The sequence below is a fragment of the Campylobacter ureolyticus ACS-301-V-Sch3b genome, from assembly GCF_000413435.1.
GTDB classification, from domain to species: domain Bacteria; phylum Campylobacterota; class Campylobacteria; order Campylobacterales; family Campylobacteraceae; genus Campylobacter_B; species Campylobacter_B ureolyticus_A.
In genome coordinates this window covers 306,704-422,046 of sequence record NZ_KE340326.1, presented here as the reverse complement: position 1 = coordinate 422,046, position 115,343 = coordinate 306,704, and the positions used below count along the sequence as shown (strand labels likewise).

General features: G+C 31.0%; 117 protein-coding genes, 1 tRNA gene and 2 pseudogenes (1 of these 120 cut by a window edge). 81 read left to right on the top strand and 39 right to left on the bottom strand.

The window, feature by feature from the left end; translation table 11 throughout:
- The 3 genes in view from HMPREF9309_RS02110 to HMPREF9309_RS02100 are tightly spaced (at most 1 nt apart) and all read right to left on the bottom strand, a layout consistent with a single transcriptional unit that may run on beyond the window.
- Positions 1–947 carry the 5' portion of a cytochrome d ubiquinol oxidase subunit II gene (locus HMPREF9309_RS02110; protein WP_016646277.1) on the bottom strand. 148 nt of this gene lie to the left of the window's left edge, so the window shows 947 of its 1,095 coding nt (coding positions 1–947); the start codon lies at positions 945–947; its stop codon lies off the left edge, out of view.
- A 1-nt stretch (position 948) separates the two neighbouring features.
- Complete coding sequence (locus tag HMPREF9309_RS02105; protein WP_016646276.1) at positions 949–2,469, bottom strand: cytochrome ubiquinol oxidase subunit I; 1,521 nt, start codon at positions 2,467–2,469, stop codon at positions 949–951.
- 1 nt (position 2,470) lies between these two features.
- On the bottom strand, positions 2,471–2,680 hold the full coding sequence (locus HMPREF9309_RS02100; protein WP_016646275.1) for a DUF4492 domain-containing protein: 210 nt from the start codon (positions 2,678–2,680) through the stop codon (positions 2,471–2,473).
- A gap of 188 nt (positions 2,681–2,868) precedes the next feature.
- Between HMPREF9309_RS02100 and HMPREF9309_RS02095 the strand changes: the two genes are divergently transcribed.
- Both HMPREF9309_RS02095 and recJ read left to right on the top strand, forming a co-directional pair.
- Positions 2,869–4,506 carry a CTP synthase gene (locus HMPREF9309_RS02095; protein ID WP_016646274.1) on the top strand — a complete coding sequence of 546 codons (1,638 nt, stop codon included), beginning with the start codon at positions 2,869–2,871 and terminating at the stop codon, positions 4,504–4,506.
- 15 nt (positions 4,507–4,521) lie between these two features.
- Positions 4,522–6,105 (top strand): single-stranded-DNA-specific exonuclease RecJ, encoded by a 1,584-nt coding sequence (recJ, locus tag HMPREF9309_RS02090; protein WP_016646273.1) that lies wholly within the window; start codon positions 4,522–4,524, stop codon positions 6,103–6,105.
- A gap of 17 nt (positions 6,106–6,122) precedes the next feature.
- On the opposite strand, the gene HMPREF9309_RS02085 is transcribed toward recJ, so the two are convergent.
- The 5 genes and pseudogenes from HMPREF9309_RS02085 to HMPREF9309_RS02060 form a co-directional block, all read right to left on the bottom strand.
- Positions 6,123–7,907, bottom strand: a complete 1,785-nt coding sequence (locus HMPREF9309_RS02085) for a 5-methylcytosine-specific restriction endonuclease subunit McrB (protein WP_016646272.1) — start codon at positions 7,905–7,907, stop codon at positions 6,123–6,125.
- A complete protein-coding gene (locus HMPREF9309_RS02080) occupies positions 7,898–8,539 on the bottom strand; it encodes a protein-L-isoaspartate(D-aspartate) O-methyltransferase (protein WP_016646271.1) in 642 nt (213 codons plus the stop codon). The genes HMPREF9309_RS02085 and HMPREF9309_RS02080 overlap by 10 nt, the downstream gene beginning before the upstream one ends.
- A gap of 9 nt (positions 8,540–8,548) precedes the next feature.
- A complete protein-coding gene (locus tag HMPREF9309_RS02075; protein WP_034907750.1) occupies positions 8,549–9,571 on the bottom strand; it encodes a ribonucleotide-diphosphate reductase subunit beta in 1,023 nt (340 codons plus the stop codon).
- A gap of 87 nt (positions 9,572–9,658) precedes the next feature.
- Entirely contained in the window at positions 9,659–10,333 is a 675-nt protein-coding gene (locus HMPREF9309_RS02070) for an anaerobic ribonucleoside-triphosphate reductase activating protein (RefSeq protein WP_016646269.1), read from the bottom strand.
- A 2-nt stretch (positions 10,334–10,335) separates the two neighbouring features.
- Positions 10,336–12,618, bottom strand: a pseudogene (locus HMPREF9309_RS02060) (ribonucleoside triphosphate reductase).
- Between the two features lie 205 nt (positions 12,619–12,823).
- Here HMPREF9309_RS02060 and HMPREF9309_RS02055 point away from each other — a divergent pair.
- Positions 12,824–13,336, top strand: coding sequence for a pyridoxamine 5'-phosphate oxidase family protein (locus tag HMPREF9309_RS02055; protein ID WP_016646266.1), 513 nt, complete (start codon positions 12,824–12,826; stop codon positions 13,334–13,336).
- Between the two features lie 114 nt (positions 13,337–13,450).
- Here the strand turns inward: HMPREF9309_RS02055 and HMPREF9309_RS02050 are convergent, their stop codons facing one another.
- Together HMPREF9309_RS02050 and purB are read right to left on the bottom strand one after the other, a co-directional pair.
- A complete protein-coding gene (locus HMPREF9309_RS02050; protein ID WP_016646265.1) occupies positions 13,451–15,826 on the bottom strand; it encodes a ribonucleoside-diphosphate reductase subunit alpha in 2,376 nt (791 codons plus the stop codon).
- Positions 15,827–15,890: 64 nt separating this feature from the next.
- Positions 15,891–17,219 carry an adenylosuccinate lyase gene (gene purB, locus HMPREF9309_RS02045; RefSeq protein ID WP_016646264.1) on the bottom strand — a complete coding sequence of 443 codons (1,329 nt, stop codon included), beginning with the start codon at positions 17,217–17,219 and terminating at the stop codon, positions 15,891–15,893.
- A gap of 70 nt (positions 17,220–17,289) precedes the next feature.
- On the opposite strand from purB, the gene HMPREF9309_RS02040 reads away from it, so the two are divergent.
- The gene (locus HMPREF9309_RS02040) at positions 17,290–18,198 is read left to right on the top strand and encodes an RluA family pseudouridine synthase (protein ID WP_016646263.1); all 909 of its coding nucleotides are present in this window, start codon (positions 17,290–17,292) and stop codon (positions 18,196–18,198) included.
- Between the two features lie 238 nt (positions 18,199–18,436).
- Here HMPREF9309_RS02040 and rlmN read toward each other — a convergent pair whose 3' ends face one another.
- Genes rlmN through hisF form a run of 3 tightly spaced genes read right to left on the bottom strand, consistent with a single transcriptional unit; the run spans position 18,437 to position 20,810 of the window.
- Positions 18,437–19,501, bottom strand: coding sequence for a dual-specificity RNA methyltransferase RlmN (gene rlmN, locus HMPREF9309_RS02035; protein ID WP_016646262.1), 1,065 nt, complete (start codon positions 19,499–19,501; stop codon positions 18,437–18,439).
- On the bottom strand, positions 19,498–20,061 hold the full coding sequence (locus HMPREF9309_RS02030) for a phosphorylase family protein (protein ID WP_231370843.1): 564 nt from the start codon (positions 20,059–20,061) through the stop codon (positions 19,498–19,500). The genes rlmN and HMPREF9309_RS02030 overlap by 4 nt, the downstream gene beginning before the upstream one ends.
- Positions 20,062–20,069: 8 nt before the next feature.
- Complete coding sequence (gene hisF, locus HMPREF9309_RS02025) at positions 20,070–20,810, bottom strand: imidazole glycerol phosphate synthase subunit HisF (RefSeq protein ID WP_016646260.1); 741 nt, start codon at positions 20,808–20,810, stop codon at positions 20,070–20,072.
- Between the two features lie 89 nt (positions 20,811–20,899).
- On the opposite strand from hisF, the gene rsmA reads away from it, so the two are divergent.
- The 10 genes from rsmA to HMPREF9309_RS01975 all read left to right on the top strand — a co-directional run bounded on the left by rsmA (position 20,900) and on the right by HMPREF9309_RS01975 (position 29,499).
- Positions 20,900–21,709: a 16S rRNA (adenine(1518)-N(6)/adenine(1519)-N(6))-dimethyltransferase RsmA gene (gene rsmA / locus HMPREF9309_RS02020; protein ID WP_016646259.1), complete on the top strand. Its 810-nt coding sequence runs from the start codon at positions 20,900–20,902 to the stop codon at positions 21,707–21,709.
- Complete coding sequence (locus HMPREF9309_RS02015) at positions 21,690–23,705, top strand: ribonuclease J (RefSeq protein WP_016646258.1); 2,016 nt, start codon at positions 21,690–21,692, stop codon at positions 23,703–23,705. Before rsmA ends, HMPREF9309_RS02015 begins: the two co-directional genes overlap by 20 nt.
- A gap of 11 nt (positions 23,706–23,716) precedes the next feature.
- Positions 23,717–24,682 carry an HTH domain-containing protein gene (locus tag HMPREF9309_RS02010; RefSeq protein WP_016646257.1) on the top strand — a complete coding sequence of 322 codons (966 nt, stop codon included), beginning with the start codon at positions 23,717–23,719 and terminating at the stop codon, positions 24,680–24,682.
- Entirely contained in the window at positions 24,679–25,641 is a 963-nt protein-coding gene (locus HMPREF9309_RS02005) for a KpsF/GutQ family sugar-phosphate isomerase (RefSeq protein ID WP_016646256.1), read from the top strand. The genes HMPREF9309_RS02010 and HMPREF9309_RS02005 overlap by 4 nt, the downstream gene beginning before the upstream one ends.
- 9 nt (positions 25,642–25,650) lie before the next feature.
- Positions 25,651–26,412: a pseudouridine synthase gene (locus tag HMPREF9309_RS02000; RefSeq protein WP_196799672.1), complete on the top strand. Its 762-nt coding sequence runs from the start codon at positions 25,651–25,653 to the stop codon at positions 26,410–26,412.
- Between the two features lie 80 nt (positions 26,413–26,492).
- Positions 26,493–26,795 (top strand): ElaB/YgaM/YqjD family protein, encoded by a 303-nt coding sequence (locus HMPREF9309_RS01995; protein ID WP_016646254.1) that lies wholly within the window; start codon positions 26,493–26,495, stop codon positions 26,793–26,795.
- Positions 26,795–27,079: a hypothetical protein gene (locus tag HMPREF9309_RS01990; RefSeq protein ID WP_016646253.1), complete on the top strand. Its 285-nt coding sequence runs from the start codon at positions 26,795–26,797 to the stop codon at positions 27,077–27,079. The genes HMPREF9309_RS01995 and HMPREF9309_RS01990 overlap by 1 nt, the downstream gene beginning before the upstream one ends.
- On the top strand, positions 27,061–27,324 hold the full coding sequence (locus HMPREF9309_RS01985) for a hypothetical protein (RefSeq protein WP_016646252.1): 264 nt from the start codon (positions 27,061–27,063) through the stop codon (positions 27,322–27,324). The genes HMPREF9309_RS01990 and HMPREF9309_RS01985 overlap by 19 nt, the downstream gene beginning before the upstream one ends.
- Before the next feature lie 274 nt (positions 27,325–27,598).
- A complete protein-coding gene (locus HMPREF9309_RS01980; protein ID WP_016646251.1) occupies positions 27,599–28,414 on the top strand; it encodes a transporter substrate-binding domain-containing protein in 816 nt (271 codons plus the stop codon).
- 38 nt (positions 28,415–28,452) lie between these two features.
- Positions 28,453–29,499 carry a type II asparaginase gene (locus HMPREF9309_RS01975; RefSeq protein WP_016646250.1) on the top strand — a complete coding sequence of 349 codons (1,047 nt, stop codon included), beginning with the start codon at positions 28,453–28,455 and terminating at the stop codon, positions 29,497–29,499.
- A 301-nt stretch (positions 29,500–29,800) separates the two neighbouring features.
- Here the strand turns inward: HMPREF9309_RS01975 and HMPREF9309_RS01970 are convergent, their stop codons facing one another.
- Genes HMPREF9309_RS01970 through HMPREF9309_RS01960 form a run of 3 tightly spaced genes read right to left on the bottom strand, consistent with a single transcriptional unit; the run spans position 29,801 to position 35,600 of the window.
- Positions 29,801–34,507 carry a RecQ family ATP-dependent DNA helicase gene (locus tag HMPREF9309_RS01970; RefSeq protein ID WP_016646249.1) on the bottom strand — a complete coding sequence of 1,569 codons (4,707 nt, stop codon included), beginning with the start codon at positions 34,505–34,507 and terminating at the stop codon, positions 29,801–29,803.
- Positions 34,508–35,263: a class I SAM-dependent methyltransferase gene (locus HMPREF9309_RS01965; RefSeq protein ID WP_016646248.1), complete on the bottom strand. Its 756-nt coding sequence runs from the start codon at positions 35,261–35,263 to the stop codon at positions 34,508–34,510.
- The gene (locus HMPREF9309_RS01960; protein WP_016646247.1) at positions 35,247–35,600 is read right to left on the bottom strand and encodes a Fur family transcriptional regulator; all 354 of its coding nucleotides are present in this window, start codon (positions 35,598–35,600) and stop codon (positions 35,247–35,249) included. The genes HMPREF9309_RS01965 and HMPREF9309_RS01960 overlap by 17 nt, the downstream gene beginning before the upstream one ends.
- Before the next feature lie 142 nt (positions 35,601–35,742).
- On the opposite strand from HMPREF9309_RS01960, the gene HMPREF9309_RS01955 reads away from it, so the two are divergent.
- The 4 genes from HMPREF9309_RS01955 to HMPREF9309_RS01940 are packed head-to-tail and all read left to right on the top strand — an operon-like array spanning position 35,743 to position 39,736.
- Positions 35,743–36,645, top strand: coding sequence for a metal ABC transporter solute-binding protein, Zn/Mn family (locus tag HMPREF9309_RS01955; RefSeq protein WP_016646246.1), 903 nt, complete (start codon positions 35,743–35,745; stop codon positions 36,643–36,645).
- Positions 36,646–36,690: 45 nt separating this feature from the next.
- The gene (locus HMPREF9309_RS01950) at positions 36,691–38,196 is read left to right on the top strand and encodes a HoxN/HupN/NixA family nickel/cobalt transporter (RefSeq protein WP_016646245.1); all 1,506 of its coding nucleotides are present in this window, start codon (positions 36,691–36,693) and stop codon (positions 38,194–38,196) included.
- A complete protein-coding gene (locus tag HMPREF9309_RS01945; RefSeq protein WP_016646244.1) occupies positions 38,193–38,942 on the top strand; it encodes a metal ABC transporter ATP-binding protein in 750 nt (249 codons plus the stop codon). The genes HMPREF9309_RS01950 and HMPREF9309_RS01945 overlap by 4 nt, the downstream gene beginning before the upstream one ends.
- Positions 38,927–39,736, top strand: coding sequence for a metal ABC transporter permease (locus HMPREF9309_RS01940; protein WP_016646243.1), 810 nt, complete (start codon positions 38,927–38,929; stop codon positions 39,734–39,736). The genes HMPREF9309_RS01945 and HMPREF9309_RS01940 overlap by 16 nt, the downstream gene beginning before the upstream one ends.
- Here HMPREF9309_RS01940 and HMPREF9309_RS01935 read toward each other — a convergent pair.
- On the bottom strand, positions 39,733–40,650 hold the full coding sequence (locus tag HMPREF9309_RS01935) for a DMT family transporter (protein WP_016646242.1): 918 nt from the start codon (positions 40,648–40,650) through the stop codon (positions 39,733–39,735). The two genes, HMPREF9309_RS01940 and HMPREF9309_RS01935, sit on opposite strands and share 4 nt — an antisense overlap.
- A gap of 69 nt (positions 40,651–40,719) precedes the next feature.
- Between HMPREF9309_RS01935 and HMPREF9309_RS01930 the strand changes: the two genes are divergently transcribed.
- Positions 40,720–41,259, top strand: coding sequence for a manganese efflux pump MntP (locus tag HMPREF9309_RS01930; RefSeq protein WP_016646241.1), 540 nt, complete (start codon positions 40,720–40,722; stop codon positions 41,257–41,259).
- Here the strand turns inward: HMPREF9309_RS01930 and HMPREF9309_RS01925 are convergent.
- From HMPREF9309_RS01925 to rpsT, 4 genes are all read right to left on the bottom strand, one after another.
- The gene (locus HMPREF9309_RS01925; protein WP_016646240.1) at positions 41,254–41,490 is read right to left on the bottom strand and encodes a replication/maintenance protein RepL; all 237 of its coding nucleotides are present in this window, start codon (positions 41,488–41,490) and stop codon (positions 41,254–41,256) included. The two genes, HMPREF9309_RS01930 and HMPREF9309_RS01925, sit on opposite strands and share 6 nt — an antisense overlap.
- Positions 41,487–42,314 (bottom strand): universal stress protein, encoded by an 828-nt coding sequence (locus tag HMPREF9309_RS01920; protein WP_016646239.1) that lies wholly within the window; start codon positions 42,312–42,314, stop codon positions 41,487–41,489. Before HMPREF9309_RS01920 ends, HMPREF9309_RS01925 begins: the two co-directional genes overlap by 4 nt.
- Before the next feature lie 88 nt (positions 42,315–42,402).
- Positions 42,403–43,470, bottom strand: coding sequence for a peptide chain release factor 1 (gene prfA / locus HMPREF9309_RS01915; protein WP_016646238.1), 1,068 nt, complete (start codon positions 43,468–43,470; stop codon positions 42,403–42,405).
- Positions 43,471–43,473: 3 nt separating this feature from the next.
- Positions 43,474–43,746: a 30S ribosomal protein S20 gene (gene rpsT / locus HMPREF9309_RS01910; RefSeq protein ID WP_016646237.1), complete on the bottom strand. Its 273-nt coding sequence runs from the start codon at positions 43,744–43,746 to the stop codon at positions 43,474–43,476.
- A 155-nt stretch (positions 43,747–43,901) separates the two neighbouring features.
- On the opposite strand from rpsT, the gene glmM reads away from it, so the two are divergent.
- Positions 43,902–45,242: a phosphoglucosamine mutase gene (gene glmM, locus HMPREF9309_RS01905; RefSeq protein ID WP_016646236.1), complete on the top strand. Its 1,341-nt coding sequence runs from the start codon at positions 43,902–43,904 to the stop codon at positions 45,240–45,242.
- Positions 45,235–45,675: a signal peptidase II gene (lspA, locus tag HMPREF9309_RS01900; RefSeq protein WP_016646235.1), complete on the top strand. Its 441-nt coding sequence runs from the start codon at positions 45,235–45,237 to the stop codon at positions 45,673–45,675. Before glmM ends, lspA begins: the two co-directional genes overlap by 8 nt.
- Here the strand turns inward: lspA and dapF are convergent.
- Together dapF and coaE are read right to left on the bottom strand one after the other, a co-directional pair.
- The gene (dapF, locus tag HMPREF9309_RS01895) at positions 45,659–46,417 is read right to left on the bottom strand and encodes a diaminopimelate epimerase (protein WP_016646234.1); all 759 of its coding nucleotides are present in this window, start codon (positions 46,415–46,417) and stop codon (positions 45,659–45,661) included. The genes lspA and dapF overlap by 17 nt on opposite strands.
- 1 nt (position 46,418) lies before the next feature.
- Positions 46,419–47,006 carry a dephospho-CoA kinase gene (gene coaE, locus HMPREF9309_RS01890; protein WP_016646233.1) on the bottom strand — a complete coding sequence of 196 codons (588 nt, stop codon included), beginning with the start codon at positions 47,004–47,006 and terminating at the stop codon, positions 46,419–46,421.
- Positions 47,007–47,084: 78 nt separating this feature from the next.
- Here coaE and purM point away from each other — a divergent pair, with 78 nt between their 5' ends.
- Positions 47,085–48,074, top strand: coding sequence for a phosphoribosylformylglycinamidine cyclo-ligase (gene purM / locus HMPREF9309_RS01885; RefSeq protein WP_016646232.1), 990 nt, complete (start codon positions 47,085–47,087; stop codon positions 48,072–48,074).
- 41 nt (positions 48,075–48,115) lie between these two features.
- Here the strand turns inward: purM and rplT are convergent, their stop codons facing one another.
- From rplT to HMPREF9309_RS01860, 5 genes are all read right to left on the bottom strand, one after another.
- Positions 48,116–48,469 (bottom strand): 50S ribosomal protein L20, encoded by a 354-nt coding sequence (rplT, locus tag HMPREF9309_RS01880; protein ID WP_016646231.1) that lies wholly within the window; start codon positions 48,467–48,469, stop codon positions 48,116–48,118.
- A 114-nt stretch (positions 48,470–48,583) separates the two neighbouring features.
- Positions 48,584–48,775 (bottom strand): 50S ribosomal protein L35, encoded by a 192-nt coding sequence (rpmI, locus tag HMPREF9309_RS01875; protein WP_016646230.1) that lies wholly within the window; start codon positions 48,773–48,775, stop codon positions 48,584–48,586.
- 66 nt (positions 48,776–48,841) lie between these two features.
- On the bottom strand, positions 48,842–49,597 hold the full coding sequence (hisIE, locus tag HMPREF9309_RS01870) for a bifunctional phosphoribosyl-AMP cyclohydrolase/phosphoribosyl-ATP diphosphatase HisIE (RefSeq protein ID WP_016646229.1): 756 nt from the start codon (positions 49,595–49,597) through the stop codon (positions 48,842–48,844).
- A gap of 3 nt (positions 49,598–49,600) precedes the next feature.
- On the bottom strand, positions 49,601–50,683 hold the full coding sequence (locus HMPREF9309_RS01865; RefSeq protein WP_016646228.1) for a prohibitin family protein: 1,083 nt from the start codon (positions 50,681–50,683) through the stop codon (positions 49,601–49,603).
- Between the two features lie 8 nt (positions 50,684–50,691).
- On the bottom strand, positions 50,692–51,618 hold the full coding sequence (locus HMPREF9309_RS01860; RefSeq protein WP_016646227.1) for a branched-chain amino acid transaminase: 927 nt from the start codon (positions 51,616–51,618) through the stop codon (positions 50,692–50,694).
- Between the two features lie 119 nt (positions 51,619–51,737).
- Between HMPREF9309_RS01860 and bcp the strand changes: the two genes are divergently transcribed.
- The 8 genes from bcp to carB are packed head-to-tail and all read left to right on the top strand — an operon-like array spanning position 51,738 to position 60,859.
- Positions 51,738–52,244 (top strand): thioredoxin-dependent thiol peroxidase, encoded by a 507-nt coding sequence (gene bcp / locus HMPREF9309_RS01855; RefSeq protein ID WP_016646226.1) that lies wholly within the window; start codon positions 51,738–51,740, stop codon positions 52,242–52,244.
- A 2-nt stretch (positions 52,245–52,246) separates the two neighbouring features.
- Positions 52,247–53,308, top strand: coding sequence for an epoxyqueuosine reductase QueH (locus tag HMPREF9309_RS01850; protein ID WP_016646225.1), 1,062 nt, complete (start codon positions 52,247–52,249; stop codon positions 53,306–53,308).
- 38 nt (positions 53,309–53,346) lie between these two features.
- Entirely contained in the window at positions 53,347–53,793 is a 447-nt protein-coding gene (gene fabZ / locus HMPREF9309_RS01845) for a 3-hydroxyacyl-ACP dehydratase FabZ (RefSeq protein WP_016646224.1), read from the top strand.
- A gap of 13 nt (positions 53,794–53,806) precedes the next feature.
- Positions 53,807–54,595 carry an acyl-ACP--UDP-N-acetylglucosamine O-acyltransferase gene (lpxA, locus tag HMPREF9309_RS01840; RefSeq protein WP_016646223.1) on the top strand — a complete coding sequence of 263 codons (789 nt, stop codon included), beginning with the start codon at positions 53,807–53,809 and terminating at the stop codon, positions 54,593–54,595.
- Positions 54,588–55,811: an ATP-dependent Clp protease ATP-binding subunit ClpX gene (gene clpX, locus HMPREF9309_RS01835; RefSeq protein WP_016646222.1), complete on the top strand. Its 1,224-nt coding sequence runs from the start codon at positions 54,588–54,590 to the stop codon at positions 55,809–55,811. The genes lpxA and clpX overlap by 8 nt, the downstream gene beginning before the upstream one ends.
- Before the next feature lie 28 nt (positions 55,812–55,839).
- Positions 55,840–56,874, top strand: a complete 1,035-nt coding sequence (locus tag HMPREF9309_RS01830; protein ID WP_016646221.1) for a rod shape-determining protein — start codon at positions 55,840–55,842, stop codon at positions 56,872–56,874.
- Between the two features lie 4 nt (positions 56,875–56,878).
- A complete protein-coding gene (gene mreC, locus HMPREF9309_RS01825; RefSeq protein ID WP_016646220.1) occupies positions 56,879–57,628 on the top strand; it encodes a rod shape-determining protein MreC in 750 nt (249 codons plus the stop codon).
- On the top strand, positions 57,629–60,859 hold the full coding sequence (gene carB / locus HMPREF9309_RS01820; RefSeq protein WP_016646219.1) for a carbamoyl-phosphate synthase large subunit: 3,231 nt from the start codon (positions 57,629–57,631) through the stop codon (positions 60,857–60,859).
- Positions 60,860–60,967: 108 nt separating this feature from the next.
- Here the strand turns inward: carB and HMPREF9309_RS01815 are convergent, their stop codons facing one another.
- Positions 60,968–67,978 carry an autotransporter domain-containing protein gene (locus tag HMPREF9309_RS01815; protein WP_016646218.1) on the bottom strand — a complete coding sequence of 2,337 codons (7,011 nt, stop codon included), beginning with the start codon at positions 67,976–67,978 and terminating at the stop codon, positions 60,968–60,970.
- 143 nt (positions 67,979–68,121) lie between these two features.
- Between HMPREF9309_RS01815 and HMPREF9309_RS01810 the strand changes: the two genes are divergently transcribed.
- On the top strand, positions 68,122–68,532 hold the full coding sequence (locus HMPREF9309_RS01810; protein WP_016646217.1) for a tetratricopeptide repeat protein: 411 nt from the start codon (positions 68,122–68,124) through the stop codon (positions 68,530–68,532).
- Between the two features lie 42 nt (positions 68,533–68,574).
- Here HMPREF9309_RS01810 and HMPREF9309_RS01805 read toward each other — a convergent pair whose 3' ends face one another.
- The 4 genes from HMPREF9309_RS01805 to HMPREF9309_RS01790 all read right to left on the bottom strand — a co-directional run bounded on the left by HMPREF9309_RS01805 (position 68,575) and on the right by HMPREF9309_RS01790 (position 76,324).
- Positions 68,575–70,422 (bottom strand): aryl-sulfate sulfotransferase, encoded by a 1,848-nt coding sequence (locus HMPREF9309_RS01805; RefSeq protein WP_016646216.1) that lies wholly within the window; start codon positions 70,420–70,422, stop codon positions 68,575–68,577.
- Between the two features lie 120 nt (positions 70,423–70,542).
- On the bottom strand, positions 70,543–72,402 hold the full coding sequence (locus tag HMPREF9309_RS01800; RefSeq protein WP_016646215.1) for an aryl-sulfate sulfotransferase: 1,860 nt from the start codon (positions 72,400–72,402) through the stop codon (positions 70,543–70,545).
- A 110-nt stretch (positions 72,403–72,512) separates the two neighbouring features.
- Positions 72,513–74,372 carry an aryl-sulfate sulfotransferase gene (locus HMPREF9309_RS01795; protein WP_016646214.1) on the bottom strand — a complete coding sequence of 620 codons (1,860 nt, stop codon included), beginning with the start codon at positions 74,370–74,372 and terminating at the stop codon, positions 72,513–72,515.
- 104 nt (positions 74,373–74,476) lie between these two features.
- Positions 74,477–76,324, bottom strand: coding sequence for an aryl-sulfate sulfotransferase (locus HMPREF9309_RS01790; RefSeq protein WP_016646213.1), 1,848 nt, complete (start codon positions 76,322–76,324; stop codon positions 74,477–74,479).
- Positions 76,325–76,609: 285 nt separating this feature from the next.
- On the opposite strand from HMPREF9309_RS01790, the gene HMPREF9309_RS01785 reads away from it, so the two are divergent.
- From HMPREF9309_RS01785 to HMPREF9309_RS01775, 3 genes are read left to right on the top strand one after another with little or no spacing between them, the layout of a single operon-like run.
- Positions 76,610–77,032: a FecR family protein gene (locus HMPREF9309_RS01785; RefSeq protein WP_155827302.1), complete on the top strand. Its 423-nt coding sequence runs from the start codon at positions 76,610–76,612 to the stop codon at positions 77,030–77,032.
- A 9-nt stretch (positions 77,033–77,041) separates the two neighbouring features.
- Positions 77,042–77,620: an OmpA family protein gene (locus HMPREF9309_RS01780; RefSeq protein WP_016646211.1), complete on the top strand. Its 579-nt coding sequence runs from the start codon at positions 77,042–77,044 to the stop codon at positions 77,618–77,620.
- Entirely contained in the window at positions 77,621–79,528 is a 1,908-nt protein-coding gene (locus HMPREF9309_RS01775; RefSeq protein ID WP_016646210.1) for a CHASE2 domain-containing protein, read from the top strand.
- Between the two features lie 62 nt (positions 79,529–79,590).
- Here the strand turns inward: HMPREF9309_RS01775 and HMPREF9309_RS01770 are convergent, their stop codons facing one another.
- Entirely contained in the window at positions 79,591–80,157 is a 567-nt protein-coding gene (locus HMPREF9309_RS01770; RefSeq protein ID WP_016646209.1) for a PAS domain-containing protein, read from the bottom strand.
- 206 nt (positions 80,158–80,363) lie between these two features.
- On the opposite strand from HMPREF9309_RS01770, the gene HMPREF9309_RS01765 reads away from it, so the two are divergent.
- Together HMPREF9309_RS01765 and HMPREF9309_RS01760 are read left to right on the top strand one after the other, a co-directional pair.
- The gene (locus HMPREF9309_RS01765; protein ID WP_016646208.1) at positions 80,364–81,806 is read left to right on the top strand and encodes a catalase; all 1,443 of its coding nucleotides are present in this window, start codon (positions 80,364–80,366) and stop codon (positions 81,804–81,806) included.
- A gap of 92 nt (positions 81,807–81,898) precedes the next feature.
- Positions 81,899–82,437 (top strand): annotated as a pseudogene (locus tag HMPREF9309_RS01760) (ankyrin repeat domain-containing protein).
- 138 nt (positions 82,438–82,575) lie between these two features.
- Here HMPREF9309_RS01760 and msrB read toward each other — a convergent pair.
- Entirely contained in the window at positions 82,576–83,571 is a 996-nt protein-coding gene (gene msrB / locus HMPREF9309_RS01755; protein ID WP_016646205.1) for a peptide-methionine (R)-S-oxide reductase MsrB, read from the bottom strand.
- 384 nt (positions 83,572–83,955) lie between these two features.
- Between msrB and HMPREF9309_RS01750 the strand changes: the two genes are divergently transcribed.
- Entirely contained in the window at positions 83,956–84,948 is a 993-nt protein-coding gene (locus tag HMPREF9309_RS01750) for a DUF475 domain-containing protein (protein WP_016646204.1), read from the top strand.
- Positions 84,949–84,952: 4 nt separating this feature from the next.
- Here HMPREF9309_RS01750 and HMPREF9309_RS01745 read toward each other — a convergent pair whose 3' ends face one another.
- From HMPREF9309_RS01745 to HMPREF9309_RS01735, 3 genes are read right to left on the bottom strand one after another with little or no spacing between them, the layout of a single operon-like run.
- A complete protein-coding gene (locus HMPREF9309_RS01745) occupies positions 84,953–85,492 on the bottom strand; it encodes a GNAT family N-acetyltransferase (protein WP_016646203.1) in 540 nt (179 codons plus the stop codon).
- A gap of 37 nt (positions 85,493–85,529) precedes the next feature.
- Positions 85,530–86,090, bottom strand: a complete 561-nt coding sequence (locus HMPREF9309_RS01740; RefSeq protein ID WP_016646202.1) for a ribonuclease HII — start codon at positions 86,088–86,090, stop codon at positions 85,530–85,532.
- Between the two features lie 8 nt (positions 86,091–86,098).
- Positions 86,099–87,187 (bottom strand): ATP-binding protein, encoded by a 1,089-nt coding sequence (locus tag HMPREF9309_RS01735; protein ID WP_016646201.1) that lies wholly within the window; start codon positions 87,185–87,187, stop codon positions 86,099–86,101.
- A gap of 215 nt (positions 87,188–87,402) precedes the next feature.
- Between HMPREF9309_RS01735 and rpsJ the strand changes: the two genes are divergently transcribed.
- From rpsJ to HMPREF9309_RS01525, 43 genes are all read left to right on the top strand, one after another.
- Complete coding sequence (gene rpsJ, locus HMPREF9309_RS01730; protein WP_016646200.1) at positions 87,403–87,720, top strand: 30S ribosomal protein S10; 318 nt, start codon at positions 87,403–87,405, stop codon at positions 87,718–87,720.
- A gap of 4 nt (positions 87,721–87,724) precedes the next feature.
- The gene (rplC, locus tag HMPREF9309_RS01725) at positions 87,725–88,303 is read left to right on the top strand and encodes a 50S ribosomal protein L3 (protein ID WP_016646199.1); all 579 of its coding nucleotides are present in this window, start codon (positions 87,725–87,727) and stop codon (positions 88,301–88,303) included.
- Complete coding sequence (gene rplD, locus HMPREF9309_RS01720) at positions 88,300–88,944, top strand: 50S ribosomal protein L4 (protein WP_016646198.1); 645 nt, start codon at positions 88,300–88,302, stop codon at positions 88,942–88,944. The genes rplC and rplD overlap by 4 nt, the downstream gene beginning before the upstream one ends.
- 1 nt (position 88,945) lies before the next feature.
- Positions 88,946–89,227: a 50S ribosomal protein L23 gene (locus HMPREF9309_RS01715; RefSeq protein WP_016646197.1), complete on the top strand. Its 282-nt coding sequence runs from the start codon at positions 88,946–88,948 to the stop codon at positions 89,225–89,227.
- A 1-nt stretch (position 89,228) separates the two neighbouring features.
- Positions 89,229–90,059, top strand: a complete 831-nt coding sequence (rplB, locus tag HMPREF9309_RS01710; protein ID WP_016646196.1) for a 50S ribosomal protein L2 — start codon at positions 89,229–89,231, stop codon at positions 90,057–90,059.
- A gap of 2 nt (positions 90,060–90,061) precedes the next feature.
- Positions 90,062–90,343: a 30S ribosomal protein S19 gene (gene rpsS, locus HMPREF9309_RS01705; RefSeq protein ID WP_016646195.1), complete on the top strand. Its 282-nt coding sequence runs from the start codon at positions 90,062–90,064 to the stop codon at positions 90,341–90,343.
- A gap of 9 nt (positions 90,344–90,352) precedes the next feature.
- Positions 90,353–90,685: a 50S ribosomal protein L22 gene (gene rplV / locus HMPREF9309_RS01700; RefSeq protein ID WP_016646194.1), complete on the top strand. Its 333-nt coding sequence runs from the start codon at positions 90,353–90,355 to the stop codon at positions 90,683–90,685.
- A gap of 1 nt (position 90,686) precedes the next feature.
- Positions 90,687–91,385 (top strand): 30S ribosomal protein S3, encoded by a 699-nt coding sequence (gene rpsC / locus HMPREF9309_RS01695; protein ID WP_016646193.1) that lies wholly within the window; start codon positions 90,687–90,689, stop codon positions 91,383–91,385.
- Between the two features lie 2 nt (positions 91,386–91,387).
- Entirely contained in the window at positions 91,388–91,813 is a 426-nt protein-coding gene (gene rplP, locus HMPREF9309_RS01690; RefSeq protein ID WP_016646192.1) for a 50S ribosomal protein L16, read from the top strand.
- Positions 91,800–91,994, top strand: coding sequence for a 50S ribosomal protein L29 (gene rpmC, locus HMPREF9309_RS01685; protein WP_016646191.1), 195 nt, complete (start codon positions 91,800–91,802; stop codon positions 91,992–91,994). The genes rplP and rpmC overlap by 14 nt, the downstream gene beginning before the upstream one ends.
- Positions 91,995–91,997: 3 nt before the next feature.
- Positions 91,998–92,249, top strand: a complete 252-nt coding sequence (gene rpsQ / locus HMPREF9309_RS01680) for a 30S ribosomal protein S17 (RefSeq protein ID WP_155827336.1) — start codon at positions 91,998–92,000, stop codon at positions 92,247–92,249.
- The gene (rplN, locus tag HMPREF9309_RS01675) at positions 92,249–92,617 is read left to right on the top strand and encodes a 50S ribosomal protein L14 (RefSeq protein WP_016646189.1); all 369 of its coding nucleotides are present in this window, start codon (positions 92,249–92,251) and stop codon (positions 92,615–92,617) included. The genes rpsQ and rplN overlap by 1 nt, the downstream gene beginning before the upstream one ends.
- Complete coding sequence (gene rplX, locus HMPREF9309_RS01670; protein WP_016646188.1) at positions 92,617–92,850, top strand: 50S ribosomal protein L24; 234 nt, start codon at positions 92,617–92,619, stop codon at positions 92,848–92,850. Before rplN ends, rplX begins: the two co-directional genes overlap by 1 nt.
- Positions 92,851–92,853: 3 nt before the next feature.
- Positions 92,854–93,399, top strand: a complete 546-nt coding sequence (gene rplE, locus HMPREF9309_RS01665; RefSeq protein WP_016646187.1) for a 50S ribosomal protein L5 — start codon at positions 92,854–92,856, stop codon at positions 93,397–93,399.
- Between the two features lies 1 nt (position 93,400).
- On the top strand, positions 93,401–93,586 hold the full coding sequence (locus tag HMPREF9309_RS01660; protein WP_016646186.1) for a type Z 30S ribosomal protein S14: 186 nt from the start codon (positions 93,401–93,403) through the stop codon (positions 93,584–93,586).
- Between the two features lie 9 nt (positions 93,587–93,595).
- Positions 93,596–93,991, top strand: coding sequence for a 30S ribosomal protein S8 (gene rpsH, locus HMPREF9309_RS01655; RefSeq protein ID WP_016646185.1), 396 nt, complete (start codon positions 93,596–93,598; stop codon positions 93,989–93,991).
- 83 nt (positions 93,992–94,074) lie between these two features.
- Positions 94,075–94,611, top strand: a complete 537-nt coding sequence (gene rplF / locus HMPREF9309_RS01650) for a 50S ribosomal protein L6 (protein ID WP_016646184.1) — start codon at positions 94,075–94,077, stop codon at positions 94,609–94,611.
- Between the two features lie 9 nt (positions 94,612–94,620).
- Positions 94,621–94,977 carry a 50S ribosomal protein L18 gene (gene rplR, locus HMPREF9309_RS01645; RefSeq protein WP_016646183.1) on the top strand — a complete coding sequence of 119 codons (357 nt, stop codon included), beginning with the start codon at positions 94,621–94,623 and terminating at the stop codon, positions 94,975–94,977.
- Between the two features lie 15 nt (positions 94,978–94,992).
- Positions 94,993–95,436, top strand: a complete 444-nt coding sequence (rpsE, locus tag HMPREF9309_RS01640) for a 30S ribosomal protein S5 (RefSeq protein WP_016646182.1) — start codon at positions 94,993–94,995, stop codon at positions 95,434–95,436.
- Between the two features lie 3 nt (positions 95,437–95,439).
- A complete protein-coding gene (gene rplO / locus HMPREF9309_RS01635; RefSeq protein ID WP_016646181.1) occupies positions 95,440–95,841 on the top strand; it encodes a 50S ribosomal protein L15 in 402 nt (133 codons plus the stop codon).
- Positions 95,841–97,091 (top strand): preprotein translocase subunit SecY, encoded by a 1,251-nt coding sequence (gene secY, locus HMPREF9309_RS01630; RefSeq protein WP_016646180.1) that lies wholly within the window; start codon positions 95,841–95,843, stop codon positions 97,089–97,091. Before rplO ends, secY begins: the two co-directional genes overlap by 1 nt.
- A gap of 3 nt (positions 97,092–97,094) precedes the next feature.
- Entirely contained in the window at positions 97,095–97,853 is a 759-nt protein-coding gene (gene map / locus HMPREF9309_RS01625) for a type I methionyl aminopeptidase (RefSeq protein ID WP_016646179.1), read from the top strand.
- A gap of 185 nt (positions 97,854–98,038) precedes the next feature.
- Positions 98,039–98,257 (top strand): translation initiation factor IF-1, encoded by a 219-nt coding sequence (gene infA, locus HMPREF9309_RS01620; RefSeq protein ID WP_005869854.1) that lies wholly within the window; start codon positions 98,039–98,041, stop codon positions 98,255–98,257.
- A gap of 177 nt (positions 98,258–98,434) precedes the next feature.
- Complete coding sequence (gene rpmJ, locus HMPREF9309_RS08815; RefSeq protein ID WP_081617952.1) at positions 98,435–98,548, top strand: 50S ribosomal protein L36; 114 nt, start codon at positions 98,435–98,437, stop codon at positions 98,546–98,548.
- 3 nt (positions 98,549–98,551) lie between these two features.
- Positions 98,552–98,920 carry a 30S ribosomal protein S13 gene (gene rpsM / locus HMPREF9309_RS01615; protein WP_016646178.1) on the top strand — a complete coding sequence of 123 codons (369 nt, stop codon included), beginning with the start codon at positions 98,552–98,554 and terminating at the stop codon, positions 98,918–98,920.
- 13 nt (positions 98,921–98,933) lie between these two features.
- Positions 98,934–99,326, top strand: a complete 393-nt coding sequence (gene rpsK / locus HMPREF9309_RS01610) for a 30S ribosomal protein S11 (protein WP_016646177.1) — start codon at positions 98,934–98,936, stop codon at positions 99,324–99,326.
- 10 nt (positions 99,327–99,336) lie between these two features.
- Positions 99,337–99,963, top strand: a complete 627-nt coding sequence (gene rpsD, locus HMPREF9309_RS01605) for a 30S ribosomal protein S4 (RefSeq protein ID WP_016646176.1) — start codon at positions 99,337–99,339, stop codon at positions 99,961–99,963.
- A 14-nt stretch (positions 99,964–99,977) separates the two neighbouring features.
- Positions 99,978–100,991, top strand: a complete 1,014-nt coding sequence (locus tag HMPREF9309_RS01600) for a DNA-directed RNA polymerase subunit alpha (RefSeq protein ID WP_016646175.1) — start codon at positions 99,978–99,980, stop codon at positions 100,989–100,991.
- Between the two features lie 3 nt (positions 100,992–100,994).
- Positions 100,995–101,345 carry a 50S ribosomal protein L17 gene (gene rplQ, locus HMPREF9309_RS01595; protein WP_016646174.1) on the top strand — a complete coding sequence of 117 codons (351 nt, stop codon included), beginning with the start codon at positions 100,995–100,997 and terminating at the stop codon, positions 101,343–101,345.
- Between the two features lie 97 nt (positions 101,346–101,442).
- Complete coding sequence (locus HMPREF9309_RS01590; protein ID WP_016646173.1) at positions 101,443–101,718, top strand: NifU family protein; 276 nt, start codon at positions 101,443–101,445, stop codon at positions 101,716–101,718.
- Positions 101,705–102,259 carry a hypothetical protein gene (locus tag HMPREF9309_RS01585; protein ID WP_016646172.1) on the top strand — a complete coding sequence of 185 codons (555 nt, stop codon included), beginning with the start codon at positions 101,705–101,707 and terminating at the stop codon, positions 102,257–102,259. The genes HMPREF9309_RS01590 and HMPREF9309_RS01585 overlap by 14 nt, the downstream gene beginning before the upstream one ends.
- Positions 102,237–103,526 (top strand): UDP-N-acetylmuramoyl-L-alanyl-D-glutamate--2,6-diaminopimelate ligase, encoded by a 1,290-nt coding sequence (locus HMPREF9309_RS01580; RefSeq protein WP_016646171.1) that lies wholly within the window; start codon positions 102,237–102,239, stop codon positions 103,524–103,526. The genes HMPREF9309_RS01585 and HMPREF9309_RS01580 overlap by 23 nt, the downstream gene beginning before the upstream one ends.
- 14 nt (positions 103,527–103,540) lie before the next feature.
- Complete coding sequence (gene panD, locus HMPREF9309_RS01575; RefSeq protein ID WP_016646170.1) at positions 103,541–103,888, top strand: aspartate 1-decarboxylase; 348 nt, start codon at positions 103,541–103,543, stop codon at positions 103,886–103,888.
- A 9-nt stretch (positions 103,889–103,897) separates the two neighbouring features.
- On the top strand, positions 103,898–104,227 hold the full coding sequence (locus HMPREF9309_RS01570; RefSeq protein ID WP_016646169.1) for a YbaB/EbfC family nucleoid-associated protein: 330 nt from the start codon (positions 103,898–103,900) through the stop codon (positions 104,225–104,227).
- 11 nt (positions 104,228–104,238) lie between these two features.
- Complete coding sequence (locus HMPREF9309_RS01565; RefSeq protein ID WP_016646168.1) at positions 104,239–105,081, top strand: polyprenyl synthetase family protein; 843 nt, start codon at positions 104,239–104,241, stop codon at positions 105,079–105,081.
- Between the two features lie 2 nt (positions 105,082–105,083).
- Entirely contained in the window at positions 105,084–106,988 is a 1,905-nt protein-coding gene (tkt, locus tag HMPREF9309_RS01560) for a transketolase (protein ID WP_016646167.1), read from the top strand.
- Positions 106,989–107,003: 15 nt separating this feature from the next.
- A complete protein-coding gene (locus tag HMPREF9309_RS01555; protein WP_016646166.1) occupies positions 107,004–107,342 on the top strand; it encodes a hypothetical protein in 339 nt (112 codons plus the stop codon).
- Positions 107,343–107,418: 76 nt separating this feature from the next.
- Positions 107,419–107,506 (top strand) — tRNA-Ser (locus tag HMPREF9309_RS01550).
- A 261-nt stretch (positions 107,507–107,767) separates the two neighbouring features.
- Positions 107,768–108,232: a cyclic pyranopterin monophosphate synthase MoaC gene (gene moaC / locus HMPREF9309_RS01545; protein ID WP_016646165.1), complete on the top strand. Its 465-nt coding sequence runs from the start codon at positions 107,768–107,770 to the stop codon at positions 108,230–108,232.
- A complete protein-coding gene (locus tag HMPREF9309_RS01540; protein ID WP_051115716.1) occupies positions 108,219–108,458 on the top strand; it encodes an HP0495 family protein in 240 nt (79 codons plus the stop codon). The genes moaC and HMPREF9309_RS01540 overlap by 14 nt, the downstream gene beginning before the upstream one ends.
- 9 nt (positions 108,459–108,467) lie before the next feature.
- Positions 108,468–109,703, top strand: a complete 1,236-nt coding sequence (locus HMPREF9309_RS01535; protein WP_016646163.1) for a hypothetical protein — start codon at positions 108,468–108,470, stop codon at positions 109,701–109,703.
- A 2-nt stretch (positions 109,704–109,705) separates the two neighbouring features.
- The gene (locus HMPREF9309_RS01530) at positions 109,706–110,506 is read left to right on the top strand and encodes a M48 family metallopeptidase (protein WP_016646162.1); all 801 of its coding nucleotides are present in this window, start codon (positions 109,706–109,708) and stop codon (positions 110,504–110,506) included.
- A gap of 93 nt (positions 110,507–110,599) precedes the next feature.
- On the top strand, positions 110,600–111,889 hold the full coding sequence (locus HMPREF9309_RS01525; protein ID WP_034907636.1) for a hemolysin family protein: 1,290 nt from the start codon (positions 110,600–110,602) through the stop codon (positions 111,887–111,889).
- An 80-nt stretch (positions 111,890–111,969) separates the two neighbouring features.
- Here HMPREF9309_RS01525 and HMPREF9309_RS01520 read toward each other — a convergent pair whose 3' ends face one another.
- Positions 111,970–112,695 carry a tetratricopeptide repeat protein gene (locus tag HMPREF9309_RS01520; RefSeq protein WP_016646160.1) on the bottom strand — a complete coding sequence of 242 codons (726 nt, stop codon included), beginning with the start codon at positions 112,693–112,695 and terminating at the stop codon, positions 111,970–111,972.
- A 192-nt stretch (positions 112,696–112,887) separates the two neighbouring features.
- Between HMPREF9309_RS01520 and HMPREF9309_RS09015 the strand changes: the two genes are divergently transcribed.
- Positions 112,888–115,343: hypothetical protein (locus tag HMPREF9309_RS09015; protein WP_016646159.1), on the top strand; the 2,456-nt coding region annotated here is incomplete at its 3' end.

Sequence of the window (115,343 nt, the reverse complement as noted above, 5' to 3'; positions counted from 1 at the left end):
GAACTTTGTAAGTCAAAGTGTGATGGATAAAATGCTGTAGAGTTTAGTCCAGCTACCAAAAATACACTCATTACAACTAAAACAACACCAAGACCGTATGGGAAAATTCCTTTTATGCTAGATGTAAAGATAGCTTTATAAAGTCCAAAAAGAGCTAAAATTAGTCCAATTAAGAGCATAATCAAAACAATTGGCATCTCTAAATAGTTTAAACCATATTTAAATCTAACCATTTCTACAATACCGTTTTCATTAACATCATATCCGCTTTTCAAAACTAAAAATAGTAAAAATGCCACTAGAAAAGCAACAAATATTAAAGCATCAAATTTTAGATTTTTCTTTAAATTTTCTCTTATTTTATCATCGTTTATATTGTTTATAAGATACATTGCCCCACCAACTCTTGCTTGGAAAAAAAGAGCAATTCCAAGAATATAGTTAAATGGATTTTTTAAAGCCTCAAGTCCTCTAAATTTGCTTTGCCAATCAACAAAATTATTGCCATCTAAAACAAAACTACTTCCACTAAAAAAAGTTGATACTGCAATGCCTATTAAAATAACCCCTAAAGAGCCATTTATATAAAGGAAATTTTCATAAGTTTTTTGCCCTAAAAAGTTATTTGGTTTTTTTCTATACTCATATGCAACTGCTTGGATAATAAAACAAAAAAGTATTCCAAGCCAAACCCAGTAAGCTCCACCAAAGCTAGTTGCATAAAATAGTGGAAAAGCTGCAAAACAAGCTCCTCCAAACATAACTAAAGTTGTAAAAGTAAGTTCCCATTTTTTTCCAACTGAGTTTAAAAAAAGATCTTTTTGTGCTTCATCTTTGGCTATTTTTTTAACCAAAGTTTGTCCACCTTGAACAAACATCATAAAAACAAAAAGTCCGCCAATTAGCGAAACTACAATCCACCAATAAATTTGTAAATATTCATACATCTTAAAATCCTATCTTAATTTGCTTAAGCATGATTTTTATCTCAGCTATAAATAAAGCTGTAAATAAAACAACAAATAGTAAAAATGATAATTTAACATTTACACTTGCTAAATTTGTAGCAGCAATTCCAACAGGCATTAAATCTTGTATTGCCCAAGGTTGTCGCCCAACTTCTGCTACTATCCACCCAGCCTCACACGCTACATATCCAAGCGGTATGCTAAACACGCACGCCCAAAGAAGTTTTTTATATTTTTCAATTCTATTTGCCATGCTTAAATAAAGAGTTGTCAAAAATAGTACTATAAAATAACTTCCAAGTGCGACCATTACGTGAAAACTATAAAATGTAAGCCCAACAGGTGGAACAATATCTTCTGGCTTATCTAAATATCCATATCCAAAATTATGCATATTTTCATCTAAAATTTTTCTATTTTCTAAAATGCTTTTTTCATCATTTTTATCACTTGCTAATTTAATATTTTCCAGTGCATTTAAGGCAATTTTTCCACTATCGATTTTGCTTTGAGCAGATGGGATATTAAATTTTTCATTTCCATAAACTAAATCATCAATTCCAGGGGTAAAATTATTTATTCCTCTTGTTGCCATAAGTCCTAGCAAATAAGGTGCTTGAATTTCTACAATAAAAGGCTCTTTTTCATCGCCTGGTTTTTTATCTGGTGTTAAAATTCCCATTGCAACGATTCCAGCATTTACTTCACCTTTGTAAAGCCCTTCCATTGCAGCAAGTTTCATGGGTTGCTTTTGTGCTACTTGGTATGCACTTTCATCGCCGCTAAATAGAACAAAAATTGAACTTAAAAAGCCAAAACTTGCAGCAACTATAAAGCTTTTTTTAGCCATTTGAAAATGTTTGTTTTTAAGCATAAAATATGCTGAAATTCCTAAAACAAATAAGGCTGATGTTATATATCCGCCACCAACTGTGTGCAAGAATTTACTTATTCCAACTGGTGAGAGTGCAACTTCTGCGAAATTTATCATCTCATTTCTTAAGGTTTCGTGGTTAAAAACTGTGCCAACGGGATGCTGCATCCAGCCATTTGCAACTAAAATCCAAAAAGCGCTTAAATTTGAACCAAGTGCTACCATCCATGTTGAGAAAAGGTGAAATTTTTTACTAACTCTATCCCAGCCAAAAAACATAACAGCGAAAAATGTAGCTTCTAGGAAAAATGCAAAAAGCCCTTCAATTGCCAAAGGAGCTCCAAAAATATCTCCAACAAACCATGAGTAATTTGCCCAGTTTGTTCCAAATTCAAATTCCATTATTATGCCAGTTGCAACACCAATTGCAAAATTTACAGCAAAAAGTCTAAGCCAAAATTTAGTTATTCTTTTCCATTCTGGGTTGCCAGTTTTTACATATAAAGTCTCCATAAATGCAAGCATAAATGAAAGCCCTAAAGTTAGCGGAACAAATAAAAAATGGTAAAGCGCAGTTAAGGCAAATTGTGCTCTTGACCAATCTACCGTACTTATTAAATCCTCCATTTTAATCCTTTTTTAAATTTTGATATATAAAATTTATCTTTTCTTTATCGGTTTGAAACTCAGTATGAATATTTTTGTCAAAAATAAGCATTTTCAATATAAAAATAATTATAAAAAGTTTTACAAAAACTACAAGCCAAAGAGTTTTTCCAAGCTTCATATTTTTAAAACCATCTATATAAAAATTAAATATATTTTTTAAAGTTTTCATAAGTTTAATTTTAACACAAGAAAAGTTAAAACAACTTTATAATGACTTAAATTTATCAAGAGAATTTTATTATCAAATTTTAAAAAATATTTTCTAGTTTTATTAAAAAATATTTTAAATTTTATAAATTTTACCAAGTATAAAAGTTAAAAAGGTATAATTGTAAAATTATAAATTTAAGGAAAAATATGTCAGCAAAAAAAGATACTAAATATATCTTTGTTACAGGTGGAGTTTTAAGCTCACTTGGTAAGGGGATAGCTTCAGCAAGTATAGCCACACTTTTAAAAAAAGCAGGTCTTAAAGTAAGCATTTTAAAAGCAGATCCATATATAAATGTCGATCCTGGAACCATGAGTCCTTTGGAGCATGGAGAAGTTTTTGTAACTGATGATGGAGCTGAGACTGATCTTGATCTTGGTCATTATGAGCGTTTTTTAGATGAAAATTTAAGTCAAAATAACAACTTTACAACAGGTAGAGTTTATAGTTCTGTTATTGAAAAAGAAAGACGAGGGGATTATTTAGGAAAAACTATTCAAGTAATTCCTCATATTGTAAATGAGATAACAGATAGATTTAAAAAAGCAGGTGAGGGTAAAGATGTTTTAATAATTGAAATTGGCGGAACTGTTGGAGATATCGAAGGTCAGCCATTTTTAGAGGCAATTAGAGCGATGCGCATAGAGCTTGGCAAAAAAAGATCTATGAATGTACATCTAACTTTGGTGCCATTTATCAAAGCAGCAGGCGAGCTTAAAACCAAGCCAACCCAGCATAGCGTTGGTGAGCTTAGGAGAATAGGTATAACCCCTGATATGATAATTTGTAGAAGTGAAAGACCACTAAGCAAAGAGTTAAAAGATAAAATCGCAATAAGTTGTGGGGTTGAAAAAAACTGCGTTATTGAAAGCCCTGATTGTAAAAGCATATATCAAATTCCAATTGTTTTCTTACAACAAGATATTTTAACTCCAATTAGTGAGTGTTTGGATTTGGGTGAGTTAAAAGTAGATATGAACGAGTGGAATGAGTTAGTTAGAAGAGTAAATGAGCCTACAAATAAAGTAAGAATTGCTTTTGTTGGAAAATATTTAGAACTTAAAGAAAGTTATAAAAGCTTAACCGAAGCTTTGATTCATTCAGGTGCAAATTTAGACACAAAAGTTGATATAAAATGGTGCGATAGCGAAAGAATTGACTTTGAAAATGTAGATGAAATATTAAAAGATGTTGATGGTGTTTTAGTTGCTGGTGGTTTTGGAAAAAGAGGCATTGAAGGCAAAATGGAAGCTATAAAATACGCTAGAACTCATAAAATTCCTTATCTTGGAATTTGCCTTGGTATGCAGCTTGCCTTAATTGAGTTTGCAAGAGATGTTTTAGGTATAAAAGATGCAAATTCAGTTGAGTTTGATGAAAATACAAAAGAGCCAATTATTTTTCTAATTGATGAGTTTATCGATAGCCATGGTAAAAAGCAGCTTAGAACTCACAAAAGCCCACTTGGTGGTACTATGAGACTTGGTGGATATGAGTATAATATCAAACCAAATTCTCTTTTAAGTAAAATTTATAGTGGAGTAAAAACAGCTAAAGAAAGACATCGCCACCGCTTTGAGGCAAATCCAAAGTATAAAGAAAAATTTGAAAAGTCAGGACTTATAGTAAGTGGTGAAAGTGATGGATTAATCGAAGCAGTTGAGTTAAAAGATCATCCATTTTTCATAGGAGTTCAGTTTCATCCTGAATTTACCTCTCGCCTTACAAAGCCAAATCCCGTTATAACTGGGTTTTTAAGTGCCGCATTGAAAAATAGCAAATAAAATGTTAGGCAAAAAATGTTAGATAAAAAAAAGATAAAGGAAATTTTAGAAACTAGGTTTGAAAAAGATATCCATACTAAAGTTTCAGAAATTCCACTTCCATCAAGTCTAAAAGACAACTACAAAGCAGCAGGTCGCATAAGAACTGCAATTGAAAATAATGAAAAAATTGCAATTGTGGGGGATTATGATGTTGATGGCATTGTAAGTAGTGTGATTTTAGCTGATTTTTTCGATCTTTTAGGGGTTGATTTTTTTGTAAAAATTCCAAATAGATTTAGTGATGGATATGGACTAAATCCTAAAATTTTAGAAGAAATTAGTGGTGTGAAGCTAATAATCACAGTCGATAATGGAATTAGTGCAGTTGAAGCGGCTGAAATTTGCAAAAAAAAGGGAATTGATCTAATCATAACAGATCATCATATGCCACCACCAGTTTTACCAAAAGCTTACGCGATAATCAACCCAAAACAAAGTGATTGTCCGTTTCCAAATGTTGAAATTTGTGGAGCTGAGGTTGCGTGGTATTTAGTTGGGGCTTTAAAAGATGTTTGCGGTGTTGAGTACGATATGTCAAATGATCTTGACTTATTAGTAATTGCTATAATTGCTGATATGATGGAGCTAAGAGATATGAATAGAGTGCTTGTAAAGCTTGGTATAAAAAAGCTTAACTCATCAAAAAGACCAGCATTTTTTGCGATAAAAAATCTATATTCAAAAGATAAATTTGAATTTGACGATATTAGTTTTTTAATAGCTCCACTTATAAACTCAACTGGTAGAATGGATGATGCAAGTCTTTCATATAAGTTTTTAAGAGCAAAGAATTATAAAAGTGCAAAATATTTTTTAGATAAAATTGTTGATTTAAACGAATCACGAAAAGATGAAGAAAAAACGCTTTATGAAAGCTCTAAGGCTCTTGTCAGTAAAGATGATGAAATAATCGTAGCTTGGGGAAAAAATTGGCATGAAGGTGTCATTGGTATCGTTGCTTCAAGGCTTTGCAAACATTATAAAAAACCAGCAATTGTTTTTAGCGTAGATGAGCACCGTGCAAAAGGAAGTGCAAGAAGTGTTAATAAATTTGATATTTTAAAGCTAATTGCCTCTCAAAAAGAGCTTTTACTTAGCTTTGGTGGGCATAAAGGCGCAGCTGGAATTGTCATAGAAAGTAAAAATTTACCTAAATTTAAAGAGGCAATTAACTCAAGTTGTTTTTTACAGGATTTAGATGGAATTTCGCCTTATGCTGATGAAATTTTAGGTGAAATTGATATAAAAGAACTTGATTTAGAGCTTTTAGACATTTTGGAATTTTTCGAACCTTATGGGCAAAAAAACCCAAAACCAATTTTTAAAATAAAAAATGCGGTAGTAAGTAATATTAGAATGATTGGAAAAGAGAAAAATCATATAAAAATCACAATTGAAAAAAATAATGTCTACAAAGAAGCCCTTTATTTTAATTATGATTTTATGCCAAAAGAGGGTGATAGAGTGGACTTGATAGCCTCTGTTATAAAAAACTCTTTTAGAAATACCATAACACCTGAGTTTGTTATAAAAGAACTTTGTTTAGCCAAAAATTAAATTTTGGCTAAACTTAATTAATAACCTTGCCTTAAAGCATTTTTTATAGTACTTAGCGCATCATCTGCTTCTTTTTGAGAAAGTGTTTTTGCAAATATACTTTTTAGGATGGATTTTAACTCATTTTCATAAAAATCTTTTAATGATTTTTGAGAAATTTCACCATCTTTTATGTAATTTTTTATGTCAATAAAGACAAAATGTCCGATTTCTATCTCATCATCAAGTGTTTTATCTGCTAAAATTTCATTTATTCTCTCGCAAGTTTTTATGTAGTTATTTACATTTTCTATGCCTTCAAGAGCCGAAACTATAGCTTGATAGTTGCATTTTATATAATTTTTCTTAAATCTTTTCAAAAAGCTTGGAGGAGTGTTTTTATAGCCTAAATTTGTATCAAGTGTAGCTATGATAAATAAATTTTCAGGTATTGCAAAATAGGATTTTCCTTCTTCTTCAACTACGCTAAAATCACTAATATTATCAAATTTATCAATTATTCTTGAGTTTTTAGTCCTTATAAATGCAGGATTTTTGTCTGAATATCTGTTTTCTAACAGCTCCGCACTTTCGCCAAATATAGAGGCTATATTACAACTATTTATATCATTTATAATCACATAGTAGTCGTTTTCTTTATCATTGATTGCTTTTTTACAAATTTCTTTAAACTCCCCGTTTATAAACTCACCATTTACAAAGCCATCCATAAAATCTTCGTATGTGTAACTTTCATGCATCGAGATAACACAATATCTATTTATAGGGATATTTTTTATATTTAAAATCTCTCTTGCAGTTTTATTTTTTTCAACACCAAAAGAGCCAATAAATAGTGTATTTTTCGATACTGAACTACTTCCATAGCTAAGAATAAATTTAAAAAATAGCTCATAATAAATACATTGTTCGCTAAACTCTACCTCATCAACAGGGTATGGTTTAAATTTAGAAGCAAATTCAGTGCAAAGTTTTGTAAAGTCATCTAAATTTTCAATTTTTTTAGCAAATGTGCTTGATAAAATTTTAAGATTGTTTTGATTATAGATAAAAGAGTGTAAATTGTTATTTTCTATAAAAACAATAGATATAAACTCAGTTAAACTATTTTGATCAAGTATGTGAAACTCATTTTTATCTTTAAAACCAGCATTTATTTTATTTTCTTCGCTAAAAGTAGTTACAACACTTTGAATAGAGTTTGATGAAAGAGAGTTTTTAATAAGTTCTATTAACATCATTGGATGGTTGTGAAAAACTATATCAAAATACTTTTGGGCTAAATTTGGACTTAAAATTTCAAAAATTTTATAGAGTTGATCATAAAAATTTATAATTTTTTTCTTAAATCCTATTTTAAGTTCTCTATCTTCAGTATATTTTTCATATTTTCTAGCGATATTTTCCATAAAAATATATAAAGAAACGCAATTTGCACTTTCACCCTTGATAACATCTTCAACTGCCGAGTTTTGATTATTTTCAAAAACCTCTTTGCAAGATGAAATTTTATCTTTTAGTGCAAAATTTCTATAAAAATTTTCCATATTGTTTTCAAAAAATCTATTTATGAAAAAATATCCCGCTTTTGGGTACCTAGAACTTAAATTTAATATTCCAGTTTCATCACTACCGCAAAACTCAATGTATGAATTTTGCAAAAAGTCATTTTCGTTTTGACTAAAACTTAAAACATTTGCTTTAAGATTTTGAAGTAGGTCAACTACTTTTGTAACCTCTTTTTTTAAATTTATAGGACTACTTTTTTCTAAAAAAAGATCCATTGCAACTTCTATTTGCATTGCTCAACTCCTTTTAAAAGTGGGACAAACTCACACTCATCAATTATTTCTTGGTTAAAATCTAATTCACTAATTTTTCTTATTTTTACTATTTTTTGACAGCCGTCTTTATAAAGTGGTGCAACTAAAACTCCCCCAACTTCAAGCTGATCCAAAAGTCTTTTATCTATCTCTTTTGCTGCGGCTGAGAGTAAAATTCTCTCATAAGGAGCATACTTTTTCCAGCCAGCATTGCCATCATCATATCTTAAATGAATATTTGTAATATTTAGGCTTTCAAAGTTTTTTTTAGCCTCATTTACAAGTTTTTCAATTCTTTCGATTGTAAAAACTCGCCTTATGATTTTACTTAAAATAGCTGCTTGATACCCACTTCCACAGCCAATTTCTAAGACTTTATCAACCCCATCAAGTTCTAAGGCTAAACTCATCTTAGCAACTGTCAAAGGCGAGCTTATCCACTGACCACCTAAAATGGGCTGTGGGTTTAGCTCATAAGCGTAAGCACTTATTGGTACAAAAATACTTCTTGGCACCTTGCAAAACGCCTCATATAAAGCTGGTGTTAGATTTAATGAGTTTGCTATCTCATCAGCTAGTTTTTGGCATTTTAAAATTTCAAAATTTTCCATAATCCTACTTTAAAAATCATCAAAAGTTAAGCTACCTTTGCTGTAATTTGTAACTTTACTTTCAAAGAAATTTGATTTTTGATCATTAAATTTAGCAAAGTCATCAACCCATTTTATTGGATGTTTTACACCATATTTTTTCTTTAAGCCAATTGCAGTTAATCGCTGATCGACTAAATAATGAATATAATCAGTTATAATATCATCTGTAAAGCCCATAATTTGGTTTTGAGTGATGTATTTTCCCCATTCTATTTCAAGTTCTCCAGCTTTTTCAAACATTTCATAGATTTTATTTATAATTTTTTCACTAAATAGATCAGGTCTTTCTTTTTTTACTGTATTTATCATGTTTTGAAAGAGTAAAAGATGAGTTATTTCATCTCTTTGGATAAATCTTATCATTTGAGCTGATCCTAGCATCTTTCCAGCTCTTGCTAATGCATAAATCGCAGTAAATCCACTGTAAAAATAAATTCCTTCTAAAATTTGATTTGCAATCATTGCTAAAACCAACTTTTCTTCTGTTACATCGCCAGCAAGATCTTCATAAACGCTTGAAATATAATCATTCTTTTTTTTCAAAACTGCATCATGTTTTTCCATTTCGTATATTAAATCTGTATTTTCACATATTGCCTCAACCATTACAGCGTAACTTTTAGAGTGGTTTGCTTCTTCATAGGCTTGACGAACTAAAATGGCATTTATTTCAGGAGCGGTGATATAAGGATTAATATTATCAGCTAAGTTGTTTGTTTGAAAGCTATCCATTGAGATAAGTTGGCTCCAAACTAAATCATACATTCTTTTTTCAGCCTGTGTTAAGTTAAAGTTGTAGTCTCTTACATCATCGGTTGTATCGACTTCTTTAGGAAACCAAGTATTTGCTTCCATTAAATCCCAAAGCTTTAAAGCCCACTGATATTTAGCTTTTGTGAAATTTAAAATTCCGTGTGGATTTCCACCAAAAACTTTTCTATTGCCAAGTGTTTCATTGGACTCTGGATTATAAATTTTTTTCTTATCAATTGTCATTTTATTTTTATTCCTTAAATTTGTAATATTTAAATAATTTTATCCAAATAAGGCTTTAAAGAAAATGAAAATAGTAAGCAATTAAAAATTTCTTAACTCTATTTTTAAATTGGATTTAATTTTTTTTGGATCAAAACTATTTGTTGGGTTTTGTAAAACTCCGAAATTCTCACCAGTTTCTAGAAAATTTTGCAAATAATAAACTCCTTTATAGCCAAATTTTTCTAGCATTTCAGCCATTTTTGAAATATCATTTTCTGTAAAAATATCAGCGTGAATTGTAGTTCTAACTTCAAAAGGAAAGTTTAAACTTATTAGATATTTTAAAGTTTTTATAAATTTTTCATATAAATTAGAATTTGTTACTAAAAAATAATTTTCTTTTAATGCTTTAAAATCAAGTGCAATATAATCAATTAAATTTAGCTTTATAGCTTTTTTTAAAATTTCTAAATTTGAACCGTTTGTGTCTATTTTAAGGCTAAAATTTCTTTTTTTAACCTCTTTTGCTAGATATAAAAAATCTTTATTTAATGTGCATTCTCCGCCGCTAAAAACAACGGCTTCGAGTTTGTCTATGCGCTCATCTAAAAAGTGTAAAAACTCACTATTTTCTATAACGCCACTGCTTTTTACAATTTCAGTGTTATAGCAGTAAATACAACGCATATTACACCCTGAAAACCAAACGATGCACGCTAGTTTATCAGGATAATCAAGCATTGTAAATGGCGTTATAGAATAAATCAGTGCCATTTTTAGGCCGATTTTACTTTTTTGGGATTCTCACAAAATTTAACTCTTTCATTGTGTTCGCCAATTTTACCAATATTAAAACTCTCAACTGGTCTGTGATAACCCATAACCCTTGTATAAACAACGCATTTTGTTCTTTTGTCTTTGTTTGCATTTAAAATTTCATCTCTACTCATTTTATTCTCCTTTTAATTTGCTTGTTTTAAAATTTCTTCATCACAATATGGGCAAAACTCATGCTCGCCTGCTATATATCCGTGAATTTTACATACACTAAAAACAGGCGTGATTGTAATATATGGAAGTTTGTAATTTGTAACTATATTTTTTACTAGGTTTTTGCACGCCTCTTTTGAGCTAATTCGTTCTTTCATATACAGGTGAAACACTGTTCCGCCTGTATAGTTGCTTTGCAGTTCATCTTGTAAATCAAGTGCTTCAAATGGATCATCTCCAAAATTTGCAGGAAGTTGTGTTGAGTTTGTGTAGTAGTTATTTTCTTTAGTTCCTGCTTGGATTATATCCGGGTATCTTTTTATATCTTCTTTTGCGAAGCGGTATGTTGTGCCTTCTGCTGGCGTTGCTTCAAGATTATATAAATTTCCAGTAACTTGTTGAAAAGTTTTAATTTTTTCTCTTAAATGTTCTATTATTTCAAGTGAAAATTCCCTTCCAAATTTAGTTGTAATGTTTTCTTTATCGTTTGTGAAATTTCTTATCATCTCATTTGCGCCGTTTATACCGATAGTTGAGAAGTGATTTTTAAACCCAGGTAGATATCTTGCGGTGTATGGATAAAGCCCTCGATTATACATTTCTTGGATAAATTTTCTCTTTTTTTCAAGTGTGCTTTTGGCAAGCTCGCAAAGATAGTCAAGTCTTTGAAAAAGTGCTTTTTTGTCATTTTTATATAAATATCCAAGACGGGCCAAATTTATAGTCACAACACCGATGCTTCCAGTCATTTCAGCACTTCCAAAAAGTCCGCCACCTCTTTTTAAAAGTTCTCTTAAATCAAGTTGTAGCCTACAACACATGCTTCTTACATGACCTGGCTTGTAGGCTTTTGGATTTTCAACTAAATTTCCATTTTCATCTTTTATATATTGGCTTCCTATGAAATTTTGAAAATAGCTTGAGCCTATTTTTGCTGTATTTTCAAACAATGCATCAGCTACTTCGCTATCCCAGTTAAAATCTTCAGTTATATTTACAGTAGGAATTGGAAAAGTAAAAGGCTGTCCTAGGCGATCGCCTTTTGTCATTACCTCATAAAATGCTTTATTTATAGCATCCATTTCAGGCTGAAAATCGCCATAAGTCATGTCGATTAAATGCTTTTTACCTCGCTTGTTTGCCAGCTCTAAAAGCTCTTTATCATCTTCTAAGTCTCTAAAAAGATGCTTATCATCATGAGTTGGAATTTGGTCTTTTAAATCACTTGGCGGAGTTAAGTCAATAGTTATATTTGTAAAAGGACTTTGACCCCATCTTGCAGGCACATTTAGGTTGAATATAAAATTTGTAATGGCTTTTTTCATCTCAGAGTAGCTTAGTTTATCTCTAAAAACATAAGGTGCTAAATATGTATCAAAACTTGAAAAAGCCTGTGCTCCAGCCCATTCGCTTTGTAATATTCCTAAGAAATTTGCCATTTGATAAAGAGCTTCACGAAAGTGCTTTGGAGGACGGCTTTCAACTCTGCCTCTAACTCCGTTAAATCCTTCATTTAAAAGTGCTCTTAAGCTCCATCCAGCACAATATCCAGTTAAGCAATCTAAATCGTGAATGTGATAATCACCATTTCTATGTGCTAAACCCTCTTCTTTACTGTAAACAGCATCTAGCCAATAGTTTGCGATAACTTTTCCTGCTGTGTTGTTTATAAGACCAGCGTTTGAATAACTCGTATTTGAGTTTGCACTTATTCGCCAATCAGTTCCATTAATATACTCATTTATTGTTTGTGTTGAGTTAATGTATGTCGTATCGTCATTTAACCCTAGAATTTGTTCTCTTTGCATTTTGTGGGTGTGACGATAGAGCATAAAACTTTTTAGTTCATCAAAATAACCTGCCTTAAAAAGCGCTTTTTCAATAATATCTTGAATGTCTTCAACAGCAACTATTTTTTTAAAAGTTATTTCATCCATAACTGCATCAAAGATGCTTTTATCATAAGGCTTATTTTCGCTTTTAAATGCCTTTTTTATAGCATCTTCAATTTTGTATGGTAAAAACTCCTCTTTACTTCCATCTCTTTTTAAAATCTCTTTTTGTGTCAATTTTTATCCTGAAATATTTGAAATTTAATAAAATATTATAACTAAGCACTCTTAAAAATAGCATAAATTTTACTATTATTTATGATATTAAGTATCATAAATTAAATTTATAAATTTGTTTTTTAAAAATAACTCTAAGTTCCATTTAAAGGCTATTTTCAGCTAATATTTATATAATAAATAAAACAATTTTTTAGGAAAAAATATGCGTAGAATTGATAGAAAACTAAGCGATGAAAGCGCTTATAAAATAGTAGATAACTGTGAGTATGCGACATTTTCTACAATGGATGAAAATGAAGTTTTTAGTATCCCTTTATCTGTTGTTAGGAGTGGAAATTTTATCTATATTCACGGAGCACCTGCTGGAAGTAAAAAAAGGCTTTTCCAAAATGCAAAAGAGGTTACGATAGTTTGTGTAAGTTATGTAAAAGTACCAAATTTAGGCGATGATGAACTTAATAAATTCATGCAAAATCCAAAAAGCTTAGGAAGTAATGTTTTTACAACAGAGTATAAAAGTGCAGTTTTAAAAACATTAGCTTATGAGGTTTTAGACAGCGATGAAAAGGTTAGGGCGTTAAGGTTGTTGTGTGAAAAATACACTCCTAAATACATGAAAGCATTTGACTTGGCTATAAGTGCAAGCTTAGAAAGAACAAATATCTATAAATTTGAAATAATTTCTATGAGCGCAAAAGCAAAAATTATAAAATGATTTTAGGATAAGGCAGTAATTTATTTTTTATGTATTAGTTTATAAAATTTGATTTTTAATATTTTTATAGGAAGCTTTAATTTCATTAAAACTTCCTAATTTTTAAAGATATTTTTACTGACAACCTTCACACTCTATGCTTCTATCCATTGCGGCTTTTTCAGCAGCCACAGTATCAGGGCTTTGGCTTCTTAGATAATAAGTTGATTTTACTCCAAGTTTCCAAGCAAGTGTGTAAATGCTGTTTAGTAACCCACCCGAAGCCTTGTCAAGACTTATAAATATATTTAAACTTTGTCCTTGATCTATCCATTTTTGTCTAACGGCTGCTGCTTTTACAAGTAGAGTTTGTTCTAGATCATACGCTGAGGTATAAAAATTCCATGTATCAAGCGTTAGATTTGGAACAACAACTGGAATCATTCCACTAAGATTGTGTTCAAACCATTTTTTCTTATAAACTGGTTCAATTGTTTGCGTTGTTCCAACCAAAATACTTATGCTAGAAGTTGGTGCTATTGCCATTAAATATCCATTTCTCATACCATCTTGTTTAACTTTTTGTCTTAAACTTTCCCAATCGCAAGAATTCTCATCAAAAAGCCCACCTCTTTTTACAAGTTTTTTAGCTTCCTCATTTGCATTATCAATTGGCATTATGCCTTTGCTCCAGTTTGAGCCTTCAAAATCAGCATATTTGCCTTTTTCAACGGCTAAATTTGATGAGCTTAATATGGCATTGTAACTTATGTTTTCCATAATTTCATCTATTTTTTCAAAATGCTCGTAGCTTCCCCACGGTATTTTTTTGGTTGCAAGCATTTGTGCTTCACCCATAACACCGAGTCCAATTGCTCTTGAGTGAATATTTGTATGTTTTACTTTTTCGTGTGGATAGAAATTTAGATCAATCACATTATCAAGCATTCTAATGGCTATTGGAACAACTCTTTGGATATCTTCTTTGGTGTTTATTTTGCTTAAATTTATACTTGCAAGGTTGCAAACCGCGGTTTTTCCTTGAATATTTTCCTTTTCAACAATAAATATATTTTTATTATTCATAGAATCAAGCGAAGTTATTTTTTTTGCTCGTTTTGTTATACCACTATCAACTGTTACAATGTCATCTTCATCAAAAAACATAACACTTTCATCTTCAAAAATAACTTTTATTTTGTAATAATCAGGCTCTGTATTTTGAAAAATTTCAGTACATAAATTTGAGCTTCTTATTATGCCTGAGTGAGAATTTGGGTTTCTTTTATTTGCATTATCTTTAAAGGCTAAAAATGGCATTCCAGTCTCAAAATATGAAGTTAAAATCTTTTTCCAAAGCTCTTTTGCAAGTATAACTGTTTTTGGAATGTTTGGATTATTTTCATATTTTTCATACTCTTTTTCAAATTCTTCACCATATAAATTTGTTAAATTTTGCGTGTCAGCTGGATCAAAAAGTGTCCATTTTTCATTGTTTTGAACTCTTTTCATAAATAGATCATTTATCCACAGTGCTGGGAAAATTTCATGGGCTCTGCGTCTTTCTTCACCTGAGTTTTTTCTAAGATCTAAAAAATCACCCACATCCATATGCCAAGGCTCAATATAAACAGCAATTGCTCCTTTTCTAGTTCCTAGCTGATCAACCGCAACAGCAATATCATTTGTTATTTTTAAAAATGGTATTATTCCACCAGCTGCGTTTTTGTGCCCATCTATACTGCCACCCATAGCTCTTACTTTGCTCCAGTCCCAGCCGATCCCACCGCCAAATTTAGAAAGTAGCGCCATCTCTTTATAGCTATCAAAAATTCCTTCTATATTATCAGGTGTAGAGCCAATATAGCAAGATGAAAGTTGGTGGCGTGTTGTTCTTGCGTTAGATAGGGTAGGGGTTGCTGGCATAACCTCAAATTTAGATATTAAATCATAAAATTTCTTAGCCCAACTTTGGCAGTCAAATTCATTTTGCGCTAAAAACATAGCTATTGCCATAAACATATGTTGTGGAAGTTCGATTGGATTGGCGTTCTTATCTTTTAATAGATATCTATCATAAAGTGTTTTTATGCCAAGATAGGTAAATTGTAGGTCGCGTTTTGGGTCAATATAGCTATTTAGGTCATCCAAATCATATTTTTCTTTTAGTCCAAGTAAAATTCGCCCAACCTCTTCGCCTCTTTCAAAATACTCACGTAAATGTGGATATCCAGTATATCCTGTAACTTTGTGATAAAGATCATATAAAAACAGTCTCGCCGCTACAAAAGTCCAGTTTGGGCGATCAATATCTATCTTATCAACAGCTGTTTTTATAAGAGTTTGTTGAATTTCTTCTGTTGTTATCATATCTCTAAATTGAATTTTTGCATCAACTTCAAGCTCGCTTAAATTCACATTTTCAAGCCCCTCAACAGACTCTTTTGTATATTTTTTGATTTTGCTTATATCAAGTTCTTCAGTTCTGCCGTTTCTTTTTATTACTTTCATCTGCTCTCTTTTACCTTTCTTATTTCTACTGTAATCTAACAATTTAATTTAAATATATTATTTACTAGTCAAAGACTCTTTTAAAAATTTGATCTACATTTTTTGTGTAATATGAGTAGTCAAAACACTGCTTTATCTCTTCATCGCTTAAATTTGCTTTTAAGTCTTCATCTTTTAATAAGTTTTGTAAAAATAGGCTGTGATTGTTTTCATCGATTGCTTTTTTGCCATTTTGCAAATCAGCCCAAACTTTCATTGCATTTCTTTGAACTATTTTATAGGCATCTTCTCTTGAAATTCCTTTTTTTGGAAGTTCAAGTAAAATTCTTTGTGAAAAGACAAGCCCACCTGTTAAATTTAGGTTTTTCATCATATTTTCAGGATAAACAACTAAATTTTTAATCAAATTTGTAAGGCGGTTTAGCATAAAATCAGCTGTTATAAAGGCATCTGGAAGTATAAATCTCTCAACTGAACTATGGCTTATATCTCTTTCGTGCCATAAGGCGACATTTTCCATTGCAGGAATTGTATAGCTTCGCAAAACCCTGCAAAGTCCGGTTACATTTTCACTTAAAACTGGGTTTCTTTTATGAGGCATTGCAGAACTTCCTTTTTGTCCGGGACTAAAATACTCCTCGCACTCATAAACCTCTGTTCTTTGGTAGTGGCGAATGGCAACAGCTATTTTTTCGCAGCTTGATGCCAAAATTGCAATAGCTGAGATAACTTGTGCGTAGCGATCTCTTTGTATTACTTGGTTGCTAGCTGGTGCTGGACTTAAGCCTAGATGCTCGCAAACTAACTCTTCAAGTTCAAGCGGGGCGTGAGCAAAATTTCCCATAGCTCCACTTATTTTTCCAACACTAATTACTTTTTTAGCATGATTTAAAAGCTCCAAGCTTCTATTTATCTCATCATACCAAATCGCCAAAACAAGCCCAAAAGTTATCGGCTCGCCATGAATTCCATGACTTCTGCCAACCATTAGTGTATTTTTATGCTCAAATGCACGGATTTTTATCGCCTCTTTTAAGTTTTTAACATCTTCTATAATTAGTTCTAAGCTCTCTTTTATCTGAAGCCCAACAGCTGTATCTATGCAGTCACTTGAAGTCATGCCATAGTGTAAAAATCTACTCTCACTTCCTAAATTTTCGCTAACGCTTGTTAAAAACGCTATAACATCATGCTTTGTGACTTTTTCTATCTCATCTATTCTATCTATATCGAATTTTGCATTTTCACAAATTTTTTTGCATGACTCATCATCTATAAGCCCAAGTTTGTTCCAAGCCTTCACAGCTGCTAACTCAACTTTTAGCCAAGCATCATATTTTGCTTTTATTGTCCATTTGTCGCTCATCTGTTTTCTAGCATATCTTTCTACCATCTTTTACCTTCTTTTAAACAAAATTTTTATAAAGTTATAATTTATCATTTTAGCAAAAAGAGGGTAAAAATTGCCTTATATTATGAAAAAAATAGCTTTTGTCAATGGTGAAAAAGCTTATCAAATTTTACTAAATTTAGGTTATAAGATGAGTCAAGCTCAAAAACTTATAGATAAAAAGCGACTTTTTAACCTTGATGAAATTGTTATATCTAAAAATCAAATTTTAAATGGAGATGTTTTTTTAATCGATTATGAGTGTGAGCCAAAGGGTTTAGAGCCTATTTTTGAAGATGAAATTTTGGTGGCATTTGATAAGCCAAGTGGAGTTTTAACTCATCCAAATGGAAGAAACTCAAACTACTCTATGAATGATGAAATTTGGTCAAAATTTGGGCGAGATGCAAGTGTGGCACATAGACTAGATAAAGAAACAAGTGGAGTTTTACTCGTGGCTAAAAATAAAACCATTGAAAAAGAACTTAAACTTAAATTTCAAAATTTAGAAATAAAAAAAACATATTTTGCTATAGTTAAAGGCATTGTTGAAAAAAATTTTACAGTAGAAAATTTTTTAAATACCGATAAAACAGCCACGAGTTTAAAAAATAAAATGTATGTCCAAACTAGTGGAAAATTTGCAAAGACCGAGTTTGAAATAGTTCAAATTTATGAAAAAATAGGCTTTACGCTTTTAAAATGTATCCCAAAAACAGGGCGTCAGCACCAGATACGAGTGCAATTGTTTCACGTGAAACATCCAATAGTTGGAGATGCACTTTATGGAGTTAGTGATGAGTTCGCTAGTGATTTTTTAGATGAAAAAATAAGTGTTGAAAGTAGGGTAAAAATCACTGGAGCCAAAAGACTTTTACTTCACTCAGAAAGTTTAGAATTTGAGTTTAATGGAAAAACTTATAATATTAAAAGTAATTTCGATGCAAAAAATGAATTTGAAAAACTAATAGGATTTTATTAAATTTGGAAATGGTAAAGTAACAATAACTATTTATTTTGTTAGAATACTTTGAGCAATATCTATCAAAATAAGTTTGTATTTTATACAATTTTACTAACTTTTGTTAGTAAAATTTACTCATCTTTGTTTTCAGATAATATCACTTTAATCATAAGACCAAAGCCTAAAATCAAAACAATAGTTATAAAAATAATCTCTATTAAATCTAATTTTGTCAATTTTTTTCCCTTTTATTTTTTTATATTTTATTTTCACTTCGTTCTTTTAGTTGTCCACAAGCCGCACTTATGTCAATTCCTTTTGACTCTCTTATAGTGCAAGTTACACTTTTGCTTTGTAAAAAATCACGGAATTTTTCCATATTTTCTTTTAACGGACGTTTATAAATGCTGCCTTCGTGTGGGTTAAAATAGATTAAATTTACCTTTGCCTTTATACCATGAAGTAATTTTACTAAAGTTTTTGCATCTTTTAGACTATCATTTACGCTGTGCATCATTAGATATTCAAACATCACTCTTTTTCTCATATCACTAGGAAACTCTCTTATGGCATCCATTATGGAAGCTATATTATAAGCCTTATTTATTGGCATAAGCTCTTGTCTTAACTCATCATTTACTGCATGAAGTGATATTGCCAATAAAACTCCCAAATTCATCTCTCCAAGCTTTTTTATTTGTGAGCTAAGTCCACTTGTGCTTACTGTCTGTCTTCTTGGCGAGATTGCAAGTCCGTCATTGTCGGTAAAAATTTTAATAGCTTTTGCAACATTTTCAAGATTATTAAGAGGTTCGCCCATTCCCATATAAACAATATTTACACGTCTTTCATATGGAATTTTATTAATCTTTTTTATAAAATGAACTTGTTCTACAATTTCACCGGCAGTCAAGTTTCTGACAAACCCACCTTTGGCCGTTAGGCAAAAACTACAACCCATTTTGCATCCGACTTGCGAGCTAACACAGACAGTGTATCTGGCATGACTTACAATTTTGCCATCATCAGCTCTTTCCTCATCTTTCATTGGAAGCAAAACGCTTTCTATAGTTTTTCCATCTTTTAATGCAAAAAGATATTTAATACTTCCATCTTTACTTTTTTCAGATTTTACAACTTTTAGTGGATCAAAATAAAAATTTTGGCTTAAATCTTGCCTTAAATCTTTTGGTAAATTTAACATTTCATCAAAGCTATCAACATTTTTTTTGTAAATCCATTCATAAATTTGTTTAGCTCTAAAAGCTGGTTTTACAAATTCACCGAGTTCATCTTTTGTAAAATCAAGTAAATTTTTCAAATCAACCCTTTTTCTTTCATATATATTTTTAATTTTTCTTTTGCTGCATCATGGTTTTTTATAAACATTTCATGAGCATTTTCATCACAAAAATTTGTAGTACAAACTACTGCTTTGCACTTAATTTTAAAAAAATTTGCTACACTTAAAACAGAATAAAACTCCATATTTTCTAAATCAAAACCATTTTCATAAAATTTTGCCGCTAAATTTTTATCTTGTGTTATGAAATTTGATGAGTTTATAACAATATTTGAACTGTTTGTTAGTGATGTTTCACGTGAAACATTTAGTGGATTTTCTAAATTTAAAGGAGAATACGACAAATTTAAAAGCCTAGAAATTTCTAAATTTGAAGCTTTAGAACTTTCATAGATTTCTAAAATTTCACCTTTTTTATAAATTCCAGCAGTTCCAACGAAGACGATTTGTTTTGGTAAATCGTCTTCTATAGATTTTTTTGTTAGTATGTTAGTTAGTTTTATAGCGCTTTGTATTAGCCCAATTCCAATACTTTGAGCAAATTCGAAGCTCTCACTTTTTCCTGCACAAACTAACAAGTTAGTCATTAAATTCTAACCTTTATACCATTTTCTAAAAGATATTTTTTCAACTCATTTATGCGAATTGTTCCAAAGTGAAATACTGAAGCTGCCAAAGCCGAATCAACTCCAACCTTAAAAGCATCTAAAAAGTCACTCATTTTTCCAGCACCACCACTTGCAATAACTGGGATATTTAACTCTTTTGCTAACAAACCTGTTATTTCTAAATCATATCCGTTAGTTACTCCATCTCTATCCATAGATGTTGGAAGAATTTCTGCTGCACCTCTATCTTGAACTTCTAAAGCCCATTTTAAAGCCTCTTTGCCGCTATCAACTTCGCCACCATTTATAAAAACATTGTAATTATTATTTACTTTTTTTACATCTATTGCCACAATTAATGAGTTAAATTCCTTAGCTGCTTCATTGATTAAACTAGGTGTTTTTATGGCTGCTGAGTTTATGCTAACCTTGCTTACACCAGCATCTAAAAGTGCTTTTATATCATCAATTGTCTTTATTCCACCGCCAACAATTAGTGGAATTTTTATAGAATTTGCTACTTTTTTAGCAAGCTCGACTGTTGTTTTTCTATTTTCATTAGTTGCAGTTATATCTAAAAAGCAAAGCTCATCAGCGCCTTCTTTTTCATAAAACTGAGCTATTTCTACAGGATCTCCGACATCGACTAAATTTACAAAATTTACACCTTTTACAACTCTGCCTTTGTTTGTGTCAAGACAAGGAATTATCTTTTTCATCTTTTGCCTTTGTATTAAAATAGAGTGTTATTTTATCAAAATTTTTCTAATGTGTAGCTTTGTTAGTTTTTTTTAGTTATAATCTTTTGATGATAAAGGCAAAAAAGAAATTCGGACAAAATTTCCTAAAAGATAGCGTGGTTCTTGATAAGATCATCCAAGCGATTCCCAAAGATATTTTTAGTGCCAAAGATTGCGATTTGGTCGAAATTGGGGCTGGCTTAGGTGATTTAACTAAGAAATTGTTAGAAATTTCAAAAGTTAAAAGTTATGAAATTGATGAAGATCTTTTTAAAATTTTAAATCAAACTTTTAAAAAAGAAATCGATGAAGAAAAATTGATCTTAACGCTTGGCGATGCTTTGCATCATTGGAATTTAATAAGTTGTAAGAGCTATTTTTTAGTTGCAAATTTGCCATATTATGTGGCGACAAATATCATGCTAAAAGCAATAGATGATCCAAATTGCTTAGGATTTATAGTTATGATCCAGCGTGAAGTTGCCTTGAAATTTTGTGGCTTTGGTGGTTCAAATTCGCTTAGTTTAATAACTGGCTTAAACGGAGAGATAAAAACTTTGTTTGATGTGCCTCCAAGTAGCTTTGAACCAGAACCAAAGGTTATGTCAAGCGTTGTAAAATTTAATAAATTTGATAATTTTAATGAGCTTGATAAAATCAACTATGAATCTTATAAAGATTTTTTAAAAACCTGTTTTTTAAGTCCTAGAAAAACGCTTTTTAAAAATTTAAGCTCTGAGATTGATAAAGAGATTTTAGAAAAATGCTTTGAAGAGTTGAATTTAGATAGAAATTTAAGAGCTCATCAATTAAATAACACCTTAATAGTAAAAATTTTTAATTATTTAAAGGTGAAAAATGGAAAAAAATCAAAATAGTGCAGACAATAAAAGCACCCAAAACAGCTATCCAAATGATTCAAATAACAAAAACAATAACGGTGTAAAAAAAGAAAACAATCAAAATCAACAAACAAGTAGGCAAAACGGTTTTAAAAAGACAAATCGCTATGCAAACCGAAAGAAAAATCTTCAAAAAGAATCAGGCATAGGCGAAAAAGAAACTCCTAAAAAAACTCAGTCAAAAAGACGAAAAAAATCAAATATTTCTAGATGTTTAAACGGCAATGAAAATTGGCAAAAAGAGATGGAAAAAGCAATCATCGCAAACAAAAAAGTTCACGATGAAAGGCTAAATCCTTTAAGATTTTTTAAATCAAATTCTAAGATCCGCATAACTCCGCTTGGTGGTCTTGGTGAAATAGGTGGAAATATCACTATTTTTGAGACAAATACAAGTGCCATTATAGTTGATGTTGGTATGAGTTTTCCAAATGAAAGTATGCTTGGAGTTGATATTTTAATACCTGATTTTGACTATATAAGAAAGATAAAAGACAAAATTAAAGCTGTAATTATAACTCACGCGCATGAAGATCACATCGGCGCAATGCCATATTTTTATAAAGAGTTTGACTATCCAATTTATGCTACGCCACTTTGTCTTGGAATGATATCAAATAAATTTGAAGAGCATGGCTTAAAGGTAAAAAGAGCACTTTTCAGACCAGTAGAAAAAAGAAAAGTCTATAAAATAGGCGATTTTGATGTCGAATGGATACATATCACTCACTCCATAATTGATGCTTCAGCCCTTGCTATAAAAACAGAAGCTGGCACTATCATCCACACAGGGGATTTTAAGATAGATCACACACCAATCGATGGTTATCCGACTGATTTAGGGCGCTTAGCAGAATATGGAGAAAAAGGGGTGCTTCTTTTGATGAGTGATAGCACAAATTCTCATAGAGATGGCATTACAAAGAGTGAAAAAACAGTTGGAAAGACCTTTGATGAGATATTTTCCAAGTCAAAAGGAAGAGTTATAATGAGCACATTTAGCTCAAATGTCCATAGAATTTATCAAGCTATTGAACATGGGCTAAAACACAATAGAAAAATTTGTGTTATTGGAAGATCAATGGAGAGAAATTTATTTACTGCTATGGAGCTTGGATATATTGATCTTTCAAAGGAAATTTTTATAGATGCAAACGAAGTTGGAAAATACCCTGATAACGAGGTTTTAATAGTAACAACAGGAAGTCAGGGCGAGACTATGAGTGCACTATATAGAATGGCAACGGATGAGCATAAATATATCAAGATAAAGCCAAGCGATCAAATTATTATCTCAGCTAAAGCAATCCCTGGAAATGAGGCGAGTGTTTCAAATATCTTAAACTATCTTTTAAAAAGTGGTGCAAAAGTTGCGTATCAAGATTTTAGTGAGATTCATGTCTCAGGTCACGCTGCACAAGAAGAACAAAAGCTCATGCTTCGTCTTACAAAGCCTAAGTTTTTCTTGCCTGTTCATGGGGAGTATAATCATATAGAAAAGCACTCTAAAACAGCCATTGAGTGCGGTGTTGATGAGAGAAATATCTATTTGATGAGTGATGGTGATCAAGTTGAGGTTACAAGTGGATATATAAAAAGAGTAAAAACTGTAAAAACTGGCAAAATTTTTGTCGACAATCAGATAAACAAAGAAATCTCAGATGATATGGTAAAACATCGTCAAAATTTAGCGGATGCTGGTGTTGTAATGGTTATCGCTCAAGTTGATCAAGCAAATAAAAAGCTTGTAAAAACAAGAGTTATAACTTATGGAGTTGTTAATGCAAAAGAACAAAGAGCCTTTGCAAAAGATATGGAACTTGTTTTAATACAGTTTCTAAGTAATTTAAAAAATGAGCTTTTAGGAGATCAAAGGGCTTTAGAAAATCAAATAAGACAAGCCATAAGAAAGCATATCTTTAGACGTCTTAAAAAGTATCCTACAATTGTTCCTGTAATTTATCTAGTTTAAAAGGAGTTAATATGAATAAAGTTATAAAGATTGCAAAGGAAATTTTAGAAAAAGAGCAAAGGCCATTAAATCCAAGTCAAATGTATAAAATAGCCGAAAATTTAGGGCTTACAGAAGAGCTAAATTTCAAAGGTAAAACACCATGGGCTACTTTTGGTGCATATATTTATATGGATTTAAAAAATAATTCAGATACTATTTTTAAAAAAGTGCAGGAAAGACCAATTTTGATAATGTTAAAAGATCAGCATTTTAATATTAAAGCAAAAATACAGGCTTCGAAAAATAGTAAAACTTCAAATAATGATTCACAAACCACTAAATTTAATGAGGGAGATTTACATTGTATTCTTGCATATTTTATAAACTCAAATCCAAATTTTAACGCTTTACCAAAAACAATCAATCATAGAAAAGGCCCAAAAAACGATAAAGGTTTTAATAAATGGCTATATCCTGATATGGTTGCTGTTAGTTTTGAGGAATTTAACAGCGACACTACATATAAATTTCTAGAAAAATTTAAAAATTTCCCTATAAAAATTTATTCATTTGAATTAAAAATAAAACTTACTGTTTCAGATTTTAGAAAGTGTTATTTTCAGGCTGTTAGTAACTCAAGTTGGGCAAATGAGGGATATTTGGTTGCTTTGGATATTGACGAAAGCGATGAAGAGTTAATAGAGCTGATAACAAAAACAGCACTTAGTTTTGGTATTGGAGTTTTAAGTCTTGATAGTGAAAATATAGAGCAAAGCAAAATCATAGCCCCTGCAAAATTTAAGGAAATTTTAGATTTTAATCTAGTTGATGAGCTTTCATACAAAAATGAAGATTTCAAAAATTTTATAAAAACAATAAACGACTATGATGTTAAAAATGAAACAAGATATAAAAATGAATTTGATGAAATTTGCGATGGCGAAGAAATCAACAGACATATGTTAGAAAAAAAGATAAAAAAAGATCTAAAATGAGTGAAATTTTAGAAATTGGAAAAAGAGTTTTGGAGCTTGAGGGAAATGAGCTTTTAAGGCACTCAAACTTGCTTGATGATAAATTTGAAAATGCTTTAAAATTGCTTTATTCTTGCAAAGGAAAAGTTATCGTAACGGGCGTTGGAAAAAGTGGTCATATAGGTGCAAAAATAGCAGCTACAATGGCTAGTACTGGCACTCCTAGTTTTTTTTTACATCCAACTGAAGCTTTGCATGGAGATCTTGGAATGGTGCAAAAAAGCGATGTGATACTAGCGATAAGTTTTAGTGGTGAAAGTGATGAACTTATAAAAATAATGCCTCACCTAAAAAGATTTGGCGTTCAAATTATATCAATGACTGCTAAGCTTGGTAGCTCTTTGGCTAAATTTAGCGATGAAATAATAAGCCTTGATATCATAAAAGAGGCTTGTCCATTAGGTGCTGCGCCAACAGTTTCTACTACGCTAACTTTGGCTTTGGGTGATGCCTTGGCAATCTGTCTTATGAAGATGAGAAACTTTAAAGTTGAGGATTTTGCAAATTTTCATCCAGGTGGAAGCCTTGGAAAAAGACTCTTTTTAAAGGTAAAAGATGTTATGAAAACTAACGAGTTACCAGTTGTTAGTTGTGATGTTAGTCTTAAAGTTGCCATAGATACGATGACTCATGGAAAACTTGGAGCTGTTTTACTAACAGATAAAAGCGGTAAGTTAGTGGCGATTTTAAGTGATGGGGATTTAAGAAGAGCACTACAAAGAGACGATTTTGATATAAATGATAAAGCCTTAAACTACGCAACAAAAGAGCCAAAAATCATAGATGATGATGAAATGTTAGCATCAACTGCCCTTAAAATAATAGAAAAATATAAAATTCAACTACTTGTAATTGTCAATGACAAAAAAGTTCCAATCGGGGCTTTACACATTCATGATTTGACAAATTTAGGATTGTAAATGGAAAAAATGAGAATTAATAAGTTCATTTCGCACAACACAAGCTACTCACGCCGTGAAGCAGACGAGTTTATAAAAAGTGGAAAAGTTAGTGTGAATGGAAGAGTTGTTAGTGATTTTGTAGAAGTTAGCTATGAAGATAAAATCAAGATAAATGGACGTTTGGTTAAGAAAAAAACTGAGTTTTCAGTTATTGTTTATAACAAACAAAAAGGTGAGTTAGTTACAAAACGTGATGATAGGGGTAGAAAAACAATATTCGATACCTTGCCGAAAGGTTTTAGTAAGTTTATAAGTGTTGGAAGACTTGACTTTGCTAGCGAAGGACTTTTACTGCTTACTGATGCACCTGCTATAGCTGAGGCTTTAATGAGAAGCGATATTGAAAGAATGTATTATCTAAAGGTAAAGGGCGAAGTAACTGATGATGTTATAACAGCGATGAGAGAGGGCTTTTTTGCCAAAGATGCTACAAAAGGAGCACATGAAAAAACGCAGATCAAATCAATGGAATTTAAGCCTTTTTTGGCCTACTCGGTGCTTGGATCAAGTGGTGGTTATACAAAACTAAAAGTCATTATAAATGAGGGTCAAAATAGAGAGCTAAGACGCTTTTTTGGATGCTTTGATCTAGAAGTTATGGAACTAAAAAGAGTTAGTTTTGGAAGGGTTGATTTGGGGATGTTAAAGCCTGGAAAATGGAGATATTTAACAAGTTCAGAATATGATGATTTAAGAGATTTTCTAAAACAAAATGGTGTTAGATACTAATATTTTTGTTTTATAACAATTTACTATTAAGTCCTATAATGTCAAGTAATTCAATAGATATATTTTATAAGGAGTAAAAAATGGCAGCACAAGAAACAGTAGATGTTAATGCTATGAAAAAAGAAATTGATAGCTTAAAACAAGAGTTAAAAGATATGGCAAAATCAATCAAAGATTCTGGCAAGGAAGCTCTTAAAGATGCAAAAAATAAAATAGACAGCAGTATGTCAATCGAAGATATTGAAAAAGCAATTGATGAGCTAAAGAGTAAGGGAAAAGATGGGGTTGATTATGTTAGCAAAAACATTAAAGACGAACCTTTAAAGAGCGTTGGCATTACCCTTGCTGTTGGTTTTGTACTTGGTTGGTTGTTTAGGAAATAATGGCTGGTTTTAGCATTTCTGAGTTTTTAATCTCAGTTGTCGAACTAGTAGAGGCACAAGCCGATGATATAAGAGCTTCTTTTGTAAAAAGTGCTGGAAATATCATAGCCTTGTGCGTCGTTGCAATCATTGCAGTTGTGGGTTTTATTTTCTTACTTCTTGGTTTAAATTTAGCTTTTCAAATGTGGGTTGGCAAACTTGGAGCTTATTTTCTAACCTCTGGTGTGGCTTTTTTATTGTCATTTATTATTTATATGGTGTATTTATGGAAAACAAAAAAGTAAGAAAAAAACTAAATGAAGTAGTTGCTATGCTTGATGGAAAAAGCTATGTAGTAGATAAAAAAGACACTAAGCTAAGAGTAGAGATGGCAAAATTAAAACTTTTAAAATCTGATCCGGGCTTGGAAATTTCCGAAGAACTACAGCTCATAAACAGAGGTAGAATTACACTGGCGCTAGTAAATTTGATTGACAAAAAATTTATTATGCCTAAACTTTTAAGTATATTTTCAAAAAAAATCAAATAGTAAATCTTATCAAAATATTCAATATTTTAATCTAGCAAATTTCGTATATTTTTAATAGCTTAAAAATTTTAAGTATAGCTAAATCTCTAATATTTTAATAATTATTTTTATTAGTCGAAACAAATATAAAATTATTTTTCTAATTAGTCACTTATAATCTTGCTAAATTCTTAAAAAATTAGTATAATTCGGTTTGAATAGTTTATTAGTCTTAGTGTGTTAAATATATATGCTTTTATAAATATCTATTTGAAAAAAATAAAGAAAGAGAAATATGAAAAAGATAACATTTTTATTTTTACTTGCAGCAACGTTTACTTTTGGCAGTAGTCTAGATGAGATTCGCAAAAATGGCGAAATAAAAATTGGTGTTTGGACAAATCAACCTCCTTATTCAAGTCTAGATCAAGGAGAGTTTGAGGGTTTCGAAGTTAATATGGCAAAGGCTATTGGCTCAAACATTGTTGGAAATGGTGGAAAAGTAACCTTAGTTGGTATTGAGAGTGGAAACGAAAGAATTAAATTCTTGCAAAATAACCAAGTTGATATCGTAATAGCAAGTTTTACTGAAACCGATGAAAGAAAGAAAAAGGTTGATTTTTCATTGCCATATTTTGCCGTGGCAATGGGTGCTATAAGTAGTAAAGATAAGCCTTTAAATTTGGAAAAAGACTTAAATTACAAAACCATTGTTATTCAAGAAGGAACCACAATGGAAGATTATGTTAAAAAAATTCCTGGAGCAAAAGTTATAAAAACAAAAGGATCTATTGAGGCATATAGAACATTAAAGGATAATAAAGCCGATGCTTATATAGATGATAATTTAGTTGTTATGGCGTATGGTATAGTTGATAGAAGCTATATTGTCCCAAAAGGAATGCGAAATTTGGGTTTTAATAGTTTTTTAGGTATTGGTGTTAAAAAAGGAAATAGTGAGCTTTTAGACGCTGTAAATAATGAAATGGTAAAACTTAGCAAACAAGGATTTTTTAGAAAGGTATTTAATGAAACCTTTGTTCCATTTTATAAAAATGAAGTTGAGGCAAAATATTTCTTATTAGAAGACATTTATAAAATTTTTGGATAAAATACATAAAATAAAAAATCTTTACAAGGAGGTAATACATGAAGATTTTAAAAAAATTAGCATTTTTTATGCTGTTAGGAACAACTATGCTTTTTGCAAAGCCAACTATTTACATTTTAGCAACAGGCGGAACTATTGCTGGTGCTGGAGAAAGTGCGTTAAGTGGAAGTTATACTTCAGGAACAGTTACAGTTGATAAACTAATTGCTGCAGTTCCACAAATCAATGAAATTGCTACTATTAAAGGTGAGCAAATTTCAAATATTGGTTCACAAGAGATGAACAATGAAGTTTGGTTAAAGCTTGCTAATAGAGTAAATGAGCTTTTATCAGATAAGAGTGTTGATGGTATAGTTATAACTCACGGAACTGACACAATGGAAGAAAGTGCTTATTTCCTAAACCTAGTTACAAAAAGCAAAAAACCAGTTGTTTTTGTAGGTGCTATGAGAAGTGGAACTTCAATGAGTGCTGATGGTCCTTTAAACATCTATAATGCTGTAAATGTTGCTATGGATAAAAACAGTGTTGGAAAAGGTGTTTTAGTTGTAATGAACGATAAAATTCATGCTGCTAGAGAAGTTACTAAAACAAACACAACTGCAGTTGATACTTTCAAATCAGTAAATACAGGAAATATCGGAACTGTAAATTATGGCATAGTAAATTACTATCTTGCTCCAGTTAAAAAACACACTGTAAATTCAGAATTTAGTGTAAAAGGTCTTGAAAGTCTACCAAGAGTTGATATAGTATATGGACATACAGAGGATACTCCTGATTTTGTAGAAACTGCTGTTAAAAACGGTGCAAAAGGTATAGTTCTAGCTGGTATGGGAAATGGAAACCCTTATCCAAGTGTTGAAAAAGCTTTGGCTGAGGCTGTAAAACAAGGCGTTGTAGTTGTTAGAGGAAGTAGAGTAGGAAGTGGTTCAACTAGCGTTGGTGCTGAGGTTGATGATGCAAAATACGGCTTTTTAACAGCTGATAACTTAAATGTCCAAAAAGCTAGAGTTTTATTAATGGTTGCTTTAACAAAAACAAGCGATAAAGATAAAATTCAAAAATACTTCAAAGAGTATTAAGATAAAAAAGGCGGAATTTTCCGCCTTTAACTTCCAGCAATAACAGAGAAGAAAAACGCTATAAAGACTATAACAGCAATCGCACCTAAAAATCCTTCACCGCCTTCTTTGTAAATAATTTCATAATTTTATTTATTAAATGCTTTTGCATGGCCTTCTACACTATATATTAAAATTAAGAAAAATTACAAGTTTTTTCTAAGTTTAATTGGTTTAAAATATCACTTTAGAGTGCTAGTCTTTAAAATCCTTTCAATAAAATAATTTACTTTATTCCATCCTTGAAAATTCGTTTAAAATTTTATAAATTCATTTTTAGTTTACATAAAGCTATTCTAAATTCACTATTTTTTTCCTTGCTATACCAAACTACAATATATTGTATTTTAGATTTTTGATTTAATTTATAACCTTGAGTTTCATATTTTTCTATCTCTTTTTTAAATTTTTGTGAAAACTTTCCAATACAAAATTCTCCGCTAAAAATTCCTTGGGCATCTACTCTAACTTCTTGACCGGCTTGTAAATTTAACTTTTTGATTCTTAGAAATAAATCATATCCTGATAGATTGACATCACTTAACCCCATTGTTAAAGTTATATTTTTAGGAGTATAAAAGCTATTTTTAAAATCTAATATTTTAGTAAAATAACTTTTATATTTTAGAAAAATTTCATTTTTAGAATAGATAAAAAGTGATTTTTTTGCTCTTGTTACTGCAACATACAAAAGCCTTTTATCGTATTCATTGTCTATTTTATCTTTAAAGCAAAGATGAACACTGTCAAATTCTTTACCTTTGGCTTTATGCATAGTAGAAATTGTTACATTTGATTTTGTATTTTCAAACTCATCAAAATCGATATCTTCTATAAATTCTTTAAAGGCTTTTTTAAGATATTTTTCATTTTCATTCATATCATATTCGTTTTGAAACTTTTCTATTACTTCGAGCGCAAGTGCTAGATTTGAAGAGTTATTAAAATTTTTTATAAATTTATCAAGAGCGGTTTTAAAACTAAATTCATAAAAATATTCCAAAAAAGCTCTCAATTCTATCAAATTTCCAAGCCTAAAACCATTTTTATCTGTTAAAAGTTTTGCTTTTATATTTTTTTGGAGTAAAAAAGAGTAAATATCAAGCACTTCTTTATTTGTTTTTGCTATGATGGCACTTTGTTTGTCAGTATCTAAATTAGTTAGTAGGTTAGTTATATAATCATTTGTTTGTAGTAATACAATATCTCCCATATTCTTAGAGTTTGAGATTAAATTTTCATATTTTAATTTTTCTTTAAACTCATTTCTAAAAGCATTAGAAAAACTAACTAGGTTATAACAACTTCGATAATTTGTTAGTAGATTGTAAGCTTTATAATTTGTAGAAAAATCATTTTTAAACTCGTTAATAAATTTAATATCAGCTTTATTATCACCAAAATCCATAATGCATTGATCATCATCTCCAACTGCAATTATTTTTTTGTCATTTGGCATGTTTTTATAAATTTCTTTTATAAACTCATAGCTTTTAATTCCTATGTCTTGATACTCATCAAGAACCAACATTTGAATTAAAGGAAGCTCTACATCTTTATTTTGTAAGGCTTTTGTAGCATTTGCAATGGCATTATTTAACTCATCCTCACTGTATTTATAAGATAATAGATTTAAGGCAAACGCATGAAAAGTATAAATTTTAACCTTGTAAATTTGATTGCCAATTAGATTTTTAAGCCTAGTTTTAAATTCATCAACAGCAGTTCTTGAGTGTGCAAGCATTAAAAAATATTCTGCCTTAAAGCCTTCCTTCGTTATTAATGAAGCAATTTTATGGACTAATGTTTTAGTCTTTCCGCTTCCAGGACCTGCTAAAACCATAATAGAATTGCTTTTATCATCTTCAAATACTGCTTTTTGTTCAATGCTTAAAGATGATAAAATTTGATTTAACTTAGTTTTGGTAATTGGAAGTTTTATATTTTTATCAAAATTATATCTTTTCTTAAATTTTTCATACTCTAGACTAAAATAATCTTTTATAAACTCACTAACACTTTTATCTTTGTTAGTTAAGAGCTCTAAAAATTTAGCCTGTATGTGCACAGCTTCTATTTTTCTTTCATAGTATTTTGCTAAAGTTTGATTATAATCTCTTCTTTTTTGATACGGAGTATTTTCATTTATTTTATCTAAAAGCTCTATTTTATAAGCTTTATAATAAATTAATCTTCCTTTTCTAAGTTCAAAATTCTTTAAAATTTGATGTAAATAAACAAGGCAGTGATGGAAAAATTCAGTTTTTATGCCAAGTTTGCTTTGAAGCTTCATAGATGCAAACTCTATCTCTTTTTCATCTTCTTTTAAAAAATTTAAAATTTCAAAAAGTATAGTTTTGCAAATTTCTTGCCTTTGTATTAATAAAATTTTAAAAGATTTTTCATCTTCTAATTCTATATTGGCAAAAAAGTTATAAAAATAAACATTTAGAGTTTGGTTGTGAATTTTTGACAAATGTGAAAAACTTTGGATAATTTTTTTAATTTTTATAATTTTTTTGCTATTTTTATTTTCAATGTCTCGTATATCAAATTTTTTCTTTTCTAATATGTAGTCAAAAATTTGATTTTCAAGCCTTAAATGATTTAAAAATTCATTTTTTACTTTTTTGTTTATTAAAACTGAAATATCATTATCATAATTTATTAAATTCTCTTTTTGAAGTGCATAAATTGCCTCAAAAGTATCTTTATTGCTAATTCCAATATTGCTTGATAATGTGTCTATTTCGACTGGCTCGGTCTTGCTTTTTTGTATGATATTTTGCATTATCATAATCATATAATTAAAAATTGTTAAATATTTTTCTTTTTTGCTTTCTAGTAAATTTCTTATATAATTCATATTTCTTTTTTCTTTATCTACTAAAGATGAACCACAAATTGTATATTTATCCCTATCTCGTTTTAAAATTTCACATCTTTCAAGCTCTAAAAGTGCAGTTTTTACAATATTTTCATAATCAAGTTCTAAATTTATTCCTGAGTTCTTAGCAAGTGTTTTTGGCGATATGTAGACTGGATTTATTTTTTTATTTTTTAAAGTTTTGACTATTGATTGAATTTCTTCAGCATCAATTTTATTTGAATTTAGTTTTTGAAAAATTTTATCAAAATCATCTCTTTGATATAAGATTATGCATTTGGCTACAATATCACTACTTCTTGCACCACGACCTGATTCTTGCAAATATGCTTCAAGGCTATCTGATTGACTGTAATGAATTACAGCTTTTATATTCGGTTTATCAATTCCCATTCCAAAAGCTGTTGTTGCAACTACTATGTCTATTTTATCATCTATAAAATCCTTTAAAATTTCGCTTTTGTTTCTTCCCTTTCTAGTTTTTAGTTCTATTTCTTCATCAATTTTTGCATAAAATGGTTCAATGCTTAAATTTAAATACTCAAGTCTTGCATCTTCTATTAGCTTTTGACTTAACTCTTTGCAGCCTTTTGCATTTTGTGGAAGATAGATTATTGTTGGTATTTTTCCTAAATTTTGAATTGTTTTTATTAATTTTTCATATTTTTCATTCTCATCTTTTACTTCTATTGCCTCATATTCTAAATTCTCTCTTTTTGAAGAAGCTAAAAACTCATCAAATTCTATTTTCATATTTTTGAAAAAATACTCTTTTATATCATTTATAACCTCTGGTTTAGCGGTGGCTGTAAAACAAGAAACGGGTATATTTTCTTGCATATTTGAGCTTTGATTTAATTCATTTATGAAAGTTGCGATATAGTGATAATCGTGTCTAAAATCGTGCCCCCAAGATGAAAAGCAGTGTGCCTCATCAATAACAAATCTATCTATCATTCTACACTTTAATGCATTAAAAATAGAATTTGATCTTAATGCCTCTGGTGCTAGATACAAAATATCAACTGTGCCGTTTGAAATTTGAGTTATTATATCAGATCTTTCAACCGGGCTTAAATAGCCACTTATTGCTTTTACGCTAAAGTTTTGATTTTTTTCTTTAAAGCTATCAACATGATTTTTCATCAAAGCCTGAAGTGGTGAAATAACAACAGTCAAGGCATTGTAAGCTTGTGCTTTAATTAAAGCTGGAAGTTGAAAAGTAAAAGTTTTTCCACCACCCGTTGGAAGAATTGCAAGAATAGAATTGTCATTTAAAGTAGAATTTATAATATCTTTTTGTGAAATTTTAAATAACCCCTCATTAATATTTTCAAATTCTTTAAAAGTATTAAAACCAAACTCATTGAGTGCAAATTTAGAAATATCGGTGCTTTTTAAATCAAAACATATATTTTTTATGATCCAAGAAATGTTTGGAAATTTATTTATTATGATGTGTGAAATTGCAGCTTTTCTATCTGTGTGCAAAAATGAAATTATAAAAGCAAGCTCAATAGGCATTGTATCGGCAAGAAGTAAGATATCATCTTCTTTGCACTTTACATCGTTTTGTATAATTTCATAAATGTCAATTTCTTTAGGTTCTAAATTTTTATATACAAAATAGCCATTAAAATATTTATTTTCATAAAGCAAATTTATAAAAATTTGCTTTATTTTATCGTTTAGACTATTAAATTTAGCATCCAATAATTCAAAAAGAGCTTTTGTTTGGAAAGCATCTCCAAGTGGGTTATTTTGTATATTTAATGTGGTTTTATATGGCTTTAATAATTTATGAGTTTTTTTATTTGGAAAAAGAAGCATGGAAAGAAAAAGTGTATCAATGATAAATTTATCTTTTAAATTATCATTTAAAATAGTTGATGATAAATAAATTCCATCATGATCTATAAAATTATGCCCACAAACAAACTCAAAACTATGCTTTTTTAAGAAAAAATCAGCTTTTAAAATCTCATTTGTTTTTATAGAATCATCTTTAAAGACAGCACCAAATTCATACAGCTTCTTGTCATTTTTACCAATTTCTGTGTCTATAAAGATTATTTCGTTCATTTAAAACACTAAAACTCTCATTTTGCTTTTTATCACATCTTTTATAAAGCCATCTTTTTGCATTTTTAAAAGAGTGTTTTTGATTTCATTTTTATCAAATTTGACATCACTTATTTCTAAATGCCAGATTGTGTTTTCAAATGCTTCATCAAAAGTCCTATTTGAGATGCGAACTTCTTCTAAAATCTCAGTTTTGTAAGCAATTTTATTTTCATCAAGCCAGTTTTTTAAAATCACAGCTTTATTTTTATCTTTTGTTTTTCTATTGTAAAGCTTATAAAACGGCTCCAACATCGTAGAAATCTTAAATTCCTGCCAATTTAGATAAATTCTTAAATTTCCTAAATTCATAAATTTTTTAAAATCATCCTCGCTTTGTAAAGCTGGACTCATAGTTAAAAATGCGATATCAAATTTATCAGCGGTTTGGAAATTTTTAAAATCAGAGTTTATTGTTTTAAAGTTGTTTATTTTAAACTCAGTTTTTTTAAAATTTAACTCTTCGAGCATTTTTGTTGAGCTATCTACACCCAAAACCATTTTGCAAATTCCAGCTAAATAAAGTGAATAAATCCCAGTCCCACACCCTATATCAACTAAAGTTTTATTCTTAAAATTAACACCAAAATCTTTTAAAATTTTAAAAAACCTTATTTGAAACTCAGTCAAATTTCCATCAAATTTACTATAGCTTTTAGCTTTTTTATCCCAAATTTCACTATTTTTTATATTGCTATTTTTATTTTGAACATTCATCACAAGTTCCTTTTACAACAACACTTTTAACGTTTTTAAATTTTAAATTTGGCATTGATATTTCTTCCATTTTATGACATTTTTCACAAACAAAATAAGCTTTCGCATGATCTGCTAACTCATAAAAATTTTTGTTGTTAGCCATACTTGAGATTAAAATTCCTTTTTCTTCAAGTAGGTCTAAGTTCCTATAAACTGTGGTTTTATTAGCATTTGTAAGATTTACTATCTCATCATAACTAACAGGTTTGTTAGCGGTTTTTAAAATTTTTACAAGAGAATTTCTAAAAGCTGTTGGTTTTATATCGTGGTTTAATAAAAATTTTTTTACATCCATTTTAAAATCCTTAATTTGATAATAATATCATAAAATTGATAAAATAATAGTAAAAATGCAACCTAGTTGCGTAAATTTAAGTTGCAACTAAGTTGTGTTTGATATACTTTTTCAAAATTTTTTATTAAGGAGAGGATAAAGTATGAAAAAATTATTTTTTTTCACTTTAATCAGTTGTTTAGGAGCTTTTGCAAAGCCTTTAGTTACAACTACGATTTTGCCTACAAAATACTTTGTTGAGCGTATCGCAGGAGATAGTTTAGAAGTTGTAAGTTTAGTAGAAAAAGGAGCTGATCCGCATACTTACGAGCCAAAACCAAACCAAATGAAAAGTGTTGAAAAGAGCGAACTTCATTTTGCTGTAGGAATGGAATTTGATGAAATTTGGCTTCCAAGACTACAAAAACAATTTCCAAATTTGGTTGTTATAAATACAGATGAAAATATAAAAAAAATTCCTATGATGGCTCATCATCATCACGATCATGATTCACACGATCATGAAAGTCATGCTGATCATAATCACCATGATGATCAAGGTGTAATTCACGATCACGGTGGAGTTGATCCACACATTTGGCTAGATCCATCACTTGTAAAAAAACAAGCTGTAAATATTGCAAATGCATTAATTAAAAAATACCCTAAAAACAAAGAGCTTTTTGAATCAAATTTAAATAAATTTAACAAAGATTTAGATAGTTTTGATAAAAATACAGCCAAGAAATTAAAAAATTTAAAATCAAATAAGTTTATGGTTTATCACCCATCTTGGGGGTATTTTGCAGCTCGTTATAATCTTGTTCAAATTCCTATAGAAATAGAGGGAAAAGAGCCAAAGCCAGCTGATTTAAAAGAGCTTATAAATAAAGCAAAAGATGAGGAGATAAAAGTTATCTTTGTTGCTCCTCAGTTTTCTAAAAAAGCAGCAAATATGGTAGCAAAACAAACCGGAGCAAAAGTTGTTGAAATAGACCAATTGCCTGAAAATTGGCTTAGCGAAATGCAAAAAACAGTAGATATTTTTGCCAAATTTTTAAAATAAATTTAAAATAAAAACTTAAAATATGCGTAAAACAAAAGGTTTAAAATGAGGATATTTGTAACACTTTTAATTTTTGTTAAGACGCAAATTCTAGCTTGTGCGTTGTGTGCCTTGATGACACCAACTGCACATGTTTTTTTAAATTTTAATACAGAAAAAGACACTCTTAAAAATATCGAAATTTCATGGATATTTTCTCAAAATTTTACAGATCTTACACTTCAGGGATATGACTTTAACGAAAATTCAAAACTTGAAAAAAATGAACTCGATGAAGTAAATTTTGCAATGCTTAACTATGTAGGTGATAAAAACTTTTTGATGAATTTTCAGTGGTATGATATGCCAAATGGTGAGTCAAATTTAATAGAAGGTAATTTTAGTGATGCAAAAACTGTAATGGAGGATGGAAGAATTGTTTTTAAATTTAAGCAAAATATAGGTGTTAAAATTCAAAAAAATAGAGTTTTTAAAACAACAGCTTATGATGAAAATGGTTATTTTAACTTTACTTTTTTAAATAGCGATGCAGTTAGAGTAAATGATGATTTGCATATTGAATTTAACTCAAATTTAGGAGCAAATTTTGCTCTTTTTGAAAGTGGAAAAGTCCCTGTAAAAATTCAAAAAAATTTAAAAGATCTTGTTGATAACAGTGGGATAGACAACAATACAAAAAAACTAAATTTTATAGATAAAACTGCTATAAATTCACTTGAAAAATTAAAGGCTATTTTTACAAAAAGCACAAATGAGTTAAGTTTAAAGCTTATAATTAGTGTTATTTTTATATCGTTTTTGTATGGTTTTTTTCACGCAGCAGGTCCAGGACATGCAAAGGTTTTAACAACTAGCTATTTTTTAGCAAATGGAGGAAATTATTTAAAAAGTTTTAAATTTGCTCTAAAAATAGGTTTTTTTCATGTAATTGGAGCTTTTTTAATCGTTTTAATAACTGTGTTTGTAATAGACATAGTTGCAGGAAGCATATCGTCAAATACTATTAAGCTAACAACACAAATTTCATCTTTAATGATAATTTTAATTGCAATTTATATGTTTATACAAAAAATAAGATTTCTTGCAAACAATAATCACCCAAAAGAATGTGGATGTATAAGTTGTAAAAGCAAAAACCCAAAAAAAAGTGAAATTTTTAATTCTAATCTAAACACTTTAAATTTGAACAACTCAAATATATCAACTCTAAAATTTCACCCAATAGATTTTAAAAAAAATAAAAAATCAAAAAAAGAAGAGTGGTTAATCGCACTTAGTTCAGCTATAATTCCATGTCCTGGCACAATTTTAGTTTTTTTATTAGCCTTTAATGTTGGAAGCTATGCAGTAGCTTTTTTAAGTGCTTTTTTTATGGGATTTGGTATGAGTTTTATTATTTTTTTAGCAGCTATTTTTGGAGCTGGAATAAACAAATTTACAAGTTCAAAATTTGAAAATTTGAAAATTTATATCGAGTTTTTAGGTTTAGCTTTTATGTTAATTATTGGTGTTTTTATGTTTTTAATAGCTGGGAGTTTGGAGTCTTTATGATAAAAGTTAAAAATTTAAATTTTGGTTATGATGAAAATTTAGTTTTAGAAAATATTAATTTTACATACGATGAGAAAGATTTTTTATGTATAATTGGTCCAAATGGTGGTGGAAAAAGCACATTATTAAAGCTTCTTTTGGGGCTTTTAAAACCAAACTCTGGTGAGATAAAAATTTTTGATAAAAATCCAAATGAGGTTTCAAAACAAATTGGCTATGTTCCTCAACTAATCCCACTTAATAAATCTTTTCCAATAAGCGTTTTAGAAGTAGTTTTAATGGGAAGAATAGATAAGAAAAAATTTTTCTTCTATTCAAAAGATGATAAAGAAAAAGCATTAAAAGCACTTGAAATAGTTGGTATGCAAGATTTTTATAAAAAGAAAATTTTTGCACTAAGCGGTGGGCAAAGACAAAGAGTTTATATCGCAAGAGCTTTGGTAAGTGGTGCTAAAATGTTATTTTTAGATGAGCCAACTGCAAGTATTGATATAAGAGGGCAAATCGAAATTTATGAAATTCTAAAAAAAATACATGAAAATGGAGTTGGAATTTTGATGATAAGCCATGATTTAAATACTTCTATAAATTACGCAAACAAGGTAGCCTATGTAAATAAAAAACTCATAATGCATGATATAAGTACAGATAAACGAAATGACTTTTTAGAGCATTTAGAGCAAAATCATAGCCATTTTTGTGATGTTGAGCTGATTTTAAAGGAGTGTTCATGCAAGAAATGTTAAGTTTAACTTTTATGCAAAATGCATTTTTAGGAGGAATTTTAGTAAGTATAGCATGTGGAATAATTGGCTCACTGGTTGTTATAAATAAAATGACTTTTATAGCAGGTGGAATTTCTCATGGTGCATACGGTGGCATTGGACTAGCTTTTTTTCTAGGCTTTTCACCACTTCTTGGAGCAACATTATTTAGCATCGTTTTAGCTTTAATAGTTGCTTTTATGAGCTTAAAAGATAAAGAAAGATTTGATTCAATAATCGGTGCTATTTGGGCATTTGGAATGGCTGTAGGGATTATATTGATTGATTTAACTCCAGGATATAATGTTGATTTAATGGGTTATTTGTTTGGCTCTATTTTGGCAATTGATAAAAATACTTTAATTTTTATAGGATTTGTAAATTTAGCAATTCTATTTTTCATAGTGCTTTTTTACAGGCAATTTTGCGCGATAAGTTTTGATATGGAATTTGCAGGACTTAGAGGTGTAAAAACAAAATTAATTTATTATCTTTTAGTTGTTTTGATGGCACTTTGTGTTGTTTCTACTATTCAAGTCGTGGGACTTATCTTGGTTATTGCACTTCTTACAATTCCTCCATATATTGCTGAAAATTTTTCAAAAAGATTAGGTGAGATGATGTTATTTTCAAGTATTATTTCATCTTTACTATGCACAATAGGTCTAATAATTAGTTATAAATTTAATCTAACAAGTGGTGCAAGTATTATAATAATTGCATCTTTAGTGTTTTTTTGTGTAGCAATTTATAAAAAACTAGCTAAAGTATCTTAAAAAATTCGTCTAGTGAACTTTCTTATAAATTTGGTTAGATTAAGCTCATTTATTAAAATTGCAGTTATTATGAGAATTGCTCCAAAAATTTGAGCTTTGCTTAAAAGCTCATTTCCTATAAAGTATCCAATAAATCCAGCACTTACTGGCTCTAAAATTAAAATTAGCGAAGTTTGTGTTGGCGTTAGATAGATTTGAGCTTTTGTTTGCACAAAAAAGGCAATTACTGTAGCAAAAACAGCAGTAAATATTATCATGTATACAAAATTTACACTTAGCCAAATTTCAAATCCTCCAAATAAATTTAAAGAGTTTTTGCTAGGAGTTGCAAAAAATAGAGCATAAATAAGCGTTAAAAAACTCATTGTAAAAAATTGAGTTATTAGTAGTATATAAATGTTGCAAGCTTTAGCAAACCTGCCTGTGTAAACAACATGAAGCGCATAAGCAAAAGCTGAAATAAGGCTTAATACTTCGCCAAACCCAAGCCTTAAACCACTTGTTCCACTTAGTAAAAACAGTCCCAAAACTGCCATTACGGCTCCTAAAATTGCATTAAAGCTAAGATGTATTTTAAATATAAAATACATTAAAAATGGCACTATTACGACATTTAATCCTATTATAAATGCAACAGTTGAGCTAAAAGTATAGTTTAGACCATAAGTTTGAAACATAAAGTCTAAAAACATAAAAACACCTAAAATAATACCGAATTTAGTTGATGTTTTGTCAAATTTTATGCCTATTTTAAAAGATATTATCCAAAGTAAAATAGCAGAAATTAAAAATCTAAAAAATAAAAAGCTTGGGACATTTATATTTTTAAGCATATATTGTATCGGCAAAAATGTCGCTCCCCAAGCAATTGCTATGGTGATGAGTGAAATTTTTGCTATTTGAGTGTTTGTCATAATCTACCTTTAAATTCTAGTATTTTATCATAATTAGTTATAATTGCGCCTCAAAATAAAAGGATTTTAATGGAAGTTTTTTTAATAGCTTTTGGTCTTAGTATGGATAGTGTAGCTTTAAGTATAGCAAATGGTGCAAAATATCCAAATTTGAAGTTTTTAATAGCCTTAAAAATAGCTTTTGTTTATGCATTTTTTCAAGGATTAATGTGTGTTTTAGGTTATATTTTAGGTATTGGTTTTGCTAAATTTATAAGTGAAATTGATCATTTTATAGCGTTTTTCATACTTCTTTTTTTAGGAGTAAAAATGATAAAAGAGGCAAATGATGAAAAGGTTGTTAGTCTAACTAACAAAGAGTTAGTGTTTGGTGGAGTTGCTACGAGTATTGATGCTATGGCTATTGGTGTAACATTTGGCTTAAGTTATGTTAGTTTGAGTTATTCAACTTTTGTTATTTTCACGCTTTGTTTTATTCTTTGTTTGTTAGCCTGTTTTATCGGAAAAAAAGTAGGGGAGTATTTAGAAAGTAAAGCTATGATTTTAGGTGGAGTAATACTTATTTTTATAGGTACTAGAATTTTGCTTACTCATTTAGAGGTTTTATAAATTTAGTTTATAAACCCCATTTTTAATTTTTTTTAAAACAAATTTTTCATCAAGTAGTTTTAAGGTTTGGATAACCGTTGGCTTGCTTGTGTTTGTCAGAGTGCAAATTTCATTAACGCTTAGCGTTATAAAGCCATTTTTATCATGGTTTTTAGCCAAAAACTCTATAACGCTAACCTTTTTATCGCCTAAAATTTTTTTATAGATTTCAAGCGAGTTTATATTACTCACTGTGCAACAAAAACAGGAACTAATGCTTTTTCGACAACATTTTTAGATGTGCTTCCAAAAAATAGTGTAGCAAAAATACCTTTACTAAAGCTTCCCATTACAAAAAGATCTAAGTTATTTGCTCTTCTATATGATATTAGCTCATCTGCAACTTCGCCACTTAAGCTTACAAATTTTGCATTTTCATTTTTTAAAATATCTCTTGCTATATCTAAAATTTCTTTTGATTTTTTTTCATCTTTATTTATGTTTAGCACATGATATTCTAAGTCTTGACCAAAAATTTTACTATCTTTTATGCTATGTAGAGTTTTTATAGCCGCATCGCCACCATCAAATGCAACAAGGGCTGATTTAATCTCAGAAAACTCCTTATTTACAAATAAAATTGGTGTTTTTGACTCTCTTGTAAGTGCAATTATGTTGTTTTGGATATCTTCAGTTTCATCTTTTATTGATACAACTATTGCGGCAATATCACTGTAGTTTATTAAAATTTCTATTATATCGCCACATTGTAAATCGCTACTTGATTTAATGCCTGCCTCATCAGCCATTTTTTTAGCTTTTTTTAGCATATCCTCAGCTTCATCGATCTGCTCTTTTGTAGGTTTAAGCTCTTCAGGGTCATAAACCATATCACTTCCTTGAGTTACGACAAGCCCGCCAGCTGCTAAGCCTAAGAAATTTGGTGTAAAAAGTGGTGTTTTTATAACATGTAAAAAAATAACTTCTAAGTTTAGCTTTTTTGCCATTTCTAGACCATAGCTACATACAGCCCCATTTAAAGGATTATTATCAACACAAACTAATATTTTTTTCACAGCTTACTCCTTTTGCTATATTTTGCTAATTATAGCAAAAGTAAGTTTAATTTTTAATCTTAATGTAATTTTATTTTAGAAATTTAAGTTAATCTTCTTCACCTGAGACCGCTTTTGCTTGATAATAGGCAATTAGTGGATCTATTATCTCATCAAAAAGTCCAGCTGACATAATTGCTTCTAGTCTATAAAGAGTTAAATTTATACGATGATCAGAGATTCTGTTTTGTGGGTAGTTGTAGGTTCTTATCCTTCCGCTTCTATCGCCAGTTCCAACTTGTTCTTTTCGTTTTTCTCTCTCTTCTTCAAGACGTTTAGCCTCTTGCATCTCATAAAGCCTTGCTTTTAAAACTTTTAAAGCAGCATCTTTATTTTTATGTTGGCTTTTTCCATCTTGATTTACTACAACAAGTCCAGTTGGTATATGAGTAACTCTAACGGCACTATCAGTTGTATTTACGCTTTGTCCGCCATGTCCTGAGCTTCTCATAACATCTATTTTAAGATCGCTTGGATTGATGATTATATCATTATCATCAACTTCTGGCATGATAGCAACAGTTATTGCGCTAGTGTGAACTCTTCCTTGGCTTTCAGTTTCAGGAACTCTTTGAACTCTGTGGGTTCCACCTTCAAATTTAAGTCTTGAATAAGCTCCTTTTCCTTTTACAAGTAGGATAATTTCTTTAAAACCTCCGGCACTTCCTTCGCTTTGAGAAACGATTTCAGTTTTATAGCCTTTAATTTCAGCATATCTTATATATGCATTTACTAAATCTCCAACAAAAAGTGCAGCCTCATCTCCACCTGTTCCAGCACGAAGCTCTAAAAATATATTTCTATCATCGTTTGGATCTTTTGGGATGAGAAGTATTTTAATCTCATTTTCAAGAGATAATTTTTTGTCTTCTAAGAGTTTTAATTCCTCTTTTGCAAGTTCACCAAGTTCTGGATCTTCTAGTAAATTTTTGTTATCTTCGATGCCTTCGATTGTGCTAAAGTATTCTTTTGATGCTTTGTAAATTTCTTCAAGACTGCTTTGCTCTTTAGCAAGTTTAGTCATTTCATCTACATTGCTGATAATGTCTTGACTGACGAGCAAATTTGAGATCTCGTCATATCTTTTTATAAAATTTTCAAGCTTATCAGCAAGCATAAGTTATTCAGCTTTATCCATAGAATTTACAAGTTTTGCAAGGCGACTAACTCTTCTTGAAGCAGTTTGTTTTTTAAGAAAACCTCTACTTACAAAACTATGAATGTCTTGATTTGCAACTTTAAAAGCAGCACTTGCAGCTTCTTTGTCGTTTGCCTCAACAGCCTGTCTTACCGCTCTTGAAATGTTTTTAAGTCTTGTGCGGTAAAATCTATTTCTCTCTGTTTTTTTAACAGTTTGTCTTGCTCTTTTTTCAGCAGATTTGTGATTTGCCATTTTATATACCTTTTAAATTCAATATAATTAAGTGTTGCATTATACAAAAAAATCTTTAATTTAGACTTAATTTAAGCACTTTTTAATTCTAAGATAATTTATAACAAATATATGCTAAAATGAGCTTTTAAAATTTAAGAATTTAAGGCTAATTTATGAAATATTTTGGAACTGATGGAGTTAGGGGAAAGGCTGGAGAGGAATTAACAGCAGAGCTTGCTATGAAAATAGCAATGGCAGCAGGAATTTACTTTAGAAAAAACTCCCAAACAAATATGATACTTCTTGGAAAAGATACAAGAAGAAGTGGCTATATGATAGAAACAGCAATTGTAGCAGGACTTACATCTATTGGTTATAATGTTAGACAAGTTGGTCCTATGCCAACACCTGCAATTGCTTTTTTAACAGAAGATATGAGATGTGATGCCGGAATTATGATAAGTGCCTCACATAATCCTTATTATGATAATGGAATTAAATTTTTTGATGCACAAGGTTTTAAACTTGATGAGAGCGAAGAAAGAAAAATAGAAGAAATTTTAAACAGTGATGAGCTTATACATGCGGCTAGAAAACAGTGTATGGAAATAGGGGCTGCAAAAAGAGTAGATGATGTTATAGGAAGATATATCGTTCATATAAAAAACTCTTTTCCAAAAGGTTTAAATTTGCGCTCTTTAAGAATAGTAATAGACACTGCAAACGGTGCAAGCTATAAAGTTGCTCCTACAATTTTTTCAGAACTTGGAGCTGAAATTTTTGTGATAAATAACGAACCAAATGGTCAAAACATAAACGAAAATTGTGGTGCCTTGTATCCTGCAAAACTTGCAAGTGAAGTTGTAAGGCTTAGAGCAGATGTTGGATTTGCTTTTGATGGCGATGCTGATAGGGTTGTAGTTGTAGATAATGAGGGAAATGTAGTTCATGGCGATGCATTAATAGGAATTTTAGCAATTTTTCTAAAAAATCAAAAAAAACTTGCAAATAATAAAATAGTGGCAACTTCTATGAGTAATCAAGGTCTTGATGAGCTTTTAAAAGCTAATAATATTAAGCTGTTAAGAAGCAATGTTGGAGATAAATTTGTTCTAGAAATGATGAAAGAAAGTGGCTCTAATTTTGGTGGTGAGCAAAGTGGACATATAATTTTTAGTGATTATACAAAAACAGGTGATGGCATAACAAGTGCATTGCAGTTTAGTGCTTGCATGCTAAGTTTAAATAAAACTTCAAATGAGCTTAATAAAACTTTTATTCCATGTCCACAAATTTTAAAAAATTTAAAAATAAAAGAAAAAAAGCCTTTAAATGAAATTGCAGGATTAAATGAGCTTAAAAAAAGCCTTGAAGATAGTGGCATTAGAACACTTTTTAGATATTCAGGAACTGAAAAAGTCATAAGGCTTTTAATAGAGGGCAAAGATAAAAAGATATTAAAAGAAAAAATGGATGAGGTTGAAAATTTCTTTATAAAAGCTTTAAATGAGTAGGTTGTGGGTAAAATTTATAGCTATATTTTTAGCTATAGTTATTATAGATCAGGCTATCAAACAAGTTTTTTTGAGTGGTTTTAGGTGGGATGGAGAGTTTTTCTCGCTCATTTTAACCTTTAATAAGGGCGTTGCTTTTTCTATGTTTGCTTTTTTGGGCGAGCATTTAAAAGCGTTGCAAACTATTTTATTAGTCGCTTTGTTTGGATATTTGCTATACGAAAAAAAACTTTTGAAAGCCCACACTTTGCCTTTTGCTTTGCTTTTTGGCGGCGGGGTTTCAAATTTAATCGATAGATTTATTCGTGAGGGCGTAGTAGATTATGTATTTTGGCATAAATACTTTGAATTTGCTGTATTTAACTTTGCCGATGTTATGATAAATTTAGCTGTTTTTATAATGTTAATTCAAATTTTTATTCATAAAAAATAGCATCAAAACTATGTTTTACAATACCTTTAAAGTAAATTTCTTCATCTTTTAAACTAAGCTCTAATCTTTCACCACTTGTTGGATAAACGCTTATTTGTGGAGGAATTTTACCCTCTTTAAAAGCTGCGTAAAATGAAGCTGCCATGCCTGTTCCACAAGCTAAAGTTTCAGCTTCAACACCTCTTTCAAAGGTTCTTACTAAAATCTTATCATCTAAAATTTGTGCAAAATTTACATTTGCGTTGTATTTTTTTCGCATAACTCTACAAGTATCTAAATTAAATTTTGAAACATCACTAACAAAACTAACAAGATGTGGAACTCCTGTATCATAAAAGCACCATTCTAGGCCAAGTTCATTAAATTTTGGCAAACAAACTTTAGGTTTTGTTAGTTTGATTTTTACTTCCGCATTTTTGTTTTTAAAACTGCATATCTCACCATCTATGACTCCAGCACCACTTAAAAATTTAGCTTTTTTAGAAATTAGATTGTTTTCATAAGCATACATAAAAGCAGCTCTTGCACCATTTCCACACATTTTTGCAACACTTCCATCACTATTGTAAAATTCCCATTTAAAGTCATTATTAGCATCTGGTAAAATTACAATTAGCCCATCTGCTCCAACACCATTAAATCTATCGCAAAGTTTTTTAGCTAACAAGCTTCTATCTTTGTTAGAAAAAGCAGTTATTATCACAAAGTCATTTCCGCTTGCACAATATTTTGAAATTTTCATTTTATTCCTTTAAAGTTTTTAAAAATTCATCAATTTGGCTATTTAAATCATCTAAGCTTGAGCTATTGTCAATTATAAAATTTGCTAAATTTCGCTTTTTTTCAATTGGAATTTGAGAGTTTATTCTAACTAACGCTTCGTTTTTTGTTAGGTTATTTCTTTTCATAAGTCTTTTTAGTGCTATATTTTTTGGTGCATAAATTAGTAAAACTTTATCAAATTCAAAGTAATTTTTACTTTCAAAATAAAGCGGAATATCCACAAAATAAAGTTTTTGCTCTTTTTCTAAAATTTCAGCTTTTTCTAAAATTTTATTTTTAATTTTTGGATGAAGCAGACTTTCAAGAACTTTAAGTTTTGACTTGTCATTAAATACTAGATTTCCAAGTTTTTTTCTATCAACTTTGCCATCTTTTATAAATTCGTTTCCAAAAATTTTTGAAATTTCATCTGTTAAAGTATCTAAAATTTGATGACTTATCTCATCGGCATCAATTATTTTAAAATTTTTAGATTTTAAAATATCACAAACCAAACTTTTTCCAGTTGCAATGCCGCCAGTTATTACAATAGCATTTTTAAATTTCATTTTTTCCCCATATTGAGTGTTATTTTAGCTAAATTTGGTTAAAATAGTAACTTATTTCAATTGTTTAAAGGTATAAAAATGATAAGCTACAAAGACTCAGGCGTTGATATAGAAGCTGGAAATAAATTTGTTGATGATATAAAACCATTTGTAAAAAAAACTCACAATGAGTTTGTGCTTGGCGGGATAGGTTCGTTTTCAGGAGCTTTTAGACTTCCAACAGGATATAAAAAACCTGTACTTTTAGGTGCAACAGATGGTGTTGGCACAAAATTAAGGCTTGCAATCGATGCTAAAAAATATGACACTATTGGCATTGATTTAGTTGCAATGTGCGTAAATGATCTTATTTGTAATTTTGCAAAACCTCTATTTTTTCTTGATTATTACGCCTCATCAAAACTTAAAAGAGAAGTTGCTGTTAGAGTGGTTGAGGGAATTGCTAAGGGGTGTGAAATTTCACACTCAGCTTTAATTGGTGGTGAAACAGCTGAAATGCCTGGAATTTATCAAAAAAATGATTTCGATTTAGCTGGATTTGCCGTTGGTATGGCAGAAGAAGATGAAATAGATAGAACCAAGTTTGTAAAAGATGGCGATTTGGTTTTGGCACTTCCAAGTAGCGGAATTCACTCAAATGGATACTCTTTGGTTAGAAAACTATTTTTTGAAGAATTAAATATGAAATTTGATGATAAGATTGGTGATAAAAATTTAATAGATATTTTACTTGAGCCAACAAGAATTTATGTTAGCGAGTTTTTAAAATTTAAAAACGATATAAATGCCTTAGCGCATATAACAGGCGGAGGAATAGTTGAAAACTTACCAAGGGTATTGCCTGAAAACTTAAAAGCTTGTATAAATTTAGAAAAAATAAAAACACTTGAAATATTTAAATTTATTTCAAAATATGTAAGCAAAAAAGAGATGTTAAGGACATTTAATATCGGTGTTGGAATGATAGTAATAGCTAGCAAGGAAAATGCTAAAAATATAATTTCTAACAGTGATGCTTATGAGATTGGTGTTATAAAAAGCGGTGATAAAAAAGTTGAATTTATTTAAAAGATAAAAGATACTCCAAAAAGAGTATCTTTTTTATATAATTATAAAGCTTGTTTTGCTTTTGCTGCGATGTTTGCGAAAGCTTGTGCATCGTTCATCGCCATATCTGCTAATATTTTTCTATCAAGTTCAATGCCTGCATTTTTAAGACCGTGAATAAATTGTGAATAGCTTATGTCGTTTAGTCTGCAAGCAGCATTTATCCTAACTATCCAAAGACGTCTAAAATCTCTTTTTTTAGCTCTTCTATCTCTATATGCATAGCATAAACTTCTTTCAAGTTGCTCTTTTGCTTTTCTAAAGTGTTTTCTTCTTCCACTATAAAAACCACGAGCTTCTTTTAAAACTTTTTTATGGCGTCTTCTTCTAATTACGCCTGTTTTTACTCTTGCCATATTTATCCTTTCACAAATTGGCGTCCAAAATGGATCTTGCCCTTAAATCTCTATAAATTTAGGGGAGTTTATTTAAATGATTTAAAATCAAAAACAAAATGCTTTATACAAATTTTATTTGTAAAGCATACCTCTTACAGCTTTTTCATCAGCTTTATGAACAAAATGTTCTTGTCTTGCGCTTCTTTTGCGTTTTGGAGACTTTTTAGTCAAGATGTGGCTTCTAAAAGCAGAGCCTCTTTTTATCTTGTTTTTTCCAACTTTAAAACGCTTAGATGCACCTCTGACTGATTTCATTTTTGGCATACTAATCCTTTAAAATTTAAAGATAAGTGTTGATTTTATCATAAAAACTTTGAATTTAGCTTAATTTTATTGAAATTTATCTTTTCTTGATTTTTTTTCATCGATTCCACTTACTCCATTGCGTCTTGCAAGCTCATCTAAAATAGCTTGTGGATGGATATTGTGGGCATTTAAAGCAACGAGTAGGTGAAACACCAAATCACTCGCTTCATAAATTATGTCAAATTTAGGATCGCCGGGTTTATGTTCGCCAAATTCCTCTAAATTTAAATCTTTATATTTTTCAAATTTGCTCTGATCTTTACAGGCAAGCATAACTTCACCAGCTTCTTCACATATTTTTTTTAGTATGGCATTTTCGCCTTTTGCAAAAAGTCTTGCAACATGTGAATTTTCTGGGTTTGCATTTAGTTTTCTATCTTCAATTGTATGATAAAGATTATCTAAGATATCATATTTTGGTTTTTGAGTGTTATTAGAGATTTGTTTTACTAAATTTAATCCCTCAAATTTTGTAAAAAAACAGCTTTTCTCGCCTGTGTGACAAGTTACTCCGTTTTGTTTTACTTTTAATAAAATTGTATCCGCGTCACAATCAAGAAAAATTTCTTTAATTTCTTGCGTGTTTCCACTAGTTTCGCCTTTTTGCCAAATTCTATTTCTTGAGCGTGAAAAATAGTGTGCAAGACCTGTTTTAAGGCTTAAATTTAAAGATTCTTCATTCATATATCCAAGCATTAAAACCTCATTTGTCTCAAAGTCTTGTGTGATTGCGGGGACAAGTCCCCCGCATTTTTGCCAGTTTATATTTTTAATATTCATTTTTTACTCTGATATAGCACTTTGCTTTGCTTTGTCTTTTGTATCAACCCAAATATTTGGCACTGCTCCACCAGGAGTTAAGAAAATTTTAGCATCTTTATTTTCTTTAAGTGCTTCGTTAAATTTAGCTTGAGTTTGAATTTGCTTTAAGCTTAAAATATTTGAATCAAGACTTTTAGCAATCTCTTTATTTGCGTAAGCCTCTGCATCAGCTTCAACTTTTACGGCATCTGCTCTACCTTGTGCTTCAATAATAATAGCTTTTGCTGTTCCTTCTGCAAGAGCTGCTTTTTTAAGAGCTTCTTGATTTGCTCTTTCAACTTCATATTTTGTTCTTTCAGCCTCTTGCTTTGCAATTTGGACTCTTTCTATTTGATCTTTTATTTTATCAGGCAAGATTATTTCTCTAAGTTGCACGGCTAGCAAATCAACCGGGCGACCTTTGATTGATTCTATATCTTCTCTTATTTGATTTGCAATTGATGAAGCTATCTCATTTCTTTTTAAAGGCAATTCTTCTGCTGTATATTGACCTGTAACGCTTCTTACAACATCCCTAACAACAGGGTCAATTATTTTATTTTCCCATGCAAAACCATAAGTTGCGATAGTTGTTGGAGCTGTTGATTGGTTTAGTTTGTATTGAACTGTAATATCAATACTAACTGGTAAATTTCTAGCATCTAAAACTGAGATTGAGTTTTTTCTTATAATTCCCGAATTTGCAGCATTTGCAACTTCGCCTCTATCTTCTCCGCTTGTATAGTTTATAATCCTAACTCTTGTATCAACTACAAAAACCTTTTGAAGTCCTGGCATAAAAAAATGAAACCCTGGATCAAGTGGCTTTAAATCATATTTTCCAAGAGTTGAGCGAATTCCAACATGGCCTGAGCTTATAGCTACAAAAGGTCTTGCTAAAACTAAAATAAATATAATGGCTAAGCCTACATAAATAAATGGCGAAAACTTTCCAAACCCTTTAAAATCAGGCATTTTAAAGTCAAAATTTGGCTTATTTCCACCACCTTGGTTATTGTCATTTTTCTTTCTTTTGTTAAAATAATCGTTTAAATCTGCTGGCATATCTTTCCTTAATTAATATATGTTAGATATTTTTCATATTTCTCATTTTCACCTCTAACTGCGGCAAAATAAGTTTTTTGAAGTTTTTTTGTAATTGTTCCCATTTTACCATTTCCTATAATCCTGCCATCTACATTTGTAATTGGTGTAACTTCGGCTGCAGTTCCGGTAAAAAATGCTTCATCACTAATATAAACTTCATCTCTTGAAATTCTCTCTCTTTTTACCTCATATCCTAGATCTTTAGCTATTTCAATAACTGTATTTTGAGTAATACTTTCTAGGCTTGTGTCATTTGGTGGAGTTATAACAACACCATTTCTAACTATAAAAAAGCACTCTCCACTACCTTCGGCAATAAAACCTTGTTGATCTAAAAGTAAAGCCTCATCATATCCTGAAGTTACAGCATCATGGTTTGCCATTTGTGAGTTAAAGTAGTTTGCGCTTGCTTTTGCTTTACTCATCATTGAATTTGGTGAGTTTTTAGCCCAAGATGAAATTTTAACTTTTATGCCTTTTTCTATGGCATCTTCACCCATATAAGCACCCCATTCCCAAGCAGCAAGTGCAACTTGAACAGGTGAGCCAAGATGTGAAACACCCATAGAGCCATAGCCTAAAAATACAATCGGTCTTAAATAAACAGTGTCTTTAAAATCATTTGATTTTAAAAGTTCAACTTGAGCTTTAAAAAGCTCATCATAGCTATAAGGCACATTTATAAGGCAAGCTTTTGCTGAATCAAGTAGTCTTTTTGTATGTTCAGCTAGTCTAAAAACTGCCAAGCCTTTTTTTGTTTGATAGGCTCTAACTCCTTCAAATACGGCATTTCCGTAGTGAAGTGAGTGTGATAGGATATGAACATTTGCCTCATTCCAAGGGATTAATTTTCCATCTAGCCAGATATTTTTTGCTTCTTTTACTTTTGCCATGAATTTTACCTTTGATAAAAATATAAGTCTTAATTATAGCTAAATTTATTTAACTTTTTATTTAGTTAAACAAAATTGTGTATAATCGCCATATAAATTTCAATAAAAAGGGTAAAAAAATGAGTGATTTTTTAAAAGAAGATGTAGAGAGAAAAGTAACTTTACAAAAAGGAGACAGGGCTCCAAATTTTAGCCTTAAAAATCAAGATGGTGTTGAGATAAATTTAAATGATTTTGTAGGTAAAAATGTAATTTTATATTTTTATCCAAAAGACAATACTCCAGGTTGCACAACAGAAGCTTGTGAGTTTAGTCAAAATTATGATGAGTTTATAGCAAATGATAGTGTGATCATTGGCGTTAGCCCAGATTCTGTAAAAAGCCACGAAAATTTTATAAAAAAACATGACTTAAAACACATTTTACTAAGTGATGAAGATAAAAATGTAAGCAAGCTTTATGGCGTTTGGCAAGTTAAAAAAAATTATGGTAGAGAGTATTTAGGCATAGTTAGAACAACTTTTGTGATTGATAAAAAAGGCGATATTTTAAAGGTTTATAAAAGTGTAAAAGCAAAAGATCACGCAGCAAAAGTTTTAGCTGATTTAACTTCAAATTTAGGCTAAATTTGCTAGTTCAAATTTGCTGTAGTGTTGATAGTCACTATTTTTTAAGAAAGTTAAAGGAGATTTATCCGGGCGTTAGGATAATTGGCTATTTTTATGATCCAAATATCCATCCATATAGTGAGTTTTTGCTTCGTTATGACGATGTTAAAAGAAGTGCAAAAACTCTTGGAATTGAAGTTATTTTGGGCGATTATGAACTTGATGAGTGGTTTAGGTTTGTAAGAGGGCTTGAAAATGAGCCTGAAAAAGGTGAGCGTTGTCAAAAATGCTTTGATTTTAGGATGGAAAAAACAGCTATTTTAGCCAAAAAATTAGGCGAAAACTCAATAACCACAACGCTTTTAATGAGTCCTAAAAAATCCCACGCCCAATTACAAAAATCTCTATCTGAAATTTGTGCTAGATTTAATCTTGATTTTGTAGCACCTGATTTTAGGAAAAATGGCGGAAGCAAAGCTCAGTTTGATTTGGCAAAAAAAGATAACTTATATCATCAAAATTATTGTGGCTGTATCTATGCTATGAAAATGCAAAATAAAGCAAGTTTGGAATTTGAACTAATGAGTGCTATAAACCACCAAATTTGGCCAAATTCACCAGAAGATAGAGTTTTGTTTTATAGAAATTTAAGAACCTTGGAGGAGCAAAAGGTCAAATTTAGGCTTCAAAAAGATAGTTTTATAAATTATAGGCTTTTAAGAGGGTTAGTTAAATTTGATGAAAAGGCTATAAAAAGCTATTTTTTATTTAACTCTCATTTTGAGAGAAATTTAGTGAAATTTGGCATAAATTATGAGTGTGATGAGTTTGTAAAAAATGAGATAAGAGTTTTTAGTTTTGATAAATTCAAAGAGCTTTCAAAGCTTAATTTTAAGAGTTTTGATGAGCTTTTAAAAAAACCTCTAAGCGTTAATGAAGAGCTAAATTTAAGAGAAAAAATTTGTCAAAAAGGTAGCTTTTCGCCAATTATCATAGTTGAAAAAATAGTCCCAGCAAAGGTAAAGATCGAAGCTTTTTCAAAAATATATTTAGATGTTAGGGAAATTTTAGTAACTTTTTGATAAAATATGAGGTTAAATAAAATTTAAGGCTAGATAACATGTTAGATATAAACCAAATAATGCAAATTTTACCACATAGATATCCTTTTTTGTTGATTGATAAGGTTACAAATTTGGTACTTAATGAAAGTATTGAAGCGTATAAAAATGTAACCATAGGCGAACCTATTTTTGAGGGACATTTCCCTGGGCATCCTATTTATCCAGGAGTTATGATAATTGAAGGAATGGCACAAGCTGGTGGGGTTTTGGCTTTTAGAAGTATGGAAAAAGATAATCCAGATGATTTAAAAGATAAAGTTGTATATTTTATGAGTATTGATAAGGCAAAATTTAGAAAGCCAATTAGACCAGGAGATAGGATAACTTATAAAATTTCAACTCTAAAACATCGTGGCAAAATTTGGGTCTTAAAAGGCGAGGCTCATACTGATGATGGTTTAGCTGCTGAAGCTGAACTTCAAGCTATGATAATGGATAAATAGTAACGGATTTAATATGAATATTCATAAAACTGCCATCATAGAAGATGGTGCTATTTTAGGCAATGATGTAAAAATAGAAGCCTATGCCTTTGTTGGCAAAAATGCAAAAATTGGAAATGAAGTTATCATAAAGCAAGGTGCAAGGATAGTTGGAAATACAACAATTGGCGATAAAAGCAAAATTTTTAGCTATGCAGTAGTTGGTGATATCCCACAAGATATGAGTTTTGAAGTTGGTGAAAAAACAGGTCTTATAATTGGCAAAAATGCTACAATTCACGAGTTTTGCACGATAAACTCAGGCTCACATAAAGGTGATGGCTTTACAAGAATAGGAGATAATGCTTTTATAATGGCCTATTGTCATATTGCACATGATTGTATCATTGGAAATAATGTAATTTTAGCAAATAATGCAACTTTAGCAGGACATGTTGAAATGGGTGATTATGCTGTTATTGGTGGTCTTACTCCAGTTCATCAGTTTGTTAAAATTGGAGAAAGCTGTATGATAGCAGGAGCATCTGCATTAAGTCAAGATATTCCTAATTTTTGTTTAGCTGAGGGAAATAGGGCTTATGTAAGAGGGCTTAATTTAATAGGGCTTAGAAGAAGGTTCGAAAAAGATGAGGTAGAGGAGATAAATAAAGCTTATAAATTCATATTTAACCAAGGTGTTAGTATAAAAGATCAAGCTCTAAAATTACTAGATATTTCATCAAATTTGAATATAAAGAAAATGTGTGAATTTATCATAAATACAAAAAGAGGAATTCCTCTAAAAAAGGAAAAGAATGGCTAGAAAGTGTAGTTTTTGTGGTGGGCTAGAAGATAAAGATAGAAGAATTTTTCCAAATGAAAATAGCGATGCTTTTATATGTGAGTTTTGTATAGATGCAGCTTATGAGGTTATCCATGGTGGTGAAGTTGAAAAAAAAGAAGAAAATAAAACCATAAAAGATATTACACCAAAAAAACTAAAGGAAATTTTGGATAGTTATGTTATTGGGCAAGATATGGCAAAAAAGGCTTTTAGTGTTGGAGTTTATAATCACTATAAAAGGCTTTTTAAGCAAGATATGGTAGATGATGATACCGAAATTTCAAAGTCAAATATTTTACTTATTGGACCAACTGGAAGTGGAAAAACATTAATGGCTCAAACTTTAGCAAAGCATCTTGATGTGCCGATTGCAATTTGTGATGCTACAAGCTTAACAGAGGCTGGATATGTTGGAGAAGATGTTGAAAACATACTAACAAGGCTTTTACAAGCTGCAAATGGTGATATAAAAAAAGCAGAACAAGGAATCGTTTTTGTTGATGAAATGGATAAAATTGCTAGAATGAGCGAGAATAGATCCATAACAAGAGATGTAAGCGGTGAGGGCGTGCAGCAAGCACTTCTTAAAATTATTGAAGGAAGTGTTGTAAATATCCCACCAAAAGGTGGTAGAAAACATCCAAATCAAGACTTTATTCAAATAGATACAAAAAATATTTTATTTATTTGTGGTGGAGCTTTTGATGGATTAAATGACATTATAAGTAGAAGAATTGGCGAAAATATTTTAGGCTTTGGTCAAGAAAAAAGAACGAAAAAAGAAAATGAAAATTTGATACACTTAGTTGAATCCGACGATTTGGTTCATTATGGTATAATCCCCGAACTAATTGGAAGACTTCATATTGTAGCAACTTTAAATGAGCTTGATGAAAAAGATATGGTGAGAATTTTAACAGAACCTAAAAATGCGATTTTAAGTCAATATAAAAAAATATTTGCAATAGATGGAGCGAGTTTAAAATTTGATGATGAAGCGCTTTTGGAGGTTGCAAATTTAGCTATAAAAAGAAAAACGGGTGCAAGAGGTTTAAGAAGCATAATGGAGGGAGTTATGCTTGATATTATGTTTAATTTGCCAGAGTTAAAAGGATATGAAGTAGTAATTTCAAAAGATGTGGTTTTAGGCAAAGAAAAGCCAATTCTTGTAAAACAAGATATTTTAAGTGCCTAAAAACAACTAAGAAGCAAAAAGGATAAAAATGATAATTGATAAAATTTTAGGATTTTTTTCAAGCGATATGGGAATAGACCTAGGAACAGCAAATACCCTTGTTTTAGTAAAAGATAAAGGAATTGTTATAAATGAACCAAGTGTTGTTGCTGTTGAAAATACAAAATTTGGAAAACAAAAAATCTTAGCTGTAGGTCACCAAGCAAAAGATATGGTAGGAAAAACTCCAGGTGATATTCAAGCTATTAGACCAATGAAAGATGGTGTTATAGCCGATTTTGATATGACTGAAAGAATGATAAGATATTTCATAGAAAAAACCCACAAAAGACGAAATTTTATAAGCCCGAGAGTTATAATTTCAGTTCCTTATGGCTTAACTCAAGTTGAAAGAAAAGCAGTTAGAGATAGTGCTTTAATGGCAGGAGCAAGAGAAGTTTTTTTAATAGAAGAGCCTATGGCAGCAGCTATTGGAGCTGGACTTCCTATACAAGAACCAAAAGGAAGCTTAGTTGTTGATATTGGTGGAGGAACTACTGAGATAGGAGTCATTTCTCTTGGAGGACTTGTAATAAGCAAATCAATTAGAGCAGCTGGGGATAAATTTAACGAAGCAATAATTAGTTATGTCAAAGAAAAGTATAATCTTTTAATAGGTGAAAGAACCGGCGAAGAGATAAAAATAAAAGTAGGTACCGCAGTTCAGCTTCCAAAAGAACTTGTTGCTACTGTAAAAGGAAGAGATCAAATAAGTGGTCTTTTAAGCAGGATTGAACTAACCAGTGAAGATGCTAGAGAAGCTATGAGAGAGACATTAAAGCAAATTGCTGATAATCTAAAATCAGTTTTAGAGATGATGCCGCCTGATCTTGCTTCTGATATAGTTGAAAATGGTATTGTTTTATCAGGTGGTGGAGCATTGATTAGAGGAATTGATAAGTATTTAAGCGACATTGTAAAACTTCCTGTTTATGTTGCTGATGAGCCACTTTTAGCGGTTGCAAAAGGAACAGGCAAAGCATTAGAAGAAATAAGTATTTTAAGACAACTATCAAGCGAATAAATAAATGAGTAAAATCAAACAAATTTTTTTTGTACTTGTTTTTTTACTATTTTCTATATATTTTGGCTCTTATATAAAGGGTCAAAGTATAAGTTCAACTAATGATGTTATTAGTTTTTTTAAAAATATAAATACAAATTTAACTCAAAAAGTAAAAACTCATTTTAATAAGTCTTCGCAGATTAAAACCTTGCTTTTAGAAAATGAAGAACTTAAAAAAAAAGCCGTTTTATTAAATACTTATGCTTATGAGTTAAATCAAATTTTAAAAGATACAAATTCTACTAAATTTACTCCAAATATTAAACTTATAAGAACTTTATCTTATGCCAAAATTGGAGATTATAATAAATTTTGGGTTGATTTTAAAAACAACAATAAAAATAAAATTTATGGAGCTATTTTTAATGCCCACACAGCCGGAATTATAACTTCAAAAGATTCAAATTTTATGTTAATACTTCAAAATGATGAGCTTGCATCATTTTCAGCTTATATCGGTGATGAAAAAATCCCAGCTATCATAAATGGAGATGGAACTAGGGTTATAGCAAAATTTATTCCAAGATGGTTAAATCCAAAAATTGGTGATGAGGTTTATACAAGTGGGCTTGATGAGGTGTTTTTTGCAGGAGTTCCTGTTGGGGTTATAGATGAAATTATAGATGAAGATTTATATAAAAGTGCTGTTATAAAACCTTATTTTGATGAGGTTACACCAGCATTTCTATATGTCGTCACAAAGGAGAGATAAATGCCAAAAAGAGATGATTTCAAAACAGTTTTAGTTATCGGAAGTGGTCCGATTGTTATAGGTCAAGCATGTGAGTTTGACTATAGTGGCACACAAGCTATAAAAACATTAAAAAGTCTTGGTTATAGAGTAGTTTTGATTAACTCAAATCCAGCTACTATTATGACAGATCCAGACTTTGCTGATGCTTCATATTTAGAGCCAATTACAAAAGAAAGCATTTTAAGAATTATAAAAAAAGAAAACGTTGATGCGATACTTCCAACGCTTGGCGGGCAGGTTGCTTTAAATGCTGGAATGGAAGTTTATGAAAGTGATGAGTTTAAAAAATTAAAAAATGTTAAATTTATAGGTATAAACCCTGATGCGATAAAAAAAGGCGAAGATAGACTTTTGTTTAAAAAAACCATGCAAAGTATAAATATGGATCTTCCAAAGTCTTGCTATGCTTATACGCTTGATGATGCATTACAAGCAGCTAGCCAAATTGGTTTTCCTTTAATAATAAGAGCAAGTTACACTCTTGGTGGAGCAGGAAGTGGTGTAGCTTATAACATAGATGAGTTTAAAGAAATAGCTCAAAACGGAATCGAGGCAAGCCCGATAAATGAAATTTTAATAGAAGAAAGCTTGCTTGGTTGGAAAGAGATAGAATCTGAGGTTATAAGGGACAAAAAAGGACAATGCGTTTTAGTGTGTGGTATAGAAAATATAGATCCTATGGGAATTCACACAGGAGATAGTATAACAATAGCTCCAACTCTTACACTAAGTGATGATGAGATAGAAAAAATAAAAAAACTAAGTTTTGAAATAGTTAAGGCTATTGGGGTTGATGCAGGTGGTAGTAATATTCAATTTGCCATGAATCCAAAAGATGGAAGAACTGTAGTAATTGAAATGAATCCACGAGTTTCTAGAAGCTCAGCACTTGCAAGTAAGGCAACTGGATATCCTATAGCTAAAATTTCAACTCTTTTAGCAGTTGGTTATACGCTTGATGAGATAGAAGATGGTTTTTATGAACCAGAAATTGACTATATAGTTGTAAAAGTTCCTAAATTTGCTTTTGAAAAATTTAAAGGTGCAAATACTTTGCTTGGAACTGCGATGAAGAGCGTTGGAGAAGTTATGAGTCTTGGCAAAAGCTTAAAAGAAGCTTTGCAAAAAGCGCTTTGCTCTATGGAAAGCGGTCTATCAGGATTTGATGAAATTTCAAACAAAGATTTAGTTTATAAGCTAAGACATGCCGATGATAAGAGGATATTATATGTTGCACAAGCTTTTAGAGATGGCTATGATATAGAAAAAGTTTATGAACTAACTAAAATAGATAAGTATTTTTTAAATGAAATTTATGAAATAGTAGAGTTTGAAAAAAGTGTGGATATGGATATTTTAAACGATTCTAAAAAACTACAAGAAGCTAAAGCTATGGGATTTTCTGATAAAAAGTTAGCTTATCTTATAAATTTAAAAGACAACCTAGAGCTTAGTCAAAATGATATTTACTTTGCAAGAAATAAATTTAATATAGCTCAAATTTATCAAAAAGCTGGAACAAAAGGCAGAAATGATAACTTTACTTATCTTTACTCAACATTTAAAAAATGCGAAAATGTCTCATCCAGCAATAAAGGCAAAAAAGTTTTAATAATAGGTGGTGGACCAAATAGAATAGGACAAGGAATAGAGTTTGATTATTGTTGTGTTCATGCAAGTTATGCGCTAAAAGATCTTGGCATAAAAAGTATAATGTATAATTGCAATCCTGAAACTGTAAGCACGGATTATGACACAAGCGATACGCTATATTTTGAACCAATTGATTTTGAGCATTTAAGAAGTGTTATTGAAAGAGAAAATCCTGATGGCGTAATAATTCATTTTGGAGGTCAAACTCCACTTAAATTTGCAAAAAGACTAGCAATTATTGGGGCTAATGTAATAGGAACAAGCCCAAGAGTTATAGATATGGCAGAAGATAGGAAGAAATTCAGCGAGTTTATATCAAAATTAGGTATTAAACAGCCTAACAATGCAACTGCGACAAGCGTAGAAGAAGCAGTTTTAAAAGCAAAAGAAATTGGCTATCCAGTGCTTGTTAGACCAAGTTATGTTTTAGGCGGAAGAGCAATGAAAAAAGTCACTTGTGAAAGTGAGCTTTTAGAGTATATGGGCGAAGCAGTAAGCGTTAGCAACCACTCTCCGGTTTTAATAGATAAATTTTTGAAAAACGCTACCGAACTTGATGTTGATGCCATAAGTGATGGAAAAGATGTTTTTGTGGGAGCTATTTTAGAGCATATTGAAGAGGCTGGAATTCACTCAGGTGATAGTATAAGTGTAATGCCACCACAAAGCTTAAGCAAAGAAATAATTGAAAAAGTTTACAAAAACACAAAAGAAATCGCTATAAATTTAGGCGTTATAGGACTTTTAAACATACAATTTGCCATTTTTGAAGATGAAATTTATATGATAGAAGTAAATCCAAGAGCAAGTAGAACTGTGCCTTTTGTAAGTAAAGCAACAGGAATTCCTATGGCAAAAGTCGCAACTAGAGTTATGTGGCAAGGGGATTTAAAAGAGGCATTAAATTTCTATGATAGTTATAAAAACTTAATAAAAGTAGGAGATATCTATACAGCTACTCCAAAAAATCATGTTTGTGTTAAAGAAAGCGTATTTCCATTTAACAAACTAGTTGGGGCTGATTTTATCCTTGGGCCTGAGATGAAATCAACAGGCGAAGTTATGGGTATAAGCGATAGTTTTGCAAAAAGCTTTATAAAAAGTCAAATTTCAGCAAGTAATGTCTTTTCATCAAGTGGAACTTTGTTTTTAAGCTTGGCCGATGATGATAAAAAAAGTGGTATAGAACTAGCTAAAAAATTCATAAAAGAGGGCTTTAGGATAGTTGCAACAAGTGGAACTCATAATGCCTTAAAAGAGCATGGTATAGAAAGTGAGTTTGTTCACAAGATAAGCGAAGGCCGCCCAAACATCGCCGATAAGTTAAAAAATAATGAGATAAATTTGGTTGTAAATACAAGCGATAATAAAAGCTATGATGATGATGGTGTCAAAATCCGCCAACTTGTTTTGAGGTTTAAAGTACCATATTTCACAACTACAAAAGCGGCCCTAATGGCAGTAAATTCAATACCGTCAATGAAAGATGGCTCATATTTAGAAGTTAAAAGTATTCAAGATTATTTAAAAGAGTAGAGTTTATAACAAAATTAAAAGGGGATTTTTCCCCTTTTAAAAATCATCAAGTTTAAAACAAGATTGAAGTTTATAAACATCAAAAGTTTTATTTCAAGCCTTTAATTTTTAAAACTTAATTCTTAAATCAAGCCCTATAAATCTATCTTTAAATTGAGTTTGATATCCACCTTTTAAAGATGCACCGAAATTTCCATTTTCGTATTTACCTACAAGTGTAAATTCAGCACCTTTATCTTCCTTATCCTCTTTTGGAAGTGAAAAATAGCTATTTGCATCTTTAAATCTTGCTAAATTGTTGGCTCTGTTTATCTTGCCAAATTCTTTGTAAATTTTACTATCAAGAAGTATATTAAAGTATGAACTCTCATCAAGCAAATGTGTATATCCAAGCTCAACTCCAATATTTGGTCTGATACTATAATAATCTTTTGAATCAACATTTAAAAGAAGAGTATTGCCACTTTTTTCTTTTATATTGTCTATAATGCCATATCCTAAATCAACTCCTGCATATGGCGAAATTTTAAAACCTGAGTTGAATTTATACTCTTTATAAAAGCTATTTTTGACATCAAAGCCTAATGTATAATATTTAGATTTTGCCCAAAAGTCTTTATCTAAAGTATATCTTTTCATCTCTCTTGTGCTTCCTGTGGCAGATATTTTTAAAAGATGATTTACTTCTTCGTTTAAAACTTTTCTATCTATATAATATCCGATTTGTGCTGTTAAAGCATCTTCTTTTGATTTATAATCATTTTTAAACTCATATCTTTCTTTGGCAATTCCTCCAAAAACTCCATTTGACGTTCCATCCATTTTAAGATCGAAGTTATTTAGCACAAATAGACCGTAAGCATTCTTATCATATCCTAAAACTCCATCCACTCTTTGATCTCGTTTAGTGTTTGCACCAAAAATCTTAAATTTGGTTGTGTCTGTAGTGTTTGTATCCCAACGCATCAAATCATTAAATTCTCTATCATAAATATCAGCAGATGAGTAAGCCCTGGTTTGAGTTGATGCATATTCAAAACCACCTAAACTTTTTAAATTTTTATGAAGGTTAAATTCTTCATTTTTTCCAAGTAGGTTAAGTTTATTAAATATCTTTTTATCGTTGCTTCCAACTATGGCTTTTTCATATTTCTTATCAAGTGCAATATATAAATCTTTATATTTACTATCTTTTTTTATGAAATTTACATAAGGAATTTTTGACATCACAAAACTTTTTATTTTGTGATTATTTTTAGCATTTTTATCAAAAGTTACAAATGCCTGCCAAGTTAAAGAACCTGAATAAACAGCTTTTATAGCTGTTGATTTGTCAAGCTCATCTATGAAAGGCTTCATCAGACTTTGATCTAAATTTATAACTTTTTTGTTTGTATAGTTTGCCGCTTCAGCGCCTATATAAAGGATGATTTTATCATTTTTGCTTAGGTTATCAAGTCCTTTTATAGGTTTTGTCAAATTTACGCCTGAAGTATCCGCATACATTGCCACGATATTGTTTTTAACTCTTTTTTCTTTGCTTTTGTTATCTAAATTTGCAGGAATCTCAATATTTGTTGTTTTGTTTGACAAGCTTAGATCTAAATTATTGGCAATTTGTGAATTTGATAATTTTACAGAATTTTCAGTATTGTAAATTTTATTATCATATTTTACATTAAAATCTTCAAAATTTTGGGTGTTCTTATTTACCTCTATATCAACGCCTTTAAATTTATCTTTATGAACTTCATTTGGAAGGAAAGAAGGAGTGCTTGCGGGCATAATATCTATTTTTTTACCATCTTTTACCACGCTTTTTGAATTTCCAATTATTTTAATTTCGCCTCTATTTTTAAAATACGAACCATTTACCATATAAACACCAACTGAATTATCAGCGTTTAAAGTTATTTTGCCTGTATTGTCGATTATGGAATTATCGGCATAAACTCCAATTGAGTCTTGAGCGTTTACATTTATATCTCCGCTATTTTTAATATCGGCAAATTTAGCATACATTCCTATTTGGTTGTTTGCATTTAAATTTATTGCTCCATCGTTTGTTAAAACCGCTTTATTTGTAGATGTGCCTATGCCATACATTCCAACTTCATACTCTTTATTTAAATTTATAGTTCCTGTATTTTTTATGTTTTTCCCCATCAATGCAGCTGAAAATTTATCATTTTCTCCTTTTGAGCTTAGGTTTACAACACCTTCATTTAAGATATTTTTTGCAAAAATTCCAACTGAACGATCGCCAAGTAAAGAGATATTTCCTTTGTTTGTGGCTTCGTTTTTTGTATAAATTCCAATTGAGTTTTCCTTATTAAGTAAAATTTTGTTTAAATTTGAAATCTTTGCATCTTCATCACTAAACATTCCAGCACCCTGACTGTTTGCTAAAATTTCACCACTATTTATTAAAGAGCCTTTTTTGGCATACATTCCAACACCGTTTTCACCATTTACATTTATTTTTCCACTATTTGTGGCAGCTCCGTTTTTAATATACATGGCAACTGCATTTTTATTTATATTTATTTCACCTTCATTTTGCAAATTTACATTTTCATCATCTATGCCATACATTCCAACAGATTCATCATCTGTGTTTATAGTGCCATTATTAATTGCAATTCCTGGTGAAAAAAGCGCAATCGCAGCCGAATAAATTTTATTGTCTTTATCGCTTTTTGCTACGTTTATAGTGCCTTTGTTTGTTATGGTAAGTGTTTCATTGTCACTATCTTGAAGTGCTAGACCTATGCTTCCGTAAGCTAACTCATCCATATTTATTTTTGAATTTGCTCCTAGACTTACATTTGTGCTACCTTCTGCTAAAACAGCGACATTATTTTTTCCTTTTAGATTAAATGTTATATCATCAAAAGTATAACTTGAAGGATTTCCTATAGATTTTAAATGCAAGGCTTTAGAGTTTTCATCTTTTACATTAAATACCGAATTTGGCACTAAAGTTAGTTTATTTGCATTTTCTTTGCTATTTTCAAGATATATAGCAGTTTGATTTTTACCTAAAATTTCTGTATTTTTTATATTATACTTTATGTCTGTATTGTCACTACTTTTAGAGTATAAAACTATAGAATCATCACTTATATTTATTTTAGCATTTTCTTCTATATTTACAGCAGATGAGTTATTAGCATAAATTCCAACTGAATTTTTTCCTTTTAAGTCTATTGTTGAGCCGTTTTTTACATCTATATTTTTTCCACTTATTGCTGTAACTTTTGATGCATCTTTAGATGAGATTATTCTACCGCCATCTAAAAGCTGTGTAGAACTGTCATTATTAACCGATTTGTTAAGCATTCCGGCTGAGTGGTTTGAGTTTATATATATAAGTCCGCTATTTTTAAGAGTTGAGCTTGAGTTAATATTTTGTGTTTCATCTTGAAATTCTTTTCCATACATTGCAATGCTTGAGCTTGAGTTTTTATTTAAATTTATATTTCCTTTATTTATAAGTGTGGAATTTGAGCTTGCCATCGCCATAGAATTTGCAGCATTTACATTTATGTTTTTATTGTTTGTGCCTGTGTAAGAATTTTGGACTTTGTTGAAATTATTATCTACATAAATTCCAGCCGACCTCTCACCATTTACCACTATATCTCCATTATTTGTAATAAAGCCATTTAGTTTACTAGCTCCACCTATTTGATCTATAAAAGCCTTACTATAAGGCTTTGTATTTTGCGCATAAAGCATTGCTCCGATTGATAGAGAAGAGTCAGTTTGTATCGTGCCATCATTTGTTACATCAGAGCTTACTGCATAAATTCCAGTTGCATTTTTTGTATTACTGCTTCCAACTTTTATTAGTGCGCTTTTATCTGTATTTACTCTACCAAAGTCTATATATAGTCCAACTCCTGCATCTTCTTTTTGATCTTTGCTATTAACTATAACTTTGCTGTTGTCTTTTAGAGTTATTGAAGTTTTATCTTTGTTTGTTGCATTTGGTCCTGCAGATACTGCTATTGCAAATGGCTTACTCATTGAAAGATTTTTAAGCTCGTCTTCATTCATAATGGCTTTTACTGTTTTACCGCTACCAAGAGTTATATTTGCTCTTTGAATTTTTATATTTTTAGCAAAATTGAAAGCTATTTTTTCATCATCAGTTTGCATATCTGAAATTTTATCGCCTTTTTGTCCGGCTTTAGATTTATCAATATTGCTATCTATAAGAAAATTTTTAAGTCCGTCAATTAATGCAAGTGTGGCTTTCGCACCATTTGGATCACTTCTGTCTATTTTATAACTAAAAGTTCCTACGCCGATAGTACCTTCATCTTCGAGATTTAATGCACCGTCTTCATTATTAAAACGTGAGGAGCGTAAATCATTATAGTCTTTAATTGTAAAAAGATTCACCTTATCGCTTAAAGGTTTGATATTTACTTTTCCCATTAAGCCTTTGACATCATAAGTATTGTTTGCTTTGTCGTAGTCAAGCGCTACGCCGTATGAGTTTCCCATAAGATTTATAGTGGCATTATCCAAGTTTATTTTAGCGTCTTTTTGACTTGAATATGTTGCATAGCTGTCGCCATCATATGTTATAGTTGCATTTTTTGCGTTTATGTATGAAGTGTTTCCGTCACTTGCTATAGAAGCAAGAGCTGATTTTAAGCCTGTGGCTTTGATAGTCGCTCCGCTTAGGTCTATATGTCCGCCATTTCCAGCTGTTATACCGACCCCATCACCGTTTAAATTTATTTTTGCACCTTCTTCTATTTTTATTTGCGGTTTCGAGCTTTGAATATTCGGTTTTGAAAAATTTGAAGCGTAAAATCCATTTGAGCTATCGCTTAAATACATATTTATAGTGGAGCCATTTTTTATGGTAACTTCTGCATTATCGCTATAAACTACGGCATTGCTAGTAATTAAAGAGCCATCTTTACCGGCAGTTAAATTGCCTTCAAATTCTACATTTCCTTTATTTAAGGCCATAATAGCTTTATTATCAGTGCTATTTTTTCCTTCGAAGTCTTTTCCTGCGTTTATATTTATATCTCCATTATAGATTATTACGCTTGGGTGATTGTATTTATCTTGCTTTACATAAAGAGCGGTGTTATTTTTTCCACCATTTATATTGATGGTATGATTGGTGTCGTTTTTAAAATTTTCATTTATTTTATCAACTATTTTTTCATCAAAATTATCTTTTATTTCGGTATCCGTAATCTCATTTAAAAGTTTTATTGTTCCACTTTTAGCATAAATTCCTATACCGTTTGTAGAGTTTGCATTTATTTGTATATCTGTTCTTACGAAATTATCCATAACTGAATTTTTAGAGTTTGGATTATATATCATTGCTATAGCATTATCTACAGATCTTTTATCATTGTCTTCTATATTGCTTTGAGGATCAAATTTTTTACCCTCTTCACCATCTTCTTTGATATCTACTTTAGGTTCATCCTGACTATCTTTTACTATTTTTGATTCATAAATATCAGTTTCGTTTCCTTTATCCCCGATCACTATCTTCATTGTGCTAAAGCTTTTATTGCCTTCATTTAAAGCATCGTTTTCATTATAAAAGCCGATTGCTTTATCGCCTCTTAAAATAATTGGTTTAAAGGTATGAACGTTTGATCCGCTTTTTAAATCTCCCCTATCTCCTGAGATCGCCATTCCTATGGAGTTTGCTCCATTTAAAACAAAATTTCCATCATTTATAAAGCTTAATGTACTCTCATTTAAATATGTTTCAAGTGCTGAAGCTAAATAGCCTACAGTATGCATACCAAATAAATTTATATTTCCGGTGTTTGTATAAATGGCACTTGTATTTTTTCTTGGAACATCGGGTGAGTGAAAAAATACTGCTGCTTTTTTATCCTCATCATCATCCCTTGGAAGCAAAACTATATCACCGCTGTTATTATAAATATGCAGCTTATCTGATGGGTCATGGTTGACAACCATCATCAAAAATCCTTTAGCAGTTTCTCCTATTTCAGCTATTCCTTCATTTTCAAAATAAACTAAAGGAACTTTTGATTTATCCATTTCCCGGTTTATCTTTAAAGCTTTAGGCATAAAATATGGTAAAGTTGTATCTATAAGTTTACCTGTTGGTGGTATCTTCTGATTTATCTCGGAAATATTTTTTTTCTCAAAACTATTATTTCCGTTCGTTTCTCCGACCACTGCAAAACCGAATTCATAGCCGCAGCATCCTTCTATTGTGTTATAGCTTTTTGAATTCATATAAATTTTTACATCTTTTTTAAATGTGTTGTATGGAGCAGTTCTTAATGTGTATAAAAAATGCCTTGTGTCATTGTTTGCGTAGAAAGTATCTTCAAAATCGCCAATTGATTTTTTATAAAACATAGGCATTGTAGCTTTGTAATCTTTTATTTTTAAATAACCAGCATTTGGATTACTGCGATCTGGTGATACCTTTAAAAATGTGCCTTTTTCTAAAGTTACTTGAGAAAAATTTCCTTGACCACTTCCTTTATTTAAATAATAGGCATAACTGCTTAAAACGGCTCCTGAACCTTTGATATTTATATTTACTTCATCTATATCTTCCGGTTTAGCTATATCCGGCATAGAGATTAGACCTACTGTTGGGATATTAAAAAGTGGATTTGTACTTTTTGCTTGAGGCAACATATCTTTTAAATTCCAATCTTTATTTTCATAAGACGGTTTTTTTATACTTATATCTTTTTTTATATTTTCAGTATTAAAATTTGTAATTTCTAGCTCATTTTCGCCAGATTTATTTTTAGCTAAAAAATGTGGAACTTCATAACCGCTACCCAGTAAAAACTCTTCATTTTCAATTTCTGTAATATGTCTTTTTAAGAGATTTTTATCTATATAATCTCCATTTTTAGTCTTTGTTGTTAAACCATCATGATTTAAACCATCTATATTATTAGAAAAAGAATTTGGGCTTTTTTGTTTAAGCCATAGCCAGTTTACGCCTATTTGATAGCTGTGATTATCATCAAGGCTGGTTGTAAAGTGTGGTATTATGTTTTTTGCATTCAAACATATCTGAGTGCCTAAAACCAATACTAAAACTTTTAAAAAAATGTTTTTTTGCATAATTGCACCTTTGTTAAAATTAATCTCATATTATACACTATATCACATTAATTTAAAATTTTTTATTTTTTATTTTTAAATTGTTTATAATTTTATTTAATATAAAAAGCTAAAATCATATAATTTTTTTATTAGGAGAGTTTATGAGAAAAGTTATTTTATGTTTGATTTTGGTTTTTAGTGTTGGATTTGGTTTGGATTTTGACAAAGCGCTTGATGGCTGCATAGTAAAAAGTGATGAAAAAGCGTGTTTAAGCATATCATCTTATTTGGAAAAAGAGTGTGAGAGTGGAAGTGAAGCAAAGTGCTTTTTATTTGCTGATATGCTTCAAAGAGGGCTTGGCGTGGAAAAGGATGTTGTAAGAGCATTTGAGATTTTTAACAAAGGTTGTGAAAATAATGTAAGTGAGAGTTGTTATGAGGCTTCGGTTCATTATTTGGAGGGAAAAGGCACTTCACACAGCTTTGAGGGGTCAACCACAACGCTTTTAAAAGCTTGTGATCTGGGCAGTAAAAGAGCGTGCCAAATTTTAACTTATTTACCACAAGAGTAGTTTAAATTTGAGTGCAAATTTGCACTTGCACTCATTTAAATTTTAGTTTTCAAATGCTTTTTTAAGGCTAATTGGCATTGCTTGATAGCCAGAAATTCCTTTTAGCTGTATTTCAAATGATGGTTCTTTTGCACCCCATTTAAATTCCATCAAATAAGGATTTGGTAAGCTCTCAAAAGCACCTGTTTGTAGGTTAAAATTTGTTCCAGCAGTCGCACTATAGACAACAACGCTATCTTTATCGGCGTGATACTCTGTTAGGCTAGTAACTGGGCTATACCAAGAGTTACCACGGTTTTTGCCATATTCCCAAACTTGCTCAACAGTCATCTTCTTTTGATCTATTTTGTAGATTACTGCGCGGCTATATTTCATCGATGGAAGTGCAGGTTGCTCCATACCACGGCTATCTCCATTGTCAAAAGCTGTTACATATAAGATATCGCCTTTACTTTTTGCATCAATTTTAAATGCAGTGTGCTGTGTCCAAGTGTAGTCAAAGCCACCCTTTTCGTTTAGATATCCAGGGCATTTTGAGCCACTATCTCCACAACTTATCTTGTTGCCTTTACTATCGACTGGTTGGAGTAAGAATGGTTTAAATTTATCACTCCACCCCTCATGTGAGCCTAAAATCCACTTTACCTTTTTATCTCTTCCTATCTTAATAATAGCGCTTTGATGCCTTGATGAAAGTATGATACTATCATCTTCTGTGTCATGATCTACTGAGTTTATATGCGCCCAGTTTCTGCCAGGACCACTTCCTACGATATCGCCAAATTTATCACTTTCATCCATTTTTGCTAAATCTTCGCTGCTTAAAGTTTTTCCAGCCATACTTGCGTCGATATTTAGGCAAACTGCACCTTGATCAAGCACCTTCATATTTACATCTCTGTAAGGATCTAATATATTATATAGCTTCCACTCGTCCAAAACTACTCCATTTTCATCTACCTCTATGACAACATCTCGCACGGTGCGGACATTTTTGCCATCAAGTCGCTTTTGATTTGAGCTTGCAACTCTTAAAAAGTAGTTTCCATTTGGGCTATTGTCTAGTGAGTGTGAAAAGTCGTTATAGCCTATTGGTAGCTGCCTATTGAAAATCTTTCTACCCATTAGGTCATACTTAGCGTATCTTTGTCCATATCCCCAAGTTAGGGCTCCATCATCATTTTGCTTAAAGCCCATCATAACACCTGCGTTATAGATGGATTTAAGATCATAAATCGGCTCAGCAAACATATACCATCTAATCTCGCCCTTTGTATCTATAACGAAATTTTGAGGATAGAAATTCCACTCTAGTGCTCCACCAACTGGGTTATTCCAAACAACTTGTGTGCCTTTGCCAGATTTTTGGATGTTTCCTGTTAAAAAATAAAGTCTATCGCTAAATTCTTTATCTGCTGCTTTATGTACTACTGCTTCTGTAAAAAATGCACTATCTTGTATTTTGATTCCGGCAGGTTCTGCATAGATTGGTGCGGTATATATCTCATAAGTTTCTTTTAGTTTATCGGCCTTATCGCCCAAAATCCTTGTATATTCGACCTCGACTTTGTTTTTATAGTCAGGATAAAGACCAAATACAGGAATTCCACCGTGAGTTAAAATTTGCTTATTGCTAACGCTATATTTTATCTCTTGACCACCTTTTTTAGGAACTATCCTAACTTTTACATCTTTTAGATCATAACCACCATTTCTAATAATTGCAGTAAGAGGTGCAATATCATATGGATTTACAACGACTTCGCCGATTTGCCCTTGAATTAGATAATCAACTTTTGCCCCGCTTGGCCCGCCAATTGCAAATGAGGTCGTGGCTCCAACGCCTAAAAGCATACCAGCCACTAAGATTGAACTAAGAATTTTTTTCATATTTTCTCCTTTTAAAATTTAGATAAAAACTTCATTGTTTGAAACTTTTATATAAATTTCTAAGGAAAAACATAAAAATAAAAGCCCTAAAATTAGGGCTTTAAATTTTAATAAATCAATTTATTTTGTTTTACCAAACGCCTTTTCAAGACTAATTGGCATTGCTTGATAACCAGCATCTGTTCCAATAAACTGAATTTGAACAGAAGGCTCCTTTGCACCCCATTTAAACTCATCAATTTCAGGCTTTGGCTCTCCAACGCTAACTCCTGAATTTAGATCAAAACTCATTCCAGCAGTTGCACTATAAACAACAATACTATCTTTATCGGCGTGATATTCTGTTAAGCTAGTAACCGGACTAAACCATTCGTTGCCGCGATTTTTACCATATTCCCAAATTTGTTCGATTGTCATTTTTTCTTGGTCTATTTTATAAACTACCGCACGGCTATATTTCATAGTTGAAAGTGCTGGTTGCTCGATACCTCTTGCATCTCCGTTATCAAAAACGCTTATATAAATATATCTTTTATCTGACTTTTCATCTATTCTCCAAGCAGTGTGTTGTGTCCAAGTCCAGTCAAAACCGCCATTTTCATTTAGATACCCAGGACATTTTGAATACCCATCTTCACAAACGATTTTATTTCCTTTGCTATCAACTGGCTGTAAAAGTTTATCTTTAAATTTATCATTCCAGCCTTTATGTGCTCCAGCTATCCATTTAACTTTTTTATCACGACCAATCTTTATCATAGCGCTTTGGTGGCGACTTGAAAGTATAATGCTATCATCTGTTGGGTCATAATCAACTGAGTTTACATGCGCCCAGTTTCTACCAATCCCAGTTCCGGCGATATCTCCAAAATCATTACTTTCATCCATTTTTGCCAGATCTTCATCGCTTAGTGTTTTTCCAGCCATACTTGCATCGATATTTAGACAAACCGCACCTTGATCTAGAGCTTTTATAACATCGCTTCTATATGGATCTAAAATTTCAAATAATTTCCACTCATCAACCACATCACCATCTTGATTTACTTCAATTATAACGTCTCTTACAGTTCTGACATTTTTGCCATCAGGGCGAAGTGTGTTTGCTGAAGCTACTCTTAAGAGATAGTTTCCATTTTGCATATCGTCCATCGCGTGTGAAAAGTCAATGTAGCCAAGTGGTAGTTGGCGGTTAAAGCTCTCTTTACCCATAAGATCATATTTCACATACCTTTGTCCAAATCCCCAAGTAAGTGAGCCATCATTGTTTTGGTGAAAGCCCATCATAAGTCCACGATTGTAGATATTGTGCCAGTCCATTAGTTTGTCATTATCAAAAAACCATCTAATTTCACCTTTTGTATCAACGATAAATGCACTTGATTCTTCATCCCATTCCATAGCTCCACCCATAGGGTTGTTCCATACTGAATTTGAGCTTTTTCCAATGCTTTTTCCTGGAGCATTATTTACCAAATAAAGCCTATCTTTAAACTCATCTTCTACTTTTAAAACATTAACTTTTTCAAAAGGAACACCTCTTTGTGATGTATATCCAGTAGGTTGCAAGCTTATGCCGGAAGTTAAAATCTTGTACTCTTCATCTTTTACTGTTTCAGTTTTTCCAAAACTTTCTTTTGTGTAGCTTACTTTTACGGTATTTAAGTAGCTTGGGTAAAGACCAAAAATTGGAATTCCGCCGTATGTTTTAGCTCTATTTTCATCAACTTTATACTTTATTGTTTGTCCGTTTTCTTTTGGGACAATTGTAACTTCAATATTGCTTAAATTATACCCACCATTCATAATAACAGCAGTTAGTGGGGTTAGTTCATAAGGATTTAGTTTAACGCTTCCTATTTTTCCCTGTATTTGCCAATCGGTCTTTGGACCAGTTGGACCACCCATTGCTAAAGATGTTGTAACTCCTACTGATATAAGCATACCAGCAACTAAAACTGAACTAAGAATTTTTTTCATATTCTCTCCTTTTGTAAAATTTAGATAGAAATTTCAAGGTTGAGACTTTTATCTAAATTTAAAGAAAAAACATAAAAACAAAAGCCCTAAAATTAGGGCTTTAAATTAATTTATTTTGTTTTACCAAACGCCTTTTCAAGACTAATTGGCATTGCTTGATAGCCAATTCCTGTGCCTGTAAATTTGATTTGAACGCTAGGAGTTGTTTCACCCCATTTAAATTCCATTAATTCAGGTGCAGGATCGCCAACCGGAACACCTTTTGAAAGGTCAAATTGCATTCCAGCAGTTGCTGAATATACAACCAAAGAATCTTTATCATCGTGGTATTCTGTTAAGCTTGTAACTGCACTAAACCAATCAGCTCCTCTATCTTTGCCATATTCCCAAACTTGTTCAATAGTCATATTTTTTTGATCTATTTTATAAACAACTGCACGTGAGTATTTCATAGATGAAAGTGCAGGTTGTTCCAAGCCTCTGCCATCGCCATTATCAAATGCTGCTAGATATAGAATATCTTTATTTGTCTTGCTATCAATGATAAATGCGGTATGTTGTGTCCAAGTCCAGTCAAATCCGCCTTTTTCATTTTCATATCCAGGACATTTTGAATATTCATCTTCGCAAACGATTTTGTTACCTTTGTTATCAACTGGTTGTAATAATTTGTCTTTAAATTTTTCCCCCCAGCCTTTGTGAGCTCCAACTATCCATTTAACTTGCTTATCTCTGCCGATTTTTATCATCGCACTTTGATGACGACTTGAAATAACGATACTGTCATCGTTTGGATCATAATCAACTGAATTTACATGAGCCCAGTTTCTACCAATCCCAGTTCCTGCTATATCACCAAAGTTATTATCAGCATCCATTTTAGCTAAATCTTCATTGCTTAGAGTTTGACCTGCCATACTTGCGTCTATGTTTAGACAAACCGCACCTTGATCAAGCGATAAAATAACATCTTTTCTATATGGATCTAAAATTTCATAAAGTCTCCAATCATCCACAACATTTCCGTTTTTATCAACTTCTACAATCGTATCTCTAACAGTTCTAACATTTTTACCATCAGGGCGTTTTGTGTTTGATGAGCCAACACGAAGTAGGTAGTTACCATTTTGAGCATTGTTTAAAGAGTGTGAGAAGTCATTATATCCAAGCGGAAGTTGGCGGTTGAAAATTTCTCGTCCCATTAAATCATATTTAACATATCTTTGACCAAAGCCCCACGCCAAAGCTCCATCAATATCTTGTCTAAATCCCATTTGGATACCTGTGCGGTAGATATTGCCAGGATCTAGCATTTTATCTGAGTCAAAATACCATCTGACTTCGCCTTTTGTATCCACGATAAATACAGATGATGAGTCATTCCACTCTAATGCTCCACCCATTGGGTTATTCCAAACAGCTTGTGAGCTTCGTCCAGGCATTTTGCCAGGTGCGTTATTTATAAGATAAAGCCTATCTGAAAACTCTTTATCTGCTTTTTCAACCTTTACAGTTTCAAATGGCATTCCAGTTTGTGTCATAAGTCCTGATGGAGTTAGTCCAACTGGACCAGTTGTAATTTGATATGTTTCGGTTATTTTTTCATCTTGAAAACCAACGGCTGATTTTGTATAAGTTACCTCAACTTGATTTTTATACGCTGGATAAAGACCAAAGATAGGAATCCCGCCGTATGTTTTTAAAACTTGATTATCTACTTGATAGCTTATAGTTTGACCATTTTCTTTTGGTAAAACTTTAACCGATACATCACTTAAAACATAACCATTGTTCATAATAATCGCAGTTAATGGAGTAAGTCCGTAAGGATTTAGCTTTACAGCGCCAAGTTTTCCTTGTGTTTGCCAATCCGTTTTTGCTCCACTTGCACCACCAATTGCTGATGCTGTTGTAACTCCCACTGAAATAAGCATTCCAGCAACTAAGACTGAACTAAGAATTTTTTTCATATTCTCTCCTATTTTGAAATTTAGATAGAAATCTCACCATTTGAGACTTTTGTCTAGATTTAAAGAGAGATAAATTTAGGGAGAAAATTCCCCCTAAATTTGAATTATTTGCTTAATGCCTTTTCAATGCTAAATGGCCATGCTTGATAACCCATTGCATTTTTCATAACGATCTCGATACTAGGCTCTTTTGCACCCCATTCAAACTCGTTAATATGTGGGCTTGGAAGACCTGTTGGATTTCCTGTTGCTATGTCAAACTGCATTCCAGCAACTGCTGAATAAACCATAACTGAGTTTTTGTCAGCTTGATACTCTGTTAGGCTTGTAACTGAGCTATACCAGTCAAATCCTCTATCTTTTCCATATTCCCAAACTTGCTCAACTGTCATCTTCTTTTGATCTATTTTATAGATTACTGCACGTGAGTATTTCATAGTTGGAAGTGCAGGTTGCTCCATACCACGGCTATCGCCATTATCAAATGCACTTACATAGATGATATCGCCTTTGCTTTTCTCATCGATTTTAAATGCAGTATGTTGTGTCCAAGTGTAGTCAAAGCCACCTTTATCACTCTCATATCCTGGGCATTTTGCGCCATCATCACCGCAAGAAATTTTATTACCTTTGCTATCAACTGGAGTTAAAAGCTTATCTTTAAATTTATCACTCCAGCCAACTGGGTTTCCTAAAATCCATTTAACTTGTTTATCTCTACCTATCTTAATAATTGCATTTTGATGTCTTGATGAAAGTATAATGCTATCATCTTCAGCATCGTGATCAACTGAGTTTACGTGTGCCCAGTTTCTTCCTGGTCCGCTTCCTACGATATCGCCAAATTGATCATTGTCATCAAGCTTTGCTAGCTCTTCATCGCTTAATGTATGGCCACCAGCTTTTGCATCGATATTTAGACAAACTGCACCTTGATCAAGCACTTTTAGGACATTGTCTCTATAAGGATCAAGGATTTCATAAAGTCTCCAGTCATCAACAACTTGACCGTTTTGATCAACTTCAACTATAACATCTCTTACGGTTCGAACATTTTTGCCATCATTTCTTTTTAGGTTTGCATTAGCAACTCTTAAGAAGTAGTGGCCATTTGGGCTATCATCCATTGAGTGTGAAAAATCAACATATCCAGCAGGAAGCTCTCTGTTAAAGATCTCTCTTCCCATGATGTCATATTTTGCATATCTTTGACCATAACCCCAAGTTATATCGCCATCATCATTTTGCTTAAAGCCCATCATAACGCCAGCGTGGAATGCTGATTTGAGGTTGTAAATTTTGCTTGGCTCCATATACCATCTAATTTCGCCTTTTGTATCAAGGATAAAAATTTGAGGAGTATAGTTCCACTCTAGCGCTCCACCTGTTGGGTTATTCCATACAACTTTTGTGCCTTTTCCAGTCTTTGGTTGGAAGTTATTTACAAAATAAAGTCTATCTTTGAATTTCTCAGTTGCAGGTTTTGTAACTTTGATCTCATCAAAAAATACACCTTTTTGACCTCTCATACCGCTAACATCGCCAAAAACAGGAGCGGTATAAATTTTATAATCCTCTTTTATCTTCTCATCAGCACCTTTATATGTCCTTGTGTATTCAACTTCAACTGTATTTACATAATCAGGATAAAGCCCAAAAACAGGAATTCCACCATGAGTTTTAAGCTCGCCATCTGCTACTTTGTATTTGATCTCTTGACCATCTTTTTTTGGCACGATTCTAACGGTTACATCTTTTATTGTATATCCGCCATTTTTAATAACAGCTGTTAGTGGAGCTATATCGTAAGGATTTACAACTAACTCACCAATCTTTCCTTGAACTACATAATCAGTCGCAGCGCCACTTGCTCCGCCTATTGCAAATGAAGTTGTCACTCCAGCTGATACAAGCAACCCAGCAACTAAAACTGAACTAAGAATTTTTTTCATACTTTTAATCCTTTTTAAATAAAATATCACTGACAATTCTACTATAAAATTTTATAAAAGTCAAATTAAATTTACTTTTTATATTTACCTAGAATTTAAATTTATCATGATGTGCAATTTATAAACAAGCCTAAAACTAAGCATTTTAATAGCTTTTATTTTAATTTGATACTTTAAAATAAAATAAAATTTTAAAATAGTAAATTATTTTTATCAAATTTTAGTTTTAAAATTATTAATTTATATGTTATAATGATGTTTAACTTTTATGATAAAGGAGTTGTTTTGAAAAAAATATTTTTTACTTTCTTTATTTTTGCAAATTTTTTGTTTGCTCAAAGTATTGCAATAGTTAAAATGGCAAAAGGTAATCCAGTTGTTAAAAGAGATGATAAGACATTAAATTTAAAAGTTGGTGATGAATTGTTAAATAACGATATTTTAATAACAGATGCAAATTCAAAAGTAGGGGTTATTTTTGATGATGGAAGTAGCCTTACTTTAGGTGAATCTAGTTATTTAAATATTGAAGAGTTTAAATTTAAGCCAATCGAAGAAATTTATAAATTTTCTTTGAAGCTTGATAAGGGAAAAGCTATGTTTGAATCAGGTAAAGTAAGCGAAATTTCACCTGAGAGCTTTGAGTTTAAAATTCCTGATGGAATTATCGGTATAAGAGGAACTAAATTTATAATAGAACTTAAATAAGGAAACAAAATGGAAGTTTTCCTAGGAATGGTTGCAGTTATTTTTGGTCTTACCATAGGAGTTGAAAAAAGTGAGATTTTACTTTTAGATAGTGGTAAGCCATCAGCTATAATCATTCAAGCAAAAGATAAAAATACAACCTTAAATTCCGTAAATTCATATATGGAAATTTCAAACGTTAAAACTTTTGAAAGCAAGAAAAAAACTCTTAAAGAAGATGAGGTAAAAAAAAGATATTATACCTTGCTAAAAGATGGTGTTATACCACCAAAGTCATATCTTTTGTATTTTACAGATGGCTCAAATTTGACTGAAAACTCAGCTAAAAAAATAGATGAAATAAGACAAACTATTAAAGATAGAATGCCTTGCAATGTCTCTATTATAGGACACGCAGATACTTATGGAAGTGATAAAATCAATGAAAAAGTCTCACTTGATAGAGCGCAAAGCGTTTCTAAAAATTTTAAAGATTTAAATATCTCAAAGCTTGAGATAGTGTCTTTTGGGGAAAAAAATCTTTTAGTTAAGACAAAAGATGGCGTTATTGAACCAAAAAATAGAAGAGTTGAAATTCAGATAAGATAGATGAAAAAAATTTTTATAATATTTATATTTTTTTCCATAATTTGCGGATTTTTTATAAGAAGTAGTAGTTTTTTACCTTTGCTTGATTATCAAATTTATGACCTTATAAAGCCAGAGTTAAATTTAGACAAATCAAACTCAGTTGTTGTTGTTGAAATTGATGAAAAAAGCTTAGAAATATTTGGTCAGTGGCCTTGGAGTAGAATTTTAGTTGCAAAACTTGCACAAGAGATACTGCTTTCAAAACCTGCGGCTTTTGGAATGGATGTTATATTTGCAGAAAAAGATAGAACTTCTTTGGATGAAATTAAAAATTTTTATAAAGATTCACTAAATTTGGAGTTAAATACAAATAAAATTCCAACTCCACTACTAGATAATGATAAAATTTTAGCAAGTTCTTTGGAGGCTGGAAACAGCGTTTTAGCAGTTTTTGCCTCAAATATACCAAGAAATAAAACTTGCAGCAAACTAACTACGATAAAATCAGACCTTGTCTTTGAAAATATAGATAAAATAGATAATTTAGTTTGTAGCTATGAGCCTTTAAATGTTCTTGCTAAGGCAAATGGCTTTATAAATGCAAGGGCTTTTAGCGATGGAGTGTTGCGTTATACAAATCTATTTTTTTACTATAAAAATAGTCTTATTCCATCTTTTAGTGTTGCTATGCTTATGCAAGTTGATCCAAATTTAACTCTTTTAGAAGATGAAAAAAATAGGGGTTTAAAAGTTAAATTTTTAGGAAAAGAAGTTAAGCTAAATGATGAAGCAAAGGCCTTAAATGAAATTTATCCAAAAAGTAAATTTAAAACATTTTCGGCTTCTGATGTGCTTTTGGATAGAGTTGATAAGAGTGAATTTAGTGGAAAATTTGTTTTGTTTGGTGCAACTGCGCTTGGCTTAAATGATCATTTTGTAAGCTCTGGAGGAAAGATAAGATCTGGTATTTTTTACCATGCATCTTTAATAGAAAATTTTTTAACTAACTCACTTGTTAGTCAGCCAAATTTCTATAAAGATTTAAATTTTTATTTAAGCGTGTTAGTGTTAGTGTTACTTGCTTTTGTGATAGTTAGATATGGCTATTTGCCTTCTTTTTTAGTTTTTGTTTTACTAACTGTTATGGATTTTGTTAGTGCAGAAATTAAACTAAAAAGTGGAGTTTATATTTCGATTGGATATATTATAATTCCAGTTTCTATAATATTTTTGTTTTTTACTTTATCAATGGCTTTTTATAGTTTTTGGGAAAAAAGAAGCTTTTTAAAAGAGCTTGAAGAAGCACACAGTTCAGCAATAGATAGCATGATAACAGTTGTTGAGGGAAAAGATAGAGAAACTGGTGGGCATATCTTAAGAACTAGAGAGTATGTTAGAATTTTAGCGCAGTATTTAAGAAAAAAGGGAATTTATGATTTTAGTCCAACTTTTATAAAAATTTTATGTCAAGCTGTTCCACTCCATGATATTGGCAAGGTTGCAATTCCTGATAATATTTTAAATAAAAATGGAAGCTTTGATGAAAAAGAGTGGGAAATAATGAAAAAACATGTAATTTATGGAAAAGAGATAATTCAAAAAGCAGAAATGCGTTCAAGTGGAAAAAATCTTTTCTTAAATGCTGCTATAAACATAGCCTATACACACCATGAAAAATGGGATGGAAGCGGCTATCCACAAGGCTTAAAAGGAGATGAAATACCAATTGAAGGACGCTTGATGGCAATAGCAGATGTATATGACGCACTAACTTCAAAAAGAGCTTATAAGGAAAAATTTAGTTACGAAAAAGCTGAAAATATGATAATAAGCGAAAGTGGAACACATTTTGATCCAACTTTAATAAAAGCTTTTATAGATTTAAAATCCGAGTTTAGAAAAATTGCTCAAAAATATGAAGACTAGCGCTTATTAAGTCATTTTAATTTTCACAAATTTATATTTATAAAAATTAAATATACAAAATTTTAAAAACCAAATTTGTGCAACAATCCACTAAAAGCGCCTTTTAGACCACTTTTTTTAATTTCATTATTTATAAAATCATCATAACTCATATTTTTTTCTTTTAAAATTTTATTAAGCTCATCTTTGCTTGCTAAAATTCCACCTTCTTTTTCAGCTTCTAAAAGTCTATTATAAACTGGCTCAACCGTTTTTATAGTTTCATCTTTTGCTGCTCTTCTAAAAGCCCTATATCCAATTGGCTTTCCATCTTCGCCCTTTAAAATTTCAAAATCAGTTACAACCCAGTAGTATCTGCCATCTTTTGCTAGATTTTTTATTACAGCACACATATTTTTACCTGTTTGGATCTGATCCCACATAGTTTTAAAAATTATTCTTGGCATATCTGGATGTCTTACGATGTTATGTGGACTTCCTATAAGTTCTTTTTCGCTATAGCCTGAAATTTTTGAAAAATAAATATTTACTGACGTTATAATTCCTTTTAAATCAGTACTTGATATAAAATATCTTTCAGGGTCAAGTTCTATCTTCTCATCAATTGGAGTTGGTTTTTCTATTCGCATAGCTTTTTCCTTTTTAAGATAATGTAGATTATAATATAAATTTACTTAAATAAATTTTATATAATAAATATTATTAATAAGTTATATTTTTATAAAAATGATTTAAAATTTTTATTTTTTTGCTAAATTTCTAATTCATTTACTTATAATAACTATAATTTTCTAAACAATAAAATTTATTGTTTAGAACTAAAAAGGAGAAACTAATGAAAAGATTAACCACAACATTTGGAAACGTAGTCGCTGATAATCAAAACAGTTTAACAGCTGGTAAAAGAGGACCTGTTTTACTTCAAGATTATAAACTTATTGAAAAACTAGCACACCAAAATAGAGAAAGAATTCCTGAAAGAGCAGTACACGCAAAAGGCGGTGGCGCATATGGAAAATTAGTTATTACAGAAGATATTTCAAAATATACAAAAGCTAGTGTTTTGCAAAAAGGCGAAACTACAAGAATGTTAGCAAGGTTTTCAACCGTTGCAGGTGAAGCAGGTGCAGCGGATGCTGAAAGAGATGTTAGAGGTTTTGCGCTTAAATTTTACACAAAAGAGGGAAATTGGGATTTAGTGGGAAATAATACGCCTGTATTTTTCGTTCGTGATGCTTATAAATTCCCTGATTTTATCCACACTCAAAAAAGAGATCCTCACACTTATTTAAGATCAAATAACGCACAATGGGACTTTTGGACACTAGTTCCTGAAAGTCTTCATCAAGTTACGATTTTAATGAGCGATAGAGGAATTCCTGCAAGTTTTAGAAATATGCATGGATTTGGAAGCCATACTTATAGTCTGATTAATGCTAATAATGAGAGATTTTGGGTTAAATTTCATTTTAAAACTGCCCAAGGAATTAAAAATTTAACAAACGAAGAAGCAGCTAATGTTATCGCAAAAGATAGAGAAAGCAACCTTAGAGATCTTCATAATGCAATTGAAAAAGGCGATTTCCCAAGATGGAATTTTAAAATCCAAATTATGCCAGAAAGCGAAGCAAAAACCTGTGGATTTAACCCATTTGATTTAACAAAAGTTTGGTCACATAAAGACTATCCATTAATTGATGTGGGATATTTTGAACTAAATGAAAACCCTAAAAACTACTTTAATGAAATAGAACAAGCCGCATTTAGCCCATCAAATGTAGTTCCTGGAATTTCAATTAGCCCTGATAAAATGCTTCAAGCAAGAACTTTTAGTTATCCAGATGCTCAAAGATATAGAATCGGCACACACTACGCACAGCTTCCAGTAAATCGCCCGATAAATAAAGTAAATACTTACACAGTTGGCGGAAATATGAATAATGGCTCATACGAAGTTAAAACAAAAGCATATTATGAGCCAAATAGCTATAATGGACCAGTAGAAGATAATAGCTTTTTAGAACCAGATTTAGAGCTAGAAGGCGTTGCAGCAAGATTTGGTTATGATGATGAGGATTATTACTCACAACCAAGAGCTTTATTTAACTTAATGAGCGAATGCCAAAAAAATCAGCTATTTAACAATATCGCTGATAGCATGGAAGGCGTAAGCAAAGAAGTAATAAAAAGAGCTTTAGGACATTTTGAAAAAATTTCACCTGATTACGCAAAAGGTGTGGAGAGTGCTTTAAAATCAAAATGTAAAAGTTGTTGTTAAAAGTAGCTTCACAAATTTTAAGCGGGTTTGGATTTTAAACCCGCTAAATTTGTATTATAATGTAAATATGATAATTTAATAAAGATAAATTTATGAACGAAGAAGTAAAAACTCAAAATTTAGATGAAAGCCCTAAAGATGCAACACAAGAAATAAGCCAAGAGGAAAAAGCTAGATTTAACGAGCTTTGTCAAATGGCGTTTGACTTTGCTAGGAATAATGAATTTGAAACACTTTCAAAGATGATTGATGCTGGACTTAGTCCAAATTTAACCAACGAAAAAGGTGATAGTTTGCTGATGCTTGCAAGTTATAATGGAAGTTTTGAAACCACAAAAATGCTTTTAGAAAAAGGTGCAGAGGTTGATAAGAAAAATGACCGAGGTCAAACACCACTTGCAGGAGTTGCTTTTAAGGGAAATTTAGAAATTGTAAAGTTTTAGTTGAAAATGGTGCAAATATAGACGAAAATAACGGACTTGGGATGACGCCTTACTCATTTGCTGTTATGTTTGGAAGAGGTGAAGTTGCTTCATACCTTGCAAGTAAAAGCGAAAATAAAAGCCTATTTAAAAAGCTTAGCGTTAAAATTTCGTCGCCCTTGTCATTAAACCTTGCCACTATGCTTTAAATTATCGTTTTTGGCGTTTAAATCCCTAAATACTCGCTTATCTCTGAAAAGCTTAGCGTTAAAATTTTAAACTTATTTAGAAAAAATAAAATTTAAACTAGCTCTAAATTTTAATAAAAAACTCATTAAATTTAAAAGTCATTTCACAAATTTAATATAGTCTTTATACCCTTTCTCCTCCATCTCTTTAAGTGGGATAAACTCCAATGCAGCACCATTTATACAATATCTTAGCCCTCCCTTGCTTTTTGGTCCATCATTAAAAACATGTCCCAAGTGAGAGTTTGCAAATTTTGATCTTACTTCGGTTCTTATCATGCCATGTGAAAAGTCTTTATTTTCATTAATTTTACCAATTGGCTTTGAAAAGCTTGGCCACCCACATCCTGCATTAAATTTATCAGATGAGCTAAAAAGTGGCTCTTTGCTTACGATATCAACATAAATCCCTTTTTCATAAAAATCATCATATTTGCTTGAAAATGGCATTTCGGTGGCATTTTCTTGCGTTACTTGATATGAAATTTCACTTAAATTTTTTCTTATTTCGTCATCATTTGGTTTATTATAAACTTTTTCTAGTGGAGTTTTTGCTAAATTTAAATCAATATGACAATATCCGTTTGGGTTTTTCTCTAAATATTTTTGATGATAATTTTCAGCCAAAACATAGTTTCTAAGTGGCTCTACCTCTATGACAATCGGTTTTTCATAAAATTTAGAGATCTCTTTTATAAATGATATCGCTTCATTGCCACTTTCTACATCAACATAGTAAATTCCGCTTCTATACTGCGTGCCAACATCGTTTCCTTGTCTGTTTAGTGAAGTCGGGTCTATCACTCTTATAAAATGTCTTAAAATTTCATTTAAACTAATTTTATTTTTATCATAAATCAGGTGAAGTGTCTCAGCATGCATTGTTTTATGAAGTTCTTTATAACTTGTGCTCGCACTTTTTCCATTTGCATAACCAACATCGGTTTTTATGACTCCATTAATTTTGTCAAAATACCCTTGCATTCCCCAAAAGCACCCGCCGGCTAAATAAATTTCAGCATTGTTGGTATTATTACTCATATCCACGCTCCATAAAAAATTTATTAAAAAGATAAAGATTAAAATTTTTCTCATTTTTTTCCTTTTTATTTCTTGTGAAAATGGTATCAAATTTTTAATTAATATTTAATTAATATTTAAAAAATATAAAATTAAAATAATTTTAAAAATATAATATAAAAACAAAGTAATATAACTTGTTAGTACATGTTAGTTCGTGTTTAGTGTGGTTTAAAGAGAATTTATTTGGTTTTGTTTGTTAGTTGTGTTAGTTATAGTTGATATGGTAAGTATAAACTTTATTTATATTAATAAACTAAAAAACAAGTATATTTATGTTTGTTAGTGCGCTATTTTTAGCAATAAACATTTTGATATTTATTTATAAAAATAAATTAAATTAAGTTTTTGCCTAATAAATTTTTTAAAAAATAGTATAATTTTGGCTTAGGAGATAATATGAAAATATTTTATTCGTCATTTATAGTGATGATTTTTGGACTTTTAATAAGTTTTTTTATAGGAAATTTAAAGGCTGTTTATATCTGTTTCTTACTAGCCATTTTGGAAGTTAGCCTTAGTTTTGATAATGCGGTTGTAAATGCAAAAATCTTAAACCAAATGAATGAAGTATGGAGAAAAAGATTTATTATCTTTGGTATTCCAATTGCTGTTTTTGGAATGAGGTTTTTATTTCCACTTCTTATAGTTTCTATTTTTTCGGGGCACTCAATGCTTCAAACTCTAAATTTTGCTATTAATTCACCTGAATTATACCATGAGGCTTTAAGTCAAAATAAAGATGAAATTTATATTTTTGGTGGAGCATTTTTAATGATGGTGTTTTTTGATTTTTTCTTTGATAGCCAGAGAAAAACACATTGGTTAGAGTTGATAGAAAACAATAAAATTATTGAATTTTTTAAGAAATTTGCAAATATAAATTTGATTTTAGCGATTTTTTTAGGACTTATTTTTATGCAAAAAACTTCAAATTTAACTTATGGTCTCTGCTTTTTTTCTGCCATTTTTATACATTTGTTAATATCATCTTTAAATGAAACTTTTAGCTCAGGAAGTGTTAGAAATGGAATTATTGGGTTTTTATATTTGGAGGTTTTGGATGCAAGTTTTAGTTTTGATGGTGTAATTGGAGCATTTGCTTTAAGTGAAAATATCTTTATTATTATGATAGGACTTGGAATTGGCGCTATGTTTGTAAGAAGTATAACAATATACTTGGTTGAGAAAAAAACGCTTTTAAAATTTGCATATTTAGACCATGGAGCACATTATGCGATATTTGCACTTTCTATTATAATGTTTATACAAGTTTTTTACGAGGTTAGTGAAATTATAACCGGAACCATAGGATTTTTATTTATTTTTTTAGCTTTTTTAAGTTCGGTTTATAAAAACAGGCGTGATAATTTGCAAGCAAAAGCTGATTAAGGCTTTAAAGCACCTTAATCATTTTTTGATAAACTTCTCCATAGATATCTAAATTATCATGAAATTTAAAACCGAATTTTGTGTAAAGTTCAGGAGTGTGAGTAACTAAACTCATTTTTTTAAGATCAGAGTTTTTGGCTATTTGTATAGCTTCATTCATTAAGGCTTTAAAATATCCTTTGCCTCTAAATTTTGGATCAACTGCAACACTATCTATATAAAACTCATCATCTTCGCACTCTTTTTTTGTCAAATTTTTAGAGCCAAGTTGTTTTAATCTCTCATTAAAAACTGCATCTAAAAAGTCACTTTCATATCCTTTATAAAATATCATAGCCCCACAGATATTTTTGTTTTCATCTTCATACACTATTGTATTTTCGTATGACAGGCGATTGTTTTTAGCTCTAAAAAAAGTTTCAAATTTTTCCATTTTTTTATCATAGTCTGTTTCATTTAAAATCACTCCGCTAATGTCATCCATCGCCAAATCAAGTATTTTAACGCATTTTTTTGCATCGCTTGGCTTTGCTTTTCTTACCATTTGATCTCCTTAAAATTTGTGCGTGATTTTACCAAAATTAAAATTTATTTTTACTTATATTTTTTAATGCTTTTACATCATAAGTAAGCCTATGAAAATTTGTATATCCGTATTTTAAAATAGCTTCAATGTGTGCTTTTGTAGCGTATCCTTTATGCTTTAAAAAACAATATTCTGGGTATTTTTTATTAGCTGTTTTTAAATTTTCATCTCTTGTAACTTTAGCTAAAATACTTGCTGCACTTACCTCTTTTATTAGCGCATCAGCTTTTATCATAGTTTTTATTTTTTGGACTTTAAAATTTGTATTTCCATCATAAATATATTCAAACCCATCTCCAAAATAATTCAAAATTTCTAAAAGCCCATTTTTTAAACATTCTGAAAGACCCATTTTATCAACATCTTGGCTTGTAAAAGTAACAATTTTAAATTTTGCATTTTTACAAATTTCATTAAATAAAATTGCTCTTTTTTTCTCACTTATCTTTTTGCTATCTTTTAGACCATCTATCTCTTTATCTAGCACTACTCCAGCCATACATAAATCACCTGCCAAACATCCACGCCCAGCTTCATCAATGCCACAAATTTTCATAAATTTCCTTAAATACTTAAAGCATATTGCCAAAATGGTGTTATTTCACACTTTATGCCCTCTATTGTAAAACTTTCCTCATTTCCCATTGTTATTGCATAAAGTTTTGAAATTCTCATTTTTTTTAGTTGTTCAAAAAGCTTTTTAAATTTCAAATATATAAACTCGCTTGTTGTAAAAGGGATGATTAAAAAAGCTAAATTTTGATTTTGCAAATTTTTATTTGGCAAGTAAAAGTCAAAATCATCCGTAAAATAAATTTCTTTATCAAGCGTTAAAAGTTCACACAATAGGGCATTTTGAAGTTTTTTAATAAAATGTTTTTTATAGCTTAAATCATCCATAAAGGCAAAATCTCCAAAATAAACTCTTTTAGAGGTGGATTTAAATTTTGGTACAAATTTGATAATCCCCTCATCCTCGAACTTAAAAACAGCCTCATAAACTTTATCTTTTGAAATTTTATAAAATTCTTTTAGATTTGTATAAATTTTGTTTGTACTAAAATTTTGATTTACAAATTTAGCGCACTCTAAAAGTACTAAAAGTTCATTTTCACTATAATTTGCTTTGAGATTATTTTGAATTGAAATTTTATCATTTATGCTATTTCCTCTTGTTAAAAATTCGCTAAACATTGCTCCAAGATCATTAGTTTTTCCCTCAAATGCAATAAATTCTTCAAAATCAAGCATATTTAAGTTGTATTTTTTAAAACCATTTAAACTTAATGATTTTTGTCTTGTTGTAAGATAAATATTTTTTATGTTTGCATTGCTAGAGCTTAGGTTTTCAATTATTTTTAAGAGCTTTGAATCATTGGTTTTTAGATTGTCAATTCCAATAAATTTGATTTTTTTATTTAAATTTAAAAATTTTAAAAAATCAGCTTTATCAAAATTTAGACGCAAATCATCAAGGTCTATGTATAAAATTTCATCTTTTTGATTTTCAAAAAGCAGATTTAATAAAATTTGACTTTTACCTGAGTTTAGTTGACCGCAAATTAAAGCCTTGTCACTATCAATTTTAATTTTTCTAGCAATTTTATTTTGAAAAATTGGCGGGTTTTCATAAAGATAATTTAAAATTTCCATAGAAAAATTATAGCAAATTTAACTTAATTTTAAAATTTTAAGAATTTTCAATAAAATAAAAACTTTCCTTTTAATAAGGAAATAAAAAATATAAATTTCAGATAAAATGCCGTAAAATATTGACTTTGCAAAATAATTCTTATATAATCACAATCTTTTTAAATCAAAAAAGGTCGCATTTTTTTGCGACAAGTTCTTTATGAAGGAAAAAAACTATGGAAAGAATTAGGTTAAAGTTAAAAGCTTACGACCATAGAGTTTTAGATAGAACAGTTACAGCAATAGTAGAAGCTGTCAAAAGAACAGGTGCGGATGTCAGAGGTCCAGTGCCTATGCCTACAAAGATCAAACGCTATACAGTCTTAAAATCTCCACACGTAAATAAAGATTCAAGAGAGCAGTTTGAGATAAGAATTCACACCCGTATGCTTGATATCGTTGCAGCAACTCCTGAGACTGTAGATTCACTTACAAAATTGGATCTTGCACCAGAAGTTAATGTCGAAGTTCGTGCAATGGGTAATAAGGGGTAAATTTATGGAATATATAGTAGAAAAGATAGGTATGAGCAGAACCGTTGATAGAGTTAGCCTACCAGTTAGTCTGCTAAGAGTTATAAGCACCAAAGTTTGTGAAGTTGGTGAAAATAATAAAGCCATCGTTGCTTATGCAAGTGGTAAATCTAATAATAAAACTATAGCAGGACAACAAAAAAAATATAGTCTAAGTAAAGAGTTCAATAAATTTGCTAGCTTAGAAGTAGCAAATGGCGAAATAGGCGACCAAGATATGACTCCTTTAGATGAGGCAAAAGTTATAAAAGCAAGCTTTAATACTAAAGGTAAAGGTTATCAAGGCGTTATGAAAAGACATGGTTTTGCAGGTGGTCCGAAATCTCACGGAAGTAGATTTCACAGAAGATCAGGATCAATTGGTAACTGTGAGTGGCCAGGACGCGTTCAGCCTGGTAGAAAAATGCCTGGACAAACAGGAAATGTAAAAGTTACAGTTAAAAACGAAGTTGTTAGCTTTGATAAAGACAATGGTGTTTTAGTTGTAAAAGGTTCTGTTCCTGGATTTAATGGTGCAATGGGTAGAATAAGGATAGTAAAATGAGTAAAGTAGCAGTATTTAATGAAAAGCTTGAAAATGCAGGCGAGATAGAACTTCCTGTAAAATATAGCGAAGTAAATCCACACAACTTATATTTATATGTAAAATCATACCTTGCAGCTGTTAGATCAAATACAGCTCATACTAAAACAAGATCTGAAGTAAGTGGTGGTGGTAAAAAACCATGGCGTCAAAAAGGTCGTGGTGGAGCTAGAGCTGGTTCAACTAGAACAAACGTTTGGGTTGGTGGTGGAGTATCTTTTGGTCCAAGTAACGAAAGAAACTACATTCAAAAAATAAATAAAAAACAAAAAAGACTTGCACTTGAAAGAGCACTTTTTGAAAGAGCTGAGCAAGGTAAAATTTTTGCTGTTGAAAGCATTGATATAGAGTCAGGCAAAACAAAAGATGCTAATAGCTTCATAAATAACTTTAAAGTTAGAGATGCTTTAATTGTTGGAGACTTATCATCTGTTGATAGTTTAGAAAGTGCAAAAAGAATTCAAAACACATTCTTAGCATATAGAAATTTAACAAATTGCTACGCTATTGATGTAAGTGAAATAAATGCTTATTTAGTAAAAGTATATAGTGCGGTTATTATTGAAAAATCAGCACTTGATAAGATAATAAAAGAGGGTTAAAATGGCAGATATAACAGATATAAAAACGATTCTTTATACAGAAAAAACTTTAGACCTTCAAGAAAGCGGTGTGGTTGTTATTCAAACATCAACAGATGTAACTAAAAATAAACTAAAAGCTATATTAAAAGAGTATTTTGGAATCACACCTTTAAAGATAAATTCATTAAAAATGAATGGTAAAGTTAAAAGATTTAGAGGAAGAATTGGCGCAAGAAATAATTACAAAAAATTCTATGTTAAACTTCCTGAAGGTGCAAGCCTAGAAAGTATAGGAGCATAAGATGTCAGTAAAACATTATAAACCATATACTCCAAGTAGAAGATTTATGAGTGGTTTAAGCAGTGATGATATAACTGCAAAAGCAAGTGTAAGATCACTTCTTAAAAAAGTTCCTGCAACTGCTGGAAGAAACCACGATGGAAGAATAACTTCAAGACATAAACAAGCCGGAGCTAAAAAACTTTATAGAATTATTGATTTTAAAAGAAGAAAATTTGGCATTGAAGGCAAAGTTGAAGCTATTGAGTATGATCCAAACAGAAATTGTAGAATTGCATTAATTAGCTACAAAGATGGTGAAAAAAGATATATTATTCAACCAAATGGCTTAAAAGTTGGCGATGTTATCGCTTCTGCTGAGAGTGGTCTTGATATAAAACCAGGAAATGCTATGAAATTAAAAAGCATTCCTCTTGGAACAATCCTACATAATATTGAGCTAAAACCTGGAAAAGGTGCACAAATTGCAAGAAGTGCTGGTGGATATGCTCAACTTATGGGTAAAGAAGAAAAATATGTTGCATTAAGATTACCAAGTGGCGAAATGAGAAGAGTTTTGGCTGAGTGTATGGCAACTATTGGTGTAGTTGGTAATGAAGAGTGGGCAAATGTTGTTATCGGTAAAGCTGGTAGAAATAGACATTTAGGAATTCGCCCTCAAACAAGAGGTAGTGCGATGAACCCTGTTGATCACCCACACGGTGGTGGTGAAGGTAAGAAAAACTCAGGCCGTCATCCTGTTACTCCATGGGGACAACCAACTAAAGGTCTAAAAACTAGACGCAAAAAAGCTAGTGATAAACTTATAATTTCAAGAAGGAAAGGAAAATAGAGATGGCTAGATCACTCAAAAAAGGTCCTTTCGTTGATGATCATGTAATGAAAAAGGTAGAAGTTGCTAAAAAAGCAAAAGATAATAAGCCGATTAAAACTTGGTCAAGAAGAAGCACGATTGTACCTGAAATGATTGGACTTACATTTAATGTTCATAACGGTAAAAGTTTTATACCTGTGTATATTACAGAGCATCATATAGGTTATAAATTAGGTGAGTTTGCTCCAACAAGAACTTTTAAAGGCCACCGTGGCTCAGTTCAAAAGAAAATCGGTAAATAGGAGTAGAGTATGAGTAAATCAATTATTAAATTTGTTCGTATTTCTCCGACAAAGACTAGACTTATAGCAAAACAAATTCAAGGTATGAATGCAGAATTTGCTCTTGCAACATTGGAATTTACACCAAATCGTGGCGCAAAATATATCGCTAATGCTATATCAAGTGCTGTTGCAAATGGTGGATATGAGCCAGAAGAAGTTATAGTTAGTTCATGCAGAGTAGATGCAGGTCCTGTTCTAAAAAGATTTAGACCTAGAGCAAGAGGATCAGCTAGCAAGATTAGAAAACCTACTTCTCATATAATGGTAGAAGTTTCAAAATTACAAAAGAAGGAAGCGTAAAATGGGACAAAAAGCCAATCCAATAGGACTAAGACTAGGAATTAATAAAAACTGGGAGTCTAGATGGTTTCCTTCAAAGGAGAATTTGCCTGTAAATATTTTTGAAGATTATAAAATTAGAAAATTTTTAAAATCAAAATTATATTATGCAGGTATAGCTCAAATCATTATAGAAAGAACAGCAAAAAGAATTAGAATAACTATTGTTGCTGCAAGACCTGGAATTATTATCGGTAAAAAAGGTAGCGAGGTTGAAGTTTTAAAACAAGATGTTGTAAAACTTATTGGTAAAGATGTTAATATTAACATAAAAGAAGAGAGAAAAGCAGGTGCATCTGCTCAGCTTGCTGCTGAAAATGTTGCTATGCAGCTTGAAAGAAGAGTTGCTTTTAGAAGAGCAATGAAAAAAGTTATCCAAAATGCACAAAAATCAGGTGCAAAAGGTATAAAAGTTGTAGTATCTGGAAGACTTGGTGGTGCTGAAATGGCAAGAACAGAGTGGTATTTGGAAGGTAGAGTTCCACTACATACTTTTAGAGCCAAGATAGATTATGGGTTTGCAGAAGCTCACACTACTTATGGAAATATCGGCGTAAAAGTTTGGATATTCAAAGGTGAGGTTTTACATAAAGGACTTGAGCCTGAAAAAACAGAAGAAAACGCACCAAAAAGATCAAGAAGAACAAGAAGAGGTAGATAATTATGTTAATGCCAAAAAAGACTAAATATAGAAAAATGATGAAGGGCAGAAACCGAGGTTATGCTACCAGAGGAACTCAACTTACTTATGGTACCATTGGTATAAAAGCTGTTGAGGCAGGTAGAATAAACTCACGCCAAATTGAAGCAGCTCGTATTGCTATGACAAGATATGTGCAAAGACAAGCTAAAATTTGGATTTGTGTTTTCCCTGATAAACCTTTAACTAAAAAACCTTTAGAAACTCGTATGGGTAAAGGTAAAGGCGGTGTTGAAGAGTGGGTTATGAATATAAAACCTGGTAGAATCATATTTGAAATGGCAGGGCCAAGTGAGAAGCTTTCAAGATCAGCACTTACTCTATCAATGCATAAGTTGCCATTTAAATCAAAAATAGTAACAAGAGAGAGTGAAAATGAACTATACTGAGATAAAAGATAAAAGTGTAGCTGAGTTAAACACTATGCTAATAGAGAAAAAAAAGTTGCTTTTTGAATTAAAAAGAAAGCTAAAAACTATGCAACTTACAAACCCTAATGAAATTCGTGAGGTTAAAAAAGATATTGCTAGAGTTAAAACTGCCATTACAGCAGTTAATAAGGGAGCATAAATGATAACATCAAAAAGAGTTATTCAAGGCGTTGTACTTAAAAAAGCAGGAGATAAAACTGCAACTGTTTTAGTTGAGAGAAAAGTTATGCATCCTAGATATAGAAAATTTGTTAAAAGATTTAAAAAATATTTAGTGCATGATGAAGCAAATCAAACACAAATAGGCGATGTTATCTCAGCGATTGAGTGTAGACCGCTTAGTAAAAATAAAGCATTTCGCTTATATAAAGTTGTAAAAAAAGGAGTTGAGTAATGATTCAAAGCTTTACAAGACTTTCAGTAGCTGATAATAGCGGTGCTAAAGAAATAATGTGTATAAAAGTTTTAGGTGGAAGCAAAAGAAGATATGCAACAATTGGTGATATCATTGTTTGCTCAGTTAAAAAAGCTCTACCTAATGGAAAAATGAAAAAAGGTCAAGTTGTTAAGGCTGTTGTTGTTAGAACAAAAAAAGAAATTCAAAGACTTGATGGATCTTTGATTAGATTTGATGAAAATGCAGCTGTTATTCTTGATGCAAAAAAAGAGCCAGTTGGAACTCGTATTTTTGGACCAGTTGGTAGAGAAGTAAGATATGGTGGATTTATGAAAATAGTTTCACTTGCACCGGAGGTTTTATAATGATAACAAAATATAAAATTAAAAAAGGCGACAGTGTTAAGATAATTGCTGGTGAAGAAAAAGGCAAGACCGGAATTGTAAAAAATGTTTTTGCAAAAGAAGGAAAAGTTATTGTTGAGGGTTGCAAAGTAGCTAAAAAGGCTGTTAAACCTAGCGAAAAATTTCCTAATGGCGGTTTTGTAGGTGAAGAAATGCCTATGGATATTTCAAATGTTGCAAAGGTTGAGGAGTAATTTATGAATAGACTTAGAACTAAATATAATGACCAAGTAAGACCTGAGCTTATAAAAGAATTTGATATAAAAAATCCTATGTTAATTCCTGCTATTGAAAAAGTAGTTATTAGCGTTGGTGCTGGTGATGCTGCAAGAGATCAAAAAGTATTTCAAAATATGATAGATACAATCTCTTTAATAGCTGGACAAAAAGCACTTGGCGTAAATGCTAAAAAATCAGTTGCAAGCTTTAAGGTAAGAGAGGGTTATCCTGTAGGAATAAAAGTAACTTTAAGAAAAGATAATATGTTTGTCTTTTTAGATAAGCTTATCTCTGTTGCACTTCCAAGAGTAAAAGATTTTAGAGGTCTTCCAAAAAATGGCTTTGATGGAAGAGGAAACTATAATTTTGGTTTGGATGAGCAGTTAATGTTCCCAGAAGTTGAGTATGATAAAATTTTAAGAACTCACGGTATGAACATCACTATAGTTACAACAACAAATAGCGATAAAGAGGCTTACAAACTTTTAGAAGTTTTAGGTATGCCTTTTTCAAAAGGAAATTAATATGGCAAAAAAATCAATGATAGCTAAGGCAAGTAGAGAGGCTAAATTTAGCTCTAGAAAATACACAAGATGTAAAATTTGCGGAAGATCAAAGTCTGTTTATAGGGACTTTGGACTTTGTAGAGTTTGTCTTAGAAAAATGGCTAATGAAGGTCTAATTCCAGGCCTTAAAAAATCAAGTTGGTAAGGAAGAGTTATGTTGAATGATTTAATATCAGATGCTTTAACAAGAATTAGAAACGCTAGCTTAAGAAGACTTGATACAACAAAACTTCTACACTCTAAATCAGTTGAGGCAATAGCTAGAATTTTAACAGAAAAAGAGTATCTTGAAAGTTATAATGTTGTAGAAGAAAACAATAAAAAATTTATAAATGTTGTTTTAAAATATGATGAAAATGGCAGAAGCGTTATAAATGAGCTAACTAGAGTTTCAAAGCCAAGTAGAAGACTTTATCAAGGTAAAGATGAGATAAAAAGATTTAAAAACGGTTATGGAACAGTTATAGTTTCAACAAGTCAAGGCATTATGGCTGGTATAGAAGCTAGCAAAAGAGGAATTGGCGGCGAAGTTCTTTGCACAGTTTGGTAAGAACTTTTTAAATCTGCTTTTTATGGTATTGTGGTATCCATTCTTAAAAGTAGACATACCCTAGACAAGTAAAAAGGAAAAAAATGTCAAGAATAGGCAAACAACCAATATCTATCCCAAAAGGTATAGATGTAAGTTTAAACTCAACTGTTTTGAGTTTTAAAAAAGGTAATATTACTCAAGAGCTAGATACAAAAGGCTTTGTAAATGTTGAGTTAAAAGATGGCTCAATAGTTTTTTCACCAAAAGGTGAAGATAGACAAAGTAGAGCTTTTTGGGGAACTTATAGATCATTAGCACACAACATCGTAGTTGGTTTAACTGATGGTTTTTCAAAAAAACTTGAAGTAAATGGTGTTGGTTATAGAGCTGCTGTTAAAGGCAATGTATTAGAATTAAATTTAGGTTTTTCACACTCTATTAATTATAAGCTTCCAGAAGGCGTTCAAGCTAGTATTGAAAAAAATATAATAACAATATCTGGCTATAATAAACAAAATGTTGGTCAAGTAGCAGCTGAAGTTCGCGAGTTTAGACCACCTGAGCCATACAAAGGTAAAGGTATTAAATATGTAGATGAGCGAATTATCCGCAAAGCTGGAAAAACATCTAAGAAATAAGGGTAAAAAATGAAAGTAAGTATTTTAAAGAAAAAAGTATCTCTAAGAATAAAAAGAAAAAAAAGAGTTAGAGCCAAAATTTCAGGTGTAGCTGCTTGCCCTAGAATTTCTATTTTTAAATCAAACAAAACTGTTTATGCACAAGCAATTGATGATGTGGCTTCACAAACAATTTGTGCAAGTAGTGGTAGTGTTTTAAAATTAAAAGCTAATAAAGATGGTGCTATAGCTTTAGGAAAAGATATGGCAGATAAGTTAAAAGAAAAAGGGATAGATCAGGTGGTTTTTGATAGAAACGGATATTTATATCATGGTGTTATTGCGTCATTTGCTGATGCATTAAGAGAAAATGGCATTAAGCTATAGCCCTAAGGATAGAAAATGGAAAATTACAATAAAGAAGAATTTGAAGAAGTAATCGTTGATATCAGTAGAGTAGCTAAAGTTGTTAAAGGTGGTAGAAGATTTAGATTTACAGCTTTAGTTGTTATAGGCAACAAAAAAGGCTTAGTGGGATATGGTTTTGGAAAGAGTAAAGAAGTTCCTGATGCTATTAAAAAAGCAGTTGATGATGCATTTAAAAATATCATTAAAGTAAAATTAAATGGAACAACAGTTCCTCATGATGTTGAGGCTAAATTTAACGCAAGTAAAATTTTACTAAAACCTGCTAGCGAAGGAACAGGAGTTATCGCTGGTGGTTCAACTCGTCCTGTTTTAGAACTTGCTGGAATTCAAGATATCTTAACTAAGTCTTTAGGTTCTAACAACTCATCAAATGTTGTAAGAGCAACTATTAAAGCTCTTAGTATGATGAAAGGATAATATATGGGATTAGAAAATTTACAAAAAGCAGCTGGCTCAACTCATTCTAAAAAAAGAATTGGAAGAGGTAGAGGAACAGGCTGGGGAAAAACAGCTGGAAAAGGAATGAAAGGTCAAAGAGCTAGAACTGGCTTTAATGAAAAAAGAGGTTTTGAAGGTGGACAACAACCACTTCAAAGAAGACTTCCAAAAGTTGGTTTTACTTCTAGAGTAGAAAAACCTTATGTTATCAATGTAGAAAAAATTTCAGCTATTAAAAATTTAGATGAGATTACTTTTGAAAGCATAAGATCAATACATAAATTTTCAAACAAAATTTCAAAAATAAAATTAATTGGCGCAAGTGCCAAAGATCTTATTTCAAAAATAAAAGATGAAAATATAAGAACTAGCGGACAAAACTAATGAGTAAGTCACTTCGTAATAAAATCTTGATAACTTTTGGATTTTTGTTTGTCTATAGAATACTGGCCTATGTGCCAGTTCCTGGTGTAAATGCCGATGTTATTAGAGACTTTTTTACAACAAATAGTGATAATGCATTCGGTATGTTTAATATGTTTAGTGGAAAAGCTGCTGAAAGACTTAGTATAATTTCACTTGGTATTATGCCTTACATTACAGCTTCTATTATTATGGAGCTTTTAGCAGCAACTTTTCCAAAGCTTGGGCAACTAAAAAAAGAGAGAGATGGTATGCAAAAATATATGCAAATCATCCGCTATGCAACTGTTTTGATAACAGTAGTTCAAGCCATTGGAGTAAGTATAGGACTTAAACACATGGGATCTGAGGCTGTATTAATAGATCAAAATTTATTTATAGCAATTTCATGTGTGTCTATGCTAACAGGAACTATGCTTTTAATGTGGATAGGTGAGCAAATCACTCAAAAAGGTATAGGAAATGGAATAAGTTTAATTATCTTTGCAGGTATTGTAAGCGGACTTCCTTCAGCAATAGTTGGCGCTGTAAATTTAGTAAATACAGGCGAGATGAATTTCTTAGTGCTTATTCTAATAGTCTTAATAGTTCTTCTTACTATTGGTTTTGTTATTTTTGTAGAACTTGGAGAAAGAAGAATTCCAATTTCTTATTCAAGAAAAGTTATGATGCAAAATCAACATAAAAGGATAATGAACTATATTCCAGTAAAAGTGAATTTAAGTGGAGTAATTCCTGCAATTTTTGCTAGTGCTATTTTAATGTTTCCACTTACTATGTTCCAAGCAAGTTCAAATCCTATAATGCTAAAAATAAATGACTTTTTTAGTCCAAATGGCTATATGTTTCAAATTTTAATGTTTTTATGTGTTGTGTTTTTTGCATATTTTTATGCAACAATTGCATTTAACTCAAAAGATATTAGTGAGAATTTGAAAAAACAAGGCGGATTTATTCCAGGAGTTAGACCTGGTGAAAATACTGCTACTTTTTTAAACGATGTTGCTGGAAGACTTACATTTTGGGGTGCTATTTACCTAGGACTTATATCAACACTTCCTTGGCTTTTAGTTAAATTTTTAGGTGTGCCTTTTGCTTTTGGAGGAACTTCAGTTTTAATTGTTGTTTCAGTTGCATTAGACACTATGAGAAAAATTGAAGCACAAATTTATATGAATAAATTCCAAACTTTAAGTGCAGTAGGACTTTAAAAAATGGCAATTTCATTAAAAAGTGTTGATGATATTAAACACTTAAGAGCGGCAAACAAACTTGTCGCTCAAACACTTGATTATACAAAAGAGTTTTTAAAAGCTGGTATGACACTTTTAGAAGTTGATAAAAAAATAGATGATTTCATAACTAAAAATGGAGCTTATCCAGCATTTAAAGGACTTTATGATTTTCCAAATGCAGCTTGCTTATCACTAAATGAAGTATGTATTCACGGTATTCCAGATAATACTATTTTAAAAGAAGGTGATATTTTAGGTGTAGATATTGGAACAAGGCTTAATGGATATTATGGTGACAGTGCTAGAACATTTGGGATTGGTGAAATTTCAAAAAGCGATGAGGATTTAATTAATTGCAGTAAAGATGCACTTTATTTTGCTATTAAAAATATAAAAGTAGGTATGCATTTTAAAGAGCTTAGCTTTTTGATAGAGAATTTCATTCTTGATAGAGGATATATCCCACTTGAGGGATATTGCGGTCATGGCATTGGTAAAAAACCTCACGAAGAACCAGAAATTCCAAACTATTTAACAGGGAAAAATCCAAAACAAGGTCCAAAGATAAAAAATGGAATGGTGTTTTGTATTGAGCCTATGATTTGTCAAAAAAGTGGCGAAGCTGTTGTAGCAAGTGATGGTTGGGCAGTAACTAGCAAAGATGGTCTTAGAACAAGCCACTACGAACACTGCATTGCAGTAGTAAATGGAAAAGCTGAAATTTTAAGTATTGCTTAAATTTAAATAAGAAATCTTTTTAAATTTAAGCTTTAATTTTAAATTATTTAGCTTTTAAATTTTTTTAAACATACACTCTAAATTAAGAATTTAAATAAAATTTTAAGAAATTTATTAAACACATTTTAAATAATTTATGGTAAAATCAAAAATTCAATGTAAAAACTACAAAGAAAGGAGAAAAGATGGCAAAAGATGATGTTATTGAAATAGATGGTAATGTTATAGAAGCTTTACCAAACGCTACTTTTAAAGTAGAGCTTGATAATAAGCATGTTATTTTATGTCATATCGCAGGCAAGATGAGAATGCACTATATAAAAATTATGCCTGGTGATAGAGTGAAAGTCGAGCTTACGCCTTATAGCCTTGATAAAGGCAGAATTACTTATAGGTATAAGTAAATTTAAAGCTTTTTTAGATAAAATAACGGCTTGCAACAAACTGTGTGAAGAAGTGTTTTTAAAATTACCACTGTTTTAAAAACAGTTGGCTAAAATAAATTCGCCTAAATTTAGGACATCTTTTAGCCTAAGTGCAGTCATAGCAAAAAAAGTGGAATAATTTTTTTGGAGACAGATATGAAAGTTCGTCCTTCTGTAAAGAAGATATGTGACAATTGCAAAATTGTTAAACGCAAAGGCATAGTTTTCGTTATATGCGATAACCCAAGACATAAGCAAAGACAAGGATAAAATATGGCTCGTATTGCAGGTGTTGATTTACCAAAGAAAAAAAGAATCGAGTATGGTCTAACCTACATTTATGGCATAGGGCTTTTTTCATCAAGAAAAATCCTTGACGCAGTTGGAATTTCTTATGATAAAAGAGTTCATGAGCTAAGCGAAGATGAGGCAGCAGCAATTAGAAAAGAGATCCAAGAACACTATATGGTTGAAGGTGATCTTAGAAAAAGTGTTGCGATGGATATCAAAGCACTTATGGATTTAGGAAGTTACAGAGGTTTAAGACATAGAAAAGGTCTTACTGTAAGAGGTCAAAAAACAAAGACAAACGCTAGAACTAGAAAAGGTAAGCGTAAAACTGTCGGTGCAGCTGCAAAGTAGTAGGAGTTAGATAATGGCAAAAAGAAAAGTAATTAGAAAAAAAGTAGCTAAAAAAAGTATAGCTAAAGGAATTGTTTTTATCAGTGCTTCGTTTAATAATACTATGATAACTGTAACTGATGAAATGGGAAATGTAATATCTTGGAGTAGTGCAGGTGCACTTGGCTTTAAAGGTAGTAAAAAATCAACTCCTTATGCAGCTCAGCAAGCAGTTGAAGATGCTATTAATAAAGCAAAAGAACATGGTATAAAAGAAGTTGGTATTAAGGTTCAAGGACCTGGAAGTGGTCGTGAAACAGCTGTAAAAAGTGTTGGTGCGATCGAGGGCATTAAAGTAACATATTTTAAAGATATAACTCCACTTCCTCATAATGGTTGCAGACCTCCTAAAAGAAGAAGAGTGTAAGGAGTAGAATATGGCAAGATATACAGGACCAGTTGAAAAATTAGAAAGAAGATTAGGGGCTGATTTAGGTTTAAAAGGTGAAAGAAGATTATCAGGAAAAGATGCACTTAGTAAAAGACCTTTTGCGCCAGGACAGCATGGACAAAGAAGAGCTAAAATAAGCGAGTATGGACTACAGCTTCGTGAAAAACAAAAAGCTAAATTTATGTATGGATTAAACGAAAAACAATTTAGAAATTTGTTTAAGGAAGCATCAAGGAAAGATGGAAACACAGGTTCTATTTTTGTTCAATTATTAGAGCAAAGACTTGATAATGTTGTTTATAGAATGGGTTTTGCAACAACTAGACGCTTTGCAAGACAGCTTGTTAGCCACGGACATATTTTAGTAGATGGAAAAAGAGTTGATATTCCATCATATAGAGTATTTCCAGGACAAAAAGTAGAAATCATAGAAAAAAGTAAAGAAAACCCACAAATCACTAGAGCAGTTGATTTAACAGCACAAACAGGTTTGGCTCCTTGGGTAGATGTTGAAAAAGATAAAAAATTTGGATTATTTACAAGAATTCCTGAAAGAGAAGAAATTCAAATCCCAATCGAAGAGAGATTTATCGTAGAGCTTTACTCAAAATAATAAGGGGGATATTAATGAAAACAATCACCACTTCAGCCCATACGCCAACTGAGATAAGAGTTGAAAAAGTAAGCGAAAATGTAGCTAAAATAATAGCATATCCATTTGAAACTGGATATGCTGTAACAGTTGCTCACCCACTTAGAAGACTTTTATATACAAGTAGTATTGGCTTTGCACCAACAGGTGTTAAAATCAATGGCGTGGCACACGAGTTTGATAGCATTGCCGGAATGCTTGAAGATGTTGCTATTTTTATTATGAATCTTAAAAATTTAAGATTTAAATTAAAAAACAACTCAGCAAGAGAGATAGTAGAGTATGAATTTAAAGGGCCAAAAGATTTAAAAGGAAGTGATTTAGTAAATGATATAGTTGATATCGTAAATCCTGACCAACATGTTGCTACTTTAAATGAAGATGCAGATCTAAAATTTACTATTATTATAGAAAAAGGCATAGGCTATATCCCAAGCGAAGAGTTAAAAGACTACATTAGTAGTGATTTTATGGCATTAGATGCATTTTTTACACCAGTAAAAAGAGCGATTTATGATATAGAAAGCACCTTAGTTGATGATAATCCTGACTATGAGAAAATAGTTTTTACAATCACAACAAATGGTCAAGTTACACCTATTGAAGCTTTTCAAAATGCACTTCAAACAATGCACAGACAACTTGGTGTTTTTGAAAACATAGTTGATGTTGAAAAACCTGTTGGCAAATCTTCATCTTCTCAAAATTCAGAATACGCAAAGCTTTTTGAAAGTATTGAAAATCTAAATTTAAGCGCAAGAAGCTTTAATTGTTTAGATAAAGCTGGAATTAGATTTATCGGTGAGCTTGCTTTAATGGAAGAAAGTATTTTAAAAGATATTAAAAATTTAGGTAAAAAATCTCTTGAAGAGATTAAAGCTGTGATGGAAGAAATTGGCTATCCAGTTGATGCACCTGAGCTTCAAAGTCATAAAAAGCAATTAAATGAAAAAATACAAGAATTAAAAAATGAAAAGAATGAAGGATAAAATATGAGACACGGACATGGTTATAGAAAACTTGGCAGATCGTCAAGCCACCGCGCCGCAACGCTAAAAAATTTAACCATAGCCATTACAAAAAATGGCAAAATAGAAACAACACTTCCAAAGGCAAAAGAACTTAGAAGTTATGTTGAAAAACTTATAACAAAAGCAAAAGTTGGAGATTTTAATGCTCACAGAGTTGTTTTTGCTAGTATTCAAGATAAAGTTGCTACAAAAAAACTTGTTGAAGAGATCGCTCCAAAATACAAAGACCAAAACGGTGGTTATACAAGGATAGTAAAAACTAGACTTAGACGCGGTGACGCGGCACAAATGGCTTACATAGAGCTTATTTAAAAATCTTTTGAGCTGAATTTTTCAGCTCATTTACAAAATTTAAATTTATAATTTATCAAATTTACGCTAAAATGGTTAAAAAACTTAAGGATATGAAATGCTTCCATTTAGTGATGAAGAGTTAATTGACCCTGTTTTAGAAAGTTTGCAAGTTGTTACTCCAATGCTTGAAAGAGATGGTGGCGGACTAAAACTTTTAGGTATTAAAAACGGAGTCGTATATGTAAGACTTACAGGACATTGCCACGGCTGTCCAGCAAGCGATCAAACACTAAAATATGCTATAGAAAGACAGCTTAAAATCGACATTCATCCAGATTTAAGCGTAGTAAATATACCAATTGGCGAGGATTTTAATATTGATAAATTATAAAGATTTAGGATACAGTGCTTTTAAAGCTTTAGATTTTGAAAATGCAAAACTCTACTTCTCACTTGCGATTAATAAAACAAACAAAGAAGAAATATACTTTTTAATAAATTTATGCGAACTTGCAAAGAGTCAAAATAAAGAGGCGCATATGTTATTTGATTTTTATATGTTTTCAAAAGATGAGCTTAACTTAGAAGAGTTAAACTCAATTTTTGATGAGATAGAACATACTTCTTTTGAAGAGAGTATTGACAATATTATAAAATCAGAAGATGCTGTAACTTATGATGAGTTTAAAAATATAGTTTTAAAAAAAGTTAATTTTAAAGATGGCTTAGAAGGCGTTATGGTATCAACTAAGCTTATTATTCAAAACACTCAAAGTTTTTTGGACTTTATAGAGCATTTACTTGATAATGGGCTTGAAAGCACAGGTGTTGAATATTTTGAAAGCTTTTTACAGATTAATGGCTCAGCATATCCAAAAGCCAAATTTATAGCACAGAAGATAAAAGATTATGAAAATAGATCTAAAAAATAATTTTATTACAGATAATTCAAATGAATGCATTAAAAATTGCTACTTTTTAAAGTGTGATTTTAATGCTAAATTTTGGGAAGATGCAAAAGAAAAAGGTGCAAATTTAATAACTTTAAAAGAGGCAAAAAAACTTTTAAATGTTGATGAAAATATTAAAATAGTAGGCATTACAGGCACAAATGGTAAAACTACAACCGCTGCTGCAATTTATTCAATGTTGCTTGATTTGGGATATAGCGTATTTTTAAGTGGCACAAGAGGAGCGTTTGTAAATGAAAAAATGGTTGATGAAAAAGGCCTTACAACAAGCTCACCTATGAAAACATTAAGCTATTTACTTACTGCTACAAAGCAAAAATGTGATTTTTTTGTTATGGAGGTAAGCTCTCATGCAATTGCTCAAAATAGAATTGAAGATTTAAAATTTGCTCTTAAAATTTTTACAAATTTATCAGTTGATCATCTTGATTATCACAAAACTATGGAGGAATATGCAAGGGTAAAAAGTAGTTTTTTTGCTGATGAGACCCCAAAACTGATTAATAAAGATGATTCTCATATAAAATTTAATTATAAAAACGTCTATACTTATGCTTTAAAATCTCCAGCAACTTTTAGTATTTTGGCATATTCCATAAAAGATGGCATAGAAGCTGTTATAAAAACACCAAAAGAAGAGGTGAAAATTTCAAGTGATTTGGTTGGTGAGTTTAACCTTTACAATCTACTTGTTGCTTTTAGTGCTGTTGAGATTTTAACTAAGAAAAATTTGGATGAAATTTCAAAAGCTTTATCAAATTTTGCAGGTGTAAAAGGCAGAGTTGAGGTTGTAAATGATAATCCAAAAGTTATAGTTGACTTTGCTCACACGCCTGATGGAATTGAAAAAGTATTAAATGCTTTAAAAAACAATGGGCTTATAGTAGTTTTTGGAGCAGGTGGAGACAGAGATCATACAAAACGCCCTTTAATGGGAGCTATGGTAGAACATTTTGCAAAAATTTGCATTGTTACAAGTGATAATCCAAGGAGTGAAAATCCAAATGACATTATAGATGATATTTTAAAAGGCATGGAAAATAAAGAGCGTACTATAGTTGAGCCTGATAGAAAAAAAGCTATAAAAAAAGCTCTAGATTTGGCTAAAAATGGTGAAATGATTGTAATTTTAGGAAAAGGCGATGAGACTTATCAAGAGATAAATGGTGTAAAACATCCATTTTCAGATGAACTTGTAGTAAAAGAAATTTTAAAAATCAAAGAGTAATAAAAAGGTAAAATATGCAAATACAAATGTTACAAAGTAAAATTCACAGAGCAACTGTAACAGATGCAAACTTAAACTATGTTGGATCAATTACTATTGATGAGAATTTGATAAAAGCTGCGAATTTAAAAGAATTTCAAAAAGTTGAAATTTTAGATGTTAATAATGGCGAAAGATTTGCAACTTATATCATAAAAGGTGCTAAAAAAGGCGAAATTTGCCTAAATGGCGCTGCAGCTAGAAAAGTATGTGTTGGAGATATTGTAATAATTGTAAGTTATGCCTTTATGAGTGATGAAGAGGCAAATACACATAAGCCAACAATTGTACAAGTAAATTCTAAAAATGAAATAATTAATTAAAGGAAAAGTATGTTTGAGGGAATTGATTTTTCAAAAATGGGCTCTTTAGTTGAAGAGATGCAAAAAAAAGTAAAAGAAATTGAAGCTGAAAATGACAATAAAGAATTTAGCGTAAAAAGTGGCGGTGGAATGGTTGAGATAAAGATAAATGGCAAAGGTGAAATTCTTGATTTAAATATCGATGATGAATTGTTTGAAGATAAAGAAAGCCTTCAAATTTTACTTATTTCAGCTATGAATGATGCTGTAAAACTTATAGAAAATGAGAAAAAAAACCTAGCTTCTAAGATGCTTGGCGGCTTTGGTGGATTTGGAAATTTAGGTGGAGAAAATTCGTGAACGAGCTTGTGATGAGCGGCTTAAAAAATGAATTTGAAAATTTTTTAAAATCAAATTTAATCAAGGCAAAAAGCTATCATCCATACTATGAAAAAGCACTTAATTATATGCTTTCAAATGGCGGGAAATACTTTCGCTCACAACTTCTTTTAGGTGTTGTAAAAGCTTTAAATGAAGAAAAATTAAAAGATGCATTTAGAGTGGCTTTAGCCATTGAAATGATACACACCTACTCGCTAATTCATGATGATTTGCCTATTATGGATGATTCTGATTTAAGGCGTGGCGTTCTTACAACTCATAAAAAATTTGACGAAGTTACAGCTTTATTGGTTGGAGATGCGCTAAACTCACAAGCTTTTTATGAAATTTCAAATGCGAATTTAACAGATACAATAAAAGTAAAATGCTCTCAAACTTTATCAAAAAGTGCTTGTGATATGGTTTTAGGACAGGCACTTGATTGTTATTTTGAAAAAAAGAAGCTAAATCTTGATGAGCTTATTTTTTTACATAACCATAAAACTGGAGCATTAATAGCAGCAAGCTTTAAAATGGGAGCAATAATTGCTGGCTTGGATGATAAAAAATGTGATGAGTTTTATAAAATAGGAGTTGATTTAGGTCTTTTATTTCAAATTAATGATGACATAATAGATGCTGTTAAGACTGAAGAGGAAGCTGGAAAGCCAACAAATCACGATGAGGTTAAAAACTCATTTGTAAATTTGCTTGGAGTTAGTAAATCAAGAGAATTTAGAGATGATTTAGCAAATAAAATATTAAATCAAGTAGATGATTTAAAAATCAAAGAATTATTAAATTTTTTAATACAAAAATATCTAAAAGGATAGTTATGAATACAAAAATTTCAAATACGATTAAGTTTTTAAGTGTCGATATGGTTCAAAAAGCAAACTCAGGTCATCCTGGTGCTCCTATGGGGCTTAGTGACATTATGAGCGTGTTAATGAAATTTATAAAGCACAACCCAAAAAATCCAAAATGGCTAAATAGAGATAGGCTTGTTTTTTCAGGCGGACATGCTAGTGCTTTAGTTTATAGCTATTTATATTTAAGCGGATATGATTTAAGTCTTGATGATTTTAAAAATTTCAGACAACTTCACTCACGCACCCCAGGTCACCCTGAAATTACTACAAATGGAGTTGAGATAGCAACAGGACCACTTGGACAAGGTATTGCAAACGCAGTTGGTTTTGCACTTGCTAGTAAATACGCTGCAAATTTATTAAATGATGAAAAAACAAAAGTAATTGATCATAAAGTTTATTGTTTTTGTGGGGATGGGGATTTAGAAGAGGGTATTAGTTATGAAGCATGTGCCTTAGCAGGATTTCACAAGCTTGATAATTTAGTCATAATTTATGACTCAAATAACATCACAATTGAAGGAAGCACAAATTTAGCGTGGAGTGAGGATGTAAAGGCAAGATTTGAAGCGCAAGGTTTTGAAGTAGCTAGAATTGATGGGCATGACTTTACTCAGATTGAATTTGCTCTAAGTGAGGCTAAAAATAAAACAAAACCATATTTAATCATAGCAAATACAAAAATTGCAAAAGGGGCTTTAGAGCTTGAAAACACTTCCAAATCTCACGGTGCTCCACTTGGTGAGGAGCTGATACAAAGAGCAAAAATAGAGGCTGGATTTGACCCAGATAAACATTTTTTTGTTAGTGAAGATGTCTTATTTCAAACAAGAGCAGCAGTTGAAAAGGGTGATTTAGAAGAGGCATTGTGGAAAAAAAGTTTAGAAAGCTTAACAAGTGAAAAAAAAGAGCTTTTAAACTCACTTTTAAATCCTGATTTTAGTAAGGTTGAATATCCTGATTTTAGTGGTCAAAAACTTGCAACAAGAGATAGCAACGGTAAAATTATAAATGCCATCTCAAAAGCAGTCCCATCATTTTTAGGAGGAAGTGCAGATCTTGCTCCATCAAATAAAACAACGTTAAATGATGCAGGAACTTTCCCAGATGGAAAAAATATCCACTTTGGTATCCGTGAACACGCAATGGCAGCTATTAATAACGCCATTGCAAGATATGGTCTTTTTGTGCCATTTTCAGCGACATTTTTTATATTTAGTGATTATCTTAAAAACTCAGCTAGAATGGCGGCTTTAATGAAATTAAAGCACTTTTTTATATTTACTCACGATAGTATCGGCGTTGGTGAAGATGGTCCAACTCATCAACCAATCGAGCAACTTAGCACTTTTAGAGCTATGCCTGGTTTTTATACTTTCCGCCCAGCAGATGGAAATGAAAATGTAAAATGCTGGCAAATAGCTTTAAGTCTAGATGCACCTTCAGCTTTTGTCTTATCAAGACAGGGCTTAGAGCCACTTCCAAAGCCAGTTTTTGGAGAGCCTAAAAATGGCGGATATCTAGTAAAAGAAAGTATCGGGGCAAAAATTACTTTAATTGCAAGTGGAAGCGAGGTAGAGCTTTGCTTAAAAGCTGCAAATTTACTTGAAAGCAAAGATATAAAAACAAATGTCATAAGTGTGCCTTGCTTTGAAATTTTATGTAAACAAGAAAAAAGCTATTTAGATAGAATTTTAAAAGGAAAAGTTTTAGCTGTTGAAGCAGCAAGTGGTTTGGAATGGTATAAATTTGCAGATGAGGTTTTAGGCATGCAAACATTTGGTGAAAGTGGTAAAGCCGGAGATTTGTTTAAGCATTTTGGTTTTAGCGACACAAATATAGCAAAAATTGCTAAAAGCTTACTATAAATAAAGGCTTAAAAAATGATAAAAAATACAGTATTAATTATTTTTGGAGTTTTGTTTTTATCAGGTTGTGCGCATTTTGCAAAGCACGAACCTCTTGGAATAACCCAAAGAGTTATTTTAAAAGATGAAAACTCATCTAAATTTGAACTTGCAACATTTGATAGTTGGGAAAGTGCGTATTTAAAAGATGATAAAGGCGATGCTTTTTCTTTGGTTAAAAAGCCATCCAAAACTGACATTTGCCTAGCTAATAAAAATAATATAAGCATTTGTTTAAAAGACAAATTTGCTATTTTAAAAAATCAAAACAAAGAGATAAAATTAAAAGTAACTGATCACATGTGGCTTGATTAGGCAAGTTTTAAACCTTGAAATTAGCATAAAAATAAAATTTATGTTAGAATCAAGGTTTTAATTTTTAAATTTATTTGGGTAGATGTCCGAGTGGTTGAAGGAGCACGCCTGGAACGCGTGTGTAGGGCAACTTACCAAGGGTTCGAATCCCTTTCTACCCGCCATATTTTTTTAAAAAATCATAAATTTAAATACGACTAATTTTATCTTATTAATTTACATTTAAAAAAAGTTAATATCTAATTTATCACAAAAGTGTATTATTACCTTGTCCAACAAGATAAAAACCTCCTTTTTGTAGAAAATGGGTGCTTCTAAGCACCCTAAACTTTCAAATTTTTAAAATAATTCACCCCAAAAACATAAAATATTTTATTTATTTAGCAAATTTAGCTAAAATTCGTTTAATTTAAAAAAGGAAATTTATGCTTACACATTTAGATGAAAACAATCAGCCAAAAATGGTTGATGTAAGTTTGAAAAATGAAACTTTAAGGATAGCAAAAGCAAGTGGCATTATAAGAATGAGCGAAGAAGCTTTTAGGGCAATTAAAGAAAATACCGCTAAAAAAGGGCCCGTTCTTCAAACTGCTGTTGTAGCTGCTATAATGGGGACTAAAAAAACAAGCGAACTTATACCTATGTGTCATCCGCTTTTAATAAGTTCGGTAAAAGTGGATATCAAAGAACTTAAAAATGCTTTTAAGCTTTTTGTTAGTGTTAAAATAACTGGAAAAACAGGCGTTGAAATGGAAGCATTAACCGGCGTTAGCGTAGGACTTTTAACTATATATGATATGGTAAAAGCTATTGATAAAGCTATGGTTATAGATGAGATTATGCTTTTAAGTAAAAGCGGAGGAAAAAGTGGCGAGTATGTGCGATCTTAAAAAAAGCCCTGAAATTTCATATCCAACTTTATGGAGTTATAGGGTTATTTTAAATGGCGATGAAAAAATTATCAAAAAGGCTTTAAAAGGACTTGATATTGAAATTTTACCATCAAATAAAACAGCTAATTTAAATAGCTATAAAGTTAGTTTAATGGTAAATTCCAAGCAAGAAAGAGATGAGATTTTTCAAAAATTAAGCAAAATTTCAAAATTTGTATTATAAAGGTTAATTATGGAAAAATTTAAAGAAGTTTTAAAACAAAATTTAGAAAATAAAAATTTAAATGAGATTATTTATAACAGTGTTTGTGATAGCGTTAGTGAAATTTTAAAAAACAAAAAAGAAATTAATAAAAACGAGCTTTTTTTTGACTTTATAAACGCTCTTAAAGATGAGAATTTACTAAACAAAGAAAGTGTAAAAAGTGTAATTTATGCTCTTAAAAAAACTCTTAATAAAAAACAAGAAGATGAAATTTATGATCTTTTATACGAAGTTGAAAGGCTTAAAAAAAACATAGGCCTTCAAAGCAAAGAGCTTAGAAAACAAATTTATAGTGATTTAAAAGGCATTGAAGATGAGGTTAAATCAAAAGAAATTTCACATAAAAATGAAATTTTATCAGCCATAAATGAAGCTTTAATCGATGCCATAGATTTAAAAGACATTATAAAAGAAATAAGTGAAAATGTATTTTTAAGCATAATTGAGTCAAAAAGCGATATTTTTGAAGGCTCGTATGAGTTTTGTAAAAACCTAACTTATAAAAGCATAAATGAGGGCGAGTTTCAAAAATATAGAATTTTAGAAATTTCAAAAACGATAATATTACGAGCTATAAATGTTGCAAATATTAGTAAAATTTATGCAAAAGAACTTTTAAAAGGTGCAGTTTTAGGTGTAAATGATGGCATTATAAAATCTATGGAAAAATTTCAAAATGAGTTTAAATTTGCACCTGATGAGCTAAGTCAAAAAGCACAAATTTTAGAAAACGAGCTTTCAAATTTAGAAGAAGAGTTTGTTTTGTTAGTAAAAAATTTAGCTGCCACCACCCAAGATCCAGCGCAAAAAGTTCTTAATGAAATATTAAAAAAAGAGTATGATAACTATATCGTTAAGATGAAAAAGCTATCAAGCGATATGATTTCTCAGATAAAATCAAAATTTGAAGATAGCACAATTAGTCAAAATTATAAAGAATTTAGCAAAATTGCCATTAATAAATTTGATGATATAAAAAAAGAAATCACCGCAAAAAGCTCTAAATTTATATATGATCTTGAACTAAGCGATAAGCTTTTAAATTTAAAAAAAGATATTGATGAGTTAGAAAAAAAGTTTTTTGGAAAATTTAAAAGTAAAAAGGTCGAAAAAAATAGTGATGAAACTAAAGAAATTTCAAACCGAGCCTATACAGCCACAAAAGAAAAAATAGAAGAAAATAAACTAAAGTCAAAGGAATAGTGATGAATAAAATTTTAACCGCGATTTTTGCAACATTATTTTTAATAACAGGTTGCGCAACTACTACAAACCCTGGAGTAGTTGGAGTTTCAAGATCACAAATGCTTTTAGTAAGTGCAAAAGAAATGGACCAAGGTGCCGCACTTGCATATACAAATACTTTAAAAAAAGCAAAAGTTAGTAGGACTTTAAACACAGATCCAATCCAAACAAAAAGAGTTACTAACATCTCAAAAAGACTTATAAAAGAAGTTGGAGTTTTTAGAACTGATGCTGTAAATTGGGATTGGCAAGTAAATGTTATAAAAGAAGATACAGTAAATGCTTGGTGCATGCCAGGTGGAAGAATCGCTGTTTATACAGGCATTATCGAAAAGCTTAAATTAAGCGATGCTGAGCTTGCAGCTGTTATCGGACATGAAATGTCACACGCTTTAAGAGAGCATAGTCGTGAAAAAGCAAGTCGTGATTATGCCAAAAATATAGGAATTTTTGCAGTTGGCGCAGTTACTGGAAGCAGTGAAATAGCAAATTTGGCAAATATGGCAGCAACTTATGCGATCTCACTTCCATTTTCAAGAGAGCAAGAAACAGAAGCTGACAATATGGGAGCTGAGCTTATGGCAAGAGCTGGTTATAACCCAAATGCCGCTGTTAATGTGTGGAAAAAAATGAAAAGTTTAAGCCAAAAACAACCTTTAGAGTTTTTATCAACTCACCCATCACATGATAACAGAATAGCAAATTTAACTAAAATTGCTCAAAAAGTAATGCCACTTTACGAAAACTCTAAAAAGATTTAAAAATAAAAAGCGATTTACTAAATTTTGGTATAATCGCCTTTTATTAATTATAAATTTAAAGGAACACTTTTGGACACGGACAGTTCGAGTTTAATGTTAATTTTAGCTTTTATATTTGTGCTTTTAAACGCATTTTTTGTTCTATCTGAGTTTGCTATTGTTAAGATAAGAAAAAGCAAACTTGAAGAGCTTAGCAAAGACGGTGTTAAAAATGCCAAAATGGCTTATGAGATAACAAATTCGCTTGATTCTTATCTTAGTGCAACACAGCTTGGCATTACTATAAGCTCACTCGCACTTGGTTGGATAGGCGAACCAGCAGTTGCTATGCTTATAGAAAAGCCTATGAATTCTCTTTTTGCGGCAAATTCTACTGTGATTCACTCAGTTTCATTTATCATTTCATTTACTTTTATTACTCTTTTGCATGTTGTCTTAGGAGAGCTTGTTCCAAAATCGGTAGCCATAGCAACACCTGAAAAATCAGTGCTTTTTATAGCAAAGCCTCTTCATGCTTTTTGGGTGATATTTAAGCCATTTATTGCGGTATTTGACTTTTTAGCTAGGGGAATTTTAAAGCTTATTGGCATAATGCCAGCTGGAGAAAATGAGATAGCTCACTCAGAAGAGGAAATTAAAATAATCGTTGCAGAAAGTCTAAAAGGTGGAGTTTTAGATTCTATCGAAACACAAATTATTAAAAACGCAGTTGATTTTAGTGATACTGTTGCAAAAGAGATTATGACGCCACGAAAACAGATGGTTTGCTTGAACGCTCAAAAAAGCTATGAAGAAAACTATAAAAAAGTCATTGATTCAAAATACACACGATTTCCATATATTGATGGAAGTAAAGATAGTGTTTTGGGGATGATTCATATAAGAGATATTTTACAAAGCGATAAAAAAGACTTCAATAAAATAGTTAGAAAAATTTTAATAGTCCCTGAAAACTCATCAATCGCCTCAATACTATCAATGATGAATAAAGAAAGAATTTCCGCAGCCCTAGTTATAGATGAGTACGGCGGAACATCAGGACTTATCACAATGGAAGATATCATTGAAGAAGTTTTAGGCGATATTAATGATGAGCACGATGAAAGCGAAGTAAAATTTAGATCTATAAAAGATGGAATTTATGAGCTTGTTGGAACTTATGAGATAGAAGATTTTGAAGAAATTACCGGTGTTGATTTTGATGATGATATAGAAGAGATTACAATTGGCGGATATGTTTTTAACCTAATAGGAAGACTTCCAAAAGCAGGTGATAAAGCAGAAGATGAAAATTTCATCTATGAAGTTTTAAAAATGGATGGAAACATCATCCAAACATTAAAAGCAATTAAAAAAGAAAAAAATAAAGATGATGAAGAGTAAAAATATTTTTTACTAAATTTACAAAATAAATATTTGAAAGTGGTTTAACGCTGTTTTAATAAAACATTTAAAAGTTTTTATTAAAACCCACTTTCATTTAGTAGCTTATAACTCTCACAACCTTTCATATCTTCTAAGTCACACGCTTTTCCAAAATACTCCTTTGCTTCTGCGAAATTTTGTTTTATAAAAACGCCTTCTGTATATATAACGCCCATTTCTCTACAAGCATCACTTTTTCCACCAAGGCAAGATTTTTTTAAAAACTCTATTGCTTTATTAGTATCTTTTTCGATAAATTTTGCTTCCATATAAATTTCATATAGTCTATAACACCCTTTTGAGTTGTTTTTATCACACATTTTTGTATAAATTTCATTAGCTTTTTTAAAGTCCTGTCTTACTCCAAGACCATTTTCATACATATAAGCCAAATTCTCACACCCAACTAATTTTTTATCATTGCAAGATTTTTTATACATTTCAAGTGCTTTAAAGTAGTTTTGTTCTACTCCAAGCCCTTTTTCATATAAAAGTCCTAAATTTTGACAACTTTGGGCTATTTTTTTATCACAAGCTTTTTGAAAAAACAAAGCACTTTTTTCTAAGTTTATCTCCACTCCATTGCCATTTAGATACATTAAAGCTAAGTTATGGCACCCAACTGCCATATTTTTATCACACGCATTTTGCAAAAGCTTAATCGCAGTTTTATACTCTTTTTTAGCATACGCCTTATCAGCTTCATTTAGTATATTTCCAAAAGCAGATAAAATCATCACGAAAATCAAAACTATTTTTTTCATAATTCACCTTTTTTATTAAGCCAAAATTATATCAAATTTAGCTTAATACCACTTTTATTTTAAATGCCACACTATTTCTTAATTTTAGTTAAAAATATCATTACATAAATTCTATAAATTTATTTATATTTAAGCTATATAACAAGAATTTTTTGGTAAAATGGCAAGAAATTCATACAAAAAGGATAGGATATGAACAAAGCTTATAGACATGTCTATAAAGATGGCATTGGATGGGTAGCTATCGCTGAAAATGCTTCATGTGTGAGCTCGAGTAAGGGAAGTGGCACAGTATCAGCAAAAACTAAAGTTGAAGTTTTAAAAAACTTTTTTGATTTAAGAAATTCAGTTGTTTTAAATAACGGCTTTTTACTAAAGGGACTATTTGCAGCAACTCTATTTTGCGGAGTGTTTGTAGGTGATTTAAGAGCCGCAGACGAAAAAGACATAGCAAAAATTCAAAATAACGGCACTGTAGTTTATACTGAAAATGATGGTTATAGAATGGAAAAAGTTCTAAATCCTGATGGAAGTATCGGATTTAAAGGCAAGCTTGATAAATCGATACTTGATACAGCAGATGAGTATGGTGTTATGACTGTTGGAGATTCGCATTTTGTAGTTCCAACGGGAACATTTAATAAATTAACAAGTACCAACATAAAAGAAAATCCTGTTTTTTTTGAAGTAAAAAAAGAAAATGGAAAATGGCGAGGATTAACTTTCTATGAGCTTTGGGATAAGAGAGGCAGAACAACCGGAACAGGTAAGCCCGGATTATCTGTTCAAGGCAATAGAGAATCAGTTATTTATGACGAAAAAGAAAAAAAATGGTATGTCCATAATCAAGTTGGCGGAGATAGGCTATATCCAGCTATAAAAGAGTCAGATGGTAGTTTAAATTATGTTGCTTGGAGTGAATTAATTCGAGAAGGGACAGCTGGGACTTTAATAGGAACAAGTAAAACTGCAAAGCCAAAAATAGGACCTGAAGGATACTATAGAACTTCTGGTTTTACTGGTAATGAAATAGATAGACTTGGAATAAAAGTGGATGGTAGCGCTATTTTAACTCAAGCTAAGCGTCTTAGCTTAGTTGGTCTTGATGGCAAAAAGACAATACCAGAAAAATACACAGAAGATGATAAAACAAATGGCAAAATACCCGCTGGTAGAGATGTCGGAGATAACAAAGATGGAAATATTCGCCTTGGTAACGTCGCTAAAGCACTACAAGACGATGAAGCTGTAAATTTAGGACAACTAAACGAAAAATTAGAAAAAATCCCTTATGTAAGCATAAACTCATCTGAAAAAGGCATCGGCTCAAACTATGACTCTAAAGGTGCCATAGGCGAAAATGCTATAGCCATAGGACAAAATGCTAAAGCGAAATCTCAAAATGTAGTAGCTATCGGCGAAAGTGCTGGTAACACCAAAGATAGAAATGGCAATGGATCTATCTTTATAGGTAGAAACGCTGGAAAAAATTCAGATATACTAGACCTTCAAAGTAATGAGCAAAATTGGGGAGCTGTATATATCGGACAAGATGCAGGAACTGGCTCAAAAGGAGATGGAAATCTTTATTTTGGCTCAGATGCAGGCTTCCAACATGTTGGCTCTCAAAATATTTTCTTAGGAGATGGTTCTAGAAATTTAAAAGATGGTGAAGACTATAGTAATAAAAAACTACGCACTCAAGGTAATAGAAATATAGCTATCGGAAATCAATATGTTCACGATCTTGATAAGGTAAATACTAATCCTAATGCTATAAATGATGCCATTACTATAGGAACTGGCACAAGAGTTGGTGCAAATCGTGCTATAGCTATAGGTTCAGCTTATGATTACGGCTACGATAAACCATCTAAGCGTACATACTATACAGCAACTTCAGCAAATGGAGTAAACTCAATAGCTTTGGGTAGTGGCATAGTTGTAAATTCAAAAAACGGTGTTGCCATTGGTTTTGGAAGCGGTATAGGCTATGATAGAATAAAAAATGAAAAAACCGAGGAGGTTGCAGATGCTGTAGCCCTTGGCTCATACTCACAAGCAACTACAAAGGCCCTTGCTGCCAAAACACAAGATGTTTATTTAGGTGATAATGCTGAAGTTGCAGGAACTGCAGAAAGGACAAAAGGTGCTATTTCTGTTGGTTCTAAAATAAAAGGACTTGATGAAGATGGAAAGACAGTAGTAGAGCCTTTTACTCGCCAAATCACAAATGTCGCAGCAGGAACAGCCAACACCGATGCAGTCAATGTCGCTCAATTAAAAGCCGGCTTAAGTGGTAAAGCTAATCTTGATGGAACAAATCTATTTAAAGATAATACTTTAAATGAATTAAATCCAAATTTCAATAAAGATAATTGGAGAAAAGCTTTAGATGTAAGTGATGCTAACATTCAAGATTTAGCTCAAAAATCTGTAGATGTAAAAGCGGAAACAGGAAGCAAAATTAGAGTTGCTGATAAGGGTGTAGTAAATGGCAAACAAACATTTGAAGTAGGTGTTGATCTTACAGGACTTAACGGAACAACTTATAATTTCGCTGCAGGAAAAAATTTAACTGTAGCTGATGATGGAAATGGAAACATTAACTATAGTCTAAATCAAGAACTTAAAGACATAACTTCTAT

Excerpts from the sequence above, each read along its gene's own strand:
- HMPREF9309_RS02055 (WP_016646266.1), top strand. The coding sequence starts at position 12,824 with ATGCGTAGAATTGATAGAAAACTAAGCGATGAAAGCGCTTATAAAATA.
- rplE (WP_016646187.1), top strand. The coding sequence starts at position 92,854 with ATGAATAGACTTAGAACTAAATATAATGACCAAGTAAGACCTGAGCTT.
- HMPREF9309_RS01965 (WP_016646248.1), bottom strand. The coding sequence starts at position 35,263 with ATGAATGTTCAAAATAAAAATAGCAATATAAAAAATAGTGAAATTTGG.
- rpsD (WP_016646176.1), top strand. The coding sequence starts at position 99,337 with ATGGCAAGATATACAGGACCAGTTGAAAAATTAGAAAGAAGATTAGGG.
- bcp (WP_016646226.1), top strand. The coding sequence starts at position 51,738 with ATGAGTGATTTTTTAAAAGAAGATGTAGAGAGAAAAGTAACTTTACAA.
- rplD (WP_016646198.1), top strand. The coding sequence starts at position 88,300 with ATGAGTAAAGTAGCAGTATTTAATGAAAAGCTTGAAAATGCAGGCGAG.
- HMPREF9309_RS01955 (WP_016646246.1), top strand. The coding sequence starts at position 35,743 with ATGAAAAAATTATTTTTTTTCACTTTAATCAGTTGTTTAGGAGCTTTT.
- HMPREF9309_RS01950 (WP_016646245.1), top strand. The coding sequence starts at position 36,691 with ATGAGGATATTTGTAACACTTTTAATTTTTGTTAAGACGCAAATTCTA.
- clpX (WP_016646222.1), top strand. The coding sequence starts at position 54,588 with ATGGCTAGAAAGTGTAGTTTTTGTGGTGGGCTAGAAGATAAAGATAGA.
- HMPREF9309_RS01980 (WP_016646251.1), top strand. The coding sequence starts at position 27,599 with ATGAAAAAGATAACATTTTTATTTTTACTTGCAGCAACGTTTACTTTT.
- rpsH (WP_016646185.1), top strand. The coding sequence starts at position 93,596 with ATGTTGAATGATTTAATATCAGATGCTTTAACAAGAATTAGAAACGCT.
- HMPREF9309_RS01985 (WP_016646252.1), top strand. The coding sequence starts at position 27,061 with ATGGAAAACAAAAAAGTAAGAAAAAAACTAAATGAAGTAGTTGCTATG.
- HMPREF9309_RS01830 (WP_016646221.1), top strand. The coding sequence starts at position 55,840 with ATGATAATTGATAAAATTTTAGGATTTTTTTCAAGCGATATGGGAATA.
- lspA (WP_016646235.1), top strand. The coding sequence starts at position 45,235 with ATGAGTAGGTTGTGGGTAAAATTTATAGCTATATTTTTAGCTATAGTT.
- HMPREF9309_RS01715 (WP_016646197.1), top strand. The coding sequence starts at position 88,946 with ATGGCAGATATAACAGATATAAAAACGATTCTTTATACAGAAAAAACT.
- rpmJ (WP_081617952.1), top strand. The coding sequence starts at position 98,435 with ATGAAAGTTCGTCCTTCTGTAAAGAAGATATGTGACAATTGCAAAATT.
- HMPREF9309_RS01815 (WP_016646218.1), bottom strand. The coding sequence starts at position 67,978 with ATGCAAAAAAACATTTTTTTAAAAGTTTTAGTATTGGTTTTAGGCACT.
- rpsK (WP_016646177.1), top strand. The coding sequence starts at position 98,934 with ATGGCAAAAAGAAAAGTAATTAGAAAAAAAGTAGCTAAAAAAAGTATA.
- infA (WP_005869854.1), top strand. The coding sequence starts at position 98,039 with ATGGCAAAAGATGATGTTATTGAAATAGATGGTAATGTTATAGAAGCT.
- rplN (WP_016646189.1), top strand. The coding sequence starts at position 92,249 with ATGATTCAAAGCTTTACAAGACTTTCAGTAGCTGATAATAGCGGTGCT.
- HMPREF9309_RS02095 (WP_016646274.1), top strand. The coding sequence starts at position 2,869 with ATGTCAGCAAAAAAAGATACTAAATATATCTTTGTTACAGGTGGAGTT.
- HMPREF9309_RS02005 (WP_016646256.1), top strand. The coding sequence starts at position 24,679 with ATGAGTGAAATTTTAGAAATTGGAAAAAGAGTTTTGGAGCTTGAGGGA.
- HMPREF9309_RS02070 (WP_016646269.1), bottom strand. The coding sequence starts at position 10,333 with ATGGCACTGATTTATTCTATAACGCCATTTACAATGCTTGATTATCCT.
- HMPREF9309_RS01735 (WP_016646201.1), bottom strand. The coding sequence starts at position 87,187 with ATGGAAATTTTAAATTATCTTTATGAAAACCCGCCAATTTTTCAAAAT.
- mreC (WP_016646220.1), top strand. The coding sequence starts at position 56,879 with ATGAGTAAAATCAAACAAATTTTTTTTGTACTTGTTTTTTTACTATTT.
- HMPREF9309_RS01780 (WP_016646211.1), top strand. The coding sequence starts at position 77,042 with ATGGAAGTTTTCCTAGGAATGGTTGCAGTTATTTTTGGTCTTACCATA.
- purM (WP_016646232.1), top strand. The coding sequence starts at position 47,085 with ATGATAAGCTACAAAGACTCAGGCGTTGATATAGAAGCTGGAAATAAA.
- HMPREF9309_RS01590 (WP_016646173.1), top strand. The coding sequence starts at position 101,443 with ATGCTTCCATTTAGTGATGAAGAGTTAATTGACCCTGTTTTAGAAAGT.
- rplC (WP_016646199.1), top strand. The coding sequence starts at position 87,725 with ATGGAATATATAGTAGAAAAGATAGGTATGAGCAGAACCGTTGATAGA.
- HMPREF9309_RS01790 (WP_016646213.1), bottom strand. The coding sequence starts at position 76,324 with ATGAAAAAAATTCTTAGTTCAGTTTTAGTTGCTGGGTTGCTTGTATCA.
- HMPREF9309_RS01775 (WP_016646210.1), top strand. The coding sequence starts at position 77,621 with ATGAAAAAAATTTTTATAATATTTATATTTTTTTCCATAATTTGCGGA.
- HMPREF9309_RS01580 (WP_016646171.1), top strand. The coding sequence starts at position 102,237 with ATGAAAATAGATCTAAAAAATAATTTTATTACAGATAATTCAAATGAA.
- rpsE (WP_016646182.1), top strand. The coding sequence starts at position 94,993 with ATGGAAAATTACAATAAAGAAGAATTTGAAGAAGTAATCGTTGATATC.
- rplP (WP_016646192.1), top strand. The coding sequence starts at position 91,388 with ATGTTAATGCCAAAAAAGACTAAATATAGAAAAATGATGAAGGGCAGA.
- HMPREF9309_RS02100 (WP_016646275.1), bottom strand. The coding sequence starts at position 2,680 with ATGAAAACTTTAAAAAATATATTTAATTTTTATATAGATGGTTTTAAA.
- HMPREF9309_RS02015 (WP_016646258.1), top strand. The coding sequence starts at position 21,690 with ATGGAAAAAAATCAAAATAGTGCAGACAATAAAAGCACCCAAAACAGC.
- rplO (WP_016646181.1), top strand. The coding sequence starts at position 95,440 with ATGGGATTAGAAAATTTACAAAAAGCAGCTGGCTCAACTCATTCTAAA.
- HMPREF9309_RS01940 (WP_016646243.1), top strand. The coding sequence starts at position 38,927 with ATGCAAGAAATGTTAAGTTTAACTTTTATGCAAAATGCATTTTTAGGA.
- HMPREF9309_RS01970 (WP_016646249.1), bottom strand. The coding sequence starts at position 34,507 with ATGAACGAAATAATCTTTATAGACACAGAAATTGGTAAAAATGACAAG.
- HMPREF9309_RS02085 (WP_016646272.1), bottom strand. The coding sequence starts at position 7,907 with ATGCAAATAGAAGTTGCAATGGATCTTTTTTTAGAAAAAAGTAGTCCT.
- HMPREF9309_RS02000 (WP_196799672.1), top strand. The coding sequence starts at position 25,651 with ATGAGAATTAATAAGTTCATTTCGCACAACACAAGCTACTCACGCCGT.
- carB (WP_016646219.1), top strand. The coding sequence starts at position 57,629 with ATGCCAAAAAGAGATGATTTCAAAACAGTTTTAGTTATCGGAAGTGGT.
- rplB (WP_016646196.1), top strand. The coding sequence starts at position 89,229 with ATGTCAGTAAAACATTATAAACCATATACTCCAAGTAGAAGATTTATG.
- coaE (WP_016646233.1), bottom strand. The coding sequence starts at position 47,006 with ATGAAATTTAAAAATGCTATTGTAATAACTGGCGGCATTGCAACTGGA.
- HMPREF9309_RS01805 (WP_016646216.1), bottom strand. The coding sequence starts at position 70,422 with ATGAAAAAAATTCTTAGTTCAATCTTAGTGGCTGGTATGCTTTTAGGC.
- rplT (WP_016646231.1), bottom strand. The coding sequence starts at position 48,469 with ATGGCAAGAGTAAAAACAGGCGTAATTAGAAGAAGACGCCATAAAAAA.
- HMPREF9309_RS01565 (WP_016646168.1), top strand. The coding sequence starts at position 104,239 with ATGAGCGGCTTAAAAAATGAATTTGAAAATTTTTTAAAATCAAATTTA.
- rplF (WP_016646184.1), top strand. The coding sequence starts at position 94,075 with ATGTCAAGAATAGGCAAACAACCAATATCTATCCCAAAAGGTATAGAT.
- tkt (WP_016646167.1), top strand. The coding sequence starts at position 105,084 with ATGAATACAAAAATTTCAAATACGATTAAGTTTTTAAGTGTCGATATG.
- HMPREF9309_RS01765 (WP_016646208.1), top strand. The coding sequence starts at position 80,364 with ATGAAAAGATTAACCACAACATTTGGAAACGTAGTCGCTGATAATCAA.
- glmM (WP_016646236.1), top strand. The coding sequence starts at position 43,902 with ATGAAATATTTTGGAACTGATGGAGTTAGGGGAAAGGCTGGAGAGGAA.
- prfA (WP_016646238.1), bottom strand. The coding sequence starts at position 43,470 with ATGCTTGCTGATAAGCTTGAAAATTTTATAAAAAGATATGACGAGATC.
- HMPREF9309_RS02080 (WP_016646271.1), bottom strand. The coding sequence starts at position 8,539 with ATGGAAAATTTTGAAATTTTAAAATGCCAAAAACTAGCTGATGAGATA.
- HMPREF9309_RS02105 (WP_016646276.1), bottom strand. The coding sequence starts at position 2,469 with ATGGAGGATTTAATAAGTACGGTAGATTGGTCAAGAGCACAATTTGCC.
- rplQ (WP_016646174.1), top strand. The coding sequence starts at position 100,995 with ATGAGACACGGACATGGTTATAGAAAACTTGGCAGATCGTCAAGCCAC.
- HMPREF9309_RS01530 (WP_016646162.1), top strand. The coding sequence starts at position 109,706 with ATGAATAAAATTTTAACCGCGATTTTTGCAACATTATTTTTAATAACA.
- hisIE (WP_016646229.1), bottom strand. The coding sequence starts at position 49,597 with ATGAATATTAAAAATATAAACTGGCAAAAATGCGGGGGACTTGTCCCC.
- rpsM (WP_016646178.1), top strand. The coding sequence starts at position 98,552 with ATGGCTCGTATTGCAGGTGTTGATTTACCAAAGAAAAAAAGAATCGAG.
- recJ (WP_016646273.1), top strand. The coding sequence starts at position 4,522 with ATGTTAGATAAAAAAAAGATAAAGGAAATTTTAGAAACTAGGTTTGAA.
- HMPREF9309_RS01960 (WP_016646247.1), bottom strand. The coding sequence starts at position 35,600 with ATGGATGTAAAAAAATTTTTATTAAACCACGATATAAAACCAACAGCT.
- HMPREF9309_RS02050 (WP_016646265.1), bottom strand. The coding sequence starts at position 15,826 with ATGAAAGTAATAAAAAGAAACGGCAGAACTGAAGAACTTGATATAAGC.
- rsmA (WP_016646259.1), top strand. The coding sequence starts at position 20,900 with ATGATAAAGGCAAAAAAGAAATTCGGACAAAATTTCCTAAAAGATAGC.
- HMPREF9309_RS01660 (WP_016646186.1), top strand. The coding sequence starts at position 93,401 with ATGGCAAAAAAATCAATGATAGCTAAGGCAAGTAGAGAGGCTAAATTT.
- hisF (WP_016646260.1), bottom strand. The coding sequence starts at position 20,810 with ATGAAAAAGATAATTCCTTGTCTTGACACAAACAAAGGCAGAGTTGTA.
- HMPREF9309_RS01525 (WP_034907636.1), top strand. The coding sequence starts at position 110,600 with ATGTTAATTTTAGCTTTTATATTTGTGCTTTTAAACGCATTTTTTGTT.
- purB (WP_016646264.1), bottom strand. The coding sequence starts at position 17,219 with ATGGTAGAAAGATATGCTAGAAAACAGATGAGCGACAAATGGACAATA.
- rpsC (WP_016646193.1), top strand. The coding sequence starts at position 90,687 with ATGGGACAAAAAGCCAATCCAATAGGACTAAGACTAGGAATTAATAAA.
- rplX (WP_016646188.1), top strand. The coding sequence starts at position 92,617 with ATGATAACAAAATATAAAATTAAAAAAGGCGACAGTGTTAAGATAATT.
- rpsJ (WP_016646200.1), top strand. The coding sequence starts at position 87,403 with ATGGAAAGAATTAGGTTAAAGTTAAAAGCTTACGACCATAGAGTTTTA.
- HMPREF9309_RS01555 (WP_016646166.1), top strand. The coding sequence starts at position 107,004 with ATGATAAAAAATACAGTATTAATTATTTTTGGAGTTTTGTTTTTATCA.
- HMPREF9309_RS01600 (WP_016646175.1), top strand. The coding sequence starts at position 99,978 with ATGAAAACAATCACCACTTCAGCCCATACGCCAACTGAGATAAGAGTT.
- HMPREF9309_RS01570 (WP_016646169.1), top strand. The coding sequence starts at position 103,898 with ATGTTTGAGGGAATTGATTTTTCAAAAATGGGCTCTTTAGTTGAAGAG.
- HMPREF9309_RS01520 (WP_016646160.1), bottom strand. The coding sequence starts at position 112,695 with ATGAAAAAAATAGTTTTGATTTTCGTGATGATTTTATCTGCTTTTGGA.
- HMPREF9309_RS01740 (WP_016646202.1), bottom strand. The coding sequence starts at position 86,090 with ATGAAAATTTGTGGCATTGATGAAGCTGGGCGTGGATGTTTGGCAGGT.
- HMPREF9309_RS01795 (WP_016646214.1), bottom strand. The coding sequence starts at position 74,372 with ATGAAAAAAATTCTTAGTTCAGTCTTAGTTGCTGGAATGCTTATTTCA.
- HMPREF9309_RS01750 (WP_016646204.1), top strand. The coding sequence starts at position 83,956 with ATGAAAATATTTTATTCGTCATTTATAGTGATGATTTTTGGACTTTTA.
- HMPREF9309_RS01990 (WP_016646253.1), top strand. The coding sequence starts at position 26,795 with ATGGCTGGTTTTAGCATTTCTGAGTTTTTAATCTCAGTTGTCGAACTA.
- moaC (WP_016646165.1), top strand. The coding sequence starts at position 107,768 with ATGCTTACACATTTAGATGAAAACAATCAGCCAAAAATGGTTGATGTA.
- HMPREF9309_RS01975 (WP_016646250.1), top strand. The coding sequence starts at position 28,453 with ATGAAGATTTTAAAAAAATTAGCATTTTTTATGCTGTTAGGAACAACT.
- HMPREF9309_RS01800 (WP_016646215.1), bottom strand. The coding sequence starts at position 72,402 with ATGAAAAAAATTCTTAGTTCAGTTTTAGTTGCTGGTATGCTTATATCA.
- HMPREF9309_RS01745 (WP_016646203.1), bottom strand. The coding sequence starts at position 85,492 with ATGGTAAGAAAAGCAAAGCCAAGCGATGCAAAAAAATGCGTTAAAATA.
- panD (WP_016646170.1), top strand. The coding sequence starts at position 103,541 with ATGCAAATACAAATGTTACAAAGTAAAATTCACAGAGCAACTGTAACA.
- msrB (WP_016646205.1), bottom strand. The coding sequence starts at position 83,571 with ATGAGAAAAATTTTAATCTTTATCTTTTTAATAAATTTTTTATGGAGC.
- HMPREF9309_RS01770 (WP_016646209.1), bottom strand. The coding sequence starts at position 80,157 with ATGCGAATAGAAAAACCAACTCCAATTGATGAGAAGATAGAACTTGAC.
- HMPREF9309_RS01810 (WP_016646217.1), top strand. The coding sequence starts at position 68,122 with ATGAGAAAAGTTATTTTATGTTTGATTTTGGTTTTTAGTGTTGGATTT.
- HMPREF9309_RS01540 (WP_051115716.1), top strand. The coding sequence starts at position 108,219 with ATGTGCGATCTTAAAAAAAGCCCTGAAATTTCATATCCAACTTTATGG.
- HMPREF9309_RS01535 (WP_016646163.1), top strand. The coding sequence starts at position 108,468 with ATGGAAAAATTTAAAGAAGTTTTAAAACAAAATTTAGAAAATAAAAAT.
- rpsS (WP_016646195.1), top strand. The coding sequence starts at position 90,062 with ATGGCTAGATCACTCAAAAAAGGTCCTTTCGTTGATGATCATGTAATG.
- HMPREF9309_RS01930 (WP_016646241.1), top strand. The coding sequence starts at position 40,720 with ATGGAAGTTTTTTTAATAGCTTTTGGTCTTAGTATGGATAGTGTAGCT.
- rpsT (WP_016646237.1), bottom strand. The coding sequence starts at position 43,746 with ATGGCAAATCACAAATCTGCTGAAAAAAGAGCAAGACAAACTGTTAAA.
- HMPREF9309_RS01860 (WP_016646227.1), bottom strand. The coding sequence starts at position 51,618 with ATGGCAAAAGTAAAAGAAGCAAAAAATATCTGGCTAGATGGAAAATTA.
- HMPREF9309_RS02010 (WP_016646257.1), top strand. The coding sequence starts at position 23,717 with ATGAATAAAGTTATAAAGATTGCAAAGGAAATTTTAGAAAAAGAGCAA.
- HMPREF9309_RS01865 (WP_016646228.1), bottom strand. The coding sequence starts at position 50,683 with ATGCCAGCAGATTTAAACGATTATTTTAACAAAAGAAAGAAAAATGAC.
- HMPREF9309_RS01995 (WP_016646254.1), top strand. The coding sequence starts at position 26,493 with ATGGCAGCACAAGAAACAGTAGATGTTAATGCTATGAAAAAAGAAATT.
- HMPREF9309_RS01945 (WP_016646244.1), top strand. The coding sequence starts at position 38,193 with ATGATAAAAGTTAAAAATTTAAATTTTGGTTATGATGAAAATTTAGTT.
- map (WP_016646179.1), top strand. The coding sequence starts at position 97,095 with ATGGCAATTTCATTAAAAAGTGTTGATGATATTAAACACTTAAGAGCG.
- fabZ (WP_016646224.1), top strand. The coding sequence starts at position 53,347 with ATGTTAGATATAAACCAAATAATGCAAATTTTACCACATAGATATCCT.
- lpxA (WP_016646223.1), top strand. The coding sequence starts at position 53,807 with ATGAATATTCATAAAACTGCCATCATAGAAGATGGTGCTATTTTAGGC.
- rplV (WP_016646194.1), top strand. The coding sequence starts at position 90,353 with ATGAGTAAATCAATTATTAAATTTGTTCGTATTTCTCCGACAAAGACT.
- HMPREF9309_RS01935 (WP_016646242.1), bottom strand. The coding sequence starts at position 40,650 with ATGACAAACACTCAAATAGCAAAAATTTCACTCATCACCATAGCAATT.
- secY (WP_016646180.1), top strand. The coding sequence starts at position 95,841 with ATGAGTAAGTCACTTCGTAATAAAATCTTGATAACTTTTGGATTTTTG.
- rplR (WP_016646183.1), top strand. The coding sequence starts at position 94,621 with ATGAAAGTAAGTATTTTAAAGAAAAAAGTATCTCTAAGAATAAAAAGA.
- rpmC (WP_016646191.1), top strand. The coding sequence starts at position 91,800 with ATGAACTATACTGAGATAAAAGATAAAAGTGTAGCTGAGTTAAACACT.
- dapF (WP_016646234.1), bottom strand. The coding sequence starts at position 46,417 with ATGAAAATTTCAAAATATTGTGCAAGCGGAAATGACTTTGTGATAATA.
- rpmI (WP_016646230.1), bottom strand. The coding sequence starts at position 48,775 with ATGCCAAAAATGAAATCAGTCAGAGGTGCATCTAAGCGTTTTAAAGTT.